This is a genomic window from Winogradskyella sp. A3E31 (assembly GCF_046720935.1).
In the GTDB taxonomy this organism is placed as follows: domain Bacteria; phylum Bacteroidota; class Bacteroidia; order Flavobacteriales; family Flavobacteriaceae; genus Winogradskyella.
This window is the reverse complement of record NZ_JBHNWH010000009.1, coordinates 1-115343: the sequence shown is the minus strand read 5'-3', so window position 1 is coordinate 115343 and position 115343 is coordinate 1. Positions and strand designations below refer to the sequence as shown.

Below are 115343 nucleotides of genomic sequence, written 5' to 3'. Positions count from 1 at the left end.
ATGGTTGAACCTGTGGTTTCAAACAATCGATGAACTTTTTGAAGGCGATTATGCTGAAAATGCAAAACGAAGAGCCCGTAAAATGGGAACGTTTTTATATTTAAAAATTTTTGAAGCAAGACTAGAAAATAATAACAAAGATAAATCATGAAACTCATAAAAGAATTTAAAGAATTTGCAGTTAAAGGCAATATGGTCGATATGGCCATTGGTATTATTATAGGGGCATCGTTTAATAAAGTAATCGATGTTTTGGCAAAACAAGTGATGTTACCTCCATTATCTTTATTATCCAAAGGTTCAAATTTTCAAAATCAAAAATTGGTACTCAGGGAGGCTGTTACTAATCCAGAAGGAACTGTGACCATTGAAGAAGTTGCCATTGCTTATGGTCGCCTTTTTGAAGTCTTTTTAGATTTTATAATCATTGCCTTTACAGTATTTATCGTCGTTAAATTTATGAATCGCCTCAAAACCAAAGCACAGGATGTTAAAGACAAAACAGTAGTGACCCCTAAGGATATTGAGTTGCTCTCGGACCTTAAAAGTCTGATGAAAGAACAAAATGAACTGTTAAAAACAGCTTCTAAAAAGGCGTCCTGATTTATACTTTCAATAGTTATAACATTTAACAACTTTTGACAGTTTTAATATACTTTTAAACAAACAAAAAGCAGTATCTTTGCACGAGCTAAAATGAAGCGTTCTGCTATGCAAAAGAAAATCGCTAATATTCTATTTTCCACAAGGCTTACTGCTGTTTTATTTATTGTTTTTGCTGTTGCCATGGCAACAGGCACAATTTTGGATCGTAATATGGAAACCTCACCGACCCCATATACACGAGAAATGATCTATAATGCTTGGTGGTTTGAGGCCATCATGGTGTTTTTTGTCATTAATTTTGTTGGTAACATTTTTCGGTTTCGATTATTTAGAAAAGAGAAGTGGGCAACCCTGACTCTTCATTTAGCCTTTATATTTATTTTGCTTGGAGCATTTGTGACACGTTACATTGGTTACGAAGGTATGATGTCGATTAGGGAAGGTGCAACTGAAAGTGAATTTTTGTCGACAGAAACGTTTATCACAGGACGCATACTTGGTGATTTTGAAATCAACGGACAACGACAGCAAAAACGTTTTTCCGAAAAAGTAGATTTCTCTGAACGCTTAGATAACGACTTTCAAAAATCTTACGAATACGGTGAAGCTGATGTTGAGATAAAGCTCAGAAAATTTGTTCGTGGTGCGGAAAAGGATATCATTCCGAATGAAAATGGGGAATCATATTTAAAAATCGTTGAAGCTGGTGACGGCAGACCTCACAATCACTTTTTAAAAGTTGGTGAGGTACAGAGTCTTCATAATATATTAATCTCTTTAGATAATAAAGTTGATGGCGCTATCAATATTACACAAACCGATGAAGGTTTGTTTATTGAATCCCCTTACGAAGGTGAGTATATGGTGATGGCAACTCAATCTCAAGGAAAACTTGTAAAGGATAGTTTACAGCGTTTACAATTAAGATCGCGCTACCTCATTGGTAACTTACAAATGGTGTTTCCTAAGCCTGTTGTTAAAGGAAATTTCAGTGTTGTAAAAAAGCCTAACATTTTAAAGAATGATGAAGACGGTGTTATCTTGGATGTTTCTGTAAATGAGGAAACAGAGTCCGTAAATCTCATCGGTGGTAAAGGCACGTATAACAATCCAGAAGTTGTAAATGTGGGTGGACTTGAAGTTTCATTGCAGTACGGTGCTAGGATTTTGGAATTACCGTTTGAAGTTAAACTGAATGACTTTATTGCCGAAAAACAGCCAGGTACTGAGAGTGTGTACAAGACATTTGAAAGCAAGGTCACGGTTTTAGATAAAGACGAAGGTGATTTTGATTACCATATTTACATGAATCATATTTTGGATCATAAAGGCTATCGCTTTTTTCAGTCGAGTTTCGACCCAGATGAAAAAGGGACTGTACTTTCTGTAAATCACGATCGCTGGGGAACCTACATCACCTATTTTGGGTATATGTTGCTCTATTTCGGATTGATGGCTATCATGTTTGCCAAGCATACACGTTTTGATGATTTGAGAAAGCGACTCACAAAAATTAAGACTCAAAAGTCAAAATTACTGACTGTTATTGCTCTAATGATAGGGCTATCAGGATTTAGCCAGCAACATCATGCCAATGATGGCCATGATCATAGCATGCCTTCTCAAGTGCAATTAGATTCAATTTTAGAAGCTAATATTACACCAAAGGAGCATGCTGCTAAGTTTGGTAAAGTAGTCATTCAAGATGTCAGTGGTCGCATGATGCCGATGAACACTTTTGGTTCTGAGGTATTGCGGAAACTATCAAAGAAAGATCATTATAAAGATTTTGATGCCAACCAGATATTGCTGTCCATGCAAGAAAGTCCACAGTTGTGGTACAGCATGCCTATTATATACCTAAAATTAAAGAAAGGGGACAGTATTAGAAGCCTTATCGGTGTTGACCCATCTGAAAAATACACACGCTTTACGGATTACTTTTCATCACAAGGCGATTATAAATTAGCTCCTTACCTAGAAGCAGCTTACAAGGCTCAAATCCCAAACGGGTTTCAAAAGGAAATTAAAGAAACCGATCAACGCATTACCTTATTATACAATGTTGTTGAAGGGCAAGCAATCAAAGTGTTTCCCGTTCCGGAAGATGAAAATAACAAATGGATTTCATCTGTAGATTTTAGACGAAACGGTTATCGAGAAACCATAAAAGATTCATTATATGGCAATTTTGTCAATAACGGAATAAGTGCATACCTGTTAACTTTAAATGAGGCTAAAAAGACAGGTGATTTTTCTAATGCAGAAAGTTTGCTTCAAGGATTTAAAAGGGTTCAGACCAAATACGGAAGTGAAGTTATGCTTTCGGATAAAAAAATTGAAGCAGAAATTAATTATAACAAATACGATATTTTTAAGAAGCTCTTTAGTTGGTATATGTATGCAGGCACTTTGTTGTTTGTTCTGCTCATCTTTCAGATTTTTAAATTCAAAAGTAAAGGACTAAAAATAAGTGCCAATATTTTAATAGGTGTTATAATTGCTTTATTTGCACTTCATACATTCGGACTTATTGCACGTTGGTATATTTCTGGACATGCACCTTGGAGTGATGCTTACGAATCTATGATTTATGTAGCATGGGCAACCATGTTATTTGGCTTGTTGTTTGGTCGAAAAAGCAATCTTACAATTGCAGCAACCGCATTTGTAACCTCAATTATTTTAATGGTAGCCCATTGGAACTGGATGGATCCTGCGATTGCTAATCTTCAGCCCGTTCTTGATAGTTATTGGTTAATGATACATGTTGCAGTAATTGTTGCTAGTTATGGCCCTTTTACATTATCCATGATTTTAGGGTTGGTAAGTCTTTTATTGATGATATTGACGAGCAAAAACAATAAAGATAGAATGCTATTAAACCTAAAGGAATTGACCATTATCAATGAATTGTCGATGACAGTTGGGTTAGTGATGTTGACCATAGGAAACTTTCTCGGTGGTATGTGGGCGAATGAAAGTTGGGGACGTTATTGGGGCTGGGACCCTAAAGAAACCTGGGCATTAATTAGTATTATGATTTATGCTTTTGTACTGCACATGCGCTTGGTACCTGGATTAAGAGGACGATGGTTATTTAATTTAATGGCTATATTGGCTTTTGGAAGTATTTTAATGACGTACTTCGGAGTGAACTTCTATTTGTCAGGGTTACATTCTTACGCCAGCGGTGACCAAATTATCAGTTTTCAGTTTATCGCTATTGCTTTAGGTATTATTGCTGTTATAGGATTCTTTTCTTATAGAAAGCATAAAGCTTACTTTAAGAAGAAGTAAAGTTTTATATTTTTCAATTCATATAATTAATTTTCAGTGAATTTTTAGTTAATTTTATTGAAACTATTGTTGAATGAACTACTTCAAAAATTTGGGCTTAGGAAACCTTCTAATGTTGGTTTTGTGTGCGCTTATCATTTTAGTTGCTGAATATTTATTCTTAACCGGCGATACTGAACACGGTTTGTTTGTTGGTCTTTGGGCGCCAACACTATTAGGCGTGATGATTTACCTTAAATTAGTTGAGAATGGAAGCAAATGATATCATATTTTGGTTTTCCATTATCGTGGTTATCCTTGTTGTGCTTTGGGCATTTTTAATGATTAGAGCCTACAATAAGGTATCTAAGAACGAATAATTCTTTTTTTATTATCAAATTAATGCGCATATTTGTGTCATTATGATTGCTTAATTAAAATTTCCAGAAAAATTATCACTTCTCAAGTGAAAGAGGATTAGTATGTACTATTGCTAATCCATTTGTAGTATTAAGCAATTTCAAAATGACAATCAAACAACTTTTCAAACATTTTAAAGTCGCTGTATCTGGAAAGGAACAGGATTTTACTTCAGGAAGTATACGCAAAGCGGTATTTATGCTTTCTATTCCCATGATCTTAGAAATGTTCATGGAATCTATATTCGCTATCGTAGACATATTTTACGTGTCGCAAGTCAGCGTCAATGCTGTAGCTACAATAGGCTTAACCGAGTCAGTAATTACGTTGGTGTATGCAGTTGCTATTGGTCTTAGTATGGCAGCTACTGCAATAGTCGCTAGACGCATTGGAGAAAAGGATAGGGAAGGAGCCTCACAGGCAGCTGTGCAAGTTATTATTTTGGGTGTTCTTGTCGCTTCTGTTATTAGCGTTATTGGTATCCTCTATCCAAGAGAAATTCTCGGACTGATGGGAGGTGAACAATCGTTAATTGACGAAGGTTATGGGTACACTCAGATTTTACTAGGAGGTAATGTAACCATTATGCTACTGTTTTTAATCAATGCCGTATTTCGTGGAGCAGGTGATGCCTCAGTTGCGATGTGGGCATTGGTACTATCGAATGGTTTGAATATTATTTTAGACCCTATATTTATTTTTGGTTGGGGATCAATACCAGCTTTTGGTGTTAAAGGAGCTGCTATTGCTACAACTATCGGAAGAGGAACTGCTGTTATTTTCCAACTTATGGTGTTATTCTTTGGTTGGAGTAAAATAAAAGTCGGATTTAAAGACCTAGTTCTTAGAGTTGCAGTGATGTTAAATTTAATAAGAGTATCTCTTGGTGGCATCGGTCAGTTTTTAATAGGAACTTCTTCTTGGGTGTTCTTAATGCGTATAATGAGCGAATTTGGTAGTGAAGTATTAGCAGGCTACACAATAGCAATACGGGTAATGATGTTTACCTTAATGCCAGCTTGGGGCATGAGCAATGCTGCAGCTACTTTAGTCGGACAAAATCTAGGGGCCAAAAAACCTCAACGCGCAGAAGATTCGGTATGGAAAACTGGAAAATACAGCGCTATATTTATGGGGTTGGTTTCAGTCGTCTATCTCATTTATGCACCAGAAATTGTTTCGTTGTTTACGCAAGAAGTTGAGGTTATTAAAAACGGTGCTTTATGTTTAAGGATTATAGCGGCAGGTTATGTCTTTTATGGTTACGGAATGGTCATTATTAACGCGTTCAATGGGGCAGGAGATACAAAGACACCAACCTGGATTAACTTTATTTGCTTTTGGATATTTCAATTGCCATTTGCCTATCTCATGGCGCTAACGTTTGACTTTGGTCCAATTGGTGTTTTTGCCGCCATTACTTTAGCAGAGGTGTTAATTACAATCATCGGAATATTATGGTTTAGAAAAGGCTATTGGAAATTTGTAAACGTTTAGTTTATTCTCATTATTTTTATAGTCAGGTTAATTAAAAAGATATGACAAAGAAAGGATTAGGTTTAAATACTATTTGTACCCATGTAGGAGAAGTAAAAGACGAACAATTTAAAGGTGCGGTTTCACCTATGTATTTGAGTTCTTCTTATGAGTTTTTGGATGTTGATGTAAAGCGTTATCCACGTTATTTTAACACTCCTAATCAAGAGCATTTAGCCAAAAAGATTGCGGCTTTAGAACATACTGAAAGCGCTATGATTTTTGGCTCTGGTATGGCTGCTATAAGCACTATGTTTTTAGCATTTTTGCAAAAAGGAGACCACTTAGTAGTTCAAAACACCTTATATGGTGGTACAGTAAACTTTATAAAAGAGGAATTGCCGAAATATGGTATAGAATATACATTTACCTCAGGCTATTCAGTTGAAGATTTTGAAAATGCGATTCAATCGAATACCAAATTGATTCATATTGAAACTCCTTCAAATCCCTTAATGACCATTACGGATATTAAAGCGATTGCTAAATTGGCTAAATCAAAATCGATTTTAACATCAATTGATAATACGTTCGCTTCGCCAGTGAATCAAAACCCGATTGATTTAGGCATTGATATGGTAATGCATTCGGCAACCAAATATTTTGGTGGTCATAGTGATATCTGTGCTGGTGCTGTAGCCAGTACCAATGATATTATGGAGCGTATATGGAATGTTGGAAAGAATTTAGGTGGAAGCTTAAGTGATATGACGGTTTGGATGTTAGAACGTAGTATGAAAACTATGGGGTTACGGGTGAAGGCACAGACCAAAAATGCCATGAAGTTGGCCAAATGGTTAGATGGTCATTCAAAAATTGAGAAGGTTTATTATCCAGGATTGAAGACCCACCCAGAACACCAATTGGCAAAATCACAAATGAAAGGGTTTGGGGCGATGTTATCTTTTGAATTAACTTCGGACTTGGATGCTTATCGATTTCAAAAAGAGTTAAGCCTAATAAAGTCCTCTATGAGTTTAGCGGGGGTAGAAAGCACGGTGATTTCTCCACATTTAACCTCACATGCCTTATTGACTGAAGAAGAGCGGAAAGCAGTCGGAATTAGTGATCAATTGATACGCTTTTCAGTAGGTATAGAAAATGTAAAAGATTTGAAGCGAGATATAAGTGCTACTATTAATAAAATAAATAAGAGAGAAGCTATCCAAATATGAAAGTAGATATATTAGCTATTGGTGCGCACCCAGACGATGTTGAATTGGGTTGTGGTGCTACGTTGGCGAAAGAAGTTGCTAACGGAAAAAAAGTAGGCATCATAGATTTAACCAGAGGTGAACTTGGAACAAGGGGTTCGGCTGAAATTAGGCATGAAGAGGCTACAAATGCTGCAGATATTTTAGGCGTTCATACTAGAAAGAATATGGGATTTGCTGATGGCTTTTTTATTAATGATAAAGAGCATCAAATTGAAATCATTAAAATGATTCGCTATTTTCAGCCAGAAATTGTGATTTGTAATGCTGTAGAGGATCGACATATTGATCATGGAAAGGGTAGTAGTTTAGTTAGTGATGCTTGTTTTTTAAGTGGTTTAGTGAAAATAGAAACCGAATTTGAAGGGGAGGCCCAAAAACCATGGAGGCCAAAAGCTATCTATCATTATATTCAGTGGAAGGATTTAGAGCCAGATGTTTCTGTTGATGTTTCAGGATTTATAGAGAAGAAGATGGAGGCCGTTTTAGCCTATAAGACTCAGTTTTATAATCCAAAAAGTAATGATCCTGAAACACCAATTTCAAGTAAAAATTTTACCGATAGTATTATCTATCGTGCTCGTAATTTAGGACGTTTAATTGGCGTCGATCATGCAGAAGGATATACGGTAGAACGATGTGCAGCGGTTGATAGTCTTTTTGATTTAAAATAAGTGTAAAAAACACTTTGCAGAAAATAGTAAATAATTTACATTTGCAATCCAATTTAAATGGTGGTTGTAGCTCAGCTGGTTAGAGCGTCGGTTTGTGGTACCGAAAGTCGCCGGTTCGAACCCGGTCTTCCACCCCAAAAGAAAAAGCTTCTCAGAAATGAGAAGCTTTTTTGGTTATCTATATTTGGTAATATTTGTTCTAGTTCGTAGCCTTATCAACAACTATTCTTTCATCTCTATTAGCAACTTCCCAAGCTGTATAAAATACAAGACGTGTTCTGTTTTCCAATAAATCGTATTCAATTTTATCTGGTGTATCAGAAGCTTGATGGTAGTCATCGTGTGTACCGTTAAAATAGAATATCACAGGAATATTATTTTTTGCAAAATTATAGTGGTCAGACCTGTAATAGAAACGGTTTGGATCGTTTTCATCGTTATAGGTATAGTCCAGTTCAACTTTAGCATATTTTTCATTTACTTCCTCAGAAATATTATGTAGTTCTGTACTTAACTTATCACTACCAATAAGATAGACATAGTTACGATCACCTTCTTTTCGCTTAGGGTCTATTCTACCAATCATATCAATATTTAAATCGGCAACTGTATTTTCCAATGGAAATATAGGATCCATATCGGTGTAGTATCTAGAACCTAAAAGACCTTTTTCCTCACCGGTAACATGTAAAAACAATATTGAACGCTTTGGATCACTACCATCGTCAGCAGCCATTTTAAAAGCTTCTGCAATTTCCAATAATGCAATTGTACCTGAGCCATCATCATCAGCACCATTATACACTTCACCATCATTGACGCCAACATGGTCCAAATGTGCTGATAACACTAAGATTTCATCTGGTTTTTCAGAGCCTTTGATGAATGCTACAACATTTTCTGAAACGATTGATTCCGCCTTTTTCTCAGCTTTTAATGTCATTTCAGTTGTCACATTTTTTACGGTATCATCTGTGTCAACATCTGGATGAATAGCTTTTGCCAAAGCACCACTCACCATAAGCATTGCCATTTCTGGCTCGTTACTTTTAAGACTTAAACGACCAGTTTGTCCGGATTCTGCACTTTGCTTATAAAATCCAGCATAACGCTCAAATAAAGCGTTGTCTAACAATAAAAAAAGTGCTGCACCATTTTCTTCAGCAGCTGTTCTTTTGCTTGACAAGGATTGCCTTCCGTTGGTCCATTTGGTTGCTTCAGTAGTTCCTGATGTGACGTAGTTTCCATCCTCGTCTTTTGGTTCTCCTGCTTTAGCCAATACCACTTTCCCTGTGACATCGATATCTTTATAATCGGAATAATTGTCAGCATCAATTCCATAACCTACGTAAACGATCTCATCAACATTAAGGTCTAAGCTTTCAGACAGGCGTAAAACCACGCTGTGTTCAAAGCTATTAAAGGCTGCACCGTTAACAGTAATGTTAGCTTCAGCTACTTTTTGCTTTTCTAACGGAACTTCCTGAAAGTAATCGTCACCTGAAAGTGGCGAAGGAACTCCCATGTCTTGGTATTGTTTCTTTAAATAATCAACAGCTAACTTCTGACCCTTTTCACCTGTTTCTCTGCCTTCGAATTCATCAGAAGCATAGATATATAACATTTCTTTAAGCTCCTCGGATGTAATGGTGTTACCATAATCTGTAACTGGTTTAACTACTTTTGCTTGAGGCTTTGTACCACAGCTAACAATTAGTGTTGCCAATCCTAAAATTGTAAATAATTTTTTCATTCGTGTTTATGTTTGTTTATAGATGCCTAAATCTCAATGACACAGTGGTGATTGAAAAGAAGATGCTAAAATTAAGGATTTAGATATGATAATGAACTACACTAAATTTCGCTTTAACATTTTTTAACACTAAAGCAGTTCTACGCTCAGTTTTGTAGGAGAATTGGCAATGTACCAAGCTGTAGTAAAGATTAAATCAGTCCGTTTTTTAAGTAAAGGGTAGTTGATTTTATCTGGTGTATCACTTGGCTTAGAATAATCTTCGTGCTCACCGTTAAAGAAAAATGCTACAGGGATGCCCTTTAGTGCAAAATTGTAATGGTCAGACCTGCTGTAATAGCGATTAACATCGTTACTGGCGTTATACTTATAATCTAAATTGAGATTTACAAATTCGTCATTCGCTTTCTGGATGATATAATCTAGCTCAGTACTCATTCTATCCGAACCTATGACATATACATAGTTGGGGTCTTCACTGTGAAGCGCATCTACTCGTCCAATCATATCAGTATTTAAAGTAACCACAGTATTCTCAATTGGGAAAATAGGATTGTTGGTATAAAATCGAGAACCGTAAAGTCCAACTTCTTCAGCAGTAACGTGTAAAAAAACGACGCTTCGTTTTGGTGGATATCCACTTTCTGCTGCAGTTTTAAAAGCTTCGGCAATTTCTAGAACAGCGGCAGTACCAGAGCCATTGTCATCAGCACCATAATAGGTTGCCCCAGCTATTATACCTTCATGATCAGAGTGTGCGGTAATGTAAACATATTCATCAGGAAATTCTGATCCCTCAATATAGGCGATAACGTTTTGAGATTCATTTAAGTTTTCGGGCAATTCGGATTTTGGTACAATTTGAAAATAATCTGGTGCCTTAACCGGAGCGGTAACATTTAGCGAATCATAATAGTAGCGTATGTAATTACAAATGTCATTGTGTCCCTTTTCACCAGTCATTCTACCACCATATTTACCATCAGAAATCTCATAGACGTGCGTTTTAAGATCATCCACATCTATTTCTGTCATAAAGGTTTTTATGGCTTCTTTCTCATTGTAAACTATAGATGCTCTTAGGTTCTTAACTTTATCGCTATGCCTTTCATTTGCACAGGACCCAATTAAGGTAAGTAGTGAGGCCACTAAAATCTTCATGTATGAAAATCAATTTATTGACCGTAAAAATAAGGCAAATGATATTAATGCTAAAAAGAACCGAGAATTAAAATTAAATTATTGTTCCGTATCAATTTCATCTAAATCAAGGCCTTCTAATAGTTCTTTAGAATCTTCAACGGATTCTTCCTCCTTGGTTTCTAATTCTTCAACATTTCCAATTTCTGTAGTAGTAAAAATGCCTTTATAAATTGTAAGTGAAAGCGCAATGATGACCAATAGGAATATGTATTGAATTGACTTTGTTTTTTTCTGATACTTTTTAGTAAGGTATAGAATTATTAAACCACATATAAAACCGATAATAGTTGGGAGTATAGCTAAATTTGAAAGTGGCGTTACAGCTAATATCACTGCTAAAATTGCAGCTATAAAACCCAATATGATAAATAATCGCTTCATAATTTTAATTTTTAAGACCTGATGCAGATTGAATTTTTAACTCACCATTGCCTACGGGAATTTTAAACTTTGCATACACCGGAATTTTATTGGCATCTGCCGTGAGCCAAATTAAATTATCGTTATTTCCCTTTAAAATATCTTTCCCTTTAATAGATATGGCCAATTTATAGCAAGATTTGCTTCCGATGTTTGTAGAAATGGTTTCCTTGCCAACTAACCTTACGGTAACCGTCGTTTGTTCGTTATCAAAAAGCACTGTAAAGTTAGAGGTGTCGCCTGGTTTTGCTTTAGCAATATCAAGGTTTCTAATGTGGTATAGGGTAGAAACAATGTCGCGTGTTGAACCACCAATATTCAATGTTTTCTTTTCTTCCCAAAATTCGCCCTTACCATTTTTTTTACGTTTTAAACTGCTAACTGTACTTGCTTTGCGGTTGTAGGTGTATTGCATAAACTTGTAGTAACCACCTTCATCAATATCGCGTTTGTATAAATATGGCGTCAGATATTTTGGGCTTACGTAGCTTTCATACAAATCTCTAATCTTAAAGAAATTATCCCACTTGCTGTATGTGGCAGCAGTGCATTTTAGACGTAATAGGGTTGCTTTAGAAGTCCTTATTTCACTAGTTTCCATAGTCACTTGTGCTATATCAGTTAATAAACCAGACATATTATAAGACGCTGAAAAGACTAATTTTTCATTAGACCCTATGGCAGTATTTTGAGAAAATGCGAATAACGAAGTAATAAGCAGGAAAGCTGAAAGGAGCTGTTTCATGGATTGAGTTTTATCTATAACGTAATTGGTATCATTTATTGTGCCAATCTAAAATGGGATTTTATCGTTTGGCTTAATGGCATCAAATGTAAAAAATTGAATAACGATAGGTATTCTTTTAAATAAAAATTTTAAAAGATTATTGGTATCTTAATACCTTCCTTTTAGGTCATTATGAAGAATAAACTACTAGCCAGCTTTTTACTTCTATTGTTTTTTTGTCCGCTACATGCACAAAAGGATGTCGATTCCTTAAAGAAAATCATTTCTAATACAAAGCAAGATACCGTTAAGGTTAATGCTTATATCCACTTCTTTTTTACAGATCTTTTTTATGATAATCCGCAAAGTGTTATTGATTACTCGCATAAGGCAAGGGTACTCAGTAAAAAAATTGATTTTACAAAAGGCTTAGTGTTGTCTCATAATAACCTGGGGTATACCTACAGAACACGGAGCGAAAGCGATTCAGCATTTTATCATTATAATAGGGCGATACAATATGCTGAGCCGATTTCTTTTTACAAGGGTATAACCGATGCATATATTGGATTAGGCAATACGTATAACCAATTAGGTGAATGGGATGATGCTGTAAAGCAATTTGAAACTGTTATTGAACTGGCACAACAGGAAGGTGACAGTATTCAAATTGGCAGCGCCCATAACAATATTGGAAACACTTTTTTAAGCCAATCTAAATTTGAAAATGCACTATTAAACTATCAAAAAGCTGCTGAATTGGGTAATGCATCTATCAAAGGTGTCGCACTGATAAATATTGCTGTTGTCCACAATCAAATGGGTAACATTGACCAAGCGCGAGACTATTTTCAAAAAAGCATAATTGAAGCAGAGAAATTAGGTAAAAAGGGTCATTTGGCTTTTATAAATAGAAACTTAGGAATCCTAGAAAAGAAAACGGGAAATTTTGATGAAGCTCTAAAATATTATAATCAAGCATTAGAACATTACAAGAGTTTATCAGATGATTTTAGTAGTTCGGAGATCATCCAAAACATGGGAAATGTTTATTTTGAAATGAATGACTTCGACAAAGCACTAATGTATTATAATCAAAGTCTCCAAATTCAACAATCTATTAATTATCCTACTGGCGCATGTTACAATCAACTATACAAGGCTAATGCATATCACGGTTCTAGGAAAATATCGGAAGCGCTTACTCAACTAAAACTTGCAGAATTATGTGCTAAAGAATTAAAAATGATTGATGTCCAATCTGACGTTGCAAACCTTATGAGCATCATAAAAGAAGAGCAAGGAGATTACAAAGCGGCATTCGATTATCAAAAACAATTCAAAATCTTAAGTGATAGTATTACTACGATAAGTAGTAAAGAAAAAATTGCTGAGATAGAAACTAAATACCAAACCACTCAAAAAGAACAAGAAATTGAGTTGTTGAGCGCCGATAATGAAATATCCAAGCTTAAAATACAGAAGCAACAAAACCTCAGAAACTTCTTAATTATAGCTGCTGTTATATTGGTATTGCTACTATTAGCAGTATATAGCCGTTATAACTTAAAAATAAAAGCAAACAAAAAACTTAGGGAATTAGACGAACTCAAAACTAAGTTTTACACCAATATATCCCATGAGTTTAGAACTCCATTAACGCTTATATTAAATCCATTAAATAATATTTTAGCAACAGATTCGGATGATGATATTCAGAGCAATGCAAAATTAGCGCATAGAAATGCTGATCGTTTATTACAGTTGACAAATCAGATGCTAGATTTAAGCAAGATAGAAGCTGGTAAAATGACCTTAAACGTTGGTCAGCAAAACTTAAAATCTTTTCTAGAGGTCATTTACGCTTCGTTTGAGTCTCTTGCACAATCCAAGAATATTGCCTTTACAAAATCATTCAATATAACGGAAGAAGAGGTTTATTTTGATACTGATAAACTTCAAAAGGTATTGTATAATTTGTTATCGAATGCATTCAAATTTACTCCAGAAAAAGGGAAAGTTGATTTTATATGTAACGAAAAGGGAAAAATATTAAATATTGAGATTAAGGATACAGGCCATGGATTTGATTCTGATGAACATGAGCAACTCTTTAAACGTTTTCAGCAAGGTGATACTTCAAATTCAGAACCAGGAACAGGTATTGGTTTAACGCTTAGTAGAGAGTTAGTGCTTTTACACCAAGGCACTTTAACTTTAGATAGTACTCAAGGAGAAGGGTCTAGTTTTAAAATTAGTATTCCGATAACTAAACAAGCTTACAATAAGTCCGAATTGGTTGGTTCAAGTGCATTAAGCCATCATAATAATCATCAATCGTCTCAGGCTATTAATGATGATATCATTGTTGGTCATGATGATTTACCAATTGTACTTATAGTAGAAGATAATGACGAATTACGACAGTATTTGGGTCGCTTATTCAAAGAGGGCTATAATGTACATTATGCTGTTGATGGAAAGAACGGAGTAGAGGAAGCATTAAAATTAGTTCCTGATATCATCATTTCGGATTGGATGATGCCAAATATCACTGGTGATGAATTGTGTAAAACCCTAAAACAAGATCAAAATACCAGTCATATTCCTATAATTCTACTAACGGCCAAGGCAGATCAAAGCAGTAAATTAGACGGATTGAAAATAGGTGCCGACGATTATATTAGTAAGCCTTTTGATAATACTGAATTGTTAATTAGGGCAAAAAACCTTATCGATCAGCGAGCATCTCTACGAGAAAAATATGGAGAAAAACTACTTATTGCACCTTCTAAAGTTAACATGCCCGACCCTGATAAGGCATTTATTAAACGTGCTATATCTATTGTTGAGACCCATATTAGCGATGACACTTTTTCTTCAGAAGACTTTCAGAAAGCATTGGGTATGAGTCGCATGCAACTCTACCGTAAGTTAAAAGCACTTACCGATAGTTCAGCTTCAGAATTTATACGCAACCTTCGTTTGCAACGTGCCTCGGATTTATTATCTAGTGGTCATCTTCAAGTTTCGGAAGTAGCTTACCAATGTGGCTTCTCAAATCTATCATATTTTGGACAATGTTTTAAGGATAAATTTGGTGTCCCTCCGTCTCAATTCAATTCCAATCCTATTACTTAAGCCTTAAAACACCTCAATTTACAGGCATTGTTACATAAGCAATAGTATTTGGGATATATCTGATAATAAGTAGGTTATTGTTGTTTTAGTTTAGTGGTACAACCACAAACAACTATCCAAATGAAAACGATTATCCAGTTTTTTGTCATTTTAATTTGCACTTCTATTTATTGTTTTTCACAGACGGATTCCATTCAGAAAATAACTGAAGAACGGAACAAACAACTCGCCAGAAACTTTTACGAAGACCTTTGGTTTAATAACCGAACAGACAATTATTCTAAATACATGGCTGAAGAATATGTGGCACATGATATTGGAGATAGGAAAGACTTAGTAGAACCAGCTATTGAACAAAAATATATAGCAGACCGCTTTTGGAATGACGGTGAAATGTCCGGACGCATAGATTACCAAATTGCGGATGGAGATTTAGTAGCCACTCGATGGCTCTGGTCCATGGAAGGAAACTCAATGATGGGGAAGTTGTATGAAACAAAAAATCTTCCAATAATTAATGTCTTTCGTTTTAACGATGACGGTAAGATTGTAGAAGTCTGGAACCATCGACACGATATTGATACCAATCAGACCTTACGCTTTACTATAAAAGGTCTTTTGATTGGGCTGCTGATAGCACTCATTCCTACCATTATAGCTTTCCGCTATAAAAGAAGACTAAAAAAACTATCTCAATAAATTAAGCTTTATGGAACGTTATAAAAATCTTTGGAAATGGATGATCATCCCAATGGTCATTATGCAATTAGGAATCTATGGGGACTATTGGGGCGACTTTACTGATAACCCCTGGTCGGTTCATATTCATTATTGGACAGGAACGATTTGGTATCTGTACTTAATCATTCAGCCTTATTTAGCTACAAGTGGTCAAATGGCAAGGCATAGAACCAATGGTATCATCGGTATGTTTTTGGCAGGTGGAGTGGCACTTACGGCACTAAGTATGATGCACGGTGATATTACAACCATTGAAAGAGCTATAGAATTTCCAGACCGTTTCGGACCATTTAAGCCTTGGTTTTTCTATGGGGTTATGGCTATCGAAATTCCTATGATATTAGCATTTGCTTACGCAGTTATGCAAAGCATTATTAAACGTAAGCAATTACACGACCATGCCTGGTGGTTAATTTCAACCGTGTTTATAATCATGTTTCCTGCCTTGGGCAGGGGAGTTCAAAATGTTCATATACTTATTAATATTGAGCAATGGCCCAATATCCCCGTAATGCCTTCTATTTATTTCAGTACCATCATAATTATTGGTCTGCTACTATTGTCAGCGAAAAAGTTTGGGCAATTAAAACACCCAGCTACGTTTCTGGCAGTCGGTATCAACTTATATGTTCTGATTTTGGAGCCCCTTGGAAAGTCTGAATTTATTCAAAATCTCTTTAACGCAATTATAAAATAAAAATAAGAATTATGAAATCTTCTAAAAGCACATCTACAACTATTTACCAAAAGCTAATAGCTACTTGCGCACTATTTACATTTTTTCTATTACTGTCATTCAAAAGTAACAAAAACGAGACTCCGCCAGAAACTCGTATAGAGACAACAAACACTATTATGAAATCTGCAAGCAAAACTGCTGAAGAAATTTTGGCACAAGAGAAAGCTTGGGCCGCGGCACTTCTTGCATATGATCTCACTACTGTTGATTCCATTATGCATCGTGACTTTCGGCTAAAAGGAGTCATTGGAGATCAACCACCAATAAGTAAGGAGGTGTACCTTGGGATGAAGGGGATGAGCGCCACCGTGGCAGAGGTCACTTCTGTAAAAATCGTAGAGGAAATGGGGTCTATAGCCGTGGCACGAGTAACATGGACAATGGATTGGGCACGGAACGGCGTTAAACTACCACCTTATTGGGATTTGATTGACACGTGGATAAAACGTGAGGATGGTACTTGGCAGGTACTCTCAAGACTAAGTCAACCTACTGACAAACCCTATAATGCTAATCAAAAAGATTGAATGATTAACAAGTAATTCAAAATAAATCAGAATCAATATGAAACTTTTAAAAACAGGTATTGTTTTCAGTCTTTTACTTTCCTGCAATACCAGCACTAAAGAAGTAGAAATTACTGAACAACCAAAACCATCGATAAACATTGATAAAGAGCTAGCAAAAATTGAAACACTGCGTCAAAATTTCCAGCAAGCGATAAAAGAAAAGCGCTTCGAGGATTTAGGAAATTTGGTTACCAAAGACATGGTATTTGTTCATCCAGCAAGTGAAGACTGGAGGGAATATTATCGTGTAAGTGAAAATCCAATGGCCTATGATAGTATCTTAATTAGTCCAAAGGAAACTGTCGTTCTAAACGATTCTATGGCCTATGATTTTGGTACCAGTAAGGTGTATTATACCAATACAGAAGGAAACCCAGTTGAGTTGAGGGATACGTTTTTAGTCATTCTCAAAAAAGTAGATGGTAACTGGAAGATGTTTAGAGAAGTGGCTTCTGCCACAGTAGATTAAAACATTTATAAAAGAAACTTTTAAAATATTATGAAAACAGCAAAAGTACTTTGGTCACTAGGCTCATTATTGTTAAACGTTACCATAGCCATTTATATCAGTGTAATGAGCAAGGCGCCTTCAGGTGCTGAGGAGCGTTACGCGTACATCAATGATAATTGGGGTATTTTTTCCGCACATTGGAAGGCCGAATTTTTATTCATGACCATGATTGCCATAGGGGCATTCTACTTTGCCATCAAATTAAAGAAGGTGAGCTGGGCTATCATAGCTGTGGGACAAATTATAGCATTGCTTATTTACCCAATTATGATTGGTGGCTATCACAATACACCTTTAGAAATTGCGGAAATGGCCAATAAGATGGCTATTCTCATATTCGTTTTTGGAAACATAGTATTTCTATCGGGCGCTTTTCATCTTTATTATAATGATTCTGCCGTTTCTAAATGGCTTAAGTACATTGCTATGGCCTGTTCGGGAATTGCTGCCATAGCATTTTTACTCTCTTTTTCAGATATAATAACTTGGAAACAAGCCATGATGATTGCGCCACTCGTCAATATACTTTACCTCATTAATGCCTATTATGGTTTAAAAATAATAAAATGAAAATCACCTCATACAGACCAGAAATTATTTTTTTAATTATCACCCTGTTGGTTAGTCTAGGTGGATTTTGGCATTTGTTTTTAGGGGAAAGTGCCAACCCAGAACCTCATCACTTTTTGCATCTCATAACAAGTTTGCTATGGCTATCCTTGATTTTGATTCAACTGATGTACATTACAAAGCGAAAGTTCTCCCTACACCGAAAAATAGGACTTTCTATTTTTATTATTGCTCCACTTACGGTGGCTACAGTGGCATATCTATCGGTACATTCGGCCAGTAGAGCTCTAGCAACAGGTCAACCTGATATCTTAATTGTTCAAAATGTTATGATCACCCTAGAATTGGGTCTTGTAATTTTCTTGGCGTTTCTCTTAATGAAAAGCAGATTGATTCACGGTAATTTACTGTTAGCATCCTCTTTATTTTTCTTGGGGATTGCACTGTTTTTTGCTTTGATGGGGTTTATTCCACAGTTAAAAATTGAAGGCCCCGATACCTTTTACAGATTTGGAATTGCTGCTTCAACTGCAAAAGCGATTTGTGCGGGGATAGGCTTGGTTTTCTTCCTTAAAAACTGGAAAATAGGCTGGCCATGGTTATTGGTACCTGCATGCTTCTACATGAATGATTTTATAAATTCAAAATTATACGAGTACGATAAAATTCAGGACTTAACAGCATGGGTTGGTTCGATGTCAGAGTCAATGACCTTCTTTATAACACTCATTGTATTTACATTACTTCTATTAATGGCATGGAAAATCAATGGAAGGCTAAAAGGCTTTAATATTAACACGTCTTTTAAAAATCGATAATCATCTAAACTAAAACTATGAAACTATGCATTAAAAAATCAGTTACTCTCATTTTTATACTATTTACATTTCTTCCATTACTAGCTCAGACGGTGAATGCATCAGATAGCATTGAAGCAGAATTCAACAAAATATCCAAAGAATACCAAAACGCTTATATGAATGCCAATTGTGAGGTGTTAATGCCTTACCTATCTGAAGACTTGGTCATTTTTGAAAATGGAGAATACTGGCCTTATGAGAAGGTAAAAACCTATTGTCCAAAAATACCAGTAAAACCTGTTTTATCTACTGATAGAGCTTACAAGATCATTTCTGATACCATGGTTTACGAATTTGTAAGTCAAATGTACCAACGACAAGAAGGATCACAATTTAATGAAACTGCATCACGCCTTTGGGAATATAATGATGGCAGTTGGAAAATCATTCAAATGGATATTTCTCGGTATCCTATAAAAATCGAAAACTAATGAATTATAAGAACGCTAAAACATTTTAGCCTTATCATAGGCTTCTCCAAAAATGGGGGAATGATTAATTCAGGTATCTGTTAATGTATTTTTTATTTTTAAGATGCGATATGATGTAATATTTCTTTCATAAAAGCACTTAGTATTAATAATAAAAGCTGAAATTTGAAGGACTAAATTTCAAGCATGCTTCTTTCAAAGACTCAAAACATACTATTCTTATTTGTACTATCAGCATTTTTTAGATTGAATGCGCAAAGCAATTCTAGTGAGATATCACAATCCATTTATTTTACTTCAAATATCGGATTTGAAAGGAATTCTAATTCTCACGATATTTTAAAAGCCATTGTAGCTGCTTCCCAAAATGATAAAGCCGCGACTTTTGTAGCATTAGGAAATAGTACCCGACCAATAGGTTATCCTAAATCTAAGAGTGAGAGAAAATTAGAAAAAGATTTTTTAAAAACGAATGTATTAGCACCGCTCAAAAATTTTAACGGACAGGCGGTTTTTATCCCTGGACAGTATGAGTGGAACAAAAGCGGACATGATGCTCTAGATGACTTAGAGTCGTATCTTCAGGATAATAGTGAAGTTGAATTTTGGCCAAATGATGGCTGTCCGATTGAACGAGAATCCCTAAATGACCAAGTAGAGCTGCTTATGGTAGATACACAGTGGTACTTAGAGGATTGGGATAAGCATCCTTACATCAATAACAAATGTGAAATAAAAACGCGTGAGCAATTTTTTCTAGAGTTTAAAGATGAAATAAAGGACGAGCAAAACAAAACAATTATTGTAGCCTTACATCATCCTGTTTTAACGGCGACGCGACAGGGACTCATTGGTCGCTTAGGAGGATTGTCTAAGCAGGCTTATTACCATAACGAGATGCAATATCTGGTAGGGAGATTAGAAACTCTCGCGAGTCAGTTTAACGACATTATTTTTGTGTCGGGCAGTGGCAGAAACTTACAATTCTTAGAGGACGATAATATCCCGCAGATTATTAGTGGAGCAAGTGGAGATACGCAGAATACAAAAACCAATTTGCCAAAAGGTCAGTTTGCTTCTACAGAACAAGGCTTTGCAAAATTGAATATTTTTAAAGACGGACATTCTGAGGTCGAATTCTATTCGGTAGATGGAAATAAAGTCAACAAATTATTTTCAACAGAAATAAAATCAAAATTAGGTGAGCTAGAAGATTTTGAATATCATGATAATTCGGAATTTGGTGACACCTATTCTGACGCCATTTACACCAAGGAAGAAATAGATAAATCTGGATTTTACAAGTGGTTTTGGGGAGAGCATTACAGAGATCTTTATGGTAAGGAAATTACTGCCCCTGTAGTATTCTTAGATGATTTACCAGACAATGTGCGAGCCATTACGGAAGGTGGAGGAAACCAATCGAGGAGCTTAAGATTAATCGACGATAATGAAAATGAATATACCGTACGTGAGTTGCGTAAGAGTGGGGTTCGATTTATTCAATCCAAGATAAAAGATCATTATGTTTTAGAATATATGAATGAAACAGTGGCCGAAGATATTGTTCAGGATTATTATACCACGGCTCATCCTTATGCTCAGTTTGCTGTGGGCGAATTATTAAATGCTATTGAAATTCCACATGCCAACCCTAGAATCATTTATCTCCCTAAACAAGAACGTTTAGGACGTTTTAATGAAAACTATGGAGATAAACTGTATATGTTCGAAGAGCATGTTGGAGATGAAAATAAAGGCTTCGACACTTTCGGAAATGCAGATGATATTATCAGTACAAAGGATATGCTATTAGAACTGCAGGAAGATAAAGATGCTCGTATAGATGAAGATCTTTATTTAAGAGCACGTTTGTTCGATTTACTGATAGGTGACTGGGATCGCCATGAAGATCAATGGCGTTGGGCCTTACACGAGCAAGACGATGGTACTGAATTATACAAACCTATACCACGCGATCGTGATCAGGCGTTTCCAATTTATGATGGAGTGTTCCCAGTTATTTTAAAATTGGTATCCCCATTAGCTCGAAATATGCAGAGTTATGCTCCAGACATCCATAATGTAAAAACATTTAATAATGCAGTTTTTTATCTCGATAAGGCCTTTATAAATAAGGCTGATTGGAACGACTGGAAAACTCAGGTTGAGTATTTGCAAACCAACTTAACAGATGCGGTGATAGATTCAGCATTCGACAATCTCTTGGAGGATACCAAAGATGAAACCACAGAACGGATTAAAAGTATTTTGAAGCAACGCCGAGGCAATATGCTACAGATTGCTAATGACTATTACAATTATTTTAAAGAACACGAAGTGGTTGTTGCTACCACAAAAGATAATACTATTGCTATTGAGCGTATGCCCAATGGAAAAACTAAGGTGAGTATCCTTCACAAGGACAAGCCTTATTTTGAAAACACCTATAGTAAATCTGAAACTAAAGAAATCTGGATATATGCTTTAGACGGGGATGATACGATTACAGTTACTGGTAAGGGAAATGACCTTATTAAACTGAAAATATTTGGTGGCGAGGAAAAAGATATTTACGATATTCAGAATAACAGAGCGGTAAAAATCTATGACTACAAGTCAAAGAAAAATACGTTTAAAAATCCTGTAAGTAAAATGCTGACCGATTCTTACGATATTAATAATTACGATCCACAGAAGCGAAAATATTCTAATAACATATTACTGCCCGCTATTGGTTTTGACCCGGATGCGGGATTAAATTTCGGACTAAAAAACACGTTTACGCGTTACGATTTATTGAGAAATCCTTTTTCGTCAAGTCATACTCTGGGAGCATCATACTACTCAGCAACACAAGGATTTGAATTTAACTACTATGGGGAATTCGCACATGTATTTTACAAATGGAATTTGGGATTAGATGCCAGAATTACAAGTGCCAACTTTGCCGTTAACTTTTTCGGTTTTGGTAATGAAACGATTTATGATGACGATGCTGTTGATATGGATTTTAACCGAGTAAAGATCAGCCAATGGCATTTTGAACCCTCATTAATCTACAAGACGGATGGAAATGTAGACGCACACATCTCAGCTAAGATTGAGTCTTATGACCTTCAAGACACAGAAAATGGTTTTGCAGAGCAGTTTTTTGATCCTACCAATGATGTATTTGAAAGACAGATGTATGCTGGTGGAGAAGTCGGAATTCATTTTAATAACAAAGAAAGTTTATTGGCCTTTCCAAGACGGGGAATGGAATTAGGCATCGTTGCAGGATATAAGCAGAACATTGACAATCAATTTGATAATAGCTTTGTGTATGTAACACCAACGGTGTCGTTTATTTATCCATTTCACGATAGTGGTATGGTAACTCTGGCTACAAAAGCACAGGCAGATTTTAGATTTGGTGACGATTATGAATTTTACCATGCAGCTAGAGTAGGAGGTAACAATAGTTTAAGAGGTTTTAGGAATGACCGGTTTTTAGGTAAGACATCTCTTTTTCAAACTACAGATTTGCGGCTTTGTCTGCTAGAAGTGAGAACAGGTTTTATTCCATTGCGTATGGGACTTACTGGTGGCTATGATTTAGGAAGAGTGTGGGCGGACAATGATAATTCAGACAAATGGCATAGTAGTTACGGCGGCTCATTTTTTATCAATGGGTTTCAGGCACTAACATTAAATATAGGTTATTACGTTAGTACGGAAGATGCCAGACTTTTATTTTCAGCCGGATTTAGGTTTTAATACTTCCAAAGTAATAAGAGGTGTATAATTCAGCTTACTTTAGTGTGGGTATTGCATTAAGTTCTAATTGTACTTTACCACTTTAAACGTCTAGCCCTCAGTATTTGGCTGTATTTACCGGTTAAAGCTTAAATCATTAGGACATAATTGCACAACCATTGCATCTTTAAATTTTTACCTTTGTAGTAGTGAAATTTGTGACAGTCATATTATCATTTATAATACTATTGCTTTCGGCAAAGCCTTGTTCTGATGTTCAAAACAGAGAAGATCAGTATCAGGATGATATAAGTGTTAATCATAATCATCAAGAAGATAGTGACGATTCTTGTCCAGTAACTTGTATTTGTAACTGCTGTGGCATGTCAATTACCTATGAGCCATTAGTAACTTTTAACTTAGTTGTTAAAGGTATTTGCGATAAGTGCAGCGGACAATAAACAGTTTTTATGAATGATTTTGTAAAACAATGGGGAGAAGCGGCTTATACTAGCGCAGGCTTTTTTTGGATGGCACTTTGGGCATTTATATTGGGTTATATTATCAGTAGCATGATTCAAATTTTTGTCACCGAAAAACGAATGCAAAAAACCATGGGCAAAAATGAATCTAAAAGCGTGCTTTTGGGGACGTTTTTCGGTTTTATAAGTAGCTCGTGCAGTTTTGCTGCTTTGGCAAGTGCAAAATCCCTATTTAAAAAAGGAGCAAGTTTTGTGTCGTCCGTTGCTTTCTTATTGGCATCTACCAATTTAGTGATCGAATTGGGAATCATCATTTCTATCTTTTTGGGTTGGCAATTCGTTATCGGTGAATATGTAGGAGGCCTTTTGCTTATTCTCATTTGCTGGATACTTATCCGAATTATAAATCCCAAAAAACTGATTAATACCGCACGGAAAAATCTTGAAGGACAGGGTGCTGATGAAATTGACTATTCCAAGGATTGGAAAAAACAAATACAAGAAGAAGAAAGTTGGGCTAGGGTTGCCAAGAAATACAAAATGGAGTGGCAAATGGTATGGAAAGATGTGACCGTTGGTTTTACGATTGCTGGTATTGTAGCAGCTTTTGTTCCAGATTCTTTTTTTCAAACGTTATTTATTAATAGTGGTCAAGGCCAAACCGATTATTCCTTTTTTGAAATTTTGGAACATATTGTTGTAGGACCGCTTGCTGCTTTTTTAACCTTCATTGGGTCTATGGGTAATATTCCTTTGGCTGCATTACTATTTGGAAAAGGAGTAAGCTTTGCAGGCGTCATGGCTTTTATATTTAGTGATTTAGTGGTGTTTCCTGTGCTGCGTATCAATGCTAAGTACTATGGTTGGAAGATGTCTCTTTTTATATTGTTTCTGCTGTTTACTGCTTTAATAGGTGCATCACTGACTTTACATTATGCTTTTGATTTTTTGAGTATTTTACCAGACCCTTCTAATGTTCAAATTGAGAATAGAGCGTTTTTCAAAATTGACTATACGTTATTTTTAAATTTTGCCTTTTTAATTATATCTGGCTATCTGATTTACTTAGGGTTTTTCAAGAGGAAAGATGTAGAACATTCAATGAGCGAAATGGCACCCAAAAGCCCACTGCTTGAAAAGATTCTAAAATACGCTGCCTATATATGCTATATATGGCTTGTAGGCGGTCTCATAGTAAAATTTATATATTAACTGAAAGCTTAGTAAATACACTTCCATTGCATTTGATTTTAGTACAATTTTGCTGTAAATACATCTGAACACACATGAAAAAAAGGAAAACTAATTTAAGGGATTTAACATCAAATTCAGAAACACAACATAGTCACGATGATGGACATAATCATAGCAATTCTACACCTATTTCAATCTTAAAAGGCTATTTGCCAGCGATATTCAGTTTTGTAATGTTGGTAGCAGGTATTGCAGTAGATTATTTTGAAGCATTTCCTCACTTTTCTGGTTGGATTCGTATGATTTGGTATGGTGTCGCTTATTTACCTGTAGGGTTTCCAGTAGTCAAAGAAGGCTGGAAAAGCATTATAAAAGGTGATGTGTTTACAGAGTTCTTTTTAATGTCTATCGCTACTATTGGGGCGTTTATCATTGGTGAATACCCCGAAGGAGTTGCAGTAATGCTGTTTTATGCAGTGGGTGAATTATTTCAAAGCGCAGCTGTTAAAAAAGCTAAGGGAAATATAAAAGCATTATTAGATGTTAGGCCAAAAGAAGCTATTGTGTTTCGTGATGGTGATTATAAAAGTGTGTTGCCAGAAGATGTTACTATTGGAGAGAAAATTCAGGTTCGTGTTGGCGAAAAAATTCCGTTAGATGGTATTTTATTATCCGAAAAAGCATCTTTAAATACCGCAGCTTTAACTGGAGAAAGCAAACCCGATTCCATACGGAAAGAAGCAAAAGTTTACGCCGGTAGTATCAATTTAGAAAGTGTCATTGAAGTTGAGGTCACCAACACCTTTGAAGATAGTTCTATTGCCAGAATATTAGATTTGGTTCAAAATGCAACAGCTCGTAAATCTAAAACAGAATTATTCATCAGACAGTTTGCCCGTATCTATACACCGATTGTGGTGTTTTTGGCGATAGGAGTAACATTCATTCCTTACTTTTTTGTAGATGATTATGTGTTTAGGGATTGGTTGTACAGAGCCTTGATTTTCTTGGTAATATCTTGTCCTTGTGCGTTGGTTATCTCTATTCCGTTGGGTTATTTCGGTGGATTGGGAGCAGCTTCAAAAAATGGTATTCTTTTTAAAGGTGCTTCATTTTTAGATGCCATAACCAAGATAAATACATTGGTAATGGACAAAACAGGAACAGTTACTAAAGGTGTTTTCAAGATTAAAAATGTTGTAGTGAGCAATGGGTCATTGAGCGAAGTCGAGATGATGAAATACCTAATGGCAATGGAAGAACAATCCACACATCCCATTGCCAAAGCTATTATGGGGTATAATAAAAGTGGAGATGACTATGACGCAGAAGATGTTTCTGAAATTGCAGGTAAAGGCTTAAAAGGTATTGTAAATGGCAAAACCGTTTTAGTAGGAAATAAAGCCTTAATGGCTGCCAGTAATATTGATGTTCCCACTGAAACGGAATCTATTGTAGAATCGATAGTTTTAGTCGCAATTGATAATCAATTTGCAGGTTACGTTGTGATTGCAGACGAATTAAAAGAGGATGCAAAAGGAACGATTACCGCATTGCACAAAGTAGGTATTAAAAAAATTATGATGCTTTCAGGTGATAAGGATTCCATTACCCAAAAAGTCGCTAAAGAATTGAATATTGAAAATGCTAAAGGTGGTTTACTACCAGAAGATAAATTAAACGAAGTAGAAACTCTAAAGAAGAATCCTGAAAATAAAATTGCATTTATTGGTGATGGAATTAATGATGCGCCTGTTTTAGCAGCAAGTAACGTTGGTATTGCTATGGGTGGTTTAGGTAGTGATGTTGCTATTGAAACCGCAGATGTCATTATTCAAACTGACCAACCCTCAAAAGTTGTCAGAGCGATTAAAATAGGTCGTTCAACTCGTAAAATCGTGTGGCAAAATATCATATTAGCGTTTGGAGTCAAAGTGATTGTATTGCTGCTAGGAGCAGGTGGCCTAGCAACAATGTGGGAAGCGGTTTTTGCAGATGTTGGTGTGGCTTTATTGGCGATTCTCAATGCAGTTAGGCTGCAGAACATGAGTTGGTCATAACTGATATAAATATTGATGTATTGTCAACTAAAAAAAAGCTCCGTCATTATTGAGGTTACGTAACTTTTCCCGGAAAGGGATTACTTTCAATAATCCCGAAAACGTATCCAATACAAATAGAGAAACCACAAATGAGATAAAGCGTATTTTCCTTTGTATTACTCAAGCAAGCTTGGTTGATTTCGGAAAATAAAAAACCCACAACTTGCATTGTGGGTCTTCTTTTGCGGAGAAAGAGGGATTCGAACCCCCGGAGGTGTGACCCTCGCTGGTTTTCAAGACCAGTGCATTCGACCACTCTGCCATTTCTCCAATAGCGGGTGCAAATATAAAACCCTTTTTCATTCAAGGCAAAGTATTTTTAATAAATTTTAAAATTGAGAAATTCAATACTCATATTAATAATTGATAAGAAGAATATGGGCGAAGAGCACAACATTCAATACTTTTGCAAAAAATAAGTCATGGATATTATACAGGATTTAAAATGGCGTTATGCCACAAAAAAATTTGATGCTAATAAAACACTTCAACCCCATAAATTAGAGTTGCTGAAAGAGGCTTTTAATCTTACTGCTTTGTCATATGGGCTTCAGACGTTGAGGTTGGTTGTGGTTACGGATAAAACTATTAGGGAAAAATTAGTAGCTGAAGCCTTTGGCCAGCGCCAAGTAGTTGATGCTTCACACCTTTTAATTATTTGTATAGATAAGGTTATTGATACTGAGGACGTTGATTCTCATTTTGATACTATAAAAACCATCAGAAAAACTCCAGACGAAATTTTGGATCCCTACAAAATACAAATGAATGAAACCATTGCTAATATGTCTAGTTCTGAAAAACAAGCATGGGCAAAAAACCAGGCTTATATAGCACTTGGCAATTTAATGACGGTTTGTGCCGTAGAACGAATTGATAGTTGCCCGATGGAAGGTTTTAATCCAGAAGCATTTGATGACATTCTAAAATTGAAGTCTAAAAATTTGGAATCTGTTCTGTTGCTACCAGTGGGGTATAGAGCTGATGATGATATGTTTTCAGGTTTTAAAAAAGTAAGAAAGTCGGTTTATGAAACTGTAATTGAATTATAAGCCCATTAGACTAAGGCTTGTCAAAATAGTATATTTGTGTTTAAATTAATTTAAAAGAAACCTATGCCAGGATTTGAATTATTCAGTGATGCTGAACGTAATGAAGTTAATGATGTTTTAGACAATGGAGTGTTGATGCGCTATGGGTTTGATGGTATGCGGAAAGGGCATTGGAAGGCCAAAGAACTAGAATCGGAATTGTGCACTGCATTTAAAACAAACCATGTGCAATTGGTCTCTAGCGGTACGGCTGCAGTTTCTGTGGCTTTAGCCTCAGCAGGAGTAGGAGCAGGTGATGAGGTTATAATGCCAAGCTTTACGTTCGTTGCGAGTTTTGAAGCCATTATGATGCTTGGTGCTATCCCTGTTTTAGTTGATATTGACGATACGCTTTGTTTAGATTCAAAGGCTGTAGAGCGAGCTATTACAGAAAAAACTAAAGCTGTTATGGTCGTGCAAATGTGTGGTAGTATGGGGGATATGGACGCTATACAGGCAGTATGTAACAAACATAATTTATTACTCATTGAAGATGCTTGTCAAGCTATTGGAGGCACCTATAAAAATAAGCCTTTGGGCAGTATTGGGGATTTAGGATGTTTTTCGTTCGATTTTGTAAAGACCATTACTTGTGGAGAGGGGGGAGCAGTGATTACTAATAACGAGCAGTATTATATAAATGCAGATCATTATTCAGATCATGGACATGACCATATTGGGAGTGATCGAGGAGCCGAGACACATCCATTTTTAGGCTATAATTTTAGAATATCAGAATTACATGCGGCTGTTGGGTTGGCACAAGTAAGGCGATTACCCGAGTTTTTAGACATTCAGAAAAAACATTTTGAGATATTAAGACAGGAATTGTCTAAAATCTCCGAAATGGAATTTAGGTCGGTTCCAGAGGGTGGAGTGGAAAGTTGTGCTTTTCTCAATTTCTTCTTACCAGATACCGAAACAGCTCTAAAAGTTTCCAAAGCCTTTGGTGAGAATGGTATTGATGCCTGTTGGAATTATTACAACAACAATTGGCACTATATTAGAAAATGGCACCATCTTAAAGATGCCAAATCATTATATCCATTATCTTATGAAATTAAAGCTGCACTAGAAAAACTCAAGACTCAAGATTTTTCACAGTCGGATCATTACATAGGCAGAAATATTTCTTGCCTCATTAAATTGTCCTGGACTGAAGCGGAGGTTAAGGAAAGAGCTGAAAAGATGAAATCAATCATTGAAACAGTTATTTAAGGTCTTTATTTGATCTAATACTGTTTTTGTATAGCTTTTGTTGGGGTCAATAATTAGAGTAGTCTCCAATCATTTCATAGTTTTACAAAAAAACAACATGAAAAAGCTATACATTCTCTTCATACTATCTAGTTTTACTGTAGTTAGAATGTCTTTTGGGCAACAAATGCCCATTGACTTTTCAGCAGCATCTGATAACTTTAATGGGTTTAGTGGCAGTAGTTTTTCATTTACTACTGACCCAGATGATTCAGGAAATGATGTTGGACAATTTTTTAATGATGGCAATGTAACTTGGCAAGGATTTTATATCGATTTGAATGTCCCAATTAATTTGGATGATGGAAAAGAGATTACCTTGAATTTTTATCAATTTGACCCTAATAACCATACCATCTACATTAAACTTGAAAATGGTACTAACCCAGATGTAGAGGTTGTTCAAAATAATTCAACGGTGGGCTGGACTAATGATATAACCTTTGACTTTTCTAATGCAACCTATAGCGGTACTTCTAATACTGTTGATGCTACAGGAACGTATTCAAGGTTAACTATTTTCATTGATGGAGGCGCAATGTCTTCAGGAACGTATTTGATTGATAATATCAACGATGGCTCAGAACCAACAGACCCTAATGCCCTAGATGTTGAATATACTGATTTGGTCTGGGCGGATGAGTTTAGTACTGATGGTACTGTCAACAGCACAAATTGGTTTCACCAAACACAATTACCATCTGGGGGAAGTTGGTTTAACGGGGAAGAGCAACATTATACTGACCGTACAGACAACTCATTTGTAACTGGGGGATTTTTGAATATAGTTGCAATTAAAGAGAACTTTACAGATCAAGGAGAAACAAAACAATATACTTCTGCGAGACTCAATTCTAAATTTGCTTTCACTTATGGTAGAGTAGATGTCCGGGCACAGCTACCTTTTGGAGAAGGAACATGGCCAGCAATTTGGACTTTAGGTAAAAATATAAATGAGGATGGTGCATATTGGGATAATCAGGGGTTTGGAACGACCAGTTGGCCTGCTTGTGGTGAAATCGATATTATGGAGCACGGTTTACATAGTACCAATGAAGTAAGTGTAGCATTGCATACTCCATCGAGTTTTGGGAATACAATGAATACATCAACCGAGGTGATATCGGACGTAGCCAATAACTTTCATATCTATTCCATGAACTGGTCACCAGATGAAATAGCATTTTTAGTAGATGGAAACGTTATTTACCGTTACAACCCTACAGTTAAAGATGCTAATACATGGCCTTTTGATGAACCTCAATACCTATTGTTAAATATTGCAATGGGTGGTATATCTGGAACTATAGACCCTTCCTTTACGGAAAGTAGTATGATTGTGGACTATGTTAGGGTTTATCAAAATAATTCTCTTAGTACAGAAGACAGAGACCTAAACAAAACTAAAATTTATCCAAATCCATCGTCAAATCAAGTGAATATTCAATCAAATGTTAATTTCGATAGTATAAGACTTTATACCGTTTTGGGTGAGTTGGTTTTGGACACCAAGGGTGAAAAACAAATTGATGTCAGTGGAGTTTCAGCGGGTATTTATATTTTGAAACTAAACAGTTTGGAAAAAAGTATTTCCCGAAAAATTATTATTGATTAATAACAATCTTATAATTCAATACTTTTAACTACTCATTATTTTATTGGTAGAAATATTTCTTGCTTAATTAAGTTGTCTTGGATTGAAGAGAAGTTGAAACAACGGACAAAACCCATGACAAAAGTTATACGTTCTGTAATAGAGTGGTATTGTGCATTTTTAGTAACTTTAAGTTAATGAAATACTTTTGGTTACTTTTTTCATGTTTATTTTCTAATGCTCTTGTCTCACAAAGTGACAATAAATTTGCATTAAAAACAATTACGGTTGATGAGGGCCTTTCTGCTAACGCCGTATTTGGTGTTGAACAAGATAGCTTAGGCTATTTGTGGTTCGCTTCCCCGAACGGCTTAAACAAGTATGATGGAAGAACATTTAGGTTTTATCCAAAAAACTTTGTTAGTGAAGATGATATTATTGTCTATGATCGAAAACTCTACAAAGATAAAGAAGGCATTTTATGGGTTATTACAGGTGAGCGAGAGATTGAAAAATATAACACCTTGTCAGACAGTTTTGAAAAAAACAATTGGTTCCCCTTACCAAAAACAATATTTCAGGACAGTTATTTAAATAGGTTTGTTGGAACTTCAAACAACGGAATTTTTAAAATAAGCAATACTACTAGAGATACAATTCAACTTATTGAAAAAAAAGATTTTGCAAAGAATGTCAATGGTTTTGTAGAATTTAAAGATCATATTTGGGCCTCGTCTACCTCTGGTATTTTTAAAATAAAAAAAGATAATTCGTATGAATTAATCAAATTACCGATTCTAAATAACCGCGATATAACCCTAATGGATGCGTCTATAAAACATGGCTTATGGGTAGGGACTTACATGAATGGACTTTATTATTTAGACCAGAAAAATGAAACTTTTAAACTTTTTGAAGGCTTTATCAATCACCCACTTCCGAAAGACATTTATATACACAACGTTTTTTTTGACAGTAAAAACCGTTTATGGTTAGGTACTTATGGTCAGGGAATTTACTTAATAGACTTCCAAAACACGGATATCGTAAATTTAAAGCCTGAAAAGAATAATCCCTACACCTTACATTATGACTGTATATCTTCAGTTTTTGAAGACGATAACCAAACCATTTGGTTTGGTACAGATGGAGGTGGAGTAAGTTATTATGATGAAAAACTGGTTAAATTTCAGTCTCTTACAGATTATAAAGTGCCAGAAGGTATTAATTTAAAAATTGTTAAATCCTTGGCTCTGGATCGACAAAAAAACCTCTGGATTTCAACACACAATTACGGATTGTTAAAATTAGACAGTACAAAAACAAATATTGAAACGATAACACGAGAAAATTCGGGCTTAAATTCAAATAAAGTTGCTTTTATTAAACAGATAGGAGATGACTTGTGGATTGCTAATGAAATACACGAAATTCAAATACTCCATAAAGACGGCGGGTTTACAACATTTAATAAAAACTCAAAACCTAAGTTAGATGTTGGCTACATTTATGAAATCTTTCAAGACTCAAATAAACGCATTTGGTTAACAACTGCTGATAACGGCTTAGTTCAGTTTGATAGAGAAAAAGGTATAGTAAAGCAGTTTAAGTATCACCCAGAGGATTTCAATTCTATTTCTAGCAATCTTATTTTTTCAATTGAGGAAGGACAAGATGGTATTATCTGGATTGGTACAAAGTACAAGGGACTATGCCGTGTTGATACATATACTAATAAGGTAACACGTTATCCACAGATTGATGGTATGTTAAGAACCATATTTGTAGATACCGAGAATAATCTATGGATAGGAACAAATACCAACGGGTTAATTTTCTTTAACCCTAGCACCAATGAAATAAAATACTTTACAGAAAGTGATGGATTGGCAGGGAATACCATTTTTTCTATTTTACCTAATGAAGATGAATTGTGGTTAGGTTCTAACAAAGGCATTTCAAAGTTAAATATGATCACAAATGAAATTGAAAATTTTGATACAGAGGAAGGCTTACAATCCTTAGAATTTAACGATAATGCTGCCATAAAGGATATAGATAATAACATGTTCTATTTTGGAGGACTTAAAGGGGTTAATTGGTTTAACCCAAATAATTTTGAGAAGAATAGCTACAAACCTCAAACCAGAATTTCCAAAATTGAGGTTATGGACACTCTTTATAATTTATATGATGAATCAAATTTTAAGAGTCATCAAAACACCATCAGTTTTACATTCTCAAGCCTTCATTATTCTGCACCTGCCAGGAATCAATTCAAATACAAACTCGTTAATTATGACAAGAGTTGGCAATCGGCAGGAAACATAAATAATGTACGTTATACCAATCTACCTCCCAATGATTATGAGTTTCAGGTAATTTCCAGCAACTATGACGGTGTTTGGAACGAAACACCAGCTACCTACAGCTTTAAGATTAATAAACCTTGGTTTGCAACAAATTTAGCATATACGCTTTATGGCTTATTGATTTTAACAGCGCTACTTGTCTTCTTTAAATATTTAAAATGGCGATTACAAATAAAAAATAAATTAGAGTTTGAACATAAGGAAGCAACACGCTTAAAACAATTGGATGAGTTTAAAAACAGGCTTTTTACCAATATTTCCCATGAGTTTAGAACACCTTTAACCTTGATTTCTGGCCCTATTGACAACCAGCTAAACAAGCCCAGCTTAAACTCAGACGATAAGGAGGAACTCTCCTTAGTAAAACGAAATGCCAAGCGCTTATTGAATTTGGTCAATCAAATTCTTGATTTATCCAAATTAGAATCAGGACATTTAAAACTCAATGTCAGTGAAGACGATTTGGATGTGTTTTTAAAGCAGTTGGCGCATCTATTCGATTTTAAAGCAAAGCAAAAGGGTCTTGATTTTTACTATGAAGTAAATACTTCTGATAAGGCTTGGTTTGATAGAGATGCTCTAGAGAAAATAGTCACCAATTTACTGTCTAACGCTTTAAAATATACACCACAAGGTGGTCGCATACGCTTTAATGCCCAAAATAACGATGGGCAGTTAATTATAACTGTTCTCAACTCTGGCTCAACACTTAATCAGGACGACTTACAAAAATTGTTTGAGCGTTACTACCAAGCAGATAAACACAGTGACGGGGCTGGTATTGGTCTATCCTTAGTCAGGGAGCTTGTTACATTATCCCATGGCAGTATTGTAGCCCATATTGTAAATACCGATGAGATTCAATTTACGGTATCACTTCCAATAGAGCGGTCTTACTTTAAGGCTTCCGAGATTTCCGATCGACTAGACAGAGATACTTCAACAGAAATAGACAAAGCAAAGGTTGTAATAGATGCTCTAAACAAGGAAAATCAAAAGGACCAACCGCTTATACTAATAGTAGAAGACGATGAAGACATTAGGTTATATCTTAAATCTATTTTAAAACACCACTACAAACTTATCGAAGCCACAAATGGTGAATCTGGAATTGATAAAGCCTTACAAAACATACCAGACCTTATTATCAGTGATGTAATGATGCCAATTAAAGATGGTATTGAATTATGTAATGTGCTAAAGCAAGATGATAAAACAAGTCATGTCCCAATTGTATTACTAACCGCAAAGAGTGATAAAGCTCATGAGATCGAAGGGTTAAAGATTGGTGCAGATGCATACATCACCAAACCTTTTGATAAAGAAAAACTGCTGATCCAGGTAAAGAATTTAATTGAGTTACGCCTTAAATTACAACAGCGCTATGGGCAGAACTTTAAATTAAAGGAGGTAGCTGTAACAAGTATTGAGCAAGAGTTTGTAAACAAGTTAAAAACAATTTTAGACAGCCATATTACAGACAGTTCTTTTACGGTGGAAGCATTAAGCGAACACCTCGCTATGAGCCGTATGCAGTTGCATAGAAAGATCAAGGGCATGATAGGTGTTTCTGCTTCAGAATTTATTAACAACGAGCGCTTAAAATTAGCGGTAGAACTATTAGAACGTACCGATAGAACTATTGCTGAAATTGCCTACGAAACGGGTTTTAATTCCCCATCTTATTTTAACAGATGCTTTAAAAAGGTTTACGGTAAGGCTCCGGGAAGTTATATTGCAGAAGCATAGATTCTCCAGATAACTTTGACCTCTACGAAGTTGTCCAACACCATAATATTAGTTTTCCAAACACTACAAAAACCCACAGAGAGGGTAAAAACAATTCAGTATTCAGGGTGTCTCTAATTATTAGATGTATATCTCACAAATACGTTAAGTGGTTGTAAAACAATGATTTGAACATTTGTTTTCTTCAGATTTGACTTTTGTTACATAAGTTCAAGAGAATGTTACATATGTGCACCAGCAAACAATAAACACAAAGTACATTTGGTAAAAATCAACATCTAGGAAAGCAATCCTATATAAGCAATTATCCAGACTATGGATGTTAAAAACATTAAAAGCACAGTACCTAATAAAGACATTTACATCTCTTTTGACCATTTAAAAAATGGAAAGTACACCGTTAAATTATTGTTGAACAATAAAGTGTTTAAAGCAATAAAATTAAGAAAAGAATGAATTTTAATAAAAACTATAATAACTATGAAAACTACGAAAACACAATTAATCGATTTTTTGAGACATCAAAGATGGGGTTTAATTTTATTAACAGCGATACTATTTTATGGCTGTGAAAAAGAAGAATCAATAGAATATGAAGAAAGCAATTTTGAAACCTTTAATATAAAAAGTATTAAGAATACTGTTTCGATAAGCTCTTCCGGCTTTGATTTTGAAGCTCCAGATCAGATACCCTCAGGGTGGACTACTTTTGAGTATCAAAATAATGCTCATCACCCACACTTCTTTATTTTAGAAAAAATGCCAGAGGGTTTTGATGTTAACAATTCTATCAATGAGGTAGTGCCTCTTTTTCAAGAAGGTATGGATTTTATAATAGACGGAGATTTTGATAGTGCTCTAGCAGCATTTGGTAACTTACCTGCTTGGTATTTCCAAGTTGTAATAGTTGGTGGACCAGGTATGGTATCAGCTGGTGAGTCAGCTATAAGTACTGTTAATTTAGAGCCAGGGACTTACGTTATTGAATGTTACGTAAAGTTGCCAGATGGTACATTTCATACCACGCTTGGTATGATAGACCAAATTATAGTCACTGAAGAGTCTAACAATAATGTTGTACCAAAAGCAGATGTAAATATCAATGTATCAAGTACAAGCGGAATAGAGATCCTTAATACTATAAAACCAGGATTACGCACTTTTGAAGTTAATTTTGAAGACCAAATCGTTCATGAGCATTTTCTCGGCCATGATGTGCAGTTAGTAAAATTAGAAGACACTGCGGATATCAGCTCCTTAAACGCTTGGATGAACTGGTCAGCACCTTTAGGTTTAACTGGTCATGGTGTAGATGGTGTTACCTTTATTGGGGGAACACAAGAAGCCCCTGCAGGAGATACTACCTATTTTACAGCGCTTTTAAAACCAGGTAATTATGCATTGATTGCAGAGGTGCCAGACCCAATGTCTAAAGGAATGTTACAAACTTTTACAGTACCTTCAAATTAAACAACTTTAGTTAGTTCGACAATGTTTAAGTCTAGCTAATCCTAAAATGAACTATGAAATGCCCTTTTGAGGGCATTTTATAATCACAATAAAATCTTATTTTTATAAATAATAAACCAAAGATTATGAAATATTCAACCCTTTTTTTAGTCCTTACATTATTTTTAACTGGCTGTAAAACTGATAAAAATGACAATCAAGAAACTCTAATAAGCAAAGAGGAAATGGTTAAGGACAAGACCATTAAAATTGTTACCCGCGCCATGGAGTTTGATATGGCAGATACTATCCCTTCTGGCTGGAACACTTTTAAATACGACAATAGAGCTGAGGAAACCCATTTTTTTCGATTTGTAAAATTGCCAGAAGGCATTACGGTCGAAAATTTTATTAATGAAGCTGACCCTGTTTTTGAGGAGGGTATGGACTTGATCAATGCCGGTAAACCCGAAGAAGGTTTTGCCGCTTTCGGAAAAATGCCAGAATGGTTCAGTAACGTCGTTCCAAGTGGTGGTTCTGGCTTAATTGCTCCAAAATCATCGGCTATTTCTACACTTTACCTAGAACCTGGTCTTTACAGTGTTGAGTGTTATGTAAAAATGCCAAATGGTAAGTTTCATTCTACTATGGGCATGGTGAAGCAGGTCTATGTGTCCGAAGCTAATAGTGGTCTCAAACCTCCGATAGCAACAGATACTATTTCAATTAAGGAAGATGGCTTTCATTTTGATAGAAACATCACAAAAGGCACACACGTTTTTCAAGTAGATATTGTGAACCAAAAACTACATGAAAATTTTGCGACTTCAGATATTCACCTCGTAAAATTAGAGGACTACGCTAGCATGGAAGACTTAGAGGCATGGATGGTTTGGTATGATCCTAAAGGGTTTATAACACCTGTACCAAAAGGATTAACATTTTTAGGAGGGTATAATGATGATGATGAAAGCAGTACTGGTTATTTTGAGGTCGACTTAAAACCTGGAAATTATGTTTTTATTGCTGAAGTACCAAATGCCAAAGCTAAAGGCATGCTTCATACTTTTGAAGTACTCGATTAATAATTAACGTAGTCAATAATCTCTAATCCATAGCCAATAATACCAACACGTTTGGTTTGTTCGCTATTTGAAATAAGTCTTAGTTTTGAAATATTAATATCGTGAAGAATCTGAGCGCCAATCCCGAAATCCTTATTGTCCATAGGGATTCTTGGTGCTTTTACCAATTCACCTTTCACTTGGTTTTCTTTTAAAATCGACAGACGACTTAAGAGGTTGGTTGATTGATTTTGCTGATTTATAAAAATGATGGCTCCTTTGCCAGCATCGTTGATGACCTTAAACATATCGTCTAATTTCTTATCAGCATTGTTGGTCAATGTACCGAGAATGTCATTATTGATTAATGTAGAATTCACTCGGGTTAAGACTGATTCTTTTGAAGTCCAATTGCCTTTGGTTAAAGCAATATGTACTTGATTATTGGTTGTTTGTTCGTATGCACGTAATCTAAAACTCCCGAACCTAGTTTCTATATCAAAATCACTCTTCTTTTCAATTAAAGAATCGTGTTCCATTCGGTAGGCTACTAAATCTTCTATGGATACAATTTTTAAATCAAACTTTTTAGCAACATCATAAAGCTGAGGTAACCTTGCCATAGTACCATCTTCATTCATAATCTCTACAATGACACCTGCGGCTTCAAAACCAGCTAAGCGCGCAAAATCAATGGCGGCTTCGGTATGGCCTGTTCGTCTTAAGACACCACCTTCTTTGGCCACTAAAGGAAAAATATGTCCTGGTCTTGCCAATTCGTGTGGCTTAATATCCTTATTAATTAAGGCCTGTACTGTTTTGGCTCTATCCGAAGCTGAAATTCCAGTAGTAACACCATTACCTCGTAAATCTACAGACACTGTAAATGCCGTTTCCATAGGGTCAGTGTTGTTGCGAACCATCATATTTAAGTCGAGTTCCTTGCAACGCTGTTCTGTTAAAGGAGCACAGATGAGGCCACGTCCATGTTTAGCCATAAAGTTTATGGTCTCAGGAGTGACACGTTCTGCTGCAGCCAAGAAATCACCTTCATTTTCCCTGTTTTCATCATCTACAACGATAATGACTTTGCCCTGTCGGATGTCTTCAATGGCTTCTTCTATGGTATTTAGTTGAATGTCTTTATTCACAGTATGCGCTAACATTAGGGTGTCTTTTGATTTTGCAAATGTACACTTAATTTATCTTTTCTAGTGTAGAGAGATGGAAGTCGTGCTTCATTTTACTCTTATATAAAAAATGTTTAAGAGGGTAGAAGGGAAGGCTCAATAAAATTAAGAGAGGGTTTGCTTTTTTGTTTTTAAGATTTAGACTTTTGTAAAATTTCAAATAATATAAAGTTGAGACGACCACGTAGATAATGAATATGATAAAGGAAATAATGCTTAAGTCTCTAACGGTTATAGCTAATTCTGGCAATTTATTGTTTTTAAATACAAAATGTAGTACCAATAAAATAGCACCAATACTGTAGGTTACCAAACTAGTGGTTGAATAATCTATATAATCTTTTAAATGTTGCTTAGCTTTTAATAGAAAATCTGGGACGTTTAAGCCTTTATTCTTTAACGTATCAAGAGAAATATTCCGGTCAGACAGTTGTTGTAGGGCAATTTGTTTTGGTTTTTTATCTATATCGAATTCATCATGATTTTTAACGACTTCTACTAATTCCTCGATGCTATGCTTATTATAATAGCTGTAAGATTGAATGGCTTTGATATCTTCTGTTCCAGACTGCTCTTTAACTTTGAATAGTTTTTTTAGAGGTACTAAAATAATGTCCATTTCAAACAAGCCTCTATCTTTGGTTGCCCTAGAGGTTAAATAGATACTAAATGGCAACATAATAAGTGTCGATAACCATGTCCCAAGAACAGGATCTAAGGCTCCGTCTTTTGCGCTGTTTTTTGTGAACAAACCTATGAAGTGATACGTTAAAAATAGTAATATGGCAATAACCATTGGTAATCCTAGACCACCTTTTTTAATTAAGGCGCCAAGTGGAGCTCCAACGAAAAAGAGAATAATACAGGCAAAAGCCAGTACGTATTTTTCGTGTAAAGCAATTATATGTCTGTTTCTCCACGCCGAACGTTCTTTATAGCTTTTTTTGTTGGTCTTTAAAATCTGTTCAGTGCTATTGGTACTGTTCAGTGCTAGATTCGTTATCTGTAGTTGTGTTTTGGTTTCAAAAAGATCCAGGACATTCCCTGTGAATGAAGTATCTTTTCTAACTTCAAAATTATTTTGTAAAGCTTCATACGTTGTACGGTTGTATAAGGTCTTGGATAAGGTTTCGTAATCCTTTTTTCTAGCTTGTTTCAAGGTGTCAATCGTGTAGTTTAATTCACTTACATTTAGCATGTTATAGCGATTGTCACTACTTTTGTCTTCGAGATCTATGTTGTTGAGGTTGCCTAAGTCTACATTGATAATATACTGATCAAATGTGCTTTTAGCATGCGGCATTTTCTCTCTATACTTTCTAGAATCCCTACTAACGAGTTCATCGTAGTAGTTACCATCATTTAATTGTAATTGAAGAATTTCAGAGTCCTCACTACTAATCAACTCGCCAGTTTCAGCAATAATAACGGTATAGTTACCTTGTTTAACTGCTTTCTTTTTATGAATTATGACGTTTTCTAAATATTGTCCACGATCACCAGTTTTCTTGTCAACTTTAATATTGATATTTCCGATTTCATTAAACTGTCCTTCTGCAATGGCCATTGCGGGCTTTAGCTTGGCAATGTTTCTTCTTAAATTATAAGATTCGTATTCAGCCCAAGGGATAACATTATTGGCAAAGAAAAATGCTAAGATTGAAAGTCCAAAAATGAAAACCGCAAGACTGCGCATGGCACGCTGCAACGAAATACCGGTTGATTTCATGGCGGCAAACTCATAGTTTTCGGCAAAATTTCCAAAGACCATTATTGAGGCAAGGAGTATGGTCAATGGTAGTACAAGTGGCACCATTTTAGGTGCAAAATACAAGAGGAACTTTGCCACTACAGTAATATCCAAATCCTTACCTGCCAACTCTGAAATATAGAGCCATATAGTCTGTAGGACAAAGATGAACATGAGTATAATAAATACACTCAAAAAGGTTTTTAAGTAGGTAGTGAGTATGTACCTGTCGAGTATTTTCAACCTAATCTAATTTATTGATGTAGTAATCTTTGTATTTACTGGCATCAAATGTAAATAAGGTTTTTGATATCGGTTCGTTGGTTTTAAAAGAATTAACAGTCAAAGTCGTTTTTGTACCGTTTTTCCCAACTTCTATTAAGTTATAGATGTGTTTTGTAGTGGCATCAATACCTAAAAGCACATGCTTTATCTCAGAATTAGTATCTATAGGTGTCAATTTTACAAACTGAATTTTACGTCCTTTTACATTTTGAAGGATATCCATTTTATAAGTATAACCATCTTCATAAAAGGATAGCATTTTACTTGGTGTAATTGTGCTTTCATCATCTGAGTTATCTGAAGAAATAGTCACTTCTTCATCTTCCGGACTTATGGTGTATAGGGTTTTACCATCAAATATTCTTGTAATGCCCAATACATTCAGCAAATATTTATCACCTTCAATGGTAACATCACCTTTGGTTTCCTGATTGATGTTTTCACTAACATTGCTCAACTCGTATTTAAAGCTAAGAGCTATGTTATTATAGCTTTTCACTTTTGTGCTCACTTCATTCAATAAGGCTTTTGCGTTACTGTCTGATTGGGCCTGCAATGAACCTATAAATAGGAACCCGATTAAAACTAATATATGTCTCATTATTTTTACGTATTTAACTATTTTCATTTTCCAGGAGTTGATCAAGGGCTACAAAATCTGCCACTAAAACCTGCCGTGCTTTGCTACCTTCAAAAGGACCAACAATTCCGGCAGCTTCTAATTGATCGATAATTCTACCGGCTCTATTATACCCTAATTTCAGTTTTCGTTGTAGTAAAGACGCCGAACCTTGCTGTGCTGTCACAATAATTTCTGCTGCTTCCCTGAACAATTTATCTCTATCCGCTATATCAATATCAATATTTGTGCCACCTTCTTCACCGACATATTCTGGCAATAAATACGCATCTGGATAGGCCTTTTGAGAACCAATAAACTCAGTGATTTTTTCAACTTCTGGGGTATCCACAAAGGCACATTGAATACGTATCATATCGTTACCTTGAGTAAAAAGCATATCACCGCGACCAATCAACTGATCGGCACCCGAGCCATCTAAAATGGTTCTAGAGTCTATTTTCGATGTTACTCTAAAGGCTATCCTTGCTGGAAAGTTTGCCTTAATAATACCTGTGATGACGTTAACCGATGGTCTTTGTGTGGCAATAATTAAGTGAATACCAATGGCTCTTGCCAACTGAGCTAAACGAGCGATAGGGGTTTCTACCTCTTTCCCCGCCGTCATAATTAAATCCGCAAACTCATCTACCACCAAAACAATATAAGGCAAGAACTGATGCCCTTCATTTGGGTTCAGTTTCCTCGCTTTAAACTTAGCATTGTATTCCGCTATATTTCTACAGAATGCATTTTTAAGCAAGTCGTAGCGGTTGTCCATTTCAATACAGAGGGAGTTTAAGGTATGTATCACCTTCGTATTATCCGTAATAATAGCATCTTCACTATCAGGTAATTTGGCCAAATAGTGACGTTCTATTTTATTGAATAAGGTTAATTCTACTTTCTTAGGATCAACCAGTACAAACTTAACTTCAGCAGGATGTTTTTTGTACAAAAGTGAAGTCAATACTGCGTTTAGCCCTACCGATTTACCTTGTCCCGTAGCACCTGCCATCAAAAGATGTGGCATCTTAGCCAAGTCAACCACTAAAGTTTCATTACTAATGGTTTTCCCTAGTGCAATAGGCAGTTGCATTTTACTATTCTGAAATTTTTGCGAGGCAATAGCCGAATGCATAGAAACGATTGTGGCATTTTTGTTTGGAACTTCAATACCAATGGTGCCTTTGCCAGGAATAGGGGCAATGATACGGATACCTAATGCCGAAAGCGATAAAGCAATATCGTCTTCTAAATTTTTAATTTTTGAAATCCGGACTCCAGCCTCGGGGACAATTTCATAAAGTGTAACTGTTGGTCCTATCGTTGCTTTAATACTAGAAATCCCAATCTTATAATTATTGAGGGTTTCAACAATTCGGTTTTTGTTTTCCTCTAATTCTTCCTGATTGATAGCGATGCCTTCGTTATCATATTTTTTAAGAAGATCTAAAGTCGGAAATTGATATTTACCAAGTTCAAGAGTTGGGTCGTATTGCCCAAAATCTTCCACTAATTTATCCGAGAGATTGTCAGTTTCAGAAGCTTCTTCCTTGGTTGTTTCCACTTCCATTTCTAACTGAGGCTCTTCAACTTCTACCTTTACGTCTTTAGCTTTATCACTCGATTTCTCTGGTTTAGAATGTTTGGTAATTGTAGGCTCTAAATTTTCAAGCGGAATTTCAAAAGCAGATTTTATGTCTTTAGCTTCCTCCGATAAGCTATTATCAATCGGAACAGTAACATCATCTTCTGAAGAGGGATCAAATTCCGATGTCATTTCTTTTTTAGCTTTCTTGAAGAAATTCACAAATGTATCACCCGTCACTTTAAAACGAATGGCTAAATACGTAATCAGACCAAAAACAAGAAGGAGAATTGTTCCTATTTTGCCAATATAGTCCTGAAAGAAATGGTTCATTTCATAACCGATGGTACCGCCGAGGATGTCATATTTGTGTGTGAAGAATCCAAAAAAGATAGAGAGCCAAATCACTATGAGCGTGCCCCAAATCCAATGTTTTCGTAATCGCTGCATTTTGAGGTTTAAAGTGATGTAAACCCCAGATAGGAATAATAATCCCGAAAAAATGAATGATGGAATACCGAAACCTTTAGTGATAAAAAGATCACTAACCTGCGCTCCAAGAATACGTGCCCAGTTTTTGGCTTCTGCATCACGACCCGGAAATTCTGATAAGATACTTTGGTCTTCTTTGCCTGTAAATAGAAACGACAAGAAAGAAATAAAAAGTAAAACCCCTAATATAATCAGTAAACTCCCAAAAATGAGTTTTTGCTGATTAGATAATTTAAACGACGGCCGTTTTAATTTAGTTTTTTTAGCAGGTTTCTTTTTGGTTGATTTTTTCTTTGCCATGTTCACTTTCCGGATAACGGAAATCAATTGATTACAAAATATGCCCTGAGTTGTTCAGGATTGAGTTGATTCGCAACTCAACAAAAATACAAATAACAAACGTTTATCCTAATGGTTTTGGTATCTATAGTATAGGTTTAATAAAAGAATTTCTTGAATCGAACTATCATCGAGTAATTGTCTTAGTAGTATACTGCTCGTTTAAGTTTGACCTGGTAATCAAAAACCGAAACTCTGTTATTTAGATTCCCATTTTCATGGGAATGACAATCCTGCCTGATGGCAGGTTCAAAGGAAACTCGGACGCAAGGCGCCGAGAAATTATTTTCGATTATCAGTTTTATAAACCCTAAAGTTTGGGAATATAGATAATGCAGGCTACGATAATAGCAATAATTGAAGCGATAAAAACTGCCCCTGCACCAACATCTTTTATCAGTCCAATTTTAGGATGGTGTTCTGGGTGAATAAAATTGGCAATATATTCTATGGCAGTATTAACTCCCTCAACACTCATAACCACAGCTATCATCACTAATTGGATCAACCACTCGGTAGTAGAAATATTATAGTAAAAGCCAGCAATAGTAACAAGTACTGCAATGATTAATTGCAACTGGATACTTTTTTCGGTTTTCACTAAAACCACCAATCCCTTAAAAGCATAACCTACACTTTTAAGGCGATTGATAGCATATGATTCTTTTTTAGACATTAGGAAAGCGCATTGAGAGCAGCCTCATAGTTAGGCTCGTTTCCTGTTTCTGGTACTTGTTCGGTATAGACTACAGTACCATTTTCGTCAACAACAACTATTGATCTTGATAATAAGGTCTCAAACCCACCATCCGCAAATGTGACGCCATAGGTTTTTCCAAACTCACCAGTTTTATAATCAGTCAAAGTAATGACATTTTCTAAGCCTTCAGCACCACAAAAGCGTTCCATAGCAAAGGGTAAATCCTTAGATATGCAGAGCACTTTAGTGTTTTCTAATTGACTTGCTTTTTCATTAAAGGTACGCACGGATTGTGAGCATACACCTGTATCTACACTTGGGAAAATATTAAGAACTAATCGATGCCCTTTAAAATCATTCAGGGATTTCCTAGACAGGTCCTTAGATGCTGTTAATTTAAAATCTGGTGCTTTGTTACCAACGTTTGGTAATTCACCTATAGTGTTCACGGGTGTTCCACCCAAAGTTACATTAGCCATATTATTTCTTTTTTTAAGAATGTTAAAATTAAAGAATATCTATGGTTTAAATGTGAAGGAAATGATAATGTTTTTTGGAAAAGCGTGAAGCATGAAGATTGAAGTGTGAAGCGCGAAGTATGAAGTATGAAGTGAGAAGTGTGAAGCATGAAGTATTGGTAAAATGTTTTTATTTCCTAACTCCTAACTCCTAACTCCTAACTCCTAACTCCTAACTTCCGACTTCAAAACTTCTACCTCAATTCCGCTCCAAGCTTAGATTCAAAGTTTTTTTGCAGTTTTCCCATAATCTTATCGATCTGCTTGTCCGTAAGGGTTTTGTTTTCGTCTTGCAGCGTAAAACTCACAGCATAGCTCTTTTTTCCTTCAGGAAGGTTTTTACCCTGGTAGACATCAAACAGATTCACATTCTTCAGTAGTTGCTTTTCTGTTTGTTTGGCAATCGTATGGATGTCATCAAAAGTCACAGCATTATCAATTAGTAAGGCAAAATCTCGGCGTACTTCTGGATACTTCGGAATAGCCTTAAATTTAATTGAATTGTGTTTTGCCATTTCAATAATGGTATCCCAATTAAAATCTGCGAAAAGTACTGGTTGTTGAATACCGAAATGTTTCAGTACAGACTTTTTAACCAACCCGAATTGCACCAACTCTTTTTTACCCAATTGTAATTTTACACCTTCGCTCAACACATCTGTTTTAATGGGTGATGACTTATATCGAGAAATGCCTATACGTTCTAAAACAGATGCAACAATCCCTTTTAAATAAAAGAAATCACTTGGTGTCGTTGAAGAATTCCAACGTTCATTCATTTTATTACCAGTGACAAAGACACTTAAATGTTTTAATTCTTCACGCGATTCGGCGTATTGATGATAGGTCTTCCCGAATTCAAATAATTTTAAATCCGATTGACGCCTATTAATGTTATGAGAAACCGCTTCTAATCCAGAAAATAATAAAGACTGCCGCATTACGCCTAAATCGTTACTCAATGGATTCAGCATTTCTACATTATGCTCTTCCTTTAATTGCTCACTTAATTTTATGTAGTCTGGTGTGGTTAAAGAATTGCCTAAAATCTCATAAAACCCTTGAGCGGCTAATTGATTGCCAATGATATTCTGAAGTTTATAATCTTCAAAACGAGAAGAATTAGAAATAGAAGCGTTGAGTTTTTCAGTAGTTTTGATTTTATTATAACCATAAACCCTAAGAACTTCCTCAATAACATCTGCCTCTCGCTGTACATCGTTTCTGTATGCAGGTACAGTCAATCCTAACCCTGTTTCAGTGACGTTATTGACCTTTATTTCTAGCGAGGTCAATATACTTTTTATGGTTTCTCTCGGAATTTCCTCTCCAATCAATTTCTTGGCATTGTCAAAACTTAGACGGACTTGGTGATCTTCAATCTTCCGAGGATAACTATCTACAATATCACTGGCAATTTCACCTCCGGCAATTTCGCATATCAATAGTGCAGCTCGTTTTAAAGCATATTCTGTAATATTAGGATCGATGCCACGTTCAAACCTAAAAGAAGCATCTGTATTTAAACCATGGCGTTTGGCTGTTTTTCGAACACTGATTGGGTCGAAATAGGCGCTTTCTAAAAAGATGCTCGTTGTGCTTTCTGTAACTCCAGAATTTACACCGCCAAAAACACCAGCGATGCACATTGGCTTTTCGGCATCACAAATCATAAGATCCTCCTCATGCAACTTGCGTTCAACGTCATCTAGAGTTGTAAACTTAGTCCCAGCTTTCAGCGTCTTCACTTTAATGGTATTGCCTTCAATTTTTGCAGCATCAAAGGCGTGTAACGGTTGACCTAATTCGTGTAGCACATAATTGGTAACATCTACAATATTATTTATCGGAGCCAAACCGATAGCTTTTAAACGATTTTGAATCCAGTCTGGGGACGGTCCAACTTTTAAACCAACGATAGTCACACCACAATAACGTGGTGCTTTTTCCTTATCCACAACATCCACATCTATCTTTAATGTTCTGCTGTCCACATGATAGGACGTCACAGGGGGAGTAATCAATTCTTGTTGAACATCTTTCTGCAATAAACCTGCTTTTAAATCTCGAGCCACACCATAATGACTCATAGCATCAGCACGATTGGGGGTTAATCCGATTTCAAAAACAGAGTCGTTTTCAATTTTAAATACGTCGGCAGCGGGTGTTCCAACTTTAAGCTTGCTGTCTAAAACCATAATGCCATCATGGGATTCTCCAAGTCCGAGTTCATCCTCAGCGCAAATCATACCGTGACTTTCTTCACCTCTAATCTTACCTTTTTTAATAGTCCATGCTTCACCCTCGGCAGAATATAATGTAGTACCTATAGTAGCTACAGGTACTTTTTGTCCTTTGGCTACATTTGGTGCGCCGCAAACAATCTGTACAGGAGCGTCACCGCCGATATCTACAGTAGTTAGTTTTAAGCGGTCAGCGTTAGGGTGTTGCTTACAAGTTAAAACTTCACCGACAACTATACCTTTAAGGCCACCTTTTACGGATTCAAAAGGTTCTATGCCTTCAATTTCAAGTCCAAGATCAGTCAATAGTTCACCTGTCTTTTCGGCGTCCCAATCTATATTTATAAACTGCTTAATCCAGTTGTAAGATATCTTCATAATTCAAATTCATTGAAGCGTCAAAATTAAACATTTTTTTAGGTTTATAAAGTCTGAAAGCCATTTTAAAACGTACAATTTATAAGTCACAGTCTAGTTAATGGACTAACAAAATTGTGAATTGCGATAATTCAATTATGCTTATTAATTACCTTTAATCAAATTCAAATATTATGAAACAATTAATTAAACTATTTGTAGTCTTGTTTGTTTTTGCAAGTGTGTCTTGCGTTGATAAAAAAGAAGAACAGGAAGTAGAAGAAATGGTCAATGAAATTGAGGCCGTTGAAACCAAAGTCGATAGTATTTCGGTAGAAGTAGAAGCAGATGCTGAAGCTTTAGAAGAAGCCCTAGAGGAATTAGAAGACGATAACATTTAAAAATTCAAAACCATGAAAATAGTAAGATATATTACCGCTTTAGCGATAGTGGCTTGTTTTGCATTAGGCACAACAACCGTTACTGCACAAGGCAATAGCGAAAAAGCCAAGAAGGAAAAAGTAGCCAAGGAGAAGATGGAGAAAGGCAAGGAGATGGCACAAGATAAAAAAGAAAAGAAAGAGAAAAAGCTCAAAGAAGCAAAAGAGAAGGTCTCTATGGAGCAGAAGGAACTGGCTTCTGAGCGTAAAGAAGAGATGAAGGCCCTCCAAGAGCAAATGAAAAATGCTTCACCTGGAGAAAAGAAAGCGATACAAGAGCGTATGGAGAAGATGAAGGAAGAGTACCGCGAAGAACAAAATGATCTTAGAGGTAAGAAAGAACGCATTATAGAAGATCAGATCGAAGTGCTAGAGCAAAAGCGAAACAAAATTAAATCCAATAATGGTAAAGGAAATGCCTACGGAAAAAACAAAGGAGATCTAACAGGGCGAGAGTTTGGGCAGCAACGAGCTTATGAAGCCAGAAACCGCATTGAGGTAGAACGCGAAATCATCAATAAGCGTCGTAACTTGGTCGTATTGGCCGAAGAGCGTATTCAAAACGCAAAAAGACGATTAGAGACAGATATTGAAGAAGGTGAGATTAAAGAAGAGGAAGTCGATAGAAGGCGAAGCGCTATCGGTAGAGCTGTTGAACGAATGACAAAACTGCGTTCATCACTTACAGAAAGTGAACGCGTATTAAAAGCTCAAGAGGCAAGGTTAGAGGCTTTGAGTAAAGAGGATAACTAAAAATTGTCACATTGAGTGTCCCGACACGATTTTATCCCGAATGCTTTCGGGGTTAAAATCACTCGAACTGACAAGAAAAAGACGTTAAATTGATTAACGTCTTTTTTTTGTTAGGTATCTGTCGTAATTTCGAACTCTATATAAAGCACAATTCCCTATGAAAAATACTTTCTTTCTTGCCATCATCCTTTTGGTATGTTCATGCAAGTCCGAGCCAAAGGAGGTTCAACAACTTCAAAATGGCAATTACAGAGTCACCTTAGAAGTTCAGGATAATGAAGAATTACCGTTTGTTATTGAGGTGATCTCGCCAACAGATTTAAGGATTTATAACGCAGAAGAAGTTATTGAAGTTGATGAAGTTGACTATCGTAATGATTCCATTTTTATAAAAGCTCCAGTGTTTGAAGGGTATTTCGCAGGTACTTTTAACGGAGATAATTTTTCTGGGGACTTTATTAAAGAAAGCCTCGATCGTATTGTTCCTTTTACTGCTGAATACAATAACGATCAACGTTTTATAACGGAATCAGCTGCCAATGAAAATGTCTCTGGTGTTTGGGAAATGGTGTTTAGTGAAGGTATAGAAGGCGATGAATATATTGCTAAAGGTATTTTTGAACAGAAAGGCACTTCCATTACAGGCACAATTAGAACCACAACTGGTGACTACCGGTATCTGGATGGTGTGATGGAAGGCAATACCATGAAGCTCTCGACCTTTGATGGTGCCCATGCGTTTTTATTCACGGCGCAAGTGTCGGACTCTACACTCGTAGGAACGTTTTATTCTGGCAATCATTGGAAAGAACCTTTTGTAGGCAAACGTAATGCTGATTACGAATTGCCAGACGCCAATGAATTAACTTTTTTAAATGAAGGCTATGATAAGTTGGATTTTTCCTTTCCTGATGCTAATGGAAATATGGTGTCCTTAGATGACGAACGCTTTAAGGACAAAGTGGTGGTTGTGCAGATTATGGGAACCTGGTGTCCTAATTGTTTGGATGAAAGCAAATACTACTCACAATTTTATAAGGATAATTCGGATAAAGACCTAGAGTTTGTGGCTTTGGCTTTTGAGTACGCCAAGACTGAGGAAAAAGCTTTTAATAGCATTGAACGTCTTAGAGAAAAAATAGATATAACCTATCCAATTCTATTAGCACAATATGGCTCTTCAGATAAAGGTGAGGCTCAAGAAAAACTGCCGATGCTTAACCATGTCTTGTCTTATCCAACGTCTATTTTTATAGATAAAGAAGGTAAAGTCCGAAAAATCCACACAGGATTCAATGGCCCAGCAACTGGCGAAAAGTATGTAGAGTTTAAAGAGGAGTTTGAAAGTTTTATTGATGAGCTGTTATCGGAATAAGTCTTGGTATTATTCAGGCAGATAGTCTCCGATTAAATTCAATTCGTTAATTAGGAATTTTAGAAGTAGGCGAGAACAAGCAATTAATTATAGCCATTGTTCTGCTTCGCTTTTTTTATTTTTATTTTGAATATTCGATTAATTCCTCCACGTAGTGAAAGTCACCTTGATTTTGAGTGAGTTTTATGAAATTTTTTACAGCAGGTGCATATAACCAAACTTCTGTTTCATTTGCGTTATATCCTCTAGAATTTGTAGTTTTCCCTGTGTATTTTATTGTGTAGGCCATAAATGTTCCTGCTTCTACTGTTTCTTCTTGGTATGATAGTACTTCGGCATTCTGACTTTGGTTTCCAGTAGTTCCATCTTGACTTGTCCAACTGTTTTCATATTTCCATTTTTTACCCACTTCGAGAGGCCAGTCGTACTTCGGGGTTTCGCTTACATCTAGTTTAACGATTTCGGTAACGGGAATAGTATCTTTTCCAATAGTCATACCTAGGGCTCCGTCAAAACTTATTATTTCTCTTGTATCTGTTCCATCTGAGCGTACTTCTCCTTCAGTAGTCACACCTTTATATTTCCAGACCCATTTCTCACCGAGCTGATAATCAGTTAGAGTTGGCTGGTTGGTTGTATTGGATTTAGTTGAGTTATTACAGGCACTAAATAATACTAATGCAAGTAATAGTAGAATTGGATTTTTCATTTATATTGTTTAGAACAATAGGACGTTTAAGATTCAAATTTGTTACAATTAATAAAGGTGAATGCCTAGCATAGAATTATATACGTTTGAAGTTAGCCTTGGTTATTCTTTTCCATAGATTGGTATTCAATATCTATTAGCTCGATTAATTCTGTTATGCTCTTTTTTAATAATACTGATTGCCTTGTATAATAATTAAGTTGTCTCGATGAAATATAAATATCAGCTAATATTCGTTTGTCTGTAATTGTAATTGGTGAGCCAAAATCACCATATTTTATTTCATATGCATATTTATTTCTTAACTCAGTAGAACGATCCACCACATCTTCACCAATAGCTATGATATTTTGGACCTCCAATTCATAGATACTTTGAATATTATTAAATAGTTCACGATTGCTTATAATGTTTGATTTTCCTTCAGATATCATTGAATTATAGGTTCCAATTTTTGGTCGAAACTTTCTGTCTGTAAAGAAAATATATTCTAATTCAGATACTCCCTCCACTTTAGGTAGGTTACCAATAATTTCCTTGAATATAAAGTCAATAGTTGTGTCTTGAGACATTAATTGAGCAATTCGCCATTTGTGGTCTTTAATTACTTGAGACAACAATAATGTATCTTGAATTAAATCACTCTTTATTTCTCTTAGATAGACTTTTTCAGTATTTCGGTTTTTTTTTAATTCATTCGAATTATTTATACTTAACGCAATTAAAATTCCAATAACCACTAGTATAATTTCTCCAATAGCATAAAGTAAGTACTTAATGACCTTATTATCCCTAATCATATTTTGTCTTATTTTTCTAAAGAATTTTATCATTTGTTAGCGGTTTATCATAATGAAGCACAACCTTAAGATATAGCTTCGTTTTAATAACCTATACCCATAGCTAAGCGAAGTTAAATTTTCAATTTTGAAAATCAATAAGTTAAGGTTTCTAGTTATTAACCGTTATCAACATTAAAGCGGCACATAAGTCACTAACAACCCTTCTAAAACAAATAGTATAATAAACGGAACAACCAAATAGCCCATAACATCACGGGCTTGTATTTTAATACCTACACCCATCACAGGGAGACAGTGAGCAAAAAGAAAGGCTGTAACAAGTTGCTTAAGCTTTCGTCTTAGTCTGCTGATATCCAAAGTGGAGCACCATCTTCCCATTTATTGTGGGTAAGTCTTACCTTTTTGCCACCCTCTAAACGTATTGCGGTAATTTCTCCATACATCTGAGGACTAAAAATATAGTTTTGCACTAAAGGTTGCTCATCATTAATACCAAATTCTTCAGATGTGAATATAAGCCACTTCCCATCAGGTGAAAAATGAGGATGACCTTCTTGACCTGTGTAAGTTGTGATTTGTTTAGGGTTACTCCAGGTGTTATCTGCCTGTCTGGTAGCAATAAAAATATCCATTGTTTTCACTATACCATCTAGATCTGTGCCGTTGACATCAGAACAGAAAGCAATCTTGTTGCCGTCGTGTGAAATAACTGGGAAGTTCTCCTTTGCAGGGCTATTGGTGAGATTGGTTAAACTTTCTCTTTCTTCTATATAAATGTCCGTATTACCAGACCTTCCGCTTCTAAAGACCATTGCAGTGTTGTCTTTAGAAAAATCAGCAAAGCCATTATTGCTCGCTACATCCGTAATCCTCTCAAGTGTTTTGCTTTCAAAATGGTATCTGTAAACACTACCTTGAGCATTAGGATTGGCTCTGAATCCACCCACAGAAAATTGAAGGTACTCTCCGTCTGGTGTGAACTTGGTGTCAATTATTCTAATTAGTAATGGGTTAAAATTCGGATCTGCTTCAAACTTAAAGAGGTGAGTTACTTTATTTGTAGAATAGTCAACCGAATAAAAGTCTGGTCGAACATCAAAAAATGAAGGTAGTAATACTGCGACATAGGCCATTACTAAACCATTAATTAAAAACATTAGGTAATAGTGTTTGTAAAGTGGAACTATGCCTTTTTTTTCTGCTTTACGTTTTTTATAAAAATACCGTGCAACTAGTGCCAGAAAAATTACCAAGCTGAATGAAATAAGCGCGAACAACCTTACATTGTTTACTGGTAACGACATTTCTATAAGCCTTCTTATAAATTCTACCGCAAAAACCACAGGTATAGCTACTGCTACTATCGAAAACAACAAATATTTCCAGAATGGAATTTGCTTTCTTTTCTTAATGCTATTAATAATTCCTAAAATCAGCCATATAATAGCAAATAGCGGGAGCAATGCAAGCGGTATAACATATAACGTTAAAAGGTCTTCAGGACCATTTGCAGGCAAATAGTCATACACTATTTCTTTTCCGTCTATTGTTGGTGGTGCAGCAAAGGCTCGTCTCACTCCGAATAAGTCAAGTGTTCTATTTTCTAATGTGGCCGTTTCAGGACTGTTTTTAACCAATAAGTCACCTTCAAAGCCAGCTCTGTTTTGATCAGTTTGTTCTAATTTTTCACCTCCATGAAAAACCATAATTCCATCAGGGTGATAGTCTATATTAAACATATCAAAACCCTGAACCAACGTGGAGTCAATCTTTTGGGTTTCTGTATTAATACCAAGTATTGAAAAGGCCTTGTTGCCCTCATTAAGATTCGTAAATAAAAGTTTGTTTTTGGCAGTTATAATTGGTGAAAAGCAACTTAATCCACCTAGTGAAAGTACCTTCTGTTTTTCACCCTTTTGTGTCATGCTATAAAGAGCAGCATTCCCATTTCTGTCGCTATAAAAGTATATTTCTTGGTCATCCATTGACCAGGACGGACTACCGTCCCAACCTTCGGAATCTGTTAGTCGAGTTGGACTTCCGCCATCAGCAGGCATGGTGTAAATATCTCCTGTGCGTTGCATAGCAAACACAAAAAAGGGATGCGGTTTGATGTCGTGGTCTCGATCACTAGAAAAAGCTATTGTTTTTCCATCATGCGAATACTTCGGCCGAAAATCACCTCCATCACTATTGGTTAGATTTTGAGCCTGCGAAACATCCAAAGTATCGGTAGGGCTAAACCGAAGCTTGTAAATATCAGCATTGCCTTCGTGAGTAGATAGAAAAACGATATGCTCACCATCTGGTGAAAAATCCACTTGATCTTGCATGGAGTTGCTACTTACCAAAAGTCTGGGCAAAGTATCACCTTCTATACTTTTAATGAATAAATGAGGAGGGCCATTTCTTTCTGAGGTAAAAACAACCCACTTTCCATTAGGGCTTATTTTAGCATCATAATCTAAGCTTTCATGATTCGTAAATGCTGAGAAATTTTTTCCATTGTCTTTGGATATATGGATGTTCCAACCTTCAGGGCGAAATGATGAATAAAAAATTTTATCCTCAGACTGTGAGAAGAGTGATGCATTTAAAAACAAAAATGCAATCACAAGTAGTGATGACTTCTTCATAAAGCTAATTTGCTGCTAATTTATAGTATGAGCCTTAATCAATAATTTATGCCAGATATTAAGCTAAGATACATTTTAAAAGTTGAAAACCAATAAGTTAGAATTTATAATTGTTTTGATTTATCAATTTAGCGGTACATAAGTCACCAACAACCCTTCTAAAACAAATAGTATAATAAACGGAATGACCAAATAGCCCATAACATCTCTCGCTTGTATTTTAATACCCTTTCCCATAACGGGGAAAATAATAAGTAGGTAAAACGGCTGTAATAGATTAGTGAGACTTTCGCCATATGCAATAGAGAGAGAAGCTCTTGTTACCATTTCAGTAATCTGTTCTGGTGGTAGGCCTACTCCTATAGCTTTTACACCTTCAATAATACTTGGGCCAATAACAGCAAACTCACCACCACCAGATGGTATTGCGAAGTTTACAGCTCCACCGGTAACAAAGGCTAAAAATGCATAAGAGTCTAACGTGCCTACAGAAGATATGAGATCCGCTATAGTAGTACCTAAACTGGTGTGCAACATAATGCCCATAATCCCCGCGTAAAACGGATATTGAAATAATATGCCAGATATATTACTGCTTGAGCGTTTCATGGCAATGCTATAGCACATAGGCGTTTTGTGGAGTAGAAGCCCAACAATGATAAAAATAAATATCATAATATTAAAGTTGAGGTTGAATCCGTTGTTATAAAAATAATACAGAATAAAAACCACTCCCATTAGTCCCACTAAGCCTTGTAAAACCCAACTATTGTTTAAAGAATCTGATGCAGCTTTAAAAGGCAGTTTTAAGCCCTTAGACTCATCAGTGATACTTAACTCTTTAACAGGCGATTTGTCTATAAGCATATCTTTTAATTCTCTAAAGCCAGTAATTCTAGGAATAATGAGATAGGCAATAAGTGGAACTATGACTAAAAATACGCCAAGCATTATTAGATTTAAATTAGAACCTAGAGTCTGTGATGTAGGTATCACAGAAGCTAAAATATTACCTTCTATCAAGAAATTATTCTCTGTGTTTAAGAGTAAAGGAATTGAGCTTGATAAACCTGTAACCCAACTTCCGCCAGAAAAATAAACACATGCCACTAAAAAAGGATAATTAATACCCTTTATTCGCATGGCTAGTTCTCTAGCCAAAACGGCTGCAATCACTATCCATCCAAAACTAATGAGGCTTAATAAAGCACCAGTGAATACAACTATGATATAAACGGCAACTGGGCTTGTAATCTTATCAGCAAGTTTATCTATAAGTCTGCCTATAGTTGGTGAAAGTGCAATGCTAAGTCCTGTGACAATGATGAGAGTAATTTGCATTCCAAACTCCAATAAATCAAAGAAACCTTTATACCAAGATGTAATGACATCTATGGTACTTGCATCTGTAAAAGCAAATGCTAATGTCCCTGTAAAAAGGGTTAGAACCAATGCAAATACAAAGGCACTTGGCATGTATTTGGTAAAGAGATCGGTAAATTTTTGACCTAGTTTAGTGAGCATGAGGGTGTTGGTTTAGGCGCACTAAAGTAACAAACTTTAGATTAGTATGTCCTGTTTGGCTATTTAAATAATTAATTCAGCACACTCTTAACGATTCGTTAATTAACATTAAACGATGCTTCTTTAACTCCACGCTAACAGTCTCGCTTTTTATTAGGGTCTACCTTGTTAACACTAAATTAATTAATCAATCCTATTATGAAGACAATTACTCAAGTAGCATTTTGTCTAATGCTATGCTTATCACTAACTACTCAAGCTCAGCTCAATACTCCTAGAGGGAGTCAGCAAGCCACAGTAACACAACGGGTAGGAACAACAGACATTAGTATAACTTATTCACGTCCTAGTGTCAATGATCGCGACATATGGGGAAGCCTCGTGCCTTACGGCCTAAACGATTTTCAATTCGGAACCTCAAAAGCCGCTCCTTGGCGTGCTGGTGCCAATGAAAACACTACGATTTCATTCACGCACAACGCAAAAGTTGAAGGCAAAGCTATTGCTGCAGGCACCTACGGTTTACATTTTATTGTGAATGAGAACAACACAGCAACTTTAATATTATCAAACGATTCTAATGCTTGGGGAAGTTATTTTTATAACCCAGCTAACGATGCCTTAAGAGCAGATATTACAACAGTTGAAGTACCACACCATGAGTTACTGACCTATGAATTTAACGACGTTAAGGCCAATTCAGCTACAGCACAATTGGTATGGGAAAAGAAAGCCTTCCCGTTTACCATTGAAGTCGATGTCACAGACATTGTGCTTAGCGACATTAGGGCAGGTTTTAAAGGTCAGGCAGGATTTACACGTCAAAACTGGGAGCAGGCTGCAGGTTATGCCTTAAGTAATGGAGGGGATTTGGATGAAGCATTGGCGTGGGTAAATAACGCCATTGAGGGTCAGTTTTACAGTCAAAAAACCTTTGCGAACCTTCAATTAAAAGCACAAATTTTAAGTAGAATGAATAGAGCAGATGAAGCAGCGGCCGTTATGGACGAAGCATTGCCAATGGCCAATGTGTTACAAGTGCATCAATACGGAAGAACGTTGATTGCTAATGGAGATAAGGACAAAGCTTTAGAAGTGTTTAAAATGAATGCGGAAAACAACAAGGATACCTGGCCTGTTCATTATGGTCTTGCAAGAGGGTATTCAGCCAAAGGGGATTATAAGACTGCTTTGAAACATTTAAGAAAAGCATTGGCTAATGCACCTAACGATGCAAGCAAAGGTAATGTGCAAGCCAATATTGACAAATTAGAGAAGGGTGAAGATATTAATTAGTGTAACAATCTTTGATTTATAGCGTTTAACCTATTAAGATTCATCATCAAAACACGTTCAGTTCTGTTTTGAAACCCAGCAGCGATGCTGGGTTTTTTTATTAGTGAAACCCAAAACTTAAAAGCGTAGCGCCTTAAGTTTTGTCGGTTGAACTAATCCCGATTTTTTGCGGGATCTCAGGTGTAATGCCTCGAAACTTGTTTCGGAATGGAAAAAGGTTTTTCCGTTGAATACCTCGTGGGCTTGCCCCGAGGATATTTATTTAGAGGTCTTCAAAATAGTTTGATTTGGATTGATTTTAAAACAAATGTTGACCTGATGCTATATGCGCTAACAATCTTATGTTTCAAGCAAAGATTTCTAGTGCTTCTTTCGTAGGTTATACTAAATCATTAACAAACATAAAACAATGTCATTATTAACTATCATTTTATGCCTTTTACTGCCACCATTGGCAGTATTTCTAAAACACGGATTGGGCACCGAATTTTTAATCAGTTTACTGCTAACACTTATAGGGTGGTTGCCTGGTGTCATTTATGCATTTTATGTGAACAGTTAATAAATAAGAAATATGGAAAATATATTAGTAGCCGGTGCAAACGGCACTACAGGAAAACAAGTCGTTAACCTTTTAAAATCATCACAATACTTCAATCCTATTGCTATGGTCAGAAAAGAAGAGCAAATCAATCAATTTAAAAAAGATGGAGTAGATGTTGTTTTAGGGGATTTACAAAAAAATCTGGCACACGTCGTAGAGAATATAGATAAAGTAGTTTTTGCTGCAGGTTCAGGAGGTAAGAATGTTGTTGAAGTGGATCAGGAAGGAGCAAAACGTTTAATCGATGTTTCTAAAATGGCAAATGTCAAAAAATTTGTGATGTTAAGTTCTATGGGAGCTGACAACCCTGAATCCTCTGAGGAGTTGCAGGATTATCTCGTAGCCAAACGCAATGCAGATGTTCATTTAGAGAATAGTGGCTTAAACTATACCATAGTCCGGCCAGGTGCTTTGAATAATAAAAATGGAAATGGAAAAATAGAATTGAGCAAAACACTTAATAAAAGAGGTGAAATCAGTAGGGCAGATGTTGCACAGACATTAGCACATGCAGTGCATGATAGTTCTCCCAACAATACAACCTTCGAAATCCTAGAAGGTGATACATTAATAGGTAAAGCATTTGATAAACTAAACAGTAATCAGAACTAGGCTCGTCCTATTTCTCATCAATTATTAGTTATCAAAATTAAAGTCGAATACTAAAAATTATAAAGAAAATGGAAAATTTAAATAAGAAAACAGTAGCAATTTTAGCAACCAATGGATTTGAAGAAAGCGAATTAAGAGAACCGAAAAAGGCTCTTGAAAATTCAGGTGCAGATGTACACATCGTTTCTTTGGAATCTGGAGAAATCAAAGGATGGTCAGATGGTAACTGGAGTAACAGCTATAAGGTAGATAAAACCTTAAACGAAGTAAATCAAAAAGATTATAATGCTCTAGTGCTTCCGGGAGGACAAATAAACCCAGACATTTTACGGAAGGATAAGAATGCAGTGTCATTTGTAAAATCATTTTTCGAAGCTCATAAACCAGTAGCTGCAATATGTCACGCACCTTGGTTATTAGCTGAAGCAGGTGTTTTAGAAGGAAGAAAAGTGACGTCATACGATTCTATTAAAACGGATATGGTAAATGCTGGTGCCAATTGGGTCGATGAAGAGGTTGTTGTGGATTCTGGATTAGTGACTAGCAGGTCACCAAAAGATTTACCAGCGTTTAATGCAAAACTTGTAGAAGAAGTTTATGAAGGAAAACATGCAGAGCAAACTGTGTGAAACACATAAGTAATTGAATTTAATTTCAATTATTTTAAGGAGAGACATCTATGGTTGGATGTCTCTTTTTTTAGCTAATATAATTCCAGATATTACGATACTTGCTCATTTGTTTGTAGGTATACAGAATGGCTTTATGCTCTGGCAATGTAAGAGTTGGGTCTAGATGCAACACCTTTTTGGCATAATATCGTGCTTGGTTTAAAATATCTTTGTCTTTAATAACATCAGCAATTCTCAGGTTTAGTACTCCACTTTGTTGTGTCCCCATAATATCGCCTGGACCTCGAAGTTTTAAATCAACCTCGGCAATTTCAAAACCGTCGTTAGTATGCACCATGGTTTGTAGCCGAGTTTTGCTGTCGCTACTCAATTTATGACTCGTCATTAAAATACAATAACTCTGTTCAGCACCTCGACCGACGCGACCACGTAATTGATGAAGCTGAGATAAGCCAAAGCGTTCGGCACTTTCAATAACCATAACAGAGGCATTCGGCACGTTAACACCAACTTCAATGACAGTGGTAGCTACCATAATTTGGGTTTCACCCTTGGCAAAGCGTTGCATTTCATAGTCTTTATCTTCGGATTTCATTTTACCATGTACAATAGAAATCTGATAGTTGGGCATCGGAAATTCTCTCGAAATACTTTCATAGCCATCCATAAGATCTTTGTAATCCATTTTTTCACTTTCTTGAATCAGCGGATAAACGACATAAATCTGCCTGCCTTTTGCTATTTCATCCTTTATGAATTTAAAAACTTTCAAACGATTATTATCATAGCGATGCACCGTTTTTATAGGTTTTCGTCCTGCAGGCAATTCATCTATAACCGAAATATCCAAATCACCATAAATAGACATGGCTAAAGTCCGTGGAATAGGGGTTGCTGTCATCACTAAAATGTGGGGTGGAACAGCCCCCTTCGTTTCCCCCAGAGGGGGAATGTTTTGAGTGGTACTCTTCTTCCACAACTTCGATCTTTGTGCTACTCCAAACCGATGTTGCTCGTCGATAATAGCAAGTCCTAAATTTTTAAATTTAACCTTGTCTTCGAGTAGGGCATGAGTGCCAACCAAGATCTGTAAATCACCATTTTCTAAAGATTCGTGAATTTCTTTTCGTTCTGAAGTTTTACTTGAACCTGTTAATAGTTTTATGCTGATATTTAATGGTTTACATAACTCATGTAAACTGTTATAGTGCTGTACTGACAAAATTTCAGTCGGCGCCATTAAGCAACATTGAAAACCGTTGTCAAGTCCTATGAGCATTGACATAAAGGCGACTATGGTCTTCCCGGATCCTACATCTCCTTGTAAAAGGCGATTCATCTGTGCTTGACTCCCTAAATCTGAACGGATTTCTTTTAAAACACGTTTTTGCGCATTGGTCAATTCAAAGGGCAAATGCTCCTTGTAAAACGTATTAAAGTAATGGCCAACCTGATCAAAAGTAAAGCCTTTGATTTTAGATTTATGAATAAGATTCTTGAGAATAAGTTGTAGCTGAATGTAAAATAGTTCTTCAAATTTCAATCGAAATTGAGCTCTTGCTAAAAGTTCTGGTGACTTCGGAAAATGAATGTTGAATAACGCTTCAGATTTAGATAGTAATTTGAGTTCGCCTTTTATGGTTTCGGACAAGGTTTCTACAAATTTTCCTTTTGTTTCTAAGAAAAGTTGCTGCATTATTTTAGAGACAACCCGATTGGTAATGCCTTTGTTGCTCAATTTTTCTGTTGATGGATAAATGGCTTGCATGGCAGAACGCAGGTTTTTTTCATGCTCAGAGACCAGTTCAATGTCTGGGTGTGGCATGCTAAACTTGCCATTGTACCAGTTGGTTTTCCCGAAAATGACGTATGGAGTGTTAGTTTTTAAGCTTTCTCTAATCCATTTTTGACCTCTAAACCAAACGAGTTCCATTGTTGAGGTATCATCCTGAAATGTTACCACCAAGCGTTTGCCACGTTTTTTTGCAACCTCCTTAAAAGAAGTGATTTGACCTATAATCTGAACTTCGGCGGAGTTTTGTTGTAATTCATTAATCTTATAATACCGTGTTCGGTCGATGTAACGATTAGGAAAAAGGTTGAGCAAATCTTGATAGGTGTGAATGCTCAGCTCGGACTTTAATAAATCCGCACGGTTGGGGCCAACGCCTTTGAGGTAATCGATAGGTGTTTGTAAGTTCACACTCATAGAGCGAATTTACCCAATTCCTTTGAAAAAAGGAATCTCTTTCTTGTCATTCAGAACAAAACGAAGAATCTCAGTGATTTGAAAGAAAGCTTGGGTTTGTCATTCCGCACGTGATGCGGAATCTCATTTAGAATTCCAGTAATTTTAATTATTTAGATTCCTGCTTTCGCAGGAATGACAGAATATTGTATTTTGGTCTCATTCTTGATGTCCTAATCGTATGAAGCAACTATTTATAGCATTTTCCCTTTTTTTTTCAATTTTCAGCTTCTCTCAGCAGACAGATAATGTCGATTTTTTAAGGTTGGAAGCGTCCATAAGCTTTTATCCTGACTCTTCTAAAGTCTACGGAAGCGGTAAGTACAGCTTTAAAATATTGAGACCAGTTGATTCAGTGTATATAGATGCTAAAGGATTTAAGTTGGATACGACTATACCAGATTGGGTTAATAACGGGTTAAATTATTCTTATGACGGAAAGAAAATTTGGATAAAAGGGGATTTCAATACTGGGGAAACTTATGAATTTAATTTTGAGTACGAAGTAATCCCCAAAAAAGCGCTATACTTTTTAAAAAGAGGAGGGGATTGGAATATCTGGACACAAGGCCAAGGAAAATATACGAGTAATTGGTTGCCTAGTTTTGACGATGTTAATGAAAAAGTGGTTTTCAACTTAGCTTTCTTATATAGGCCTGACTATACAGTTTTGTCAAATGGTTCTTTTAATAAGAGGTTTGATAAACATTTGGCTCAAAACGTTTTTGTCTTTAATATGGAAAAACCCATGTCCAGTTACCTCGTTGCATTAGCTCTAGGTAGATACAACAAGAAAACAGAAACCTCTAAAAGCGGTATTCCACTAGAATATTACTATTACCTAGAAGATTCATTAAAGGTTGAGTCGACGTATCGTTACTCCAAACAAATGTTCGACTTTTTGGAAGAAGAGATAGGCTTTCCGTACCCGTGGCAAAATTATAAGCAAGTTCCTGTACACGATTTTCTGTATGCTGGTATGGAAAATACAACACTCACTATTTTTTCTGACGCCTATATGGTCGATGAGATTGGTTTTAATGACAAAAACTACATCAATGTCAATGCACATGAACTGGCACATCAATGGTTTGGAGATTTGGTGACAGCAACATCTGGAGAGCACCATTGGCTTCAGGAAGGCTTTGCAACCTATTATGCGTTATTAGCAGAAAAGGACATTTTTGGAGAAGATCATTACCATTTTAAATTATATCAAACAGCTCAGGAATTGGGTCGGCAAGATGATGCCGGACAAGCAACATCACTATTAAACCCTACGTCGAGCAGTTTAACCTTTTATCAAAGAGGAGCCTGGGTATTGCATGCCTTGCGAGAAAAAGTTAGGGACAGTGTGTTTAAGCCTGCTGTTTTAAACTATTTGAACGCTCATCAATTTGATAATGTTGAAACCCACGACTTTATAAGTGAAGTTGAGGCTTTATATGGTGAGTCTCTCGACGCTTTTGTGGACAAATGGATTGTGGCTAAGCCTTTCCCGTTTGATGATGCCATACAGCTTCTAAAGTCCAAATCATCCTTTATTCATGAATATGCTATGGTGGATTGTGAGGCCAAAGATTCAAAATGTTCAGAATATCTCAGTTATCCGATTTCTGATGAGGCCAAGGTGAAAATTATTGCCCAAGCACCTAGCTTGGTTGATAATGAAACGTTCCGGAATTCTGTGAAGGTACGCCAGGCCATTTCGCAATATGTGACAAAAATTCCACAGTCCATAAAGGCTAATTATGAAACACTTCTGGATGATAAATCATACATCACCATTGAAAGTGCATTGTATAATTTATGGTTGAATTTTCCTGAAGAGCGTTCAAAATATCTCAGTAAAACCCAAGATGTAATAGGCTTTAATGATTACAATGTTCGTTTGCTATGGTTGGTTTTAAGCCTAAATACTTTGGAATACCAATCGGAAAAAACAGAAGAGCTATTTAATGATTTGGTTGGCTATACAGATTCAAAGCACAATTTTGAGTTACGTATGAATGCTTTTAGATATTTAGAGCTATTGAAAGCTTGTGATTTAGATTGTAAGTCTAATTTAGAGCAAGCAAAGTCGCATCACAACTGGCGAATGGTTAATTTCGCAAAGGATATGCAAGAACGTCTAAAACAAAACGATTAAATGCGGGCATTGGTTATTTCTGGTGGTGGAAGCAAAGGTGCCTTTGCAGGTGGTGTTGCACAATATTTGATGGAGCGCCAACATAGAGAGTACGATCTCTTTTTAGGGACATCCACAGGGAGTTTGTTAGTGCCTCACTTGGCAGCTAACGAGATTGGAAAACTCTATGATATTTTTACAAACGTACAACAGCACGATATTTTTAGTGTCAGTCCTTTTGTACAGCGGAAAAAAGGAAATCGGGAATTTGTATCTATCGATTTTGTTAATTCATTGTGGCAATTTATACGGAGAAAGCGTACGTTTGGTGAGAGTAAAGCCCTTAAGCGCAATATCCGTAAGAATTTCACTTACGAGGAATATCAAAGAATAAAGGCTACTAAAGAGGATGTGGTGGTCACTGTTTCAAACTTAAGTATGAATAGAGTGGAGTACAAGTCTATTAAAGACTGTACCTATGAAGAGTTTTGCGATTGGATTTGGATTTCGTGTAACTATATTCCCTTTATGTCATTAGCAAAACGAAATGGTCACGAGTATGCCGATGGTGGCTTGGGTTGTGTTATTCCTATTAGAGAAGCCATTGCTAGAGGTGCGACTATAGTCGATGCTGTTGTGCTTGAGGCTGAAACTATGGATAAGCAGAAAATATTGGGTAAAAATCCTTTCTCCCTAATGATTAGTTTGTTTGGACATTTGTTGGATCAGGTAGAGCGAAATGATATTGTCATCGGTAAATTAGCCGCTAAGACCAAAGACGCCCAACTGAATTTATATTATACACCGACGAGTTTAACCGAAAACTCTTTGATTTTTAGTAAACCATTGATGGAAAAATGGTGGCAACAAGGCTATGACTATGCTGAAAAACGTCACGAAGACCAGGCGTTGATGAGTGATTTGAGGTGATTAATTCTTGCTTTAGATTTGAAAAACATATAAAATTATTATGAATAAGGACGGTCAGGATATTTCGCTAATTAGATTTGTGGATACACTTGATTATCTAAAAGATGATTTGTTGAATGGATTTATGATGTCTGGTCACTCAGTTTCCTTTGAGGCTACAATGCTTAGTAACATTATCAAAATGTTTGATATATGGCAAGAAATGGGTTTGGTAAATGAAACAATATCTAGACTAAAAAATATATATAAAACTTCAATATCAAAAGATGATTTTTTGAATAAGTTGGTGATTAAATTTGAAAAGGATAACCGATTTAAATGGAATGTAATTCATTTGGCTGGCTCAGTCTCTTTTGAGGTTCCAATGAAAAGTTTTACTGAGGTAAGACATAATCAAAAATTACATCGTTACCATGTTGGTTTTTTTGGCAAGTATGGTGTTCAGCTAACACAAGACTGGGCAATAAAAAGTAATGCTACACCGGTTATTTACGTTAAAAGAGATTCGGAAATTTCTAGACGTTTAGGAATGATAGTTTCAACTTTCAATACTTTAGGTAAAAAGTATACAATGAACGCTTTGTTCGACTTTTTGTCTTTAATTGAAGTTGGGAATAATTCACTCGAATTTGAATGGCGTATTGTTGGCAATCATGAATTATTTATTAATTCCAAAAAAACATTAAAGAGAATAGAGTTTAATTTAGATGATGTTTTGGGCCTCTATGTAAAAGAGTACAGTGAAATAGATGATCTTAAGAAGTTTATCATGAAATACAGAAACGAAGGCACTTTGACTGGCTCTATTCCAAAAATATATCTAGCTGACGATATCCTTTTAACTGATAATGAAATAGACGAAATAGAAAATATAAAAAAAAGGTAATGATACTAGTTTGGTAAGAAATTCCATCACCAAATCTCACCAACCTCTTTCTTTATATAAGAAAGAGCTGCATTACTCGGTGGTCTTTTGTCCATTAATTCAGTTAAAATTACCTCGCGCAACTTGTTGGCGGTATTCGTTTTCTCTAGCATGCTCGCTTTTCTTATCAATTGGATAGTAGCGTTTTTTGCTGCGTTTATAATGCTCCAACATTCGTCAGTAACATATATTTGTTGCGATAAATTGTGTTCAAATTCTTGTTCAATTGTTGCTATAAGTAAAGACTCATAATTCTCTTTATTAGAGGTAGATGGCTGTACTCTAATTAATAATTTAGAAGGTGAAATACGCTCCAAAAACAACGCCATTCGCTCATAAGCTTGCAGCCGTATCGGTAAAGCTTCTTTTTGCAACCCTTTTTGAAGATTATACTTTCTGAGATTAAATTCGTTTTCGATATGCTGCTTAAAAAAATAGTATGCAATGCCCCCGGTAATTAGAGTCGGAATGGCATAAAACATAAGATTTAGAAGATTTTCAGTATCCATAGGTTTTTAGTTATTTGTATAGGTTCCACCGAGATGGTCACAAGATTTTAATGATTGCATAGATGTAAAATTAACTTTTGTTTTCTCGTAACCAAACGTATTATCGAATTCTTTATTGAGATTATGGTCGTCCACATTCATTTCAATATCCTTCATTGTAAACTGGCAAGGGTGCTCATAACCAGCAGCATGCGTAATTTCTAAAAACTCTTTTCTAAAGGTTTTAAAGTATTGGGCAGCTCTAACCGATTTTAGAGTAGGGTTAATACCGTTTTGTAACCATTTGTTCTGTGTGGCTACCCCAGAAGGGCACGTATTGGTATGGCATACCTGAGCCTGGATACAGCCAATACTCATCATGGCTTCTCGTGCTACGTTGATACAATCAGCTCCCATAGCAAAAGCCATAGCTGCTTTTCCTGGGAAACCTAATTTTCCACTGCCAATCCAAACAACGCGTTCTGTTAAATCATAACTTTGGAATAACTTATAAATATCACTAAAACCATAAGCCCAAGGTAAGGATACGTGATCTGCAAAACTCGGAGGAGCAGCACCTGTACCACCTTCACCGCCGTCGATAGCAATAAAGTCTGGACCTCTGTTATCGCGTTTCATGATTTGGGCTAATTCTTCCCATTGATTTAATTTTCCGATAGCAGCCTTTATGCCTACTGGTAAACCTGTAGCTTCAGCAATGGCTTCTATAAAATCGACGAGTTCTGGCACATTAGTAAATGCTTTGTGGTTCGGTGGTGACAATACATCTTCTCCAATAGGAACACCTCTTGCTTCAGCAATTTCCTTGGTGATTTTAGATCCAGGTAAGACACCGCCTTTGCCGGGTTTGGCACCTTGTGATAGTTTGACTTCAATGGCTCTTACAAATGGATTATCCTTAACCAATTGCACCATTTTTTCCATTGAAAAGTTTCCGTCTTCAGTTCGGACTCCAAAATAACCTGTACCGAAATGAAAGACGACATCACCACCATTCTTATGATATTTAGACAGTCCACCTTCACCTGTATTGTGATAAGCATTAGATATCTTGACCCCTAAATTTAAACTCTCAATGGCCTTTGCCGATAATGAGCCATAGCTCATGGCAGACACATTAATAATCGAAGCTGGTCGATACGGTCTTTTGCGTTTATGAAATTCCCCTATCAGTTTTGCACATGGTAAAAAGTAAGGATTCTTTATGTTTGGATGGTTTTCTTCAAGCCTAAAAGGCATCATAGCATTATTGATAAAGATATGCTGATGGGCATAAATGTCCCTATCGGTACCAAAGCCTTCGTAATTGTTTTCTTTTTTTGAAGATGCGTAAACCCATCCGCGTTCTATACGATTAAAAGGTAGTTCTTCTCTATTGTTTGCTACAAGATACTGCCTTAACTCTGGACCGACACTTTCAAGCAAATACCTCAGGTGCCCCACGACAGGGAAGTTATTTTGAATGGTATGTTTCTTTTGAAGTAAATCCCTAAGTCCGACAAGGACGATAATGATCAGAATCCAGACATACCAAGGAATGGCACTTAAAACGTCTAAAAATGCCTGCATATTATTGTCCTAAATAATCCAAAGTCAATTGTGTCATAGCTTTCACTCCCAAAAGCATTCCACGTTCATCGATTTTAAAATCAGGAGTATGATGCGGGAAAGATTCTGTTTCACCAGGTGTCATACCTCCTAAAAAGAAATAGAATCCGGGAACCACCTCTTGGAAATACGAAAAATCCTCACCTCCAGTAGTCGCTTTCATGATTTCCACCTTCTCAGAACCAGCTACTTTTTGAAGCGATGGTAACATTTCATCAACCAGTTCAGGATCATTATACGTAATGGACGTGTTATTTTGAAACGTAATTGACGCTTCACCTCCGTAGGCTTTTGCAATAGTTTCTACCATTTCTTTCATCCGTGTTTCAATCATCGTACGCATGGCTTGATCTAGAGTTCTGACCGTTCCTATCATTTCTGCAGATTCTGGGATAATATTAAAGCGTGTTCCTGCCGTGATTTTCCCCACAGTAATAACTGCAGCTTCATTGGTTAACTGAGCTTCACGACTAATAATTGTTTGTAAGCCATCAATAATTTTAGCCGAAATTAAAATAGGGTCAACACCAGACCAAGGTTGCGAACCGTGTGTTTGTTTTCCTTTTACATCGATAACAAAACGTTCAACAGAAGCCATAATACCTTCTTTTTTGTATTTGATGGTACCTACAGGAGTCCCTGCATTGATGTGCAAGCCAAATATGGCATCAACTTTAGGATTCTCTAAAACACCTTCTTTAATCATAAGTTTGGCTCCTCCTTCTTCACCTGGTGGTGGTCCTTCTTCAGCAGGTTGGAAAATAAATTTCACCGTACCGTTTATTTTATCCTTGTTATTAGCCAATACTTCTGCGACACCCATTAAAATTGCAATGTGCGTATCGTGCCCACAGGCATGCATCACTCCCGTTTCAGTATTTAAAAATGTTGTTCTGACTTCAGATTTAAATGGTAAATCGTTACGCTCTGTTACAGGAAGCGCATCAATATCTGCTCTCAAGGCAACCACTTTACCCGGATTGTCACCTTTAAGTAAAGCAACGACTCCTGTTTTTGCAATACCAGTTTCAACGTCTAAACCTAAACCTTTAAGGTGAGCAGCAATCTTTTCTGCTGTTTTAAATTCACGATTAGATAATTCAGGATTTTGATGAAAATCGCGTCGCCATTCAATGACTTTGTCTTCAATGTCGATGATGTCTTTGTCGATGCTTGTTTGAGAGTTTCCAATAAAAATGCTAAGGAAAAATAGGTAATAGATGGTTTTCATGTAGAATAATTTTGCACTAAGATATTGAAATTTAAGTAAACTAATCCTCTTAATACCTTGTTTATAATTAATGGAAAATCTTCTCGGTAAAAGGGTCTATAATCCTTATTTTCACAGCTCGAAAAATTACCCTTTGGAAAAATATTTAAGTCAACTTAACGAAGCTCAATTGGCACCAACTCTGCAAAAGGATGGGCCGATGATTATCATTGCAGGTGCAGGGTCAGGAAAGACACGTGTATTGACCTATAGGATTGCCTATTTAATGAGTCAAGGGGTTGACCCTTTCAATATTTTAGCATTGACGTTTACCAACAAGGCAGCGCGTGAAATGAAAAGTCGTATCTCCAGTATTGTAGGAGATAGCGAAGCTAAGAATCTGTGGATGGGAACATTTCATTCTGTGTTTGCTAAGATTCTCAGAATAGAAGCTGATCGTTTGGGGTACCCAAGTAACTTTACTATTTACGACACACAGGATTCGGATCGTTTAATTGCGTCCATTATTAAGGAAATGAACCTTGATAAGGATGTCTATAAATACAAGCAGATACGTTCTCGAATTTCATCTTATAAGAATAGTTTAATTACTGTAAAAGCCTATTTCAATAACCTTGAACTTATTGAAGCTGATACGGCAGCTAGGCGTCCAAGACTTGGTGACATCTATAAGAATTACGTTGATCGCTGTTTTAAGGCAGGTGCTATGGATTTTGATGATTTGTTATTAAAAACCAATGAACTCTTAACCCGTTTTCCAGAAGTATTAGCGAAATACCAGCATCGGTTTAAATATATTTTAGTGGACGAGTACCAAGATACCAATCACTCTCAATATTTAATCGTTAGGGCTTTGTCAGATAGGTTTCAAAATATATGTGTTGTTGGTGATGATGCCCAAAGTATCTATGCATTTAGAGGTGCAAACATCAATAACATTCTGAATTTTCAACGCGATTATGATGAAGTCAATGTCTATCGTTTGGAACAAAATTATCGTTCTACCAAAAACATTGTGAATGCGGCAAATTCAGTCATAGATAAAAACCAAACAAAGCTTGATAAAGTCGTTTGGACAGCCAATGTAGAAGGCCCAAAGATAAAAGTGAACCGTTTGATGACTGACGGTGATGAGGGACGTTATGTAGCGAGTACTATTTTTGAAGAAAAGATGCAGAATCAGCTCTTAAATAGTGATTTTGCAGTGCTCTACAGAACAAATGCCCAGTCTAGAGCTATTGAAGATGCCTTACGGAAGCGTGATATTCCGTATCGTATTTATGGAGGATTGTCTTTCTATCAGCGTAAAGAAATTAAAGATGTATTGTCTTATTTACGCGTGATTATAAATCCTGCAGATGAGGAAGCTTTAAAGCGAATTATAAACTTTCCGGCGCGAGGTATTGGGCAAACTACGGTTGATCGCTTAATTGTAGCTGCCAATCAATATAATAAAACGATTTTTGAAGTCCTTCAAAATCTGTCTCAGGTTGACATAAACATTAATTCTGGCACCCGAACAAAGCTTCAGAATTTTGCGACCATGGTTGAGAGCTTTCAGGTAATGAATAGTTCAGCTAATGCTTTTGAGTTGGCAGAGCATGTTGTAAAAGTGACGGGTCTGATTAAAGAATTTAATAAAGACGGTACTCCAGAAGGCATAGCCAAAATGGAGAACATTGAAGAATTACTCAATGGTATCAAGGATTTTGTTGAAGGTCAAAAAGAAATAGCAGACAGCACGGCATCTTTAGCTGAATTTTTAGAGGATGTGGCTTTGGCAACAGATTTGGATGCAGATAAAGGCAACCCGGACCATGTGGCATTGATGACCATCCATTTGGCAAAAGGACTAGAATTTCCACATGTCTTTATTGTTGGTATGGAGGAGGATTTATTTCCAAGTGCCATGAGTATGAATACCAGAAGCGAATTGGAGGAGGAGCGACGCTTGTTTTATGTGGCACTGACCAGGGCTGAGAAGCAAGCTTATTTGACCTATGCCGTTTCTCGATATCGTTGGGGGAAACTCATCGATGCTGAACCAAGCCGTTTTATTGAAGAGATAGATGATGAGTATCTAGAAGTAATTACACCTTTTGAAGAACAACGCTTCAATCCCATGTTAGATGCGTCTATATTTGGTGATATTGAGCCTAATAAAGTGCGTTTTTCTAAACCAAAGACACCACCGTCCCGAAAGAAACAAACCAAATCAAAACCAGAATCATTTAAAATTAGTACTCCCAAAAAACTGAAGCCAGTTGCTAAAGCCAATGGAAGTGCCAATTTATTCGATAGCAAGTTAACTGTTGGGAATATCGTGAATCATCAGCGCTTTGGAAAAGGGGAGGTTCTAAAAATTGAAGGAAAGGGAGCCGACACTAAGGCAGAAATTAAATTCCAAACAGGAAATAAAAAATTATTATTGCGTTTTGCCAAGCTTGAAATTGTTGGTTGATATTTGCCATTAAGTAGTATCTTTATGTTATGGCGGAGTTGATTAGAATATATCCTGAAAATCCCAATCCAAAGGAAATTCAGAAGGCAGTTAAAATCCTGAAGAATGGAGGATTGGTCATTTATCCTACCGATACAGTTTATGGATTAGGCTGTGATATTACTAATATAAAAGCCTTAGAACGTATAGCAAGAATAAAACAGGTAAAGTTGGAAAAAGCTAATTTTTCCTTTATCTGTGAGGATTTGAGTAACCTTAGTGACTATGTAAAGCAAATTGACACTGCAACATTTAAGATTTTAAAACGGGCTTTACCAGGGCCTTATACATTTGTGCTTCCTGGGGCAAAATCATTACCTCACCCATTTAAAAAACGAAATACGGTCGGTATTCGTGTTCCTGACAATTCAATAGCGATTGCGTTAGTTAACGCATTAGGAAACCCTATTGTATCGACATCCATTAGGGATGAGGACGATGTTATTGAATACACAACAGACCCTGAGCTCATCTACGAAAAATGGGATCACCTTGTCGATTTGGTCATTGATGGTGGTTATGGTGATAATGAAGCCTCAACAGTTATTGATCTTTCTGAAGATATACCAACAATTATCAGGGAAGGTAAAGGAAGCTTAGAAATATTTTAAGCTAACTCAGTTTTTATGCGGACAGGTTTTTTAACGCTATAGAAAAGTAATAAGCAAATTAATCCACAGACAAAGAACCCTAAAAACAAAGGCAAAACAGAATCCTTAACAAAACTGCCAATGTAGTTGGCAATCGGCACTGCCATTACTGTTGATACAAATCCATTTAGTGCAGAACCAATTCCAGCAATATGCCCCATAGGATCCATGGCCAAAGCTCTTAGGTTCCCAAATAAAAAGGCAATACTCGTAAATTGAAGTGCAAAAAATATCAAAAGGATTTCTATGCCTGGATTTTTACCAGACCAAAATAAGATGGCGTAAATAAGTGAAACAATGACAAATGCCAAAAGGGCGAGGTGGACAATTTTTCGCATACCAAACCGAACAACCAAAGTACTGTTGAGAAACGTCGAAAGGCCAATAGTAATCGCTAAACTTGCAAATATATATGGAAAAGCCTCCGCTAAATTATATTGCACTTGGAATATCTGCTGTGATGTACTCAAATACACCATAAATGACCCGGTTATAAACCCCGACAATAACGTATAGACTATAGCAGGTTTAATTTTTAGAAATTCAATAGTTCCTGTTCTAAAAATTGAAGGACTGAATTTTTTTGTGAACTCTTTACGCAAGGTTTCAGGTTGTCGCCTCCAAAACCAAATCATGATTAAAAACCCAACAATGATATTAAAAGTAAATATAGATTTCCAGCCAAAGAGATCTAATAGAAACTGACCTAAAAGAGGAGCAACAATGGGCACCAAAATAAAGGTCATGACTACAATAGAGATAATTTTAGCCATATAATCGCCACTGTAAGAATCCCTCACAATCGCAATACACATGGTTCTCGGAGAAGCAAGACCTATACCTTGGAGAATCCTTCCGAATAACATCATTTCGTAATTCTCAGTAGTTAAACAAATAATAGATGCCACAAGAAATACCCCAAATCCAAAATAGACCATTGGTTTTCTACCAAAGCTATCAGACAACGGCCCAAAGATGAGTTGACCAAATCCAAGCCCTAAGAAAATCATGGTTATCAATTTTTGATTGTCACTAGGCTTAGAAACACTAAGATGTTCGCCAATATTGGGTAGGGCAGGGAGTACAGCATCAATGGACAATGCTACAATTGACATCAACGCAGCCATTAAAATGACAAACTCAAATTTAGATTGATTATCTTTAGACATTGGGCAAAACTACGCCAATTAGAAACCAATTTTAGGATTAAAGAATAAGAAATTTCAATACCATGATAACAAACACATTAACCAAATTATTTTTGAGAGAATTAGATGCATTAAAAACAGAACTAAGTGCTTATTCTGATGAAAAACTTCTTTGGAACGTTGAAAAGAACATTAGTAATTCAGCAGGAAATTTGGGGTTGCACCTTGTTGGAAATTTGAATCACTTTATTGGTTCAAGGCTTGGTAACACTGGGTATATCCGTCAGCGCGACTTGGAGTTTTCAGATAAAGACGTTCCTTTAAATGATATGTTAAAACGCATAGATGACACCAAAAGCATGATTTCTTCGGTGCTTAGTCAATTGACCGAAGATGACCTTGCCGGGGAAACTCGGTTACATGAATCTCTTCCTATAATAACTATAGAGTTTATGCTCTCTCATTTACTGTCGCACTTATCTTACCATTTGGGGCAAATCAATTACCACCGTCGATTATTGGATGCTTAATTTGCGTTAAACGAATATTAAAAATGTTCAATGCAGCATTGAGTTGTTTATCTTCGGAAAAAAATTACATCATATGACATTAAAATTAGTTTCAGTTCTCTGTATTATAGCGTTGTTTTCCTTTCCTTCATTCGCACAAGATATATCCTTTGAGGACTACAATCCAAAGTCTACTTTAGTTGTACCTGGGGAAGAGATTAAAAGAGCAAAATTCCCATTTATTGATGTTCATGGTCATCAAAGACGAATGTCCGAACAAGATATGTCTCCTGTCATTGCTGCAATGGATACGTTAAACCTTCAAATTATGGTGAATTTGAGTGGTGGTTCTGGAGAACGCTTAGTTAAGGCCATAGAAAATGCTAAGACTAATTTCTCAGGACGGTTTGCTGTCTTTTGTAATGTGAATTTTAGTGATGCTGGTGGAGAAGGTTGGATTGAAAAAACTGTAGCCCAATTAGAAGCAGATGTTAAAGCAGGAGCAGTTGGATTAAAAGTTTATAAAAGCTTAGGACTTTACAATACCGATGTTAATGGTAACCGCTTGGCCATCGATGACCCGAGATTGGCACCAATATGGGAAAAATGTGGAGAATTGGGTATCCCTGTTCTTATTCATTCAGCAGACCCAAAATCTTTTTGGGATGAGTTTGATGGGGACAATGAACGCTGGCTAGAACTTAAAACACATCCGCGTCGTAAACGCTCTGCAACTGACCCAGCACCGTGGGAACAGATTATGAAAGAACAGCACAATATGTTTAGACGTCATAAAAACACAACTTTTATCAATGCGCACATGGGCTGGTATGCCAATAATCTTGGAAGGTTAGGCGAACTGTTGGACGAACTACCAAATATGAATGTTGGTATCGGTGCCATTATTGCAGAATTGGGAAGACAACCCCGCTTTGCAAAAGCATTTTTTGAAAAGTATCAGGATAGAATTCTATTCGGGAAAGATAGTTGGAAACCTGAAGAATTTCCGACGTATTTCAGGGTTTTAGAAAGCGATGACGAATATTTTCCATATCATAAAAAATACCACGCTTTTTGGCCAATGTATGGTTTGGATTTATCGGATGAGGTTCTAAAAAAAGTCTATTATAAAAATGCCTTACGAATAGTGCCGGGATTGGATAAAAGTAAGTTCCCACAATAGTGTTTTAGGGGATTAATTTATGATTGTTCCATTTTCCCTAAACTCTATATCCAGGTTTTTACCTTTCTGTTTAAACTCAACGTCATAAAATGTTCCTTTTGTGGAATGGTGTACTTTTTCCACTTCAGTTATTTTACGATCATCATATTTTTGTTCAATCGCATTTTTAACTGCCATTGGTAAGTCATCTTTATCTATGCTAACTTCCGTTTCAATCCATTTTCCATCTGGTGTAAAATCAGCACGATGCTGTTCTCCATCTTTTTTAAATTGAATTTCATAATTGTCATTGGCATCCTTTTCCCAATCAGAAGTATCTTCATTGGGGTACATTGCTTTAAATGACTCTATGACTGCTTCCGGAATTTGGGCTTTTGCCGTTGAAATGCAGCTACTTGAAAGGGTAATTAAAAATGATAACGTGACTAAACAGAATGTGCTTTTATATAATCTCATGGTGCGAAAATATAGGTTTTGCTACTTTGGTATTAACTGAAATAAGAATAAACCTAACCCTAAACAAATTTTATAAAGGTATATTTCCGTGTTTTCGTTTAGGTCTATCAACATGTTTATTTTCAAGCATACTAAAGGCTTTTAGAAGTTTACGTCTTGTATCTTTAGGTAATATGACTTCATCAATGAAGCCGCGTTCTGCGGCGCTATATGGATTGGCAAACAACTCGGCGTACTCAGCTTCTTTTTCTTTCAACTTTGCTTCTTTGTCATCTGCCTTGGCAATGTCTCTTCTAAAAATGATTTCTGCTGCACCTTTGGCACCCATAACGGCAATTTCGGCATTTGGCCAGGCAAAATTCATGTCAGCCCCAATATGCTTAGAATTCATGACGTCATAAGCTCCACCATAGGCTTTTCGTGTAATTACCGTAACTCTTGGCACCGTAGCTTCACTAAAAGCGTACAATAATTTGGCGCCGTGCACAATAATTCCGTTCCATTCTTGATCTGTACCTGGAAGAAAGCCCGGGACATCCTCTAATACCAATAGTGGAATATTGAAGCAATCACAAAAACGCACAAAACGTGCCGCTTTTTTGGAACTGTTGACGTCCAATACACCTGCCAAAACTAAAGGTTGATTGGCAACAATACCAATACTTCGACCTCCCAATCGTGCAAAACCGACGATGATATTTTCGGCATGATTTTTATGGATTTCATAAAATGAACCATCATCAATGATACCTTTTATCACCTGGTGCATATCATAAGGTTTGTTCGGGCTATTTGGGATAATATCTGATAAACCCTCTCGGAATTCATCTTTAATGTCAAATTCAAGTGGAGTAGTGGTTTCTTTATTGTTTTGTGGTAAATAACTCAGCAACTTTTTTATGTCCTCTAGACATTCTACATCATTTGCCGAAGTGATATGTGCTACACCAGATTTTACAGAATGCGTACTTGCACCACCTAAATCTTCGCTGGTTACAGCTTCATTAGTTACTGTTTTTACCACATTTGGTCCTGTGACAAACATATAACTTGTGTCCTCAACCATCATGGTAAAATCAGTCATAGCAGGAGAATACACAGCTCCGCCAGCACAAGGTCCCATAATGGCCGAGATTTGTGGTATCACTCCAGAAGCTTGCACATTTCGATAAAAAATATCAGCATAGCCACCGAGAGATCTCACTCCTTCTTGGATTCTAGCACCACCAGAATCATTAAGTCCTATTAAAGGTGCTCCGTTCTGAACTGCCAAATCCATAATCTTACAGATTTTTTCTGCGTGAGTTTCTGACAATGAACCGCCAAAAACAGTAAAATCTTGCGCAAATAGATAGATTAATCGACCTTCAATAGTGCCATAACCAGTAACTACGCCATCCCCATAGAATTTTTGATCTTCCATACCAAAGTCTTTGGTGCGGTGGGTGACCAATGCTCCAATTTCTTCGAAGGAACCTTCATCTAATAAATATGCTACACGCTCCCTAGCGGTCAGTTTCTTTTTAGCATGCTGCTTATCGATTCTGGCTTGGCCGCCACCGAGTTTGGCTTGCTTAAGTTTATCATTTAGTGTTTTTATTTTGTCGTCCATGCTATTCTGGTTTCTCGCAAAGGCGCAAAGGCGCAAAGCTGGATATAGTTTAATTTTTAATTTTGCTTACTGCTTACTGCTTACTGCTTACTGCTTACTGCTTACTGAATTCGGTAACCTCAATAATTTCTGGTCTTCCAAATACTTTTTCAAAGCAACATGAGCGGCTATTTCAGCTTCAAAGTGATGCTGCTTTTCCAATAATTTTGGTGAATAATATTGCTTTACAAAATGTGTATCAAAATCACCCGACTTAAAAGCATCGTGTTCACATACAAAACGACCAAAAGGTAGTGTTGTTTTTACTCCTTCAACCTTGTATTCAAAAATTGCTTTAAGCATCAAATGAATGGCTTCAGTTCTATTTTTACCGTATGTGATTAATTTTGATAGCATGGGATCGTAATAAATAGGGACATCCATACCTTCTTCATAACCATTGTCAACCCTGATATTTTTTCCTATAGGAAGCTTGTATTTTTCAAGCATACCAACACTTGGTAAGAAATCGTTCATAGGATCTTCTGCATACACTCTAAGTTCTAAGGCGTGACCGTTTATAGATAAATCATCCTGAGAGAAGGGGAGCTTTTCTCCTCTCGCCACTTTTATTTGAAGTTCGACCAAATCTAAACCGGTGATGAGTTCAGTTACTGGGTGCTCAACCTGTAGGCGTGTATTCATTTCCAAAAAGTAGAAATTATGATCCGCATCCAAGAGGAACTCAACCGTTCCTGCTCCAACATAATCACAAGATTTTGCGACCTTAACTGCAGCCTCACCCATTTTTTGCCTCAATTCTTCCGTCAAAACTGAAGAGGGTGCTTCCTCAACCACTTTTTGATGACGGCGTTGAATACTACATTCGCGCTCAAATAAATGAATAGTATTGCCAAACGAATCCGCCATAATCTGTACTTCGATATGTCGAGGTGACTTTACATATTTTTCTATAAAAACGGATCCATCACCGAATGCAGATTTAGCTTCGCTGATGGCACGGTTCATTTGCGACTCTAAATCCGAGTCTTTTTCAACAATTCGCATGCCTTTTCCACCACCGCCGGCAGACGCTTTAATTAATATGGGGTATCCGATTTCTGAAGCAATACTTTTAGCTTTAACTACATCAGTTATGGCTTCATCTATACCGGGAACCATAGGAATATCGTAAGCTTTTACCGTTTCTTTAGCAGCTAATTTGCTACCCATAACTTTAATCGCCTTGGATTTAGGGCCTATAAAAGAGATGTTATTGGATTCACATAGCTCAGCAAAATCAGCATTTTCACTTAAAAAACCATACCCTGGATGAATGCCATCAACACTGAGTTCTTTTGCAGTTTCGATTATTTTGTCCCCACGAAGATATGAGTCTTTAGAAGGAGCGGGGCCGATACAAACGGCTTGGTCTGCAAATTTTACGTGTGGTGCATGTCTATCGGCTTCAGAATAAATGGCAACCGTTGCGATCCCCATGGCTTTTGCCGTTTTCATAACCCTGATAGCTATTTCACCTCTGTTTGCTATTAGTATTTTTTTCATATTTTTTAGAATAAAGAACAAAGACCGCTTTGCTGTTAGAACAAAGACGTCTTTACTCTTGGTTCTTTTTTTTCTAATTATTCAAACTCAATTAAAATATCACTCTTATTCACAGTTTCACCTTGGTTGGCAGAGATGTTTTTTATAATACCTTGCCGGGGTGAGATAATGCTGTTTTCCATTTTCATAGCTTCTAAAATTAAAAGTGGATCATTTTCCTGAACCTCTTGTCCTACCTTGACGTTAATCTCTAAAATTAAACCAGGCATTGGGGCAGAAATTTCATTGACCTGCTTCGAGGCACCAATCTCAAAACCTAAATCCAATATCTGCTGATCTAGGTCATCCATAATTGAGATTTCGTATAGATTTGAGTTTACTTCAACCGAATATTTCTTTTTTAGATAGGATGAAGATCGTATCGAGACTTCTATGGACTGGTGCTCTTTTATTAGGTGATAATGATTTTCGGAATTCTTTATGATGTCTGATTTTGATAAGCTTTCTTCTGAAATTTCAAAATCAAACTGCTCATTAACTTTAAGTTTATACATAAATTATGGAACTAAATTTTTTTAAAATACGAATTATTTTGATGAATCCTGATTGCTTTTTTAGATAAAACGATAGCAACTATCAAAGACACAAAAGCACCGATGGATATTCCTGGGATAAAATTAATAAACAAGAAAAAATCATAGGCTCCATGAAATAACACTGCTGTAAACAGACCTGTCATATTCAATAAAAAGCGATTTTTTGAGAACTTTGCTTTTCCCATGTAGTAGCCCATTAATATTCCGAAAGTGGCATGAGCGGGCACAGCTGTAAAAGCTCTTAAAATAGCAACTTCGTACCCTCCTTCTAGTACATAAAGAATGTTTTCCGTACAGGCAAACCCCATGGATACCATGACGGCATACATTATCCCATCATAAGGTTCATCAAAGGCTTTACGTGTTTGTCCAAAGTATTTTACAAAAATGTACTTACTAAATTCTTCCGACAACGCTACTACAAAAAATGCCTGAACAAATTGCTGAATAACACTGTATTCATCTGTGATTGGTAGAAGATGGCCAGTAAGAATGTAAATCAACATTACAATGATAATACTTGCAACTGCACCAAGAATAAAACTCACCAAAAGAAGTCCTTTAGGCTCTTTGTCGTATTTATCCTGAAAGTAGATATATACAATAATGACAAGTATTGGCGCAACCGCCATTAATATATGGTTCATATATCTAATTCTTTTGAAATGGTCTTAACAACAAATTCGTAATAATCCCTATTGCTTGGTACAAAGTGAGAATTATGTTCACTTTCTTTTAAAAGCGATTTAAATTCAGCTGTAGAGACAAGCTTTAAGGCTTCTACTTCGTCTTCTTGTGGAATTAACTGTTCTAATGGCACCTTTAACTCGGAGATATACACCTGATGAAACTCATTGTCTTTTATGGAGCCATTGTAATATTCAGACTCGTGGAGAAAGGTTCCTATTTTTTTTAGTTGGTTTTCTTCAAGACTTAAACCGATTTCCTCTTTTGTTTCTCTAATGGCTGCAATGATTTCAGTTTCTCCAGCATCAATATGGCCAGCAACAGAAACATCCCAAAGTAATGGACAAATAGGTTTCTTATGAGAACGTTGTTGTAACAGAATTTCACCTTTGTTTGTATACAACCATAAATGTATGGTACTATGATAAAGACCTTGTTTATGAATAACAGATTTAAGAGCAGACCTTCCTGTCGGATGCCCTTGCTTATCTACAATATCTATTAATTCGTCCATAGATTATAGCACCTCTTTTACAGCTTTTACCAATCGCTCAAAATCTGTTTTGGTATTAAATAAGTGACAAGACAGCCTTAAATAATTCCCTCTATAGGAAACATAGATGTTATTTTCTTGAAATACGCTCTTTAACCTTTGAGAATCTAAACCCTCTGGTAATTCAACTCCAAAAAGGTGTTTCGCCCGACTTTCAGAATCATTTATAAAAAATCCGAGCTGTTGGAGTTCATTACATGCGTCTTTACTGATAGAGTCACAATAGTCTTGAAGATACTCTGGTTTAAATTTAGAAACTTGGTTCAACGCCTCTATTTGCATCTTAACATAAATAAAACTACCACTTTCACCCATGGCATAGCGATTTGCTAAGGGCTTATATTTACTTTGGTAGTTGGTCAACCCTTTAAGGTTTTCACTATGCAAACGGTTACTCCAATTCTCTTCAATTGGATTGCCGCCATCAAAATAAGAGCCATAATACGCGTAGGCACAACCGTAAGGACCGAACAACCATTTATACCCAGCACAAACTAAAGCATCTGGCTGAATATCCTTAATGGAGAAGGGGAGTGCGCCAATGGATTGACTACCATCAACAATAAGTAATGCGTTATGGTCTTTTGTTTTTTTACGGATAGCTTTTAAATCGAATAGAATACCATTAGACCAATGAATTTGCCCCATCGCAACAACCGCTGTTTTATCTGTGATAGCTTCAAGAATAGAATCGTTCCATAGCTTTCCACAATTTAATTTATCCTCAGGTTGTTTTATGGTAACGATTTTAGCATCAAACCGCTGCGCTAATTTCTTCCAGATATAATAGTTGCTAGGAAACTGTTCTTCGATAAGAACGATTTCATCTCCAGATTTTAAACGGATATTATTTGCAACAGTAGCTAAGCCATAAGACACAGATGGAGTAGTCACTACACGGTTTGACTCATCACAATCTATAATCGATGCGAATTTATGTTTTAGCTCTGTTACGGGGTCAAAAAAATCTGAACTAGGTATAAGATAAGGTCGACTTTTTTTGCGTAGAGCATCTATTCCAGCTAATTCAACAGATTTAAAAGAAGGAGATAAGCTCGCCGTATTAAAATATGTGATATCATCAGGAATATCAAAAAGATGTTTTTTATGTTGTAAGCTAGGGTTAGTCAAAATAACTGAACGTATCTCCGTCTTTAATTTTTAATAAGGATTCGTAAATTAATCGAATGACGTTTTCAACATCATCTTTATGCACCATCTCAACAGTCGTATGCATATAGCGTAAAGGCAAAGAGATTAAAGCAGAAGCCACTCCACCGTTGCTATACGCAAAAGCATCTGTATCTGTCCCCGTTGCTCTAGAAAGCGCAGCACGTTGAAAAGGAATCTTCTTTTCTTCTGCGGTGTCGGTAATTAAATCACGTAACTTTTGTTGTACAGCAGGTGCATAAGCTACAACTGGACCTTTTCCTATTTCGGCATAACCTTGCTTCTTTTGGTCGATCATAGGGGTTGTGGTGTCGTGCGTGACATCCGTAACTATGGCAACATTTGGCTTAATGGTCTCTGTAATCATTTGTGCTCCACGTAACCCAATTTCTTCTTGTACAGAATTAGTAATGTATAAACCAAAAGGGAGTTTCTTTTTGTTTTCGTGTAGTAATCGTGCCACTTCAGCAATCATAAAACCACCCATACGGTTATCCAAAGCACGACATACAAACTTGTCTTTATTTAAGATATGAAAGGTGTCAGGGTAGGTGATAACACAACCCACATGAACTCCCATTTTTTCTACCTCTTCTTTATCTTTAGCTCCAATATCGATACAAATATTATCAGGTTTTGGTGGCTCTTCTTTTGATTTGTTTCGGGTATGAATTGCTGGCCATCCAAAGACACCTTTTACAATGCCCTTTTTAGTATGAATATCTACTATTTTACTTGGTGCAATCTGATGGTCACTACCACCATTGCGTACAACATACAATAACCCTTTATCCGAAATATAGTTAACATACCAACTAATCTCATCAGCATGACCTTCAATAACCACCTTAAATTTTGCCTTAGGATTTATAACTCCTACAGCACTACCATAGGTATCTGTGATGAACTCATCCACATAAGGTTTAAGATAATTCATCCATAGTTTTTGCCCATCCCATTCGTAACCTGTTGGTGACGCATTATTTAAATATTTTTCTAAAAAGTCCATAGACTTTTTGTTCAATAGTTTCTGTTTTGCCATTCTTAAAAATTTTGCCCTAAATTAATAATAATTAACGCTATTTTGAGGTTATGGGAGTTAATAATTACTAATTTTGAACCGATAACAATCATTTTTTGGAATGGTTTTGGTACTGAAAGGAATATGAGATTTTATAGTCTAATCATTTTATTATTTCCAGCTGTTTTTTACGGACAAGTAGATCCTGTTGAAAAGGATTCTACACAGGTGGGATATATTATTATCGAAGGTGACTCTATACCGACTACGGCCATTAGCCTTAATGAAGTGATTGTACTACCAAAACTTCAATTTAAAAATCGAGAAGAGCGTATTCGCTATTTAATTTTACAGCGTAAAACGATAAAGGTGTATCCTTATGCTAAACTAGCGGCTGAGCGCTTAACCGAGCTTCAAGAACGACTGAATTCTTTAGAGCGAAAAAGTCAAAAACGAAAATATGCCAAGATTATACAACGCTACATTGAAGATGAATTTTCGGCCGAATTAAAGAAACTAACACGGACAGAAGGTCAGATTTTAGTAAAATTGGTACACCGACAAACAGGGAAAACGACGTTTGAATTGATTAAACAACTTCGTAGTGGCTGGCGTGCCTTTTGGTTTAACAATACTGCAAGCTTATTTAATATTTCCTTAAAAGAAGAGTTTGATCCATTAACTAGTGAAGAAGATTTCCTTATTGAAGACATCTTAAGACGTAGTTTTCAAAATGGAAGGTTGATTCGTCAAGACCCTGCATTTGATATCGACTACTATGATTTAACGGACAAGTGGTTGGCCCTTTCTGACGTAAAAACTACAAATTAGTGGCCGTACAAACCAAATTGCAAGAACAACTTAATGCCTGGTCTCATGGTATTGGTGCTTTACTTGGCATCATTGGTTTAGTTTTACTAATTCTTGATGTAGACTCGTCGCAACCTTGGTATTTGTTTAGTGTTACTGTTTATGGTATCTCCATAATTATTTTGTTCTTGGCATCGACCTTATACCATTCAGTAGGGGAAGAAACCCTAAAATTTCGCTTCCGAATAGTTGACCATATCAGTATCTATTTACTGATTGCAGGTACTTACACACCAGTTTTATTGATTACTTTATCTGAAAGCTTAGGTTGGCCTTTATTTTATGCTGTTTGGGGAATAGCCATTTTTGGCGTCATTTTAAAACTATTCTTCACAGGGCGATTTGAAATATTTTCGACACTATTGTATTTAGTAATGGGCTGGTTGATTGTGTTTGATTATTCTACCCTATCAAGTTTAATGCACCACAATGGTATTTTATGGTTATTTGCTGGTGGTCTATTTTATACTGTAGGCATTGTATTCTATGCCTTTGAACGGATTCCATATAATCATGTGATTTGGCACTTTTTTGTTTTGGCAGGTGCTATTTGCCATTTTATGATGATATATTATTATGTTATATGAATACTTATAGCATAGATGTAATGCCGAAATAAACAGCAGATATAAATAGTAACAACAACCCAATCGCTAAAAATTTAATAGCCACTTTTACATTTTGAAATTTCCAAGCGGATATTTTTGAAATGATAAATATTTGTTCCCCTAACTGTTCAAATAATTTTTCTTCATCTAGACTTATGTTATAAAACGTTTTGGAAAAAGACTTAATATCCCCAAATTTTGAAATCACATCACCAAAAAAGAAAATATTTGGGTCGTAATTCCCTTCAATTTTTGGTATAAAACAACGCACACAATAAAACACTGAAATGGCTGTGGCTAACGACCAGAGTCCAATGAGGACATAGAATGCCATATCATGAGACGTTGTGTTGAGCACAACACTTGAGCTTTGATAAATAAAATTGAGGAATATGCCGTAAAACGATAAAATAAGACCAGCTTTGAGTTCACTTGCCTTTATTAAACTAGACAAATAATTCATGGTGCCCCAATAATGATCTACTAATTCTTCTGCATGGGGTGTTCTTGCAGCCGTATTTATGTCTTGGATTTTTTTGAGTTTCTCTTTATCTTCCATAGTTATGTTTTATTATTCCATGACCTGATAAATGGTCATTGGCTTTTCTTTATTTTTCAATTCTATATCACCTACTTTTTCGCACTGAAAGGATTCTTTTACTTGTTTATAACAGTTCTCACTGATAATAATCTGATTTTCCGTCGCAGCATCTTGAAGCCTTGCTGCTGTATTTACCGTGTCACCAATAACTGTATAGTCTAGACGTTTCAGACTTTCAGAGCCAATATTTCCAGAAATCATTTCGCCACTTTTAATACCTATTGAAAGTTTGGGCTGAAACTGTAATTCGTCTCCAAGCGGTGGGATATTTTTTATCTTTTCCACTACTGATAAAGCCGCGTCAATAGCTCTGTCTAAGTGATACTCTCCTTTAAAGACAGCCATAATTGCATCCCCAATAAATTTATCGATATGCCCTTTATGATTAATAATTTCCTTTACCATTTCATCAAAACAAGAATTGATCATTGTTACGACTGTATCCGGAGAGGCCTTTTCACTTATTGCAGTAAAACCGCAAATATCAATAAACATTACGGTGCCTTCAATAGTTTCATTATCTAAAATTTTAGCTTCAAACCCTTTATTGCCCATAAAATTAAGGACATTTTCATCCACATACATTTTAAGAATGTTGTTTTCCTTAATCGCTTGCAAGGTTTCTTTTAATTCTAGCGCGTGTTTTAAGGTTTTGTTTATGGTGAGCGTTAAGTCCTCGAAATTAATAGGTTTTGTAATAAAGTCGTACGCACCACGATTCATAGCAGTACGGATATTTTCCATATCGCCATAAGCGGATACGATTACTGATTTTATGAGTGGACTTAATTCGTGGAGTTCGGTTAAGAGTGTCAGCCCGTCCATTTCTGGCATGTTGATATCACTTAATACAATATCAATTTCTGGATGCTCACTAATTTTTTGTAGAGCCGTAACACCATTATCAGCAAAGAAAAATTCATATTCTTTTTCCCTGATTTTTTTTCTGAACTTTTGTTTAATAAGGACTTCTAAATCGGCCTCATCATCAACTACTAAAATCTTTGCCATCTTAAATATTCTGAATTAATTTTTCTTTTAATGCCTTAAAATCTACCGGTTTGGTTAGGAAGTCGTCAGCACCTAATTGTTTCGCCGTATTATAGTTTTCGTCATCACCATACGCTGTAACCATCATTACTACTGGTGGGGGTTCATTATAGTCTCTTTTAATCGTTTCTAAAAGTTGTAACCCACTCATGCCTGGCATATTGATGTCGGATAGTATGAGTACGGTTTCGTGATTAATTTCTTCCAAGACTTTTAAGGCCTCTTCACCAGAAAATGCGAATCTAAAGTCGAGCTCTCCTTTTCGGATTTCTTTTCTAAACCGTTGTTGAAACAGTATTTGTACATCTGTCTCGTCGTCTACTACTAATATTTTTGTCATATCACTAATTTTTTATTGGAAGTGTAATTGTGAATTCTGTAAATTCACCTTCTGTTGTGTTTACATTTAATTGTCCTCCATGATTTTTTATAATATCATAACTCATAGATAGTCCAAGGCCAGTCCCTTGTCCTGTAGGTTTAGTAGTAAAAAAGGGGTCAAATATATTTTTAAGTGCGGCTTTGGGAATTCCATTTCCATTATCCTTCACTTTTATAATAATCTCCGATTTTAATAATGATGTTGTTGCTGTTACAGTAGGTTTAAAACTCGTATCGCCTTTCTCTTTAAGTGATTGTTTCTTTTCGTTTACGGCATAAAAGGCATTAGTAAATAGATTCAAAATTACTCTGCCAATCTCTTGTGGTACCACATTAATGGGCTTTAAATCTTTCTCAAAATTTGTCACCAACTCTGCGTTAAAAGATTTGTCTTTAGCACGCAAACCGTGATAGGCTAAACGCATATATTCATCCGCCAACGTATTGATATCGGTTGATTCTTTTTCGCCTGAACTATTACGGCTGTGCTGCAACATTCCTTTTACGATAGAATCAGCACGTTTGCCATGGTGGTTAATCTTTTCTAAATTTTGCTTTACATCTGTAGCAATGGCTTTGGCTTCTTCTATATCGCCGTTGTCTAACTCTTCGTTCATTTCGTCAATAAGTTCATTACTGACCTCAGAGAAATTATTGACAAAGTTGAGTGGATTTTGAATTTCATGTGCAATACCAGCAGTCAATTCTCCTAAACTTGCCATTTTCTCGGATTGGATTAATTGTGCTTGAGTCGTCTTTAGATGCTCCAGAGATTGTTTTAGCTCTTCTGTTTGCTCATCAACCTTTTTTTGTAATTTTTCATTTTCTCGTTTCCATTCCTCCTGATGCCATGTCCCATCTTCTTCATCCATGCCTAAAGATCCATGCCAGTGTAATACTTTCCATTTCGATTCTTTGTAAACAAAAATTGTTGAGATTCTGAGGTTTAACTCTTTGGTGTTGTTATCTATATCATACCTCAATAAAATTTCGCTAACATTGAGCACAGTATTATCATCGCCAAGATCTCTTTTAAACACTGGAGTGATGTGGTAACTAAAATTCTTTAACTCCTTACGAGTGTCAATACCAACTTTTAATAATCGATTGAACTCTTCAAAGTTGGTAATATATTCATTTACGGTAGTTCCGTAACCCATAACATCCGGAAGAACAAAATCTTTTGAAATATTTATGGGTAAATCGCCAAGACATAATGCAACCCATTCTAAAAACTTCTTTTCTAATGCCTCTATTTTGCCTGTACTCATAACTATTTTACATTATAGGTAATTTTATAATAAAGCTTGTGCCTTTGTTTTCTTTTGTTTGAATGCTAATGTCGCCGCCATGTCCTTTTGTGATAATATCATAACTCATGCTTAAACCCAGGCCTGTGCCTTGACCAGTAGGTTTCGTCGTAAAAAAGGGCTGAAATATTTTGTCCTTTATATGCTCTGGGATACCATTGGCATTGTCGCTCACCGTTATTTCAATATCGCCTTTTTTCTGTTTTGTGGTGACGGAAACAGTTGGCTCATAGTTATCCTCTGAAGCTTTAGCGAAAGAGGATTTCTTTTCATCCACAGCATAAAAAGCATTGGTAAACAGGTTTAAAATCACACGACCAATGTCTTGTGGAATAATAGGTGCTTTGGGCAGTGATTCATCAAAATTGGTTTCTAATGTTGCATTAAACTGTTTGTTCTTAGCTCTAAGACCATGATACGCTAAGCGCATGTATTCGTCAGCTAATTTGTTGATATCGGTTGGTTCTTTTTTATCCCCACTGGCGCGACTGTGCTGAAGCATTCCTTTGACAATACCATCTGCACGTTGCCCGTGATGGTTTATTTTTTCTAAATTCTGAATGACATCATCCATTATGGCTTTGACCTCTTCAAAATCACCATTTTCGATCTCTTCCGCCATTTCTTCTAAAAGCTCTTTACTGACTTCAGAGAAGTTATTAACGAAATTTAATGGGTTCTGTATTTCATGCGCTATGCCAGCCGTCAATTCACCCAAACTCGCCATTTTTTCGGATTGTATTAATTGTTTTTGAGTAGTTTGGAGGTCGGACAATGTTTTTTCTAAGCGTTTCTTTTCTTCAAATAGTGCTTTTGATTGCACCTCTTTTTCCTGAAGATCCATAAAACGGATATATGCATGCTCAAAAACTTTGGCAAAGCGAATGAGGATATCTTTTTCATTTTCAGAAGGCATTAATCCTGAATACGACGGAATAAGAAGTGCTGAGTACTTACTCCACGCAAAAGACAATGTGTGGTGTTTTCTATTAAGAATATCTTTTTTGGCTTCATCAGGGAAGTGTTTGTAGTCACTATGCTCGAACGCATGCTCAAAAAAGGAATTCTTCTCTTCAATGCTATATGCTTTAGAGAACCATTGATCTCCTTTATTTTTTGATGCCCAAGCTTCCTTTAAAATAACATGATCAAAGTAGGGGAGGAGAAACTTCCCTGAGCTTTCTGAGTCTGGTGTTGCAATCCAGTGTAATACATCTTTTGAATCTGGGAAATACGTACAAATCACCACACCACCCAAATCTAAAATAACATCGAGCTCTTGCAGTTTCTCTGCAATTAACTGTACCACCTCATTCAGTTCGTTTGGTTGTTGCATTGATAGAGAGCGTGACCTCACTTTTTCTAAGGCCGCTTCAATTTGGGCGTCTCTTGCTTGTTTTTCAGCTTTTTGTAAATCGAGAAACCGTTGGTACGCTCTACCAAATTCATTGGCAAATTTTATAACAATCTGTTCTTCTTCTTCAGTGGCTGGACGAATTTGGTTCATCCCTATATAACCAAAAGGGTGTTTTCCTGCGGTGTGATAAATACCATCGGGATAATCTTCTTGTGTGATACGCGAACTTTTAGGCATTGAGGCAAAGGATTCATGAAAAACGTTCCAGACTTCAGGTAGTTGCTCTTTTGGAAAGTGAAGTTTATTTATAGAACTGGCTTTGTCAGCTTTCCACTTATCAACCGTTTCTTTCCAATTATCCATGGCATCCAAGGCAACAGTCTGTTCCCCAAAACTTCTATTACCAAATTTTCCCGTTTCGCGGAAGGTAAAGGTGTTGTTTTCAAGATCTAAAACTGTCATATGTGTGCTCATTGGTACAATGTCCAGAATATCAAACTGCTCGCAGAGAACGGATAATACTTCATCCAGTTCTTCTGAATTTTGCATGGACATGGCTTTGGCACGCACACGTTCTAAGGATGCTTCAATCTGAGCCTCACGTGCTTGAGCTTCTGCACGTTTAAGGTCTAAAAATCGAGTATAAGCTTGTTCAAAGACTTTAGTGAATCTTAAAAGAATATCCGTGTTTTCAAGAGGTTTAAGTGACGAGATTAGAACATAACCATGTTCAAAAGACGCACCATAATCAATTTCCCAAGGAGGCGCTTCTGGCATTGGGGCATCTCTAGATTCTAAATCCTTGAGAGCAATTTGTGCAGATGGTAAATCAAAAATATCTTTAAAGTGTTGCTCTATAAAGTCACCTGGGATTTCAATTGAAAATAATTCTGCACCCTTTTTCCATTGGTCATAGCGGTATTGATGGATGTAGTCTAAATCTATGGGTACAATAAATGGAGTTACCATACCAGCACCAGGAATACTATGCCATTGTTCTACATGACCCTCATGTTTATCACAAAAAACGATACCCGTTGCAAATAAATCTTCGCCAAAATTTCGTAATTGGTTAAACATTTCGGTTGTAACGGCTCCAAAATCATCAGTGCTTTGCATACCCATTGATTGCGAGCGTACACGCTCTAAAGCCGCTTCAATTTGAGCCTCGCGTGCTTGAGCTTCTGCTTTCTTTAGATCTAAGAAACGAGTATAGGTTTGCTCAAAGACTTTACCGAAACGTTTAAAGATATCGTGAGCTTTGGCTACAGCTTCATAAGTGATAAACATCACATAACCATATTCAAAATATACAATATGAAATATTTGAAAGGTTGGTAATGCAATACCTTTTGAATCAAAATCTTTAAAAATATCTCCAACTATAGGGAGCTCTGTCATAAACTCATAATGTTTTACAAGCTCTTTACCACCTAGTTCATGAATATAAAAGGGTTCATCAGTTTTAAGTGGGTTATAAAAATCATAACCCTCTCCAATAGTTGGTAGGGAAAATCCCTTTTGAATTTCACCTTCACTACTCATATTGCACCAAGCACTCTTTTTACTATCATCTTCCCAAATACAGTAGCCTGCACTCCAAGCAGGTATACCTAGTGCCTGAACTTCTAAAAATAAGGTATTAGCTGCTTCTGGTAGTTCAGAACTAGTCTGCATAGCCATAGTTCGTGAGCGCACTTTTTCCAAGGCAGCTTCAATTTGAGCTTCCCTTGTTTGTGCTTCTGACTTTTGAAGGTCAAGAAACCTAATATAAGCTTGATTAAATACTTTTGCAAAACGAATAAGAATGCTATTGTCTTCTTTAGAGTATGGAACCTCTGTATAACGTACAATTTGAATACTACTGTTTTTAGAGAAAGAGATGGACGTTGTTTTGGCCGGTGACTCCTGCATCAGTTTTTTTAAGGGTTTCGGAATGTCTGTTTCTGAAATTAAAAAATCGATATACTCTTTTTTTACCTCTCCAGAAAATGTGCCTTGGTAAAGTTCAGGCCGTTCTGCAATGGCCTTATTGTACTGTCGTTGAATCTTAGTAGAATCGGTATATGGAATTAGCAAAGGTTCTGTAAATGTAGATCCACCAACCCAAACTTCATAAGGAGTGGCTGGTTTAATTTCTCCACTCATCCCAATGACATGAATTTCTAAGCCTAAACTTTTCATTTGTTCGTAGACTGCATTGGCAACTTCCTGCATTTCAGTACTTTTATGCATAGCCATACTACGTGAACGAACACGTTCCAAGGCAGCTTCAATTTGAGCTTCCCTTGTTTGTGCTTCGGCTTTTTGTAAATCTTTAAATCTTTTGTAAGCCAAGTCAAATACTTGAGAAGCTTTATTTAGAACAATTTTTGTGTCGGTTGAAGCAGGAGAGTGTGTGACCAATAGAAGTGATCCGTCAGAAAAATCAGAAAAATTCCAATATTCTGAATGCTCAGATAATCTTCTGTTATTGACAAAACCGACTCTTCTTTCCGCAATTGTTGGGGCGTGTTTAAGCATCACTTGCTGCCAATCTTCCGCCATTTTCTTGTCAAATTCAATTGTATATTCCGATTCTTGGGAATTATACTTCTTCATCATGTGTTTAATCTGATCAGTTGCATCGACTGGAAATAATACACGGGCTAATACAATCTCGCCGCTTTCTCCAGGCGGTCTTACTGCGGCAATTGATTCAAATGTTGAATCACCTTCTTGATAAAGGTGCACTACACTTGCTTCTAAATCGAGTTGACCTAATGAATCAATTTGTCGACGGATTTCTGTAATCACATCCATAATCTCATTAGAATCCCTCATTGCAAGTGCCCTGCTTCGAATGCGTTCCATGGCAACTTCGATTTGTGCCTCCCTAGCTTGTGCTTCTGATTTTTGTAGGTCTAGGAATCGCGTATAGGTCTGCTCAAAGACTTTTGTAAAGCGTTGTAAGATATCTTTTTCCTCATTAGTGGCTTTAGTGGTATTTGATTTACTGATGCAACCATATTTATGATTGGCATCTAACATCTCAAAATGTTCTAATTTTAATTTATCTTGTATTTTTCCAAAATAATTAGAGTTAGTCACCTCGTCACACACCTGCATAAAGTTGTCCACATCCGACTTAGTGGGGAAGGTGATATAGGAAAAAGGTTCACCGTTCTTCCATGATTTTACACTCGTATCCTTAAAAAGTGCACTTGGCATTTTAAAGTATTTGGTTTCATTATGGATTCCTTTTAACGGGGAAAACCAAACGTCAACAGCTTCTTCTTCCAAATAAAAAATGGTTATCCAAGCCTGAATAAATTCAATCTTTAAAGTTTTGAGTTGATCAAAATACACTAAAACAACATCGGAAATATCTTCTGTTTTATGCATTGCCATAGTAGCTGCTCTCAATCTTTCTAAAGAAGCTTCGATTTGTGCCTCTCTAGCTTGATGTTCGGCTTTCTGTAAATCTTCAAACCTTTTATAAGCCAAATCGAATGCTGCCCCCATTTTGGTGAGAATGGTTTCCATTTCTTCCGAAGGCGGATTTAATAAATCGATGGCTAACTTTCCGTTATTCAGTTTTTTTACTGTATGGTATAAACGTTTTAACTGTGTTTTTTCTATAAAATCCTCAACTTCATCTGCAATCTCATTTTTCTCCATATCCCGGAGCCATTTCATGAGTCTTTTGAAGCCTTTTTCATCTTGTATCTCGACGAAATAATTTTCTTGGTTTTCCCAAACCCGTTTTATATAAAAATGTGGATCTGTTTTTTTGAGTTTAAAAGTGACATCAAATGGGACTTCAGAATAATTATCTTCATCTTCAAGAGAGGATAAATCCCACATTCTTACTTTATCATCGCCTTCACTTAGGAAAATGGAAGCAGCAACGACATCAGGAATGTCTAGACCCATGACTTCGTCTTTCAGTTTAGTAACGACTTCTAAAATCTCTTCAGATTTATGCATTGCAAGCGCTTTGGCTCTTACACGTTCTACAGCTAAATTAATTTGAGCTGTACGTGTTTGGGCTTCTGCTTTTTGAAGGTCAAGAAAGCGCGTATAGGTTTGATCAAATGCCTTGGTAAATCGTTTAAATATGTGTATTGCTTCCGGATTGTGGTCAAGGGTAATGAACATTAAATGTCCATAAGAGAAAAAGCCACAATGGGTCACTTGAAACTTAGGTAAATCAAATCCAGCTTCTACGAATCCACGCATGACATCGCCAACGATTGGAAGTTTATCCATATAGCGATACGTTTGCTCAAGTGATTTGCCTTTGGACTCAAACACTATAAAATCCTCACCTTGTCTTTTTGCATCGCGAATAGTGGTAAAGAAAACATCTTCTGTAAGCGGAATTGGCATCGGGGTTCCCAATTTACCGTCAGGTCCGGGGTTGTAGCCCATAAAATAGCTATCGTCATCGTACCAGATACTGAATCCACAAGACCAAAGCTCGATACCAAGACTATTAATTTGTTCAAAAAGCAATTCTGCGACTTCCCATAACTCATCACTATGGTGCATTGCCATACTTCTGGATCGTACTTTTTCCAATGCGGTTTCAATCTTGGCCTCCCTTGTTTGGACTTCTGCTTTTTGAAGGTCGAGGAAACGTGTGTAGGCTTGTTCGAAAACTTTGGCAAATCGTTTAAGAATAGTATTGGTTTCATTCGAAAATATGTGACCATGATGACTTATGATGAAGATGCAACTGTTTTCGGAAACAGCGCATGATCTCGTATATCCACCTTTACGAGACAATACTTCTTTTTGATGTGTCTTGGTGGTGGAATTAAAAGGAGGAATTTCAAAAAGCCTCGTTAAGAAATCTATTTTTTCATCTTGCGTAAATTGTTCAGTGAAAAATCCAGGTCCTTTTTGAATGCCCTCTATGATTTCCGTATAAATAGGAACGTCCATATAAGGGATTTCAATCTGTTGGATATAGTCCGCTGTACCACCTGACCCCCAACATTTTAATGTGTCTTGAATGTCTTCATTGATTCCAATAAACACACCACCACTTATTTCTATGTCTAGTTGCGTAAATTGTTGATGTACGGTATTAATAACATCTTGTAATTCTGAAGTATGATGCATTGCCATACTTCTGGAACGAACACGTTCTAAAGCTGCTTCAATTTTCGACTCTCTGGCTTGGGCTTCTGCTTTTTGAAGATCCAAGAATCTGGTGTAGGTCTGTTGAAATGCCTTGGCAAATCTTATCACCAAATTCTGTTCTGCTTTTTTCAATACCTTATCTCCAACAATCAGAAGATAGCCCTGCTTAAAATTGAATATATGTATTTTTAGACGATCAGGTGAAATAGCCAGTAATTGCTCGGCAGAAATCGGGAAATTTTTACTTCTTTCAGCAATAAAGGTTTGATGTTTTATAGTTTCCTCTTCATTTAATTCAATGACAAGTGAAGAATCTTCATTCTTCCAACTCTTAACAATGGATTTCATTATAGAAGTTTTATCATGTGGCATCTCTACTGGATGCTGCCTAATACTTCCATCGGCAGGATTTACTCCATAACTATAGCCAATTTTTGAATCTTCATTAAAAAGTACATAGCCCGTTGTAAGATTATTTATCCCGAGTTTATTTAGTTCCTTGTAAAGTAATGCTCCTGCCTCCAATAGTTCATCACTTTTCTGCATTGCCATGGTGCGCGAACGTACACGCTCTAATGCTGCTTCAATCTGGGCTTCTCTGGCTTGTGCTTCCGATTTTTGAAGATCTAAAAACCTAATGTAAGCTTGGTTAAATACTCTTGAAAACCGCTTTACAATATCTATTTCGTGTTCTGTTAAGCTCTTTCCCTCAAAATCATTGACATTAAAAACCACATATTCTGAGGTTACCATTGTGATAGAGTACGATGTACTATTAAAGATCATACTCAAAATATCTTCTGGTAAGTCTTTAAATTCAGAAGTTTTATCGAGTACGTATTTATAAAAATTATTTTTTACTGTTTTCGTATAATGACCTACAAAGACATCAGCTTCATTGTCAAATGCATTACATATATCCTTAGATATTTTATTATTAAAATAGGGTAATCGGTAATTGGTGATAACTAAACCTTCTTCATTTTCACCACACACATAAGCGTCAAGGTCCTTGGACCCATTTATTTTGATACCAATCCCTACAGCTGTTGCAGGTATTTGTAATTCTTTTAATTTCTCGAAAACAATACTTATTACTTCTTTAAACTCTTCGCTTTTATGAACAGCTAATGAACGTGAACGTACTTTTTCCAAAGCTGCTTCGATTTGTGCTTCCCTAGCTTGTGCTTCTGCTTTTTTAAGATCGAGGAAGCGTGTGTATGCTTGCTCAAAGACCTTAGCAAAGCGTTTAAATATGGCTTCATTTTTATAAGGTTCAGTAGTAATGACTAATAAATAGCCATATTTAAAATAAGCAGCATGCCACTTTTGCCATTTTGGAAAAGCCATACCATTATCTAGCATACCCTGAAAAATAGGTTGCACATCAGTAACTGTGAGCATATACTTATAATGATCCTTTAGCGCTTTACCACCTTTTTCAATCGAAACTATTTCCAAATCTTTCTTCCAGCCTTGATACATTTGTTTATGGGTTGGATCTACTGTATTGGGAATCTTTAGTTGTGGCATGATACCTTTTTCATTAGCAAACCAGAACTCATCAACATCAGAATCTTTTTCGCAGAAACCAAAGCCTGTACCCCAAAGTTCACCACCCAAACTTTTAAGTTGCTCAAAAAGTACAAATGCGACATCTCCAATTTCCTCACTTTTGTGCATGGCCATCGAGCGACTTCTAACCCTTTCTAAAGCAGCTTCAATCTGTGCTTCTCTGGCTTGAGCTTCGGCTTTTTGAAGATCTAAGAAGCGTGTGTAGGTTTGCTCAAATACTTTGGCAAATCGTTTAAAAATATCGTGAGCTTCTGGATAAGATTCTAGCGTGATAAACAATAGGAATCCATGAGTAAAAAAAGCGCAATGATTAATTTGAGATTTTGGTAATTGCGTTCCTGATTCTTCGATGCCTTTCAGTACATCTTTAACCACCGGAAGCGTTTTCATGTACTTATATGTTTGGGCAAGTGACTTACCAGAAGCCTCAAAAACCATAAAATCTTTACCACTTTTTTTTGCTTTATGTATTTTCTTAAAAAAGGGATCGTCGGTTGATGGTATTCTGTAAGGAGCAGTAATATCACCAGAAGGAGTAGGATTGTACCCTATAAACGAGGTGTCGTTTTCCTCCCAAATATTAAAACCGCTTGTCCAGGTTTCAATTCCTAAATCATTAATTTGTTTAAAAAGTAAGGCTGCAGTTTTGGCCAATTCATCACTATGTTGCATGGCCATGGTTCGTGCTCTCACCCGTTCTAACGCTAGTTCTATTTCAGATTCCCTGGCTTGTTTTTCTGCCTTTTGAAGGTCGAGGAAACGCGTGTAGGTTTGCTCAAACACTTTTGCAAATCGCTTAAAAATATCATATGAATCAGGGACATGTTCTCTCGTTATAAATAACAGATAACCATATTTAAAATAAACCACATGATCTATTTGATAGGTTGGGAAACCGTTATTCGTTTCCTTTAAGGTCTTTAATACATCACCAATAACTGGTAGTGAGCTCATATATTCGTAATGAGTTACACAGTCGTTACCAGAAAACTCTTGAATAAAAAGTGTTTCTCCTTTTTGACCTTTGTCGTAATATTCTTTAAATATACCTTCTCTCGGTACTGTATAGGTATGTAAAACACCAGCTTCATTGCCAAACCATTCCGTTGATTCTTTTTCTCCATAAATATTAAAGGCACAACCCCAAGTTTTAATACCCAATGCTCTTACTTGTTGATCTAATAAAAAAGAGGCTTCTTGCAATTCATCACTATGTTGCATAGCCATGGTACGACTTCGTACTTTTTCTAAAGCCAATTCTATTTGGGTCTCTCTAGCTTGCTTTTCTGCTTTTTGAAGATCGAGGAAACGTTGATGAGCCAAATCAAAAGCACCTGCAAATTTTACCAATATATCTATATCCGACTTTGGTGGTTTTTTAACCACTCCAGGTAAACTGTACCCAATTTCACCATGAGATGTGCGTGCCATTATAAAAGTTAAGCCACCAATATGCTTAATATCATCGTGGGTTGGTGCTTGTGGATCTATATTTTTAAAATTCCCTAAAGCCACCATTTTATCCACATAATCTATTGCTTCATCTACATCCATGGCATACACAACGGTTGGCTTTTTACTTTTTTCCCATTTGGCCAATTGAGGAATGTCACCATGCATATGTCTTGGCAATTCCATTACAAAACCAATCTTGCTACCGTCGCCAGAGGTCATGGCTTTTTCATAGGTTTCTGGTAACCACATCATGTGCCAAAAGTAATGTGCTTCGTGACCTAGGTTAATAAATTCATTACGCATAGTCACCACGATGTCCAGCAAATCTGAAGACGCTTTCATGGCTACGGCTTGCGCGCGAATACGTTCTAAAGCAGTTTCTACTTCTAGTTCCCGATTTTTTTCTTCGAGTTCTTTTGTCCGCCTTTTTATGGCTTCTTTCAATTCAAGATTTTCCGCGTTTACCTTATCAAACCCTATAGTTTCACCTTCATCAGTTTTAGAATCTGTTGTTGAAAAATGTTGGTAAACAAAACGCCATCCTTTTTTAGTTTCTTTTAAGGCGTTAGTAAAACGGAATCGCCCGTAATAGGTATAATCATCACCATTTTTAAACCAGGCATCGAACAAATGGGTTACAATTACCAGTCCTTCAAATTCTTCTATGATTTTATTCTCATTTCGTAAATCACATTTTCCAGCCAACTGGTCAGCTGTAGCTTTAAAGAAATCTGTTGTATCTTTTTTGTTTAAAAACTCCTCATTATCAGTTGAGCCAATAAAATGGTAGTCTTTACACAGAAATGATTCATAGGTTTTAACATCACCATTTAAGTAACTATGCAGCCATGTGTCGTACACGTTCCAAATATCTGATTCTATTTTTTTGGTCAACTTCATGTCTTAGTAGTTATTGGTAATACAATGACGAATTCTGTACCTGCCTGTCCGGTAGGCAGGCCTTCTTTTTCTTTGGTGGTTACTTTAATTTCTCCACCGTGCGCTTTTATTATATCGTAACTTAGTGATAATCCCAGACCAGTACCTTGTCCCGTAGGTTTGGTTGTAAAAAAGGGTTGGAATATCTTATCCAAAACTTGTTTCGGGATTCCACCACCGTTATCGGTAACAGATATTTCGACTCCCAAGTCACTATTTTTGGTGGATACGACTACTTTAGGGCTGTAATCGACTTCTGGTGTTGACTTTTTCTTGTCGTTACAGGCATGAAACGCATTGGTAATAAGGTTTAAGACGACACGACCAATATCTTGGGGTACAATTTTCAATGGGTTAATAGAATCATCAAAATGAGTTTCTAAGGCAACATTAAAAGATTTATCCTTTGCCCTTAACCCATGATATGCCAAGCGTAAATATTCATCAGTTAGTTGATTGATATCAGTGCGTTCTTTTTCTCCAGAATTAGTCCGGCTGTGCTGCAGCATTCCTTTAACAATACCATCGGCACGTTGGCCATGATGTAGTATTTTATCTAAATTTTGGATGACGTCTTTGGCAATGGCATCTACTTCTTCCATATCACCGTTTTGTAACTCTTCGAGCATTTCTTCAAGAAGTTCTTTACTGACTTCACTAAAATTATTGACAAAGTTTAGAGGATTCTGAATTTCGTGAGCAATACCAGCAGTCAACTCACCGAGACTTGCCATTTTCTCAGCCTGTACCAATTGTGCTTGTGCAGCTTTTAGATCTTCTAGGGATTTACTCAGTGCTTTATTAGAATCTTCAATGACCGCACGTTTCTGTTCTAATTCTTCAATCGTTTCTTCCAATAAAATGGCTGTGGTACGCTTTACTTTATTGGTTCTCTCTAATTTGAATTCTGAAATGGTTAAATCCTTATCAGCACTTTTTAGGGATTTTAATAAAGCGGTTTTATCATCTTCAGAAAGATGGTCTGAGTTTTCAATAAATTCTTGAATATGTTGTAGGTGTTGATTCATGCTTTTTCTTTAAGTGTTACCCAACAACAGGCTCCTCCATGAAAATTTTGTCTTCCGTTTAAAACCCGTCCAAACTCACCATAGGTAAAAAAGCCTGCCATTGGCGTGTCCCATAATTTGGCGAGACCTTCGTTTTCATCGGTGACTAAAGGACCAAGAATCGGTTTTCTACCGCCACAAGAAAATATTAAAAGCGCATCTGCGTCCGTACCTAATTCTGTTTTTAACTGGTCAGCTTTTTCAATGACCTCTTCAACAATATCGAATTCTGGTGGTTGGGTAAACCAAAATTTTGTGCCTTCTGGCATAGGGTTGTCCATAACCAGTGCATTTGCTTCGCGGTCAATTCTCGTTGGTGTTTTTATGACAGTTTCATTGTTATCCCGTTCTACGAGGAATGGATATTCTATTGATACATCCTCAAAAATCTTAAAACCCTTTTCGTTAAGTTTATCTGTCTTGCCCAGATATTTCAAGTATAGTTCTAAAGCGGATTTCCCATCTATTTCGTACAGAAATTTGCCTTCACTTTTTGTAACAGTTCTTGCAATTCCCATAGGTTTCCAGCCTGTAATGGCCATTCCTTTTAGGGAAATTTTATCTCCGTTTAACACTATGGCAACTATTCCATAATTGGATTCTTCTGTGTTGGTGAAAACAAAGGTTTCTTTTAGCGCCCAATCATCGCCTGCCATACCACCAAAAAATATTTTATCCTCGCCAAGCTGCTTCTCTAAACTTTTTACCAATTTTTCTCCTTCAAAATGTTCTCCTTTTTGGTTGATGCCTGGACCACAGACGATAAGTGATGGATTCGTAAATTGTTTTAGGGCACTGCTTGCCAACTTAGAAACGGCATTATCCATATTTCCGTCTTCCATAGTTTCAAACAAAATGGTATAGTGCTCCTTATCTAATTCTAAAAGTAAAATGGCAATTTCTCCTTCAGTCTGATGGCCATTAATAAATTCACCACAGGATGTCGCACCAAAGACCTCAATATTTTTAGAATCCATTAGTTCACAAATGGCTTTTCTGTCTTGTTTTACTGAAATAAAAACAATGGCAATCGTGGGTGCAAAGCCATCTGCTAAACTATTGTTTAGTACTTGTTTGATTTCCTCTGTTGATTCACCCGTTATTGACTTAGATCTCATATCTTATTTTTCTTTTAAAGCCACCACGCAGCAGGTATTGTTATGAAACTCGTGTTTGCCAGTTTGTGACTTTCCAAACTCACCGTAGGTAAAAAAACCAAGCATAGGCGCATCCCAAACTTGTTGTACTTTTTCTATTTCTTCACTTAAAAGCAACCCAAATGAGAGATGTCTGCTTATGCAAGAAAACATGATTAATGCATCTGCTTGTTCTATGTGTTGGTTTCGTAACTCGTTGCATTCGTCCACTACTTTTTCAATAACATCAAAATCTGGCGGTAATGAGAACTTTATTTTCGACCCTTGGGGCACATGACCAGCACAAATGAGTGATCGGTCTTGCTGATTCGCAAACATGGCGGTTCTCATAACAGGTACTGATCCTTCACGTTCCATTTGAAGGGGATAGTATGCACCTATTTGTGTCACAATTTCTTTATCTCCACTAAAATCTACTTCTGTTCCAAGATATTTCATAATCACATCTAAAGCAGGTTTATCATCTATAGTGTAAACGATATTGCCTTCGCTTTTAGTAATCGTTTTAGACGTCCCAATGGGCTTCCATCCGCAAGTAGCGATGCCCTTAACATCAATTTTATCTTGATTTAGAATTAAGCCCAAAAGCCCATGTGTACTTTCATTTTTAGAATCAAAAACTAAAGGGCCTTCGAGCTTAAGGTCATCTCCAGCCATACCGCCAAATATGGTTACCTCGTTACCAAAGCCTTCAATAAGACCATCGACTATATTTTCACCATCTTCAGTGAGCCATCCAGAGAGGACTAAAAATGCTGGGTTCTTAAAAGTGGATTTACCTTCGATACCAAGTTGTTTTGCGTTTTCATAGGTTGATTGATCTGCTGTTTCATAAAACATCAACTTAAAATGCTCCGGGTTTATATTGATTAGCATAATAGCCACACTCCCTTCTTCAATATCACCATCTATAAATTCGCCAGAAGTTGTGGACCCAAAAATTGCAATTTCTTTCTCACCCAATACATTTCTAATCGTCTTCCAATCTTGTATTATTGAGGAGAAAACGATGGCTAATGTAGGTTTAAAACCATCAGACATTGCGTTCTCAATTTTCGCTATAATAGCTTCAGTCGAGTGAGCTTTAATTGTTTTTGAAATCATTTATTGAAGACCTCTATTATTCAGTTTCTGTAACACCTACCAGGACGTTAACGCCACCTGTTGCAAAATTTGCTAAATCATCAACAGTTGCCTGTCCCTCTGGAGAACTCATGGTTTCTTGCATCTGTTCTACGCTATTAAAATACAACTCTGCCATACGGTAATAGTCGCCTTTTTGACCATCTGGTGTTCCGAGGAATTTTGTTAATTCTAGTTTAGCAACACCTTCCATAGTTGCCGCTAGTGGTAAATGTTTTTCATTGTAATACTTTTCGAACGTTTGAGAATCCGTTGGATGCCCATACAAAACAGTTAATTTTTGCATATTTATTAGTGTTAAATTATTTTTCTTTTAGTGCAACACAGCAGGTTGTTAGATTGTGCATTTCTAGATTGCCACCAGTTGCTCTGGCTAACTCTCCATTAGAAAACATACCAGCCATAGGCACGTTCCATACGTTTTTTATGCCTTCAAGTTCTTCGGTCATCAAAGGCCCAAGCGACATAATTCTACCTGCACAACTAAACACCACCAAGGCATCAGCTTCTGGCATTTCAGTAGCCTTTAACTGTTCAACACCTTTAATTACTTTTTCCATCACATCAAAATCTGGAGGAAGTGAAAAACGTACTTTAGATCCTTGAGGTACTGTGCCACTACAATAAAAGGAACGGTCTTCCCAATCTACCACTAAACCTGGACGCATTACCGGGTCACCTTTTTCTCTTTGTAATTGCAATGGGAAATTGGCAGCAAGTTCCAGTAATAAGTTTTCATTATCAGGTGTTACATTTACTAGTCCACCATACTTTACTGTAATATCCAATACAGGAACATTATCTACAGTATAAACATGATTTCCTTCACTTTTGGTTACTGTTTTTTCGGTTCCTACAGCGTTCCAACCACAGGTGGCAATACCCTTAATTTCAATTTTTGCTTCATCTAAAGCTAAAACGACAGTGCCTCTGTTGCTTTCTGTTCCATTAGTAAATACATATTGTTCTGAAAACGAAAAGTCGTCTCCAGCCATTCCGCCAAAAACATTTACGTGTTTTCCTATAATATCCTCAAAACCAAAGAGCAGTTGTTCTGCATCGGTTTCCATATGACTTGCAGCCATTAAAAACGCTGGCTTATCAAATTCTCTTTTTGCCTTAGAAGCTATGCTCTGTGCAATTTCACGATAGTTTTTTTCGGGATATTCTTCAAGGTAAATTTTAAAATGCTCTGTTTTAATGTCTAATAATAAAATAGCAACTGATCCTGTGTCAGAATCTTCATCAATAAACTCGCCATTGGTTGTAGAACCAAATACAGAGATTTCTTTGTCATCTAGTAAGTTTATAATTGCTTTGCGGTCTTGATTCACAGAGATAAATACAATGGCTAAAGTGGGTTTATAACCATCTAACATACTTTGCTCTAAAGCTGTTTTGATTTCAAGAGTTGAATGACCTTTTATTGATTTTGCATTCATTTATAGCATGGTTGGTTGACTTATAGGTATTTAAAACCCTGTCTTTGTTACAAAATGGCAAGTAGGAAAAGTGAGGCAATAAAAAAATCAACAATAAAATGTGTTGACCCGTACTAAAATAGTGAAAAGTTAGCGTTAAACTTTATTTAAGCATGAAATAAATTGACTGCTAGTACGATAGTGGTATATATTAGCTTTTAATGACGTCTTTATACTCTTCAAAAAAAAGCTCAAACTGGGTCATCTTTTCGTAGAAGAATTCCATCACGCTTCGCCATGTGTCTTTATTATGAATGGAAACCTTGCCTTCTAAGGGCACCATGATTCTCGAAATTTCCTTTCCATTTTCTAAATAAAACTCCTCTTCGTATAGCGCATTTGGCAAATAGTCGGAATGTAAGATGGATTTTAGAGCCTCTAACTTTTCCCAGCAGTTGATTCTGTTCTCTAAATCATCTTCTAAATCTAAAGTGACGTATGCTTTTTTAGTGTCGAAATGGAACTTAAAAGAGAGTCCTTTTATCTTGGTATTGTATAGAATCCACTTCTTAGGAAAGGACTTTCCAAAGCTTATCCAGAATTCTTCTCGTAATTGTTTGCTTTCTTCCTTGCTAAACAAAATAGGCGATAACAACACCAAGTACTATGGTGAATAATTTGGTGAGATTAAACTTGTGGCCTTCACTACTTTCAAACAAAATAATGGTAGAAATATGAAGGAATATCCCAATAACTAGTGCATTGATATAACTTAAATACGGCTTTATAAAGTTGGCGTGTTCTGCCATTAGAGTCCCGAGCGGTGTCATTACTGCGAATAAGATAATAAATAATGCAATTTTTCCTTTACTGTATTCAGTGGCTACCAAAAACGATGTAATCACTATGGCGATGGGAATTTTATGGACAACAACTCCATAAATAATATCATTAGAACTATTTATCGGAATACCTTCGAGTAAGCTATGGATGCACAAGCTAATGAACAGTACTAAAGGAAACACCTTTTTTGGGCCATGATGATGGATATGTCCGTGCTCGGCACCTTTGGACAAGGATTCTAAAAATATCTGAATGACAATCCCTGCCATAATCAGTACCCCTGTTAATTTAGCGCTTAAATTTTCATAAACTTCAGGAAGCAATTCAAAAAGGGTAATCGCCAGTAAAAAGGCACCACTAAATGCAAGTAGCAACTTTACATTGGGTTTTACTGTCTCCTTAACTGTTATAGCAAATATTGCCCCTAAAATAATGGCACATATGGGAAGTATATATAGCATTACTATTTAAAAATTAAAATCAAGCGTTCTGAATCTTCATGATGGTATTTTTTGAGTTTATAATCCCCAAAAACATCGAGTAAATATACTCCAGCTTTTTCAAAAAGTCTTTCAAAGTGTTCCAATGTTAATGCTTTAACACGCTCTTGAAATTCAAAATGCTGACCTTCAACTTCAAAACTAATGTCCTTAATAATGTACCCGTTTTCAACTTTTCGTTTTTGATGAAAGGTGATACCATCAACCACTTTGGTGTCTTGCGGCACTAAATTCTTAATAACATAATTAACATTCATAAAGTCGATGACACCAAACCCTGTGGGATTTAATTCAGATTTTATGGCTTTAATAGTCTTTAAATTGCAGTCGTCAGTTTCAAAATAGCCAAAGCTTGTAAAGAGATTAAAAACCGCATCGAACCTTTTTGGGTATGACTTGGTCATATCATGAACATCAAACTTTAAGGTTTCATTTTCAAACTGCTTGGCATATTCAATGCTTTGAGAAGACAAGTCTATACCAGTTACATTGTAGCCTAAAGAATTTAAATAAATGGAATGTCTTCCTTTACCACAAGCCAAATCTAGGATACTCCCATTGTCTGGCAAATTCAAATAATCGGTAAGTTTATCCATAAAAAGTTGCGCTTCGTCATAATCTCTATCCTTATAAAGGATATGATAAAACGGGGTGTCGAACCATGAAGCGTACCATTTAGGATTTTCTTGAGTTGGCTTTATTTCCTGCATAGATGAATATCTCATTACCGTGCTACAAAAATACTGTATTTTTGTTGCCGATTAGACGAAGTATATGGACAATAATTTCAAGATGGTTGCCAAGACCTTATTTGGTTTTGAGGATATTTTAGCAAAAGAGCTTACGCAAATGGGGGCGATGGATGTTGAAAAGGGGGTGAGGAACGTCAGCTTTGTTGGTGACAAAGGCTTTATGTATAAGGCAAACCTTGGTATACGAACAGCCATTAAAATCTTAAAGCCTATTAAGTCTTTTCGAGTTATAAAAGAATCTGATCTTTATGATGGTGTAAAAGCTATTAAATGGGAAGACTACCTTAAGCCATCTGGGTCATTGGCGGTTGATGCTACTGTGCATTCCAAAATATTTACCCATTCGCAATATACGGCACTTAAAACCAAAGACGCCATTGTAGATCGTTTTAGGGAACAATCTGGAGAACGACCAAATGTAGATTTACGTTTCCCAGATTTAAAAATCAATGTGCATATCGACAGGCAACGTTGTACCATTTCTTTAGATACCTCTGGCGAATCGTTACACAGAAGAGGCTATAAAACAGCGACTAATATTGCGCCAATTAATGAAGTCCTCGCTGCGGGCTTAATAATGATGAGTGGCTGGGATGGACAATCCGATTTTATGGATCCGATGTGCGGTAGCGGTACGATTTTAGCAGAAGCAGCAATGATTGCCTGTAATATTCCACCAAATCTAATGCGAAAGGAATTTGCTTTTGAGCGTTGGCAAGATTGGGATGTAGACTTATTTGAAACCATTGAAGAATCCTTATTAAAAAAGGCTCGAGATTTCCACTATAAAATTTTAGGCTATGACAAGTCACCATCTGCTGTGAATAAGGCTAAGGAAAATATTAAGAATGCTCACTTAAGTGATTTTATTCACATTCAGCACGAAGACTTTTTTAAAACTCAAAAAGCCGGAACCGATAAATTACACATGGTGTTTAATCCACCTTATGGCGAGCGCTTAGAAAATTTGAATGTTGAAGAATTCTATGGTAATATTGGTTCTACATTAAAGCATGGCTATGCAAATACAAACGCGTGGTTAATTACCTCTAATCTTGAAGCCTTAAAAAGTGTTGGTTTAAGACCTTCTCGAAAAATAAAGTTATTTAACGCCAAGCTTGAAGCTCGTTTTGTAAAGTATGAAATGTACGAGGGAAGTCGGAAGGCTAAGAAACAGTAGTTTAGTAGGCAGTAAGCAGTGAGCAGTATGCAGTTTACGGTCTCAGTTAGCAGTTAAAAGGAATTGTTTTAACCCTTCATAATCACTAATCTTTGCAGCTACTTTCTTCTTGTCCATTACTGCTTTAATTTGTTCAGGCAGCTCAACTTTTGTTTTAACGACGTCCTCTACAACGTCTAAAAATTTTGTCGGATGGGCAGTTTCTAAAAAGCAGACATGGGCTTTTGGATGTATCTCTAAATGGGCTTTTGCTCCAAGGTACCCAACGGCACCGTGCGGGTCAGCGATATAATCGAATTCCTCATAAATTTCTAAAATAGCTTGTCTGGTTTCGTAGTCCGTATAACTGTAAGACGATAAGTTATTCTTTAACTTTTTAAAATCATTTTTATAGATTTCCTGAATACGAATAAAATTACTCGGATTACCAACATCCATAGCATTACTTATCGTTTGGATGGATGGCTTTGGTTCATAGACCTTTGTTGCTAAATAGGTGGTAACGGTATTATTTAAGTTGTTGGCTGCAATAAAATGTTTGATTGGCAGCCCTAATTTTTGAGCCATCATCCCTGCACAAATATTACCAAAATTTCCACTAGGTATTGAAAAAACAATATCCTTGTATTTCGATTTCAATGCTTTGTAAGCAAACATAAAATAGAACAGTTGGGGTAACCAACGTGCAATATTTATGGAATTGGCTGATGTTAACTGCATTTTGCAAGTCAGCTCCTCATCAACAAAAGCTTGCTTTACCATATCTTGACAGTCATCAAAAACACCATCCACTTCTAATGCTGTAATATTTTTGCCAAGCGTAGTTAATTGTTTTTCTTGGATATCACTCACTTTTCCGCTTGGATAAAGAATAACAACATTAACACCTTTAACACCTAAAAAACCATTGGCAACTGCGCCACCTGTATCCCCAGAAGTTGCTACTAAAACGGTGACTTCTTTATTATTATCTTTATTAAAATAGCCCAAACACCTTGCCATAAATCGAGCTCCAACATCTTTAAAGGCCATAGTTGGCCCATGAAATAGCTCGAGTGTAGAAATGTTCTGATTAAGTTCCACAACAGGAAAATCAAAACAAAGTGTTTCTTCTACAATTCGCTTCAATTCATTATCAGGAATCTCAGGATGAACAAATTGTCGAATAGCTTCAAAAGCGATGTCAGTATTAGACTTTGATTCGATGGTCTCGAAAAACGATTTTGGCAGCGGACTGATTTTTTTCGGAAAGTACAAGCCTTTATCAGGAGCTAACCCTCTTATAACTGCATCTTTAAATGAGGTGCTTTTTGCTTTTTTATTGAGTGAATAATAGTCCATAAATCTTAAATCAATTTTATCCCTTCTGTATTTATTTTAGACACATGTACCTCGAAAGCGATGTCCGTATCTGAATATATAGATGTCATGGATTCAGCGACTTTTTCAGCAAAGTTTTTTCCTTTAGATAAAGCAAATACTGATGGTCCAGAACCAGAAATACCACAGCCGAGAGCACCAGAATTCAAAACCTGTTTCTTTAACTCATCAAAATGTGGGATGAGCTCTTTTCGATGGGGCTCAATGATGACATCGACTAATGCCGCTCTTAACAAGCCATAATCATCGGTATGTAAAGCGTGTACCAAACTACCAACATTCGCCCATTGGGTAATAGCGTCTTTTAAATCCACTTGCTTCGGTAAAATTGCTCTAGCTTGAGATGTTTTAATCTCAATTTGTGGATGAATGATGGTTGCAAACAAATCGGGTGGAGTAGGGAGCTCTAAAATTTGAACGGGGTTACAACTTTTTACGAGGGTAAAACCACCATAAATAGCTGGCGCTAAATTGTCGGCGTGTTCAGATTGACTCGCTAAACGTTCACCTTTAATGGCGTATTTTGTAAGTTCTGACTTAGATAAAGGTTTACCCAACAATTCGTTTATTCCAAAAACGCTTCCGGCAGCACTCGCAGAACTACTTCCAATACCACTACCAGGTTTTATGTTTTTATAAATTTCAATCTCAAAACCACAATCTGGATTTAAATCTTGATACATAGCCAATGCAGAAACACCAGCGACGTTTTTTTCAGTCTCAAATGGTAAATCGTAACCTTCAATCTTAGTTATTTTTATACCCTTTTCAGATGTTTTTCTAATGACCATTTCGTCACCAATACTGTCTAAGCAAAACCCTAAAACGTCAAAACCACAGGCGACATTGGCAACTGTTGCAGGAGAAAATATACGGACTTGGTTTTTCATTTTAATTATTGGCTAGTCTAATAATATCAGCAAAAAGTCCTGAGGCAGTAACGTCTGCACCTGCACCTGCACCTTTTATAATCATTGGTTGTTCCGGATAACGCTCGGTAAAGAACATTACTATATTATCTTTTCCTTCTAGATTATAAAAAGGGTGGCCGACTGGGACTTCTTGCAGCCCTACTTTGGCTTTTCCATCGTTCAATTCCGCAACAAATTTTAATTGACAGTTATTTTCTTTTGCTGAATTATACAACCCTCTATAGTGATCTTCATCTTTTTTCAAGGTTTCGAAAAATCCATCAACACTATCTGCATTCATAGCAGATTCTGTTAAAAAATTATCTGCTTCAATATCCGATAATTCTAGTTGGTAACCACTTTCCCTGGCAAGAATTAAAATCTTTCTGGCGACATCAATTCCGCTTAAGTCAATTCTAGGGTCTGGTTCAGTATAACCTTCGGTCTGTGCTAATTTAACAACATCGTGAAACGTTGAGGCATCATTAAAGTTATTGAATACAAAATTAAGACTACCAGAAAGCACGGCTTGAATCTTATGAACCTTATCACCACTAGTGATTAAGTGGTTAAGTGTATCGATAACAGGTAAGCCTGCTCCAACATTGGTTTCAAACAAAAAAGGAGCATTATATTTGCGGGCCAAATGCTTTAATTCATTGTAATAGTCAGATTCTGCTGAACAGGCAATTTTATTGCATGCAATGACAGAAATACTTTCATTTAAATAGTTGTTGTACATTTTTGCCACATCTTCACTTGCTGTAATATCCAGAAACACCGAGTTTCTTAAATTTAAGGCTTTAGCACCATCAAAAAAACCTTCAAGTGAAGCAGGTTGCCCAGAGTCTAATTGAGATTTCCAGTCTTTAAGAGAGATGCCATCGTCACTCAAAATCATTTTGCGGGAATTCGATAACCCAGCAATCCTGAGATTAACCTTGATATTTTCCTTTACAAATTTTTTCTGTTGCTTTATCTGTTCTATAAGTCGTTCTCCAACGTTTCCTACACCAGTTATAAATAGGTTTACTTGTTTGGTGTTATCTTCAAAAAAACGTTCGTGCAAACTATTTAATCCTTTTTTCACATCTTTTTTATTTATCACCGCTGAAATATTACGTTCAGAAGCTCCTTGAGCAATTGCTCTTATATTCACATTATTTTTACCTAAAGTGCTAAACATTTTACCGCTGATGCCTTGATGGCTTTTCATATTATCTCCCACAACAGCAATGATGGAAAGGTCAGTTTCTACAATAATTGGGTCTATTTTTTTAAGCGTTATTTCATTTTCAAAAGTAATATCCACAGACGCTTTGGCCTTAGCAGCATCTTTAATGTCTATCCCAAAACAAATTGAATGTTCGGAAGACGATTGGGTAATTAATATAATATTAATCTTTTCTTGTGCTAAAGTCTCAAATAAGCGCTTACTAAAACCAGGGATACCGACCATACCATTTCCTTGAAGTGTCAATAAAGCAATATCATTAATATGGCTAATACCCTTTACCGGATAGTTTGTTTTTAATTGATGAATATCTGTTATTAATGTGCCATTATCATCGGGATTCATTGTGTTTTTAATCCACATTGGAATTCCTTTAATGAGTACGGGCATTACCGTTGGAGGGTATAATACTTTAGCTCCAAAATGCGATAATTCGATAGCCTCTTGATAGGATAATTCGTTAATAGGAATTGCTTGTTTTACTATTTTCGGATTGGTTGTAAACATACCACTGACGTCTGTCCAAATTTGTAATTCCTTGGCATCAACTGCTGAGGCAACCAAAGCCGCTGTATAGTCAGAGCCTCCACGACCCAAAGTTGTTAACTCGCCATTTTTTGATTTTGAAACAAAGCCAGGTAGAAGGACAACATCGTGTTTATCTTCTTTAAAAAATGTTGCGATATTAGAATATGTTTTTTCTAAATCCACAATAGCATTGGTATAATTGTCATCTGTTACAATCAACTCTTGGGAGTTTTTAAGAATAGCATTAAGCCCATTTTGCTTAAAACATTCTATAACAATTATAGACGATAATTTTTCACCAAAGCTTAACAACTTATCTGATGTCTTTGGAGATAATTCATTGATTAAATAAAGTCCGTCCAGAAGACTTTTTAAATGCTCTAATTGGTTATTGAGTTTTTGGCTTACATTTTCAAAATGTTTGGCATCCAACAATTTGCTGGCAATATCAATATGCTTATTCTTTAAAGCTGTAAATGTATATTCGTAGGAGTTGTCTTTTTCAACCGCTTGGGCGGCTGTGGTTAACAAAAAATCCGTAATGCCACCAATAGCAGAAACAACAACAGCTAGTTTATCTGACTGAGATCTTTGAGAAACAATTTTTGCGACTTTATCTATGTTTTCGGCTGAACCAACTGAAGTTCCACCAAATTTTAAAACTTTCATTCTTCTAGAATTAGATGATATTTTTTAATACAATAAAATGGGGGGACGGAGGTAAATATTAAAGCACAACCACAAGGGTTGTCATAATCATAATAATGCCAAATGTTGTTCCCATAGAAAAGGAATTAATATATGTAGATATGTTTAAAATTGTCATCATTACTTTTCAAAAGTATTATTTTTAACCCAATAAAAAAATATACGAGGGCATTTTAAAACCGAACTTTCAAATTCGTACTAATGAAGATTATTTTTAGATATAAATTAGAAATAAGCCCCTTAAATTGAAAAATCCATAATAGACAAATCAACGATATGAAGCTATTTTCAAAAGAACAGATTTATGAAGGAGACCGTTTAACCACTGAGCGCCAAAACATTTCGTCAACCGAATTAATGGAGCGTGCAGGGACTGGCATTTTTAATTGGATGCATGCCCGAATGCAAGGAGCGCAAGTGCCTGTACATGTGTTTTGTGGTATTGGAAATAATGGTGGTGATGGGCTGGTTTTAGCTAGGCACCTAGTAACGCACGGTTACAATGTTATAACTTATGTTGTTAATTGTGGGGATAACAGATCCAAGGATTTTTTGGTGAACTATGATAGGATAAAGAATGTCACAAAAGATTGGCCGGCTTTATTAAAGTGTAAGGAGGACTTTCCTGAAATTCATAAAGATGATATCATTGTCGATGCAGTTTTTGGTATTGGTTTAAATCGTCCTGTAGATGATTGGATAAAGAACCTTTTTCAGCATTTTAAAGCTTCTAGAGCATTCACATTATCCATTGATATTCCATCAGGTGTATATTCAGACAAAGCAGTGGAAGATGAAAATGGAGTGGTTTATGCCAATTACACCTTGAGCTTTCAATCTCCTAAGTTGATTTTCTTTTTACCAGAAACAGCAAAATACACTATACAGTGGGAAGTCTTAGATATAGGTATAGATCGAGATTACTTGATGAACACTGAAACGGAAGTGGAGTTGATTTCTAAAAATGAGGTACTTCCTATGTATAAACCTCGAGATCGTTTTTCTCATAAAGGTCATTTTGGACATGGATTAATTATTGGCGGTAGTTATGGCAAAATGGGAGCTGTAGTTTTAGCAACAAAAAGCCTGTTGAGTGTTGGCGCAGGATTGAGTACATCTTACATTCCAAAAAGTGGCAATCTAATTTTACAGACTAGTATTCCTGAGGCAATGACTTTAACAGATGCTTCTGACGACTATATTGCGCACATTAAGTTCGATTTAGAGCCAACAGCTATTGGTATTGGAGTAGGGTTGGGGACCCATGAGAAAACTGCTGAAGCCTTCAAGCAATTTTTAAATAATAACAAAGCCCCTTTAGTCTTAGATGCTGATGCTTTAAATATTTTGTCATTAAATAAAGCACTTTTAGAATTACTTCCAAAAAATGCAATACTAACACCACACCCTAAGGAATTAGAGCGATTAATTGGAACATGGTCTGATGATTTTGACAAGCTAAAGAAAACAGAAGCGTTTTCAGAAAAATATAACATCATCATTATTATTAAAGGAGCGCATACCATCACAGTCCAAGGAAAGAAAAAGTACATCAACGTCACCGGAAACCCGGGGATGGCTACTGCAGGATCAGGGGATGTTTTAACAGGGATGATAACAGGGCTTATTTGCCAAGGATATTCAGCTATTGAGGCTGCACTTTTTGGTGTTTATCTTCATGGACGAGCAGCAGATTTAGTTCTTGAAGATTATGGCTATCAAAGCCTATTGGCAAGTCATATTATAGATGGTATTGCTGAAGCTTATATTGACCTTTTTAAACAGCCAGATAGTGCTCCTGAAAAGGAAGACGATAATGACGATGATGACTAACTAGGCTCGTGCTATATTTGAGTGCTAGAATTATTAACAATTGTTGCATAGCAATAAATCTATTGTCATTTTTGATAAAAATTTAATTAATGGTCGATTACCATACTATTTCTTCGGATCCATTGGATCTTAAAACCATTCATACTATAGTTTCAAATCATACAAAACTGAAACTATCGGAATCTACAATTGCCAAAATCGAAAAATGCAGGAATTACTTAGACAATAAACTTAAAGACAATAAAAATCCAATTTACGGTATCAATACAGGCTTTGGTGCCTTATGCAATGTAAAAATTACGGATGCTAACCTTACGAAGTTGCAAGAAAACTTGGTAATGTCTCATGCCTGTGGAATGGGAGAACGTATTCCGGACAACATCGTTAAGCTGATGCTTTTTCTAAAAATTCAGTCCTTAAGTTATGGTCATTCTGGTGTGCAGTTAGACACCGTTAAATTGCTGATCGCTTTTTACAACCATGATGTATTACCTGTGGTTTATGAATATGGGTCATTAGGAGCTTCTGGTGATTTGGCACCATTGGCGCATTTAGCGTTGCCACTATTGGGTAAAGGAGAAGTTCATTTTGAAGGAAAAATACAACCAGCATCAAATGTCTTAAGGACCTTAAACCTTAAGCCTATACAATTGCAATCTAAAGAAGGATTAGCGTTGTTGAATGGCACACAGTTTATGAGTGCCTATGGCATTCATTTATTGCTTGAAAGCTATAAACTGCTTTATTTCGCTGATTTGATTGGTAGTATCTCATTAGATGCTTTTGATGGAAGGATTGAACCTTTTAATGACTTGGTACATTTGGTAAGACCTCACAACGGGCAGATAGCTACAGCAAAAAGAGTTAAGGCTTTTTTAGAAGGCAGTGAGATTAGTACCCAAGAGAAGCAACACGTACAAGACCCGTATTCATTTCGCTGTATTCCTCAAGTACATGGAGCAACAAGGGATACTTTAAATTTTGTAGAGAAAACATTTATTACTGAAGTCAATGCCGTAACTGATAATCCAAACATTTTTGTAGAAGAAGATGAAATCATTTCTGGAGGAAACTTCCATGGACAACCTTTGGCATTGGCTCTAGACTATCTTAAAATTGCAATCTCCGAATTAGGCAATATTTCTGAGCGACGAACCTATCAGTTGGTTTCTGGGCTGAGAGGACTGCCAGCATTTCTGGTAGACGACCCGGGATTGAATTCTGGCTTTATGATTCCACAATATACAGCGGCAAGTATTGTAAGTGCCAACAAGCAGTTAGCAACTCCTGCAAGCGTCGATAGTATAGTATCTAGTAATGGCCAAGAGGATCATGTCAGTATGGGAGCCAATGCAGCTACCCAGGCAAAAAAGATTGTAGATAATAGCTTTAAAGTATTGTCTATTGAATTATTTAATGCGTCTCAAGCATTAGAATTTAGGCGGCCTTTACAATCTTCAAACTTCATAGAAGGCTTTATGGAGCACTTTAAAAAGGAAGTAAATTTTGCTAAAGAAGACCGCATTTTTCATAATGATATGCAAAAATCATTAGACTTTTTAAAGCAATTCAATTTTGATTTCGACACACTTTTATTTAATTGAGTGAATACCTTTTTTCTTCAATTTATAAGAAAGTACTTTCAACGGATAAATCTGAATTTTATCTAAAACTCCCGATTTTATTTAAATATAAGGATCAATATTATCTATATTAGAGGTATCGAATTATTATGTTCGACACTTTTTAATGGCATTGATTAATAGCAAATTGACGCCCTTATTCTACATTTTTTTAACTTCTTTATGGATGGTTTTCCTTAGCAATAAGGATGGATTGTCCCTCTAATCTATTATATAAAGAACTGCTTTTGTTGTGTTTAATTATTAATCGTTTAACACAAAAAAAGTTATGTCAACTATTACAAATTATTTGCAACCTTCTGGTTTTTCAGAAGTCTGTTGTTTAGGTATTTTGAAGAGACGATTTAAAAGTATTGCTGGTATTTTAACAGTGGTACTTTTTTTGTTTGCCACAAATACTACTTATGCGCAATGCGAAGATGGTTCTGCATGCGCGGCTAATTACGATCCTGGGGTCGGTAATGGCTATGAAACCTTTAAGGCTAAATTGTATTGTTCTAATAGTGGAGCAGTAGAAAATGGCCTTATTAACTGTACTACTGCAGCCGATACAGATGGCTGCGGGATTGATGCTTCTCAGTCTCAATCCATGGTTGCAGAAATTGATTTAAATGCACAGTTTAAGCCTGGAGTTACCTATGGTGATTTATTTAGTGGTGCATCAATACCTACTAATCAGTACGTACAATGGATAGTCTTTGCAACACCTCCTACAGTACAGGGAACAAAAATTCAGGCAGTAGGAGCTTCAGACTCATGGTTTTTATTCCATGCAGGTGCATTTACTAATAACCAAGCCAAGGAAACAGCCGACATACCTTTCTACGGAACTGTCATGGATGCTTTGACGGATCCTGCTCTAAATACATCATTCGGAGCAAGTGATTTAGTCGATGCGAGTGACCGTAATCAATATCAGGCATGGACTAATGACGATGCAGTTATCGGTTCAGATATTTATAATGTTTACTATATAGCATTAAGTTATAACAGACCAACAAATGGGTCATTGAACTTTAAGGTTAAGGAATGCGAGATTGGTTGTGAACCAGCCGCAACGTGTAACATTTCAAATCTAGATTTAATTTGTGAAGATGATTTTCCTGCAGCATTAACTAATCCTAATGATGTATTTAGTATCAGTGAAGATTGCGGTAATACTCCCGTATTATCGAGCTCAGATTCAAGTGTATCAACAAATGGGGATGTTCGCTCTATTGTCAGAACATATTCCTTAACAATAAATGGGTCAGTAGTTATTAGCTGCCCACAAACAATTACAATAACAGACACTGAGTTGGACATAACAGGATCAGTCACTAATGTGGACTGTAACGGAAATTCAACAGGTGCAATTGACATAACAATAAATAACGGATCAGGAATATACACTTACGATTGGAGTAATGGTGAAATGACCGAAGATATAAGTGGTCTAACTGCTGGAAATTATTCAGTTACAGTTACTGATGAAAATGGTTGTACAGGAACTTATGAAACTACAATTACTGAACCAGCAGATATAGTATTAACGGTTAACTCTACAGATGTTACCTGTAATGGTGCAGCTGATGGAACAATCACAGCAAGTGCTACTGGCGGTG

The 115343-nt window shown here is 36.3% G+C and carries 90 protein-coding genes and 2 tRNA genes (1 of these 92 running past the window's edge); 46 read left to right on the top strand and 46 right to left on the bottom strand.

Annotated features, from left to right (window positions below; translation table 11 throughout):
• The 8 genes from ACFEMA_RS12365 to ACFEMA_RS12330 all read left to right on the top strand — a co-directional run.
• On the top strand, nucleotides 1-151 hold the 3' end of the coding sequence (locus ACFEMA_RS12365; RefSeq protein WP_411768522.1) for a group III truncated hemoglobin. 260 nt of this gene lie to the left of the window's left edge; 151 of the gene's 411 nt are visible here — the last part of the coding sequence; its start codon lies off the left edge, out of view; its stop codon occupies nucleotides 149-151.
• On the top strand, nucleotides 148-603 hold the full coding sequence (gene mscL, locus ACFEMA_RS12360; protein WP_411768521.1) for a large conductance mechanosensitive channel protein MscL: 456 nt from the start codon (nucleotides 148-150) through the stop codon (nucleotides 601-603). Before ACFEMA_RS12365 ends, mscL begins: the two co-directional genes overlap by 4 nt.
• A gap of 108 nt (nucleotides 604-711) precedes the next feature.
• Complete coding sequence (gene ccsA, locus ACFEMA_RS12355) at nucleotides 712-3906, top strand: cytochrome c biogenesis protein CcsA (RefSeq protein ID WP_411768520.1); 3195 nt, start codon at nucleotides 712-714, stop codon at nucleotides 3904-3906.
• Between the two features lie 73 nt (nucleotides 3907-3979).
• Nucleotides 3980-4168 (top strand): hypothetical protein, encoded by a 189-nt coding sequence (locus ACFEMA_RS12350; RefSeq protein ID WP_411768519.1) that lies wholly within the window; start codon nucleotides 3980-3982, stop codon nucleotides 4166-4168.
• A gap of 242 nt (nucleotides 4169-4410) precedes the next feature.
• Entirely contained in the window at nucleotides 4411-5802 is a 1392-nt protein-coding gene (locus ACFEMA_RS12345) for an MATE family efflux transporter (protein WP_411768518.1), read from the top strand.
• A 41-nt stretch (nucleotides 5803-5843) separates the two neighbouring features.
• On the top strand, nucleotides 5844-7016 hold the full coding sequence (locus ACFEMA_RS12340; RefSeq protein WP_411768517.1) for a trans-sulfuration enzyme family protein: 1173 nt from the start codon (nucleotides 5844-5846) through the stop codon (nucleotides 7014-7016).
• Entirely contained in the window at nucleotides 7013-7729 is a 717-nt protein-coding gene (bshB1, locus tag ACFEMA_RS12335) for a bacillithiol biosynthesis deacetylase BshB1 (protein ID WP_411768516.1), read from the top strand. The genes ACFEMA_RS12340 and bshB1 overlap by 4 nt, the downstream gene beginning before the upstream one ends.
• A gap of 60 nt (nucleotides 7730-7789) precedes the next feature.
• A tRNA-His gene (locus tag ACFEMA_RS12330) sits at nucleotides 7790-7866 on the top strand.
• Nucleotides 7867-7928: 62 nt separating this feature from the next.
• Here ACFEMA_RS12330 and ACFEMA_RS12325 read toward each other — a convergent pair.
• From ACFEMA_RS12325 to ACFEMA_RS12310, 4 genes are all read right to left on the bottom strand, one after another.
• On the bottom strand, nucleotides 7929-9482 hold the full coding sequence (locus tag ACFEMA_RS12325; RefSeq protein ID WP_411768515.1) for a M28 family peptidase: 1554 nt from the start codon (nucleotides 9480-9482) through the stop codon (nucleotides 7929-7931).
• Between the two features lie 129 nt (nucleotides 9483-9611).
• Nucleotides 9612-10643 (bottom strand): M28 family metallopeptidase, encoded by a 1032-nt coding sequence (locus ACFEMA_RS12320; RefSeq protein ID WP_411768514.1) that lies wholly within the window; start codon nucleotides 10641-10643, stop codon nucleotides 9612-9614.
• Between the two features lie 78 nt (nucleotides 10644-10721).
• Entirely contained in the window at nucleotides 10722-11066 is a 345-nt protein-coding gene (locus ACFEMA_RS12315; RefSeq protein ID WP_411768513.1) for a DUF2232 domain-containing protein, read from the bottom strand.
• A gap of 4 nt (nucleotides 11067-11070) precedes the next feature.
• Entirely contained in the window at nucleotides 11071-11850 is a 780-nt protein-coding gene (locus tag ACFEMA_RS12310; protein WP_411768512.1) for a DUF3108 domain-containing protein, read from the bottom strand.
• Nucleotides 11851-12024: 174 nt separating this feature from the next.
• Between ACFEMA_RS12310 and ACFEMA_RS12305 the strand changes: the two genes are divergently transcribed.
• From ACFEMA_RS12305 to ACFEMA_RS12250, 12 genes are all read left to right on the top strand, one after another.
• Nucleotides 12025-14973: a tetratricopeptide repeat protein gene (locus tag ACFEMA_RS12305; protein ID WP_411768511.1), complete on the top strand. Its 2949-nt coding sequence runs from the start codon at nucleotides 12025-12027 to the stop codon at nucleotides 14971-14973.
• Between the two features lie 120 nt (nucleotides 14974-15093).
• Nucleotides 15094-15672, top strand: coding sequence for an ester cyclase (locus ACFEMA_RS12300; RefSeq protein WP_411768510.1), 579 nt, complete (start codon nucleotides 15094-15096; stop codon nucleotides 15670-15672).
• Between the two features lie 10 nt (nucleotides 15673-15682).
• Entirely contained in the window at nucleotides 15683-16411 is a 729-nt protein-coding gene (locus tag ACFEMA_RS12295; protein WP_411768509.1) for a hypothetical protein, read from the top strand.
• Between the two features lie 11 nt (nucleotides 16412-16422).
• Nucleotides 16423-16980 (top strand): nuclear transport factor 2 family protein, encoded by a 558-nt coding sequence (locus tag ACFEMA_RS12290; protein ID WP_411768508.1) that lies wholly within the window; start codon nucleotides 16423-16425, stop codon nucleotides 16978-16980.
• Between the two features lie 37 nt (nucleotides 16981-17017).
• Entirely contained in the window at nucleotides 17018-17491 is a 474-nt protein-coding gene (locus ACFEMA_RS12285; protein WP_411768507.1) for a nuclear transport factor 2 family protein, read from the top strand.
• Between the two features lie 30 nt (nucleotides 17492-17521).
• Nucleotides 17522-18103 (top strand): hypothetical protein, encoded by a 582-nt coding sequence (locus tag ACFEMA_RS12280; protein ID WP_411768506.1) that lies wholly within the window; start codon nucleotides 17522-17524, stop codon nucleotides 18101-18103.
• Entirely contained in the window at nucleotides 18100-18921 is an 822-nt protein-coding gene (locus ACFEMA_RS12275) for a hypothetical protein (RefSeq protein ID WP_411768505.1), read from the top strand. The genes ACFEMA_RS12280 and ACFEMA_RS12275 overlap by 4 nt, the downstream gene beginning before the upstream one ends.
• Nucleotides 18922-18938: 17 nt before the next feature.
• The gene (locus tag ACFEMA_RS12270) at nucleotides 18939-19394 is read left to right on the top strand and encodes a hypothetical protein (RefSeq protein WP_411768504.1); all 456 of its coding nucleotides are present in this window, start codon (nucleotides 18939-18941) and stop codon (nucleotides 19392-19394) included.
• Between the two features lie 186 nt (nucleotides 19395-19580).
• On the top strand, nucleotides 19581-23153 hold the full coding sequence (locus ACFEMA_RS12265; RefSeq protein WP_411768503.1) for a metallophosphatase: 3573 nt from the start codon (nucleotides 19581-19583) through the stop codon (nucleotides 23151-23153).
• A gap of 188 nt (nucleotides 23154-23341) precedes the next feature.
• The gene (locus ACFEMA_RS12260; RefSeq protein ID WP_411768502.1) at nucleotides 23342-23593 is read left to right on the top strand and encodes a DUF6660 family protein; all 252 of its coding nucleotides are present in this window, start codon (nucleotides 23342-23344) and stop codon (nucleotides 23591-23593) included.
• Between the two features lie 9 nt (nucleotides 23594-23602).
• Entirely contained in the window at nucleotides 23603-24826 is a 1224-nt protein-coding gene (locus tag ACFEMA_RS12255) for a permease (RefSeq protein WP_411768501.1), read from the top strand.
• 74 nt (nucleotides 24827-24900) lie between these two features.
• Nucleotides 24901-26868, top strand: coding sequence for a heavy metal translocating P-type ATPase (locus ACFEMA_RS12250; RefSeq protein ID WP_411768500.1), 1968 nt, complete (start codon nucleotides 24901-24903; stop codon nucleotides 26866-26868).
• 227 nt (nucleotides 26869-27095) lie between these two features.
• Here the strand turns inward: ACFEMA_RS12250 and ACFEMA_RS12245 are convergent.
• Nucleotides 27096-27180 (bottom strand) — tRNA-Ser (locus tag ACFEMA_RS12245).
• A gap of 152 nt (nucleotides 27181-27332) precedes the next feature.
• Here ACFEMA_RS12245 and ACFEMA_RS12240 point away from each other — a divergent pair.
• The 6 genes from ACFEMA_RS12240 to ACFEMA_RS12215 all read left to right on the top strand — a co-directional run bounded on the left by ACFEMA_RS12240 (nucleotide 27333) and on the right by ACFEMA_RS12215 (nucleotide 37507).
• Complete coding sequence (locus ACFEMA_RS12240) at nucleotides 27333-27962, top strand: NAD(P)H-dependent oxidoreductase (protein WP_411768499.1); 630 nt, start codon at nucleotides 27333-27335, stop codon at nucleotides 27960-27962.
• A 63-nt stretch (nucleotides 27963-28025) separates the two neighbouring features.
• Complete coding sequence (locus tag ACFEMA_RS12235; RefSeq protein ID WP_411768498.1) at nucleotides 28026-29219, top strand: DegT/DnrJ/EryC1/StrS family aminotransferase; 1194 nt, start codon at nucleotides 28026-28028, stop codon at nucleotides 29217-29219.
• A 97-nt stretch (nucleotides 29220-29316) separates the two neighbouring features.
• Nucleotides 29317-30873 (top strand): family 16 glycosylhydrolase, encoded by a 1557-nt coding sequence (locus ACFEMA_RS12230; RefSeq protein ID WP_411768497.1) that lies wholly within the window; start codon nucleotides 29317-29319, stop codon nucleotides 30871-30873.
• 176 nt (nucleotides 30874-31049) lie between these two features.
• On the top strand, nucleotides 31050-34973 hold the full coding sequence (locus ACFEMA_RS12225) for a two-component regulator propeller domain-containing protein (protein WP_411768496.1): 3924 nt from the start codon (nucleotides 31050-31052) through the stop codon (nucleotides 34971-34973).
• Between the two features lie 480 nt (nucleotides 34974-35453).
• Entirely contained in the window at nucleotides 35454-36443 is a 990-nt protein-coding gene (locus ACFEMA_RS12220; RefSeq protein ID WP_411768495.1) for a hypothetical protein, read from the top strand.
• Between the two features lie 125 nt (nucleotides 36444-36568).
• A complete protein-coding gene (locus tag ACFEMA_RS12215; RefSeq protein WP_411768494.1) occupies nucleotides 36569-37507 on the top strand; it encodes a hypothetical protein in 939 nt (312 codons plus the stop codon).
• Here the strand turns inward: ACFEMA_RS12215 and ribB are convergent.
• The 7 genes from ribB to pheT form a co-directional block, all read right to left on the bottom strand.
• Nucleotides 37504-38652: a 3,4-dihydroxy-2-butanone-4-phosphate synthase gene (ribB, locus tag ACFEMA_RS12210; protein ID WP_411768493.1), complete on the bottom strand. Its 1149-nt coding sequence runs from the start codon at nucleotides 38650-38652 to the stop codon at nucleotides 37504-37506. The two genes, ACFEMA_RS12215 and ribB, sit on opposite strands and share 4 nt — an antisense overlap.
• Nucleotides 38653-38683: 31 nt before the next feature.
• The gene (locus ACFEMA_RS12205) at nucleotides 38684-40669 is read right to left on the bottom strand and encodes an LptF/LptG family permease (protein ID WP_411768492.1); all 1986 of its coding nucleotides are present in this window, start codon (nucleotides 40667-40669) and stop codon (nucleotides 38684-38686) included.
• Nucleotide 40670: 1 nt separating this feature from the next.
• Nucleotides 40671-41312 (bottom strand): LolA family protein, encoded by a 642-nt coding sequence (locus tag ACFEMA_RS12200; RefSeq protein WP_411768491.1) that lies wholly within the window; start codon nucleotides 41310-41312, stop codon nucleotides 40671-40673.
• Between the two features lie 13 nt (nucleotides 41313-41325).
• Nucleotides 41326-43713 carry a DNA translocase FtsK gene (locus ACFEMA_RS12195; RefSeq protein WP_411768490.1) on the bottom strand — a complete coding sequence of 796 codons (2388 nt, stop codon included), beginning with the start codon at nucleotides 43711-43713 and terminating at the stop codon, nucleotides 41326-41328.
• A gap of 349 nt (nucleotides 43714-44062) precedes the next feature.
• Nucleotides 44063-44428 carry a diacylglycerol kinase family protein gene (locus ACFEMA_RS12190; protein ID WP_411768489.1) on the bottom strand — a complete coding sequence of 122 codons (366 nt, stop codon included), beginning with the start codon at nucleotides 44426-44428 and terminating at the stop codon, nucleotides 44063-44065.
• Entirely contained in the window at nucleotides 44428-44931 is a 504-nt protein-coding gene (tpx, locus tag ACFEMA_RS12185; RefSeq protein ID WP_411768488.1) for a thiol peroxidase, read from the bottom strand. The genes ACFEMA_RS12190 and tpx overlap by 1 nt, the downstream gene beginning before the upstream one ends.
• Before the next feature lie 233 nt (nucleotides 44932-45164).
• Nucleotides 45165-47591, bottom strand: a complete 2427-nt coding sequence (pheT, locus tag ACFEMA_RS12180; protein ID WP_411768487.1) for a phenylalanine--tRNA ligase subunit beta — start codon at nucleotides 47589-47591, stop codon at nucleotides 45165-45167.
• Between the two features lie 173 nt (nucleotides 47592-47764).
• On the opposite strand from pheT, the gene ACFEMA_RS12175 reads away from it, so the two are divergent.
• From ACFEMA_RS12175 to ACFEMA_RS12165, 3 genes are all read left to right on the top strand, one after another.
• Nucleotides 47765-47971 (top strand): hypothetical protein, encoded by a 207-nt coding sequence (locus ACFEMA_RS12175; protein WP_411768486.1) that lies wholly within the window; start codon nucleotides 47765-47767, stop codon nucleotides 47969-47971.
• A 12-nt stretch (nucleotides 47972-47983) separates the two neighbouring features.
• Nucleotides 47984-48763: a hypothetical protein gene (locus ACFEMA_RS12170; protein ID WP_411768485.1), complete on the top strand. Its 780-nt coding sequence runs from the start codon at nucleotides 47984-47986 to the stop codon at nucleotides 48761-48763.
• Nucleotides 48764-48920: 157 nt separating this feature from the next.
• Nucleotides 48921-50138 (top strand): peroxiredoxin family protein, encoded by a 1218-nt coding sequence (locus ACFEMA_RS12165; protein ID WP_411768484.1) that lies wholly within the window; start codon nucleotides 48921-48923, stop codon nucleotides 50136-50138.
• 121 nt (nucleotides 50139-50259) lie between these two features.
• Here the strand turns inward: ACFEMA_RS12165 and ACFEMA_RS12160 are convergent, their stop codons facing one another.
• From ACFEMA_RS12160 to ACFEMA_RS12140, 5 genes are all read right to left on the bottom strand, one after another.
• Nucleotides 50260-50847 (bottom strand): hypothetical protein, encoded by a 588-nt coding sequence (locus ACFEMA_RS12160; protein WP_411768483.1) that lies wholly within the window; start codon nucleotides 50845-50847, stop codon nucleotides 50260-50262.
• A gap of 92 nt (nucleotides 50848-50939) precedes the next feature.
• Nucleotides 50940-51680, bottom strand: a complete 741-nt coding sequence (locus tag ACFEMA_RS12155; protein WP_411768482.1) for a DUF6090 family protein — start codon at nucleotides 51678-51680, stop codon at nucleotides 50940-50942.
• 141 nt (nucleotides 51681-51821) lie between these two features.
• The gene (locus tag ACFEMA_RS12150; RefSeq protein WP_411768481.1) at nucleotides 51822-52028 is read right to left on the bottom strand and encodes a hypothetical protein; all 207 of its coding nucleotides are present in this window, start codon (nucleotides 52026-52028) and stop codon (nucleotides 51822-51824) included.
• A complete protein-coding gene (locus tag ACFEMA_RS12145; protein ID WP_411768480.1) occupies nucleotides 51989-54286 on the bottom strand; it encodes a hypothetical protein in 2298 nt (765 codons plus the stop codon). The genes ACFEMA_RS12150 and ACFEMA_RS12145 overlap by 40 nt, the downstream gene beginning before the upstream one ends.
• Before the next feature lie 123 nt (nucleotides 54287-54409).
• The gene (locus ACFEMA_RS12140; protein WP_411768479.1) at nucleotides 54410-55810 is read right to left on the bottom strand and encodes a TIGR00366 family protein; all 1401 of its coding nucleotides are present in this window, start codon (nucleotides 55808-55810) and stop codon (nucleotides 54410-54412) included.
• A gap of 198 nt (nucleotides 55811-56008) precedes the next feature.
• Between ACFEMA_RS12140 and ACFEMA_RS12135 the strand changes: the two genes are divergently transcribed.
• From ACFEMA_RS12135 to ACFEMA_RS12120, 4 genes are all read left to right on the top strand, one after another.
• On the top strand, nucleotides 56009-57106 hold the full coding sequence (locus tag ACFEMA_RS12135) for a DUF2911 domain-containing protein (protein WP_411768478.1): 1098 nt from the start codon (nucleotides 56009-56011) through the stop codon (nucleotides 57104-57106).
• A 409-nt stretch (nucleotides 57107-57515) separates the two neighbouring features.
• The gene (locus tag ACFEMA_RS12130; RefSeq protein WP_411768477.1) at nucleotides 57516-57668 is read left to right on the top strand and encodes a YqaE/Pmp3 family membrane protein; all 153 of its coding nucleotides are present in this window, start codon (nucleotides 57516-57518) and stop codon (nucleotides 57666-57668) included.
• Nucleotides 57669-57680: 12 nt separating this feature from the next.
• Complete coding sequence (locus ACFEMA_RS12125) at nucleotides 57681-58322, top strand: SDR family oxidoreductase (protein ID WP_411768476.1); 642 nt, start codon at nucleotides 57681-57683, stop codon at nucleotides 58320-58322.
• A 68-nt stretch (nucleotides 58323-58390) separates the two neighbouring features.
• A complete protein-coding gene (locus ACFEMA_RS12120) occupies nucleotides 58391-58951 on the top strand; it encodes a type 1 glutamine amidotransferase domain-containing protein (protein WP_411768475.1) in 561 nt (186 codons plus the stop codon).
• A gap of 70 nt (nucleotides 58952-59021) precedes the next feature.
• Here the strand turns inward: ACFEMA_RS12120 and recG are convergent, their stop codons facing one another.
• Nucleotides 59022-61163: an ATP-dependent DNA helicase RecG gene (gene recG, locus ACFEMA_RS12115; RefSeq protein ID WP_411768474.1), complete on the bottom strand. Its 2142-nt coding sequence runs from the start codon at nucleotides 61161-61163 to the stop codon at nucleotides 59022-59024.
• 220 nt (nucleotides 61164-61383) lie between these two features.
• Here recG and ACFEMA_RS12110 point away from each other — a divergent pair, with 220 nt between their 5' ends.
• The 3 genes from ACFEMA_RS12110 to ACFEMA_RS12100 are packed head-to-tail and all read left to right on the top strand — an operon-like array spanning nucleotide 61384 to nucleotide 65146.
• Nucleotides 61384-63351 carry a M1 family metallopeptidase gene (locus ACFEMA_RS12110; RefSeq protein WP_411768473.1) on the top strand — a complete coding sequence of 656 codons (1968 nt, stop codon included), beginning with the start codon at nucleotides 61384-61386 and terminating at the stop codon, nucleotides 63349-63351.
• On the top strand, nucleotides 63352-64260 hold the full coding sequence (locus ACFEMA_RS12105; RefSeq protein WP_411768472.1) for a patatin family protein: 909 nt from the start codon (nucleotides 63352-63354) through the stop codon (nucleotides 64258-64260).
• 40 nt (nucleotides 64261-64300) lie between these two features.
• The gene (locus ACFEMA_RS12100) at nucleotides 64301-65146 is read left to right on the top strand and encodes an abortive infection system antitoxin AbiGi family protein (RefSeq protein WP_411768471.1); all 846 of its coding nucleotides are present in this window, start codon (nucleotides 64301-64303) and stop codon (nucleotides 65144-65146) included.
• A gap of 26 nt (nucleotides 65147-65172) precedes the next feature.
• Here the strand turns inward: ACFEMA_RS12100 and ACFEMA_RS12095 are convergent, their stop codons facing one another.
• Genes ACFEMA_RS12095 through ACFEMA_RS12085 form a run of 3 tightly spaced genes read right to left on the bottom strand, consistent with a single transcriptional unit; the run spans nucleotide 65173 to nucleotide 68533 of the window.
• Nucleotides 65173-65694, bottom strand: a complete 522-nt coding sequence (locus tag ACFEMA_RS12095) for a hypothetical protein (protein WP_411768470.1) — start codon at nucleotides 65692-65694, stop codon at nucleotides 65173-65175.
• Nucleotides 65695-65700: 6 nt separating this feature from the next.
• Complete coding sequence (locus tag ACFEMA_RS12090) at nucleotides 65701-67263, bottom strand: FMN-binding glutamate synthase family protein (protein ID WP_411768469.1); 1563 nt, start codon at nucleotides 67261-67263, stop codon at nucleotides 65701-65703.
• 1 nt (nucleotide 67264) lies between these two features.
• Entirely contained in the window at nucleotides 67265-68533 is a 1269-nt protein-coding gene (locus tag ACFEMA_RS12085) for an amidohydrolase (protein ID WP_411768468.1), read from the bottom strand.
• A gap of 133 nt (nucleotides 68534-68666) precedes the next feature.
• On the opposite strand from ACFEMA_RS12085, the gene ACFEMA_RS12080 reads away from it, so the two are divergent.
• Together ACFEMA_RS12080 and ACFEMA_RS12075 are read left to right on the top strand one after the other, a co-directional pair.
• On the top strand, nucleotides 68667-70994 hold the full coding sequence (locus ACFEMA_RS12080) for an ATP-dependent helicase (RefSeq protein WP_411768467.1): 2328 nt from the start codon (nucleotides 68667-68669) through the stop codon (nucleotides 70992-70994).
• 29 nt (nucleotides 70995-71023) lie between these two features.
• Nucleotides 71024-71644 carry an L-threonylcarbamoyladenylate synthase gene (locus ACFEMA_RS12075; RefSeq protein ID WP_411768466.1) on the top strand — a complete coding sequence of 207 codons (621 nt, stop codon included), beginning with the start codon at nucleotides 71024-71026 and terminating at the stop codon, nucleotides 71642-71644.
• Here the strand turns inward: ACFEMA_RS12075 and ACFEMA_RS12070 are convergent.
• Nucleotides 71641-72852 (bottom strand): multidrug effflux MFS transporter, encoded by a 1212-nt coding sequence (locus ACFEMA_RS12070; protein WP_411768465.1) that lies wholly within the window; start codon nucleotides 72850-72852, stop codon nucleotides 71641-71643. The two genes, ACFEMA_RS12075 and ACFEMA_RS12070, sit on opposite strands and share 4 nt — an antisense overlap.
• A gap of 62 nt (nucleotides 72853-72914) precedes the next feature.
• Between ACFEMA_RS12070 and ACFEMA_RS12065 the strand changes: the two genes are divergently transcribed.
• Both ACFEMA_RS12065 and ACFEMA_RS12060 read left to right on the top strand, forming a co-directional pair.
• On the top strand, nucleotides 72915-73361 hold the full coding sequence (locus tag ACFEMA_RS12065; RefSeq protein ID WP_411768464.1) for a DinB family protein: 447 nt from the start codon (nucleotides 72915-72917) through the stop codon (nucleotides 73359-73361).
• 73 nt (nucleotides 73362-73434) lie between these two features.
• Nucleotides 73435-74523, top strand: coding sequence for an amidohydrolase family protein (locus tag ACFEMA_RS12060; protein ID WP_411768463.1), 1089 nt, complete (start codon nucleotides 73435-73437; stop codon nucleotides 74521-74523).
• Nucleotides 74524-74535: 12 nt separating this feature from the next.
• Here ACFEMA_RS12060 and ACFEMA_RS12055 read toward each other — a convergent pair whose 3' ends face one another.
• From ACFEMA_RS12055 to ACFEMA_RS12020, 8 genes are all read right to left on the bottom strand, one after another.
• On the bottom strand, nucleotides 74536-74979 hold the full coding sequence (locus ACFEMA_RS12055) for a PepSY-like domain-containing protein (protein WP_411768462.1): 444 nt from the start codon (nucleotides 74977-74979) through the stop codon (nucleotides 74536-74538).
• Nucleotides 74980-75049: 70 nt separating this feature from the next.
• On the bottom strand, nucleotides 75050-76591 hold the full coding sequence (locus ACFEMA_RS12050; RefSeq protein ID WP_411768461.1) for an acyl-CoA carboxylase subunit beta: 1542 nt from the start codon (nucleotides 76589-76591) through the stop codon (nucleotides 75050-75052).
• Nucleotides 76592-76678: 87 nt separating this feature from the next.
• The gene (gene accC, locus ACFEMA_RS12045; RefSeq protein ID WP_411768460.1) at nucleotides 76679-78136 is read right to left on the bottom strand and encodes an acetyl-CoA carboxylase biotin carboxylase subunit; all 1458 of its coding nucleotides are present in this window, start codon (nucleotides 78134-78136) and stop codon (nucleotides 76679-76681) included.
• Nucleotides 78137-78213: 77 nt separating this feature from the next.
• On the bottom strand, nucleotides 78214-78690 hold the full coding sequence (locus tag ACFEMA_RS12040; protein ID WP_411768459.1) for a biotin/lipoyl-containing protein: 477 nt from the start codon (nucleotides 78688-78690) through the stop codon (nucleotides 78214-78216).
• A gap of 11 nt (nucleotides 78691-78701) precedes the next feature.
• Nucleotides 78702-79379 carry a PrsW family intramembrane metalloprotease gene (locus tag ACFEMA_RS12035; RefSeq protein ID WP_411768458.1) on the bottom strand — a complete coding sequence of 226 codons (678 nt, stop codon included), beginning with the start codon at nucleotides 79377-79379 and terminating at the stop codon, nucleotides 78702-78704.
• Nucleotides 79376-79933, bottom strand: coding sequence for an NUDIX hydrolase (locus tag ACFEMA_RS12030; protein ID WP_411768457.1), 558 nt, complete (start codon nucleotides 79931-79933; stop codon nucleotides 79376-79378). Before ACFEMA_RS12030 ends, ACFEMA_RS12035 begins: the two co-directional genes overlap by 4 nt.
• A 3-nt stretch (nucleotides 79934-79936) precedes the next feature.
• Nucleotides 79937-81103, bottom strand: a complete 1167-nt coding sequence (locus ACFEMA_RS12025; protein WP_411768456.1) for an aminotransferase class V-fold PLP-dependent enzyme — start codon at nucleotides 81101-81103, stop codon at nucleotides 79937-79939.
• Nucleotides 81096-82184, bottom strand: a complete 1089-nt coding sequence (locus tag ACFEMA_RS12020; protein WP_411768455.1) for a M42 family metallopeptidase — start codon at nucleotides 82182-82184, stop codon at nucleotides 81096-81098. The genes ACFEMA_RS12025 and ACFEMA_RS12020 overlap by 8 nt, the downstream gene beginning before the upstream one ends.
• Nucleotides 82185-82307: 123 nt before the next feature.
• Between ACFEMA_RS12020 and ACFEMA_RS12015 the strand changes: the two genes are divergently transcribed.
• Together ACFEMA_RS12015 and trhA are read left to right on the top strand one after the other, a co-directional pair.
• Nucleotides 82308-82994 (top strand): DUF4294 domain-containing protein, encoded by a 687-nt coding sequence (locus ACFEMA_RS12015; protein WP_411768454.1) that lies wholly within the window; start codon nucleotides 82308-82310, stop codon nucleotides 82992-82994.
• Nucleotides 82994-83620 carry a PAQR family membrane homeostasis protein TrhA gene (gene trhA, locus ACFEMA_RS12010; protein WP_411768453.1) on the top strand — a complete coding sequence of 209 codons (627 nt, stop codon included), beginning with the start codon at nucleotides 82994-82996 and terminating at the stop codon, nucleotides 83618-83620. Before ACFEMA_RS12015 ends, trhA begins: the two co-directional genes overlap by 1 nt.
• Nucleotides 83621-83624: 4 nt before the next feature.
• Here trhA and ACFEMA_RS12005 read toward each other — a convergent pair whose 3' ends face one another.
• The 13 genes from ACFEMA_RS12005 to ACFEMA_RS11945 all read right to left on the bottom strand — a co-directional run bounded on the left by ACFEMA_RS12005 (nucleotide 83625) and on the right by ACFEMA_RS11945 (nucleotide 104280).
• Nucleotides 83625-84200: a Pycsar system effector family protein gene (locus tag ACFEMA_RS12005; protein WP_411768452.1), complete on the bottom strand. Its 576-nt coding sequence runs from the start codon at nucleotides 84198-84200 to the stop codon at nucleotides 83625-83627.
• Between the two features lie 12 nt (nucleotides 84201-84212).
• A complete protein-coding gene (locus ACFEMA_RS12000; RefSeq protein ID WP_411768451.1) occupies nucleotides 84213-85253 on the bottom strand; it encodes an adenylate/guanylate cyclase domain-containing protein in 1041 nt (346 codons plus the stop codon).
• Nucleotide 85254: 1 nt separating this feature from the next.
• A complete protein-coding gene (locus tag ACFEMA_RS11995) occupies nucleotides 85255-85632 on the bottom strand; it encodes a response regulator (protein ID WP_411768450.1) in 378 nt (125 codons plus the stop codon).
• 4 nt (nucleotides 85633-85636) lie between these two features.
• A complete protein-coding gene (locus ACFEMA_RS11990; protein WP_411768449.1) occupies nucleotides 85637-86944 on the bottom strand; it encodes an ATP-binding protein in 1308 nt (435 codons plus the stop codon).
• Between the two features lie 7 nt (nucleotides 86945-86951).
• The gene (locus ACFEMA_RS11985; protein WP_411768448.1) at nucleotides 86952-97400 is read right to left on the bottom strand and encodes an ATP-binding protein; all 10449 of its coding nucleotides are present in this window, start codon (nucleotides 97398-97400) and stop codon (nucleotides 86952-86954) included.
• Entirely contained in the window at nucleotides 97397-98467 is a 1071-nt protein-coding gene (locus tag ACFEMA_RS11980; RefSeq protein WP_411768447.1) for a sensor histidine kinase, read from the bottom strand. The genes ACFEMA_RS11985 and ACFEMA_RS11980 overlap by 4 nt, the downstream gene beginning before the upstream one ends.
• The gene (locus tag ACFEMA_RS11975) at nucleotides 98464-99624 is read right to left on the bottom strand and encodes an FIST signal transduction protein (RefSeq protein WP_411768446.1); all 1161 of its coding nucleotides are present in this window, start codon (nucleotides 99622-99624) and stop codon (nucleotides 98464-98466) included. Before ACFEMA_RS11975 ends, ACFEMA_RS11980 begins: the two co-directional genes overlap by 4 nt.
• Nucleotides 99625-99627: 3 nt before the next feature.
• A complete protein-coding gene (locus tag ACFEMA_RS11970; RefSeq protein ID WP_411768445.1) occupies nucleotides 99628-100767 on the bottom strand; it encodes an FIST signal transduction protein in 1140 nt (379 codons plus the stop codon).
• Nucleotides 100768-100783: 16 nt separating this feature from the next.
• The gene (locus ACFEMA_RS11965; protein ID WP_411768444.1) at nucleotides 100784-101092 is read right to left on the bottom strand and encodes an EthD family reductase; all 309 of its coding nucleotides are present in this window, start codon (nucleotides 101090-101092) and stop codon (nucleotides 100784-100786) included.
• 16 nt (nucleotides 101093-101108) lie between these two features.
• Nucleotides 101109-102248, bottom strand: a complete 1140-nt coding sequence (locus ACFEMA_RS11960) for an FIST signal transduction protein (protein WP_411768443.1) — start codon at nucleotides 102246-102248, stop codon at nucleotides 101109-101111.
• Nucleotides 102249-102438: 190 nt separating this feature from the next.
• On the bottom strand, nucleotides 102439-102867 hold the full coding sequence (locus ACFEMA_RS11955; RefSeq protein WP_411768442.1) for a DUF4268 domain-containing protein: 429 nt from the start codon (nucleotides 102865-102867) through the stop codon (nucleotides 102439-102441).
• The gene (locus ACFEMA_RS11950) at nucleotides 102860-103531 is read right to left on the bottom strand and encodes a ZIP family metal transporter (protein WP_411768441.1); all 672 of its coding nucleotides are present in this window, start codon (nucleotides 103529-103531) and stop codon (nucleotides 102860-102862) included. Before ACFEMA_RS11950 ends, ACFEMA_RS11955 begins: the two co-directional genes overlap by 8 nt.
• Nucleotides 103532-103533: 2 nt before the next feature.
• Nucleotides 103534-104280, bottom strand: coding sequence for a class I SAM-dependent methyltransferase (locus ACFEMA_RS11945; protein WP_411768440.1), 747 nt, complete (start codon nucleotides 104278-104280; stop codon nucleotides 103534-103536).
• 64 nt (nucleotides 104281-104344) lie between these two features.
• Between ACFEMA_RS11945 and ACFEMA_RS11940 the strand changes: the two genes are divergently transcribed.
• Nucleotides 104345-105502: a THUMP domain-containing class I SAM-dependent RNA methyltransferase gene (locus tag ACFEMA_RS11940; protein WP_411768439.1), complete on the top strand. Its 1158-nt coding sequence runs from the start codon at nucleotides 104345-104347 to the stop codon at nucleotides 105500-105502.
• Nucleotides 105503-105544: 42 nt separating this feature from the next.
• Here ACFEMA_RS11940 and thrC read toward each other — a convergent pair whose 3' ends face one another.
• From thrC to thrA, 3 genes are read right to left on the bottom strand one after another with little or no spacing between them, the layout of a single operon-like run.
• Nucleotides 105545-106843: a threonine synthase gene (gene thrC, locus ACFEMA_RS11935; RefSeq protein ID WP_411768438.1), complete on the bottom strand. Its 1299-nt coding sequence runs from the start codon at nucleotides 106841-106843 to the stop codon at nucleotides 105545-105547.
• Between the two features lie 5 nt (nucleotides 106844-106848).
• Nucleotides 106849-107772, bottom strand: coding sequence for a homoserine kinase (locus ACFEMA_RS11930; protein ID WP_411768437.1), 924 nt, complete (start codon nucleotides 107770-107772; stop codon nucleotides 106849-106851).
• Between the two features lies 1 nt (nucleotide 107773).
• Nucleotides 107774-110224 (bottom strand): bifunctional aspartate kinase/homoserine dehydrogenase I, encoded by a 2451-nt coding sequence (gene thrA / locus ACFEMA_RS11925; RefSeq protein ID WP_411768436.1) that lies wholly within the window; start codon nucleotides 110222-110224, stop codon nucleotides 107774-107776.
• 315 nt (nucleotides 110225-110539) lie between these two features.
• Here thrA and ACFEMA_RS11920 point away from each other — a divergent pair, with 315 nt between their 5' ends.
• The 3 genes from ACFEMA_RS11920 to ACFEMA_RS11910 all read left to right on the top strand — a co-directional run.
• The gene (locus ACFEMA_RS11920; protein WP_411768435.1) at nucleotides 110540-112096 is read left to right on the top strand and encodes an NAD(P)H-hydrate dehydratase; all 1557 of its coding nucleotides are present in this window, start codon (nucleotides 110540-110542) and stop codon (nucleotides 112094-112096) included.
• Between the two features lie 89 nt (nucleotides 112097-112185).
• Nucleotides 112186-113700 carry a histidine ammonia-lyase gene (gene hutH, locus ACFEMA_RS11915; protein ID WP_411768434.1) on the top strand — a complete coding sequence of 505 codons (1515 nt, stop codon included), beginning with the start codon at nucleotides 112186-112188 and terminating at the stop codon, nucleotides 113698-113700.
• 307 nt (nucleotides 113701-114007) lie between these two features.
• The coding region (locus ACFEMA_RS11910; RefSeq protein WP_411768433.1) for a SprB repeat-containing protein at nucleotides 114008-115343 on the top strand (1336 nt) is incomplete at its 3' end.

Excerpts from the sequence above, each read along its gene's own strand:
- ACFEMA_RS12340 (WP_411768517.1), top strand. The coding sequence starts at position 5,844 with ATGACAAAGAAAGGATTAGGTTTAAATACTATTTGTACCCATGTAGGA.
- ACFEMA_RS12035 (WP_411768458.1), bottom strand. The coding sequence starts at position 79,379 with ATGAACCATATATTAATGGCGGTTGCGCCAATACTTGTCATTATTGTA.
- ACFEMA_RS12250 (WP_411768500.1), top strand. The coding sequence starts at position 24,901 with ATGAAAAAAAGGAAAACTAATTTAAGGGATTTAACATCAAATTCAGAA.
- ACFEMA_RS12230 (WP_411768497.1), top strand. The coding sequence starts at position 29,317 with ATGAAAAAGCTATACATTCTCTTCATACTATCTAGTTTTACTGTAGTT.
- ACFEMA_RS12075 (WP_411768466.1), top strand. The coding sequence starts at position 71,024 with ATGGCGGAGTTGATTAGAATATATCCTGAAAATCCCAATCCAAAGGAA.
- bshB1 (WP_411768516.1), top strand. The coding sequence starts at position 7,013 with ATGAAAGTAGATATATTAGCTATTGGTGCGCACCCAGACGATGTTGAA.
- ACFEMA_RS11950 (WP_411768441.1), bottom strand. The coding sequence starts at position 103,531 with ATGCTATATATACTTCCCATATGTGCCATTATTTTAGGGGCAATATTT.
- ACFEMA_RS12070 (WP_411768465.1), bottom strand. The coding sequence starts at position 72,852 with ATGTCTAAAGATAATCAATCTAAATTTGAGTTTGTCATTTTAATGGCT.
- ACFEMA_RS12165 (WP_411768484.1), top strand. The coding sequence starts at position 48,921 with ATGAAAAATACTTTCTTTCTTGCCATCATCCTTTTGGTATGTTCATGC.
- ACFEMA_RS11960 (WP_411768443.1), bottom strand. The coding sequence starts at position 102,248 with ATGAATGCAAAATCAATAAAAGGTCATTCAACTCTTGAAATCAAAACA.
- ACFEMA_RS12280 (WP_411768506.1), top strand. The coding sequence starts at position 17,522 with ATGAAAACAGCAAAAGTACTTTGGTCACTAGGCTCATTATTGTTAAAC.
- ACFEMA_RS12020 (WP_411768455.1), bottom strand. The coding sequence starts at position 82,184 with ATGGCAAAACAGAAACTATTGAACAAAAAGTCTATGGACTTTTTAGAA.
- ACFEMA_RS11990 (WP_411768449.1), bottom strand. The coding sequence starts at position 86,944 with ATGAGTACAGGCAAAATAGAGGCATTAGAAAAGAAGTTTTTAGAATGG.
- ACFEMA_RS12100 (WP_411768471.1), top strand. The coding sequence starts at position 64,301 with ATGAATAAGGACGGTCAGGATATTTCGCTAATTAGATTTGTGGATACA.
- thrA (WP_411768436.1), bottom strand. The coding sequence starts at position 110,224 with ATGAAAGTTTTAAAATTTGGTGGAACTTCAGTTGGTTCAGCCGAAAAC.
- ACFEMA_RS12290 (WP_411768508.1), top strand. The coding sequence starts at position 16,423 with ATGAAATCTTCTAAAAGCACATCTACAACTATTTACCAAAAGCTAATA.
- ACFEMA_RS12225 (WP_411768496.1), top strand. The coding sequence starts at position 31,050 with ATGAAATACTTTTGGTTACTTTTTTCATGTTTATTTTCTAATGCTCTT.
- ACFEMA_RS12090 (WP_411768469.1), bottom strand. The coding sequence starts at position 67,263 with ATGCAGGCATTTTTAGACGTTTTAAGTGCCATTCCTTGGTATGTCTGG.
- ACFEMA_RS12315 (WP_411768513.1), bottom strand. The coding sequence starts at position 11,066 with ATGAAGCGATTATTTATCATATTGGGTTTTATAGCTGCAATTTTAGCA.
- ACFEMA_RS12140 (WP_411768479.1), bottom strand. The coding sequence starts at position 55,810 with ATGCTCACTAAACTAGGTCAAAAATTTACCGATCTCTTTACCAAATAC.
- ACFEMA_RS12220 (WP_411768495.1), top strand. The coding sequence starts at position 35,454 with ATGAAAACTACGAAAACACAATTAATCGATTTTTTGAGACATCAAAGA.
- ACFEMA_RS12120 (WP_411768475.1), top strand. The coding sequence starts at position 58,391 with ATGGAAAATTTAAATAAGAAAACAGTAGCAATTTTAGCAACCAATGGA.
- ACFEMA_RS12110 (WP_411768473.1), top strand. The coding sequence starts at position 61,384 with ATGAAGCAACTATTTATAGCATTTTCCCTTTTTTTTTCAATTTTCAGC.
- ACFEMA_RS11945 (WP_411768440.1), bottom strand. The coding sequence starts at position 104,280 with ATGCAGGAAATAAAGCCAACTCAAGAAAATCCTAAATGGTACGCTTCA.
- ACFEMA_RS12255 (WP_411768501.1), top strand. The coding sequence starts at position 23,603 with ATGAATGATTTTGTAAAACAATGGGGAGAAGCGGCTTATACTAGCGCA.
- ACFEMA_RS11930 (WP_411768437.1), bottom strand. The coding sequence starts at position 107,772 with ATGAAAAACCAAGTCCGTATATTTTCTCCTGCAACAGTTGCCAATGTC.
- ACFEMA_RS12030 (WP_411768457.1), bottom strand. The coding sequence starts at position 79,933 with ATGGACGAATTAATAGATATTGTAGATAAGCAAGGGCATCCGACAGGA.
- ACFEMA_RS12040 (WP_411768459.1), bottom strand. The coding sequence starts at position 78,690 with ATGTATAAACTTAAAGTTAATGAGCAGTTTGATTTTGAAATTTCAGAA.
- ACFEMA_RS12235 (WP_411768498.1), top strand. The coding sequence starts at position 28,026 with ATGCCAGGATTTGAATTATTCAGTGATGCTGAACGTAATGAAGTTAAT.
- recG (WP_411768474.1), bottom strand. The coding sequence starts at position 61,163 with ATGAGTGTGAACTTACAAACACCTATCGATTACCTCAAAGGCGTTGGC.
- ACFEMA_RS12275 (WP_411768505.1), top strand. The coding sequence starts at position 18,100 with ATGAAAATCACCTCATACAGACCAGAAATTATTTTTTTAATTATCACC.
- tpx (WP_411768488.1), bottom strand. The coding sequence starts at position 44,931 with ATGGCTAATGTAACTTTGGGTGGAACACCCGTGAACACTATAGGTGAA.
- thrC (WP_411768438.1), bottom strand. The coding sequence starts at position 106,843 with ATGGACTATTATTCACTCAATAAAAAAGCAAAAAGCACCTCATTTAAA.
- ACFEMA_RS12320 (WP_411768514.1), bottom strand. The coding sequence starts at position 10,643 with ATGAAGATTTTAGTGGCCTCACTACTTACCTTAATTGGGTCCTGTGCA.
- ACFEMA_RS12050 (WP_411768461.1), bottom strand. The coding sequence starts at position 76,591 with ATGGACGACAAAATAAAAACACTAAATGATAAACTTAAGCAAGCCAAA.
- ACFEMA_RS12065 (WP_411768464.1), top strand. The coding sequence starts at position 72,915 with ATGATAACAAACACATTAACCAAATTATTTTTGAGAGAATTAGATGCA.
- ACFEMA_RS12175 (WP_411768486.1), top strand. The coding sequence starts at position 47,765 with ATGAAACAATTAATTAAACTATTTGTAGTCTTGTTTGTTTTTGCAAGT.
- ACFEMA_RS12160 (WP_411768483.1), bottom strand. The coding sequence starts at position 50,847 with ATGAAAAATCCAATTCTACTATTACTTGCATTAGTATTATTTAGTGCC.
- ACFEMA_RS12325 (WP_411768515.1), bottom strand. The coding sequence starts at position 9,482 with ATGAAAAAATTATTTACAATTTTAGGATTGGCAACACTAATTGTTAGC.
- ACFEMA_RS12190 (WP_411768489.1), bottom strand. The coding sequence starts at position 44,428 with ATGTCTAAAAAAGAATCATATGCTATCAATCGCCTTAAAAGTGTAGGT.
- ACFEMA_RS11995 (WP_411768450.1), bottom strand. The coding sequence starts at position 85,632 with ATGACAAAAATATTAGTAGTAGACGACGAGACAGATGTACAAATACTG.
- ACFEMA_RS12350 (WP_411768519.1), top strand. The coding sequence starts at position 3,980 with ATGAACTACTTCAAAAATTTGGGCTTAGGAAACCTTCTAATGTTGGTT.
- ACFEMA_RS12310 (WP_411768512.1), bottom strand. The coding sequence starts at position 11,850 with ATGAAACAGCTCCTTTCAGCTTTCCTGCTTATTACTTCGTTATTCGCA.
- ACFEMA_RS12095 (WP_411768470.1), bottom strand. The coding sequence starts at position 65,694 with ATGGATACTGAAAATCTTCTAAATCTTATGTTTTATGCCATTCCGACT.
- ACFEMA_RS12060 (WP_411768463.1), top strand. The coding sequence starts at position 73,435 with ATGACATTAAAATTAGTTTCAGTTCTCTGTATTATAGCGTTGTTTTCC.
- ACFEMA_RS12195 (WP_411768490.1), bottom strand. The coding sequence starts at position 43,713 with ATGGCAAAGAAAAAATCAACCAAAAAGAAACCTGCTAAAAAAACTAAA.
- ACFEMA_RS12155 (WP_411768482.1), bottom strand. The coding sequence starts at position 51,680 with ATGATAAAATTCTTTAGAAAAATAAGACAAAATATGATTAGGGATAAT.
- ACFEMA_RS12005 (WP_411768452.1), bottom strand. The coding sequence starts at position 84,200 with ATGGAAGATAAAGAGAAACTCAAAAAAATCCAAGACATAAATACGGCT.
- ACFEMA_RS11920 (WP_411768435.1), top strand. The coding sequence starts at position 110,540 with ATGAAGCTATTTTCAAAAGAACAGATTTATGAAGGAGACCGTTTAACC.
- ACFEMA_RS12285 (WP_411768507.1), top strand. The coding sequence starts at position 17,018 with ATGAAACTTTTAAAAACAGGTATTGTTTTCAGTCTTTTACTTTCCTGC.
- ACFEMA_RS12345 (WP_411768518.1), top strand. The coding sequence starts at position 4,411 with ATGACAATCAAACAACTTTTCAAACATTTTAAAGTCGCTGTATCTGGA.
- mscL (WP_411768521.1), top strand. The coding sequence starts at position 148 with ATGAAACTCATAAAAGAATTTAAAGAATTTGCAGTTAAAGGCAATATG.
- ACFEMA_RS12215 (WP_411768494.1), top strand. The coding sequence starts at position 36,569 with ATGAAATATTCAACCCTTTTTTTAGTCCTTACATTATTTTTAACTGGC.
- ACFEMA_RS12200 (WP_411768491.1), bottom strand. The coding sequence starts at position 41,312 with ATGAGACATATATTAGTTTTAATCGGGTTCCTATTTATAGGTTCATTG.
- pheT (WP_411768487.1), bottom strand. The coding sequence starts at position 47,591 with ATGAAGATATCTTACAACTGGATTAAGCAGTTTATAAATATAGATTGG.
- ACFEMA_RS12125 (WP_411768476.1), top strand. The coding sequence starts at position 57,681 with ATGGAAAATATATTAGTAGCCGGTGCAAACGGCACTACAGGAAAACAA.
- ACFEMA_RS12135 (WP_411768478.1), top strand. The coding sequence starts at position 56,009 with ATGAAGACAATTACTCAAGTAGCATTTTGTCTAATGCTATGCTTATCA.
- hutH (WP_411768434.1), top strand. The coding sequence starts at position 112,186 with ATGGTCGATTACCATACTATTTCTTCGGATCCATTGGATCTTAAAACC.
- ACFEMA_RS12055 (WP_411768462.1), bottom strand. The coding sequence starts at position 74,979 with ATGAGATTATATAAAAGCACATTCTGTTTAGTCACGTTATCATTTTTA.
- ACFEMA_RS11965 (WP_411768444.1), bottom strand. The coding sequence starts at position 101,092 with ATGCAAAAATTAACTGTTTTGTATGGGCATCCAACGGATTCTCAAACG.
- ACFEMA_RS12015 (WP_411768454.1), top strand. The coding sequence starts at position 82,308 with ATGAGATTTTATAGTCTAATCATTTTATTATTTCCAGCTGTTTTTTAC.
- accC (WP_411768460.1), bottom strand. The coding sequence starts at position 78,136 with ATGAAAAAAATACTAATAGCAAACAGAGGTGAAATAGCTATCAGGGTT.
- ACFEMA_RS12130 (WP_411768477.1), top strand. The coding sequence starts at position 57,516 with ATGTCATTATTAACTATCATTTTATGCCTTTTACTGCCACCATTGGCA.
- ribB (WP_411768493.1), bottom strand. The coding sequence starts at position 38,652 with ATGTTAGCGCATACTGTGAATAAAGACATTCAACTAAATACCATAGAA.
- ACFEMA_RS12150 (WP_411768481.1), bottom strand. The coding sequence starts at position 52,028 with ATGGGAAGATGGTGCTCCACTTTGGATATCAGCAGACTAAGACGAAAG.
- ACFEMA_RS11975 (WP_411768446.1), bottom strand. The coding sequence starts at position 99,624 with ATGAGATCTAAGTCAATAACGGGTGAATCAACAGAGGAAATCAAACAA.
- ACFEMA_RS12240 (WP_411768499.1), top strand. The coding sequence starts at position 27,333 with ATGGATATTATACAGGATTTAAAATGGCGTTATGCCACAAAAAAATTT.
- ACFEMA_RS11970 (WP_411768445.1), bottom strand. The coding sequence starts at position 100,767 with ATGATTTCAAAAACAATTAAAGCTCACTCGACTGAAGCTATTATAGCG.
- ACFEMA_RS12295 (WP_411768509.1), top strand. The coding sequence starts at position 15,683 with ATGGAACGTTATAAAAATCTTTGGAAATGGATGATCATCCCAATGGTC.
- ACFEMA_RS12265 (WP_411768503.1), top strand. The coding sequence starts at position 19,581 with ATGCTTCTTTCAAAGACTCAAAACATACTATTCTTATTTGTACTATCA.
- ACFEMA_RS12170 (WP_411768485.1), top strand. The coding sequence starts at position 47,984 with ATGAAAATAGTAAGATATATTACCGCTTTAGCGATAGTGGCTTGTTTT.
- ACFEMA_RS12105 (WP_411768472.1), top strand. The coding sequence starts at position 63,352 with ATGCGGGCATTGGTTATTTCTGGTGGTGGAAGCAAAGGTGCCTTTGCA.
- ACFEMA_RS11940 (WP_411768439.1), top strand. The coding sequence starts at position 104,345 with ATGGACAATAATTTCAAGATGGTTGCCAAGACCTTATTTGGTTTTGAG.
- ACFEMA_RS12300 (WP_411768510.1), top strand. The coding sequence starts at position 15,094 with ATGAAAACGATTATCCAGTTTTTTGTCATTTTAATTTGCACTTCTATT.
- ccsA (WP_411768520.1), top strand. The coding sequence starts at position 712 with ATGCAAAAGAAAATCGCTAATATTCTATTTTCCACAAGGCTTACTGCT.
- ACFEMA_RS12085 (WP_411768468.1), bottom strand. The coding sequence starts at position 68,533 with ATGAAAACCATCTATTACCTATTTTTCCTTAGCATTTTTATTGGAAAC.
- ACFEMA_RS12270 (WP_411768504.1), top strand. The coding sequence starts at position 18,939 with ATGAAACTATGCATTAAAAAATCAGTTACTCTCATTTTTATACTATTT.
- ACFEMA_RS11985 (WP_411768448.1), bottom strand. The coding sequence starts at position 97,400 with ATGAAGTTGACCAAAAAAATAGAATCAGATATTTGGAACGTGTACGAC.
- ACFEMA_RS12000 (WP_411768451.1), bottom strand. The coding sequence starts at position 85,253 with ATGGCAAAGATTTTAGTAGTTGATGATGAGGCCGATTTAGAAGTCCTT.
- ACFEMA_RS12305 (WP_411768511.1), top strand. The coding sequence starts at position 12,025 with ATGAAGAATAAACTACTAGCCAGCTTTTTACTTCTATTGTTTTTTTGT.
- ACFEMA_RS12145 (WP_411768480.1), bottom strand. The coding sequence starts at position 54,286 with ATGAAGAAGTCATCACTACTTGTGATTGCATTTTTGTTTTTAAATGCA.
- ACFEMA_RS11980 (WP_411768447.1), bottom strand. The coding sequence starts at position 98,467 with ATGAATCAACACCTACAACATATTCAAGAATTTATTGAAAACTCAGAC.